Raw genomic sequence first — 109,714 nt, 5'->3', positions numbered from 1 at the left:
GGTTCGTTCAGCGACATCGCGGCGGGCGTCCAGTGGGTCGCGGATCAGGGCTACGACGTCGCGTCGATGAGCCTCGGTGGGTCCTCTAGCTCGTCGGCGCTGCAGGACGCGGTCCAGTACGCTGCGGAAAAGGGCGTGTTCCAGGTCGCGGCGGCGGGGAACTCCGGGCCCTGTAGCGACTGCGTCGGGTACCCGGCGGCGTACTCGGAGGTAATGGCGGTGTCCTCGACGGCCAGTGACGACACGCTCTCGGACTTCTCTTCGACCGGGCCGGAGGTCGAGATCGCGGCGCCGGGGTCGGACATCTACTCGTCGGTCGCGAGCAACGGCGGGTACGACACGTACTCGGGGACGTCGATGGCGTGCCCGCACGTCGCGGGCGCGGCCGGCCAGCTGATGGCCGACGGAGCGACGGCGTCGGATGCGCGCAGCACGCTGACGTCGAGCGCGGAGGACATCGGCCTGGCCAGCAACGAGTCGGGCGCGGGCCTGCTGGACGTCGCGAGCGCGCTCGGCCTGGATTCGAGCGACGACTGAGTCGTCGCGCGCGGCGGGGCGCGTACTGGGGAACGACCCCTTCGCAGGTTCTTTTCAGCGCTACCGATGCTAGATGTATGTGGTTCGCGTGCGGGGTTTTTTATTCTACTTCTCCTGGCCGCGGATATTTTTATATTGGGTGGTTGTTTCCGGGGCTGCTGGGAAAGTTTTAATTACCATCCACTATCACCGTTGGTCGTATGGTAGACAACGACAGGCGAGTGAGTCGACGTCAGGCACTGAAAGTGGCGGGATCCGCGGTCGCCGGGGCGAGCGCAGCGGGGCTCGCGAGCGGGGAGCCGACGGAGAAGGTAGAGGTGAACATCGGGTTCGCGGGGACGCGAGGGCGAGCGGCCGCGGAGAAGGCCGCCGATTCGGTGAGTCGACGGTTCGGGTTCGACGCCATCACAGCCGAACTTCCGCGGAAGGCCGCCAAGGCCCTCCGCAAGAACCCGAACATCCGGTACGTCGAGAAGAACGGCCTGATGCACGCCATCGATCCGGTGGAGTCCAGTGGCGGCCCACCGGGGTCCTGTGACCCGTGGCCGGGCTGTCGTGGGAGCGACGGCGGCGACGGTGGTGACACGAGCCAGACGCTCGAGTGGGGCGTCGACCGCGTGGACGCGGAGGTCGCGCACGCGAACGGCGACACGGGCTCGGGTGCGGACGTCGCCATCCTCGACACGGGCATCGACTCGGACCATCCGGACCTCCAGGCGAACCTGGGTTCGGGGAAGGCGTACGCGACCTGTAGCGGCTGTAATAAGTCCTGGGACGACGACAACGACCACGGGACGCACTGCGCGGGCATCGCCGGCGCGGACGACAACACCGAGGGCGTCGTCGGCGTCTCCACGGAGGCGACGCTGCACGCGGTGAAGGTCCTCGACAGTCAGGGGTCGGGGTCGTTCAGTGACATCGCGGCGGGTGTGGAGTACGTCGCGGACCAGGGCTGGGACGTCGCGTCGATGAGTCTCGGCGCGTCCTCCGGGTCGTCCACGCTGCAGGACGCGGTCCAGTACGCGGCCGACAAGGGCGTGTTCCTGGTTGCGGCGGCGGGGAACTCCGGCCCGTGTTCGGACTGCGTCGGGTATCCGGCGGCGTACTCGGAGGTCGTCGCGGTGTCCTCGACGGCGAGCGACGATTCGCTGTCGTCGTTCTCGTCGACGGGCTCGCAGGTGGAGATCGCGGCGCCGGGGTCGGACATCCGGTCGACGGTCCCGGGTGGCTACGATACGTTCTCTGGCACGTCGATGGCGTGTCCGCACGTCGCGGGTGCAGCCGGCCAGTTGATGGCCGGTGGCATGTCCGCGTCGAACGTCCGGAGTACGCTGAAGTCGAGCGCGGAGGACATCGGCCTCGGCAGTAACGAGTCCGGGTCCGGCCTGCTGGACGTCGCGAGCGCGCTCGGCTACGACTCCAGCGACAACTGAGCCCCTACCGACGGACGCTCGGTTTCGGGTGACGCTCGGTCTCGGCGAGGGGTACGACTGATGAGCTCTCGCGTGCGCTCGCGTGCGCACGGAATAGATGTACTTCTTCGAAGGTCGTTATTGCTTCGAGAGGCGTGGCCGGTTCGCGCGAGCGACCGATACCCGGTGGCGCGAAGTCGCTGCGGGGAAAGGGTTACGTCGCGTGCGCGGGTACGGCTGGGCATGACGCTTTCCGGGTCGTTGTCTGCGACGGTGGCCGATGGGACGGTCGAGTTCAGGTACGAGGTGACGAACGACGGCGACGAGCCGGTCGAACTCCAGTTCTCGAACGCTCAGACCCACGACGTGGTCGTGTTCGAGGACGGGGAGGAGGTGTGGTCGTTCGCGGCGGGCCGGATGTTCGCGCAGATGCTGCAGTCGGAGGCGTGGGCGCCCGGCGAGTCGTCGTCGTACGGCGCGACGTGGGCGGATGCGCCGTCGGGCGAGTACGAGGCGCGGGCGTGGCTCGCGGCGAACGACGCGGACGCGGAGGCGGCGACGTCGTTCTCGGTGTAGTCGACGCGTCTCTCGGAGCGAACCGTTCCACCGTCGAAACGGCGCGCTAACGCGCGCCGGACGCTCGAAGGGTCAGTATCCGTCGCGGAGTTCGGCGGCGAGCTGGCGCGTGGCTTTCTCGACGGATTCGTCGCTGGAGCGCGGTGGTTCCCAGCCGAGCGCTGCGAGTTTCTCGATGGAGAGACGCATCTTCGGGACGTCCCCGGTCCAGCCGCGGTCGCCGCCGGTGTACTCGTAGTCGGGGTCGCAGTCGAGTTCGTCCGCGACGATGTCGGCGATGCGGTTGACGCTCGTGGTCGTCCTGGTGCCGAGGTTGTACGTGTTCAGGTCGCGGTCGGCGTGCTCGACGACGTGGAGCATGGCGTCGATGCAGTCCTCGACGTGGAGGTAGGACTTCTCCTGACGGCCGTTCCCGAGTATCTCGAGGGTCTCGGGGTCGGCGAGCAGTTTCTCGATGAAGTCGGGGATGACGTTCCCGCGCTGGTTCGGGCCGACGATGTTCGCGAACCGGTACACCCACGCTTGGATGCCGTAGGAATGGGCGTACGTGGAGATGATGGCTTCGTCGGCGAGCTTCGAGGAGCCGTAGATGCTGATCGGTTCGAGGGGCGCGTAGTCCTCGGGCGTGGGCATGGGGGCTTCACCGTAGACCGTGGACGAGGAAGTGAACGCGAGCTTGTCGACGCCGACGTCGTGCATGCGTTCGAGGACGTTGTACGTCATCCCGCCGTTCTCCTCGAAGAGCTTCCGGTCGTCGTCGTAGTTCGTGTCGGTGTACGCCGCGAAGTGGAAGACGACGTCGACGTCGTCGGTGATGGTGTCGGCGACGTCGTCTTCGTCGGTCATGTCTCGCTGTCGGAACTCGACGTCGTCGGGTACCTGGTCGCGTGTCCCCTTCGAGAGGTCGTCGACGGCGAGGACGTCGTTGTCGGCGGCGAGTTCGGCGGCGAGGTGCGAGCCGACGAGACCGGCAGCGCCGGTCACGACGACGCGCTTGTCGGTGAGGTCCATGCCTGGGACGTCGCCGGAGTCGCCTAAGAGATTTCTGATGTTACGGTACGCTCGGGGCCGGGGTTCGATGGTCGCCTGACGTTCGGTGCTCGCCTGGTCGTTGACGTGTCGCAGTCAGTCGTCGCTCGCGGGCGTGGGTGGGTTGGCGATGAGGGATTCGGTGCGGTCCCAGAGTTCGCGAGCGAGGTCGTCGTCGCGCGCGGTCGCGGACGGCGTCTTCGGGCTGGCGTTCGAGAAGTACTCTCCGGTGACGTCGTAGTCGTCGGCGGCGGCGAGGTAGACGCTGGTCGCGGCGGCTGTCTCGACGGTGTCGGCGATCCGTTCGAGGACGAACGCGGGGAGGACGCCGAGGGCGGGCATGAGGACCGAGACGGGGAACGAGGCGTCCCGCCAGAGCTCGCTCCCGGGGACGAACCCGGGGTGGAGCGAGTTCACGAGCTTGTCGGGGTTGCGGGCGGCGAGTTCGCGCGAGAAGAGGACGTTCGCGAGCTTCGAGCGGGCGTACGCCTGGAAGCCGTCGTACTCGTCGACGGTGGTGACGGCCTCGGTCGTGAGGTCGCTTGCGGTGGCGCGTTCGTGGACGGCGCTGGCGACGGTGACGACGCGTCCCTTGGGGGCGAGGTCGTCGAGGAGTTCCTGCGTCAGTTCGAACGGCGACAGGTGGTTCACTCTGAAGGTCCGTTCGACGCCGGCGGCGAGGCTCGGGCCGTCGAAGTGCGCGCCGGCGTTGTTCACGAGGACGTCGAGTTCGTCGACGCGGTCGGCGACGGCGGCGGCGAGTTCGCTCGGCGCGTCGGGGTCGGCGAAGTCGGCGCGGACGAAGACGGGGTTGGCGTCGAGCTCGCGGAGTTCGTTCGCGAGGGCGCGGCCGGCGGTCCGGTCGCGGCCGTGGACGAGGACGCGCGCACCGAGTCGGCCGAGCGCGAGCGCGGTCTCCCGGCCGACGCCGTGCGTGGCGCCCGTCACGAAGACGGTTCGCCCGTCGAGGTCGGCGTCGGCGACGCCGGCGACGACTTCGGGTCGTGTCATACCGGGAGATTCAGACGCTCGCGGAATAAGTCTGCGGTCGTGCGTCGACGACGCCAGGCCGGCGTTCGTGCACGCGCGCCATCGGTATTTTGCTGGTGGGCGTCGAGCGGTGAGTCGTGTCGCTTTCGACGTCGACGGTTCTGTTGGTGCTCGCCGTGGTCGGCCTCGGCGGGGTCGTGAAGGGACTGGTCGGGTTCGGGTACGCTATCGCGGGAACGGCGGTGCTCGCGTCGGTGCTGTCGCCGACGACTGCGGTGGCGTTGATGATCGTACCGATGCTCGCGGCGAACCTCCGGTTGCTCGGCGAGCTCACGAGGTCGGGGTTGCGGTCGTGCGTGCGTCGGTTCTGGCCGTTCGTCGCCGCGGCCGTCGTCGGGACTGTCGCCGGGATGGCCGTCCTGTCGGTCGTTCCGGGGCGCCTGGTCGCGACCGGCCTCGGGGCGTTCACGCTCGCGTACGTCCTCCTCCAGCAGGACCGCGTCCGCGTGCCGGGCGTCGCAGCGTTCGAGCGGGCGTGCTTCGTGGAGACGACGACGATGAAGGTGTTCCTCGGGTTCGCGTCCGGCGTCGTGTTCGGCGTCTCGAACGCCGCGGTCCAGGTGGTCGCGTACCTCGACAGTCTCGACCTCGACCGGGAGACGTTCGCGGGCGTGCTCGCGATGATCCTCGTCGGCGTCTCCACCGTCCGCCTGGGCGTCGCCTGGCAGTTCGGGTTGTTCGAGGCGGGGAGCACGCTCTGGGTGTCCGCTGGTGCGGCCGTCCCCGGCGTCGTGGGGGTCGCGCTCGGCGAGCGCTTCCGCGACCGCGTCGACGACGCCGTCCTCGCGAGGGTCGCGCTCGCGCTGTTCGCGGTCATCGCCGTCCGCTTGCTCTCGAAGGGCATCCTCGGCGTGTGACGGCGAGGGTGCTCCGGTCGGTTCGAGCGAAGCGTAACCCGCTTACGCGCGCCTGCCGAATCCCGCGCCATGCAGGGTGAACACGAGGTCGTCGTCTGCCGGCTCGAGCACCGCCCGGGGCGCGACGACCGGATGACGACGCACGTCGGCCTCACGGCGCGGGCGCTCGGCGCGGACCGACTCGTCCTCCCGGACAACGCCGCGCAGGCCGAGGAGACGGTCGCCGACATCACCGCGCGCTTCGGCGGGCCGTTCGACGTGGAACGCACCGACTCCACGCAGGCGTTCGTCCGGAACTTCGACGGCACCGTCGTCCACCTCACGATGTACGGCGAGCGCGTCCAGGACGTCGAGGCCGACGTTCGCGACGCGCACGCCGACGGGCCGGTTCTCGTCGTCGTCGGGAGCGAGAAGGTCCCGTTCGACGTCTACGAGCACGCGGACTACAACGTCGGCGTCACGAACCAACCCCACAGCGAGGTCGCCGGCCTCGCAGTCTTCCTCGACCGCCTCTTCGACGGGCGCGAACTCGACCGCGAGTGGGCGGACCCCGAGGCCGTCGTCCTCCCCCAGGACACCGGGAAGCGCGTCGTCGACCCCGAGGACGCACCCGACGACCGCGTCGACACCACCGACGACCGCGTCCACGACGACGGCGACTAACGGCGACACGAGAAACGCCGTCCTGGCGGACGCCGTATGCTCGTGCGGGCGGGGCGTCCCCTCCACTTCCGAAACTCCGCGGGAAACGCCGTCCTGGCGGACGCCGTATGCTCGTGCGGGCGGGGCGTCCCCTCCACTTCCGAAACTCCGCGGGAAACGCCGTCCTGGCGGACGCCGTATGCTCGTGCGGGCGGGGCGTTCGGTAGTTTTAAACTCACGAAAGCCCCGGTTTCGTACAAGATGGCTTTTGAGGACCTCCTCGAAGACCCCGTGATACAGAAGTACCTCCACGAGTTGGTCGGCCCGAAGGGGATGCCGGTTGCGGCGGCACCCCCGGACGGCGAAGTGACCGACGAGGAGCTCGCCGAGGAGCTGGACCTCGAACTGAACGACGTGCGGCGCGCGCTGTTCATCCTCTACGAGAACGACCTCGCGGAGTACCGGCGGCTGCGCGACGAGGACTCCGGGTGGCTCACGTACCTGTGGACGTTCCACTACGAGAACATCCCGGAGAACCTCGAAGAGGAGATGCACCGGTTGCTCGCGGCGCTCGAGGACCGCGAGGAGTACGAGCGCAACCACGAGTTCTACCTCTGCGAGGTGTGCTCCATCCGCTTCGAGTTCGGTGAGGCGATGGACTTCGGGTTCGAGTGCCCCGAGTGCGGGTCGCCCCTGGAGTCGATGGACAACGACCGGCTGGTCACGGCGATGGACGACCGGCTCGCGGCGCTGCGCGAGGAACTGAACGTGGAGTCGGGCGCATAATGGTCGTTCTCGCGACGAAAGTCTACGTGTCCGGTGACGCTCGCGACCGCGTCGTCGACAGCCTCACGAGCCTCGTGGGGAACGAGCTCGCCGAGTTGGACGTCGACTTCGAGGTCGGCGTCCGCCAGGACGGCTTCCCGTCCGTGACCGTCACGGGCGAGGACGAGGTGGTTGCGCGGAACGTGCTCGCCGAGGAGTTCGGCGAGATAGACGCGCACATGCAGGAAGGCGAGACGTACGTCGGGACGTTCGACTCCTGGAGCGAGGAGGGGTTCGTGCTCGACGCCGGCGAGGACGTGTACGTGCCCGCGGAGGACATCGGGCTCGGGCAGGGGACGCCGAGTCAGGTCCGCGAGCGGTTCGGGCTCGTCCAGCACATGCCCCTGGAGTTCGTGTACGGTGGCGACGGCGAACCCAGTCGGTTGAGTGACGCGCAACGCGACGAACTCTACGAGTGGACGCGTGGCGACGGGCGCGTGAACGTGAACTCGGCGACGCGTGCGGAGGTCCGGGCGACCGTGAACCGCGCCGGGCACGCGCGCGACATCGTGACCGTGGAGCGCATCGGGCTCCTCGAGCAGAGCATCGTCTGTAAGGAGGGCACGGACCCGCCAGGGTTGCTCGCGGCGATCGGCGAGTACCTGCCGGCGGAGATCCGCTGCGTGATTCCCTGAGGGATGGCTCGGAAACGACTCGTCCTCGCGGTCCTGTCGCTCGCAGCGCTCGCCGCTCTCGCGGGCTGTACGTCGCCGTTCGGTGGGGGCGTCAACGAGGAGCGGTTGAACGAGAACGCGACGTACGAGTGGAACGACTCCGCGGACGTCTACGTGAACGTCACGGGCGGCCAGTACAAGGCGGTGTACGACGTGTCCGGGTTCGAGGGAACGGAGTTCGAGCTGTGGCGGCCGGGTATCGAATCCCGGAATCCGCTCCCGATAGCGGCGCTGAAGTACCGGTATCCGAACGGGACGACGGTGACGGCGGCGAATCTCACGGTCGAACGCCGCGGCGGGGCGACGGTGGTGAACCTCCCGCAGTCGTCGGGGAAGGTCGCGTTCACGACGCGGACCGACCAGAAGTCGCTGCTGCTCCCGTCGTACCTGGAGGGCTCGTATCACGTGGTGCTCCCGGAGAACATGCGCGTCGGGTTCCCGCTGTTCGGACAGGTGTCACCGGGCGCTGACGAGCGCTCGCTCGACGAGGCGACGGGTCGCGTGCACCTCCGGTGGGACGAACTCTCGCGGAACCTCTCCATCCAGTGGTACCTGGCGCGGGACATCTGGCTGTTCGCGGGGCTCGTGCTCGTCCTCGGCGGTATCGGCGCGGTCGGCGTGTCGTACTACGTCTACCAGATCCGCCAGCTCGAGCAGAAGCGCGAGGACCTGGGGCTCGACGTGAGCGACCAGGACGACGGCCGGGACCCGCCACCGGGCATGGGCTGACCGGTCGGCCGTTCGAGTGGGCGTCGGTTGCGGTCGGACGTCGGTCTCGTTTTCAACGCGACGCTCGTAGGGTGGGTATGGACGTAGCTGTGGTCACCGTCGGGGACGAGTTGCTCTCGGGGGAGACCGAGAACACGAACGCGACGTGGTTGTGTCGTCGACTCACCGAGCGGGGGGCGCGCGTCCGACGGGTGACGACGGTCCCGGACGACGAGGCCGACATCGCGCGGGTCGTGAACGAGTTCCACGCGGAGTACGACGCGACGGTAGTCACTGGTGGATTGGGGCCGACGCACGACGACCGGACGATGGCGGGGGTTGCGGCGGCGTTCGGGCGGGAGGTCGGGCACAGTCAGGAGGTGGAGGACTGGCTCGTCGAGCACGGCGGGTACGCCGCTGGCGACCTCGCTGCTGGTACGACCGCGATCCCGGCTGACGCGCGCGTCCTCCACAACGTCGAGGGCGTCGCGCCGGGGGCGGTCGTGGAGTCGACGTACGTCCTCCCGGGGGTTCCCGGTGAGATGAGGCCGATGTTCGAGGCGGTCGCCGACGAGTTCGAGGGTGACGTCGTGCACGTCGAGACGGTGTTCGCGGCGGAGCCGGAGTCGGCGCTCGTCGACCGCTTCGAGCGCGCACAGGAGGAGTTCGACGTCACTATCGGTAGTTATCCCGGCGATGGCGTCCGCATCCGCGTCTCGGCCACGGACGCCGACGAGGTCGCTGCGGCGGCCGCGTGGCTCCGCGAGCGCGTCGACGGCGGGGAGGAGTAGCGAGACCGCTGCCAGGCCGTTACTGGTAGATCTTGTACAGCCATCCGGCGGTGATGGCGAGGCTGAGGACGAGGACGGCGAGCCCGATCGGCGTGTTCCCGACGAGTTCTGCGGTGAGTGGAATCGATGTCATGGACGGCCGTTGTGACCGCGGTGGCTTAAGCGTTGACAGAGGAACCGACTGCTTTTCCCGACGACGGTCGTACGAGTGGGTATGCGAGTGGGCGTGGTCGTGAACCCCATCGCGGGGATGGGTGGACGCGTCGGGTTGAAGGGGACCGACGGGCTGGTCGAGGAGGCCCGTGAGCGTGGTGCCCAGCCGCGCGCACCGGAGCGCGCGAAGACGGCGTTGTCGGCGCTCCGGGCGCGCCGCGACGACGTGACGGTCGTGACGGCGAGCGGCGCCCTTGGCGCGGACGCCGCGGTCGACGCTGGCTTCGACCCGGAGGTGGTCTACGAGTACGAGCCCGACGAGGTGGGTGCGTCGGCGACGTCGGCTTCGGACACGCGTGCAGCGGTGCGAGCGTTCGTCGACGCGGGCGTCGACCTCGTGCTGTTCGTCGGCGGGGACGGGACGGCGGTGGACGTGGCGCGGGCGCTCGAGGAGGCCGGCGGCGGGTCGGCGCCGGTGCCGATGCTTGGTGTGCCTGCGGGCGTGAAGATCTACTCGTCGGTGTTCGGGGTGACGCCGAGCGACGCCGGTCGCGTCGTCGCGTCGTTCGACACGGTCGAGGAACGCGAGGTGAACGACATCGACGAGGCGGCGTACCGCGAGGGCGAGGTGCGGACGACGCTTCGAGCCGTGGTGCCGGTTCCGGTGGCGGAGGCGGTGCAGTCCTCGAAGCAGGTGGCGGGCGGGAGCGTGGAGGGCGTCGCCGCGGGATTCGCGGGCGATGTCCGCGAGGGCGTGACGTACGTGCTCGGGCCGGGGAGTACGGTCGGCGCGATCAAGCGCGAGCTCGGGTTCGAGCCGTCGCCCCTCGGCGTGGACGTCTACCGCGACGGCGAGGTGATCGTGCGGGATGGCACCGAGGACGAGATACTCGCGGCGCTCGGCGAGGAGAACGTCGTCGTCGTCTCTCCCATCGGCGGCCAGGGGTTCGTGTTCGGGCGCGGGAACCACCAGATCTCGCCGCCGGTCATCGAGCAGTCGACCGTCGAGGTGGTGGCGTCGCCGAGCAAGCTCGACGACGTCGGCGTGCTCCGCGTCGACACCGACGACGAGGCGGTCAACGAATCGCTTCGTGGCTGGCAGAAGGTCCGCGTCGGCCGGTACGAGCATCGGCTCCTGAAGGTCGTCTGAGTCCCGGTCGTCGACGTCCGTTTCTCCACGTTTGGTGACACTAACGGACGGAACCACCAGCGGAAAGGGCCTAGAAGACAGGTGAGGGTATATTATGAAACGAGGGGCAAATATAAGGTATACCGTTGCCTAGGCGGGGACATGGAAACGCGTAAAGTGCAGCGGCTCGGGCCGTCGACGCTGGCGATGACGCTCCCGGCCGAGTGGGCGAAGGAACACGACGTGGAGAAGGGCGACGAGGTGTCCCTGCGGATGGGCGGGAAGGGCACGTTGACGGTGATGCCGGAGTCGGCGAACAGCGAGGAGACGGAGGCGGTCATCCACGCGGACGACCTGGACGCCGACGCCGTCGAGCGCGCGATCGTCGCGCAGTACGTGCTCGGACGCAGGGTCATCCGCATCGAGAACGAGTCCGGCGCGCTCGACAGCGAACAGATCAACGCCGTCTATCGCGCGGAGACCCAGCTCATGGGCCTGGGCGTCATCGAGGAGACCCCCGAGAGCATCGCGATCCGGTGCTCGGTCGACCCGGAGGACTTCACGCTCGACAACCTCCTCGAGCGCCTGGAGTCGACGGGGTCGACGATGCGTGGCGAGGCGGTGAAGGCCCTGGCGCACGGGAACCCGGACCTCGCGCAGCGCGCACTCAACCGCGAGCGGCAGGCGAACAAGATATTCGTGCTCCTGCTGCGCCTCATCTTCACGGCGTACCAGAACCCGAACCTCGCTCGCGCGGTCGGGCTCGCGGACGGCTTCCCGCTCATCGGGTATCGCTCCATCGCGAAGAACCTCGAGTTGACCGCGGACAACGCCGAGGACATCGCGGAGATCGTGCTCGAGGCCGAAGGGCACACGTTGAACGTCGACCAGTCGACGATGCGGCGCATCCGGGAGTTCACCGAGCAGGTCGACGAGCTGACGGCGCTGGCGGTGGAGTCCGCGGTGACGCGGGACTACGACAAGACCATCCAGGCCCGCGAGCTGTTCCACGAGATCAGTGACCGCGAACGCGAGATACTCAACGACCTCCCGGAGATGGACAACCAGGACCTCCTGCAGGTCCGCGAGGTCCTCGTGAGCCTCCAGCAGACCGCGCAGTACGCGATGCGGAACGCCGAGATCGCGGTGAACCTCGCGCTGAACGAGGAGTCCGACCACACCACGATCAACTGACCGCGTGCGTCGGCCGCGAGCTAGTCGCTCGCGACCACCTCTTCTCGCTGGGCGTCGTCCGCGTTGCGAGCGTCCTGCTCGGTTTTCTTCGCACACAGCGGGCTCCGAGTGGTTATCTCGCAGTCGAACGCGGGGTGTTCGGCGAAGTGCCGGACGAGCATGTGGCGTCGCGACCCCGTGATGCCGGTCCGGGAGACGTCGTCGGCGTCGAACTCGGTCGGGAGGCGCTCGTAGAGGCGTTCGACGGCGTCGAAGTCGCGGAACACCTTCGCGTTCCCGGTGGAATCGGCGCCGCGGCGTCGGACCTCGTACGAGCCGTCCTCGCGGTGGCGGCCGGCGGTCCGGAAGAACTCGCGGTCGGCGACGACGGCGTCACCCAGTTGCTCTTTGAGCGCGACGGCGTCGGCTCTGGACAGTTCCACGCACGCGTCGTCGAAAGTGACCTGGATGCGTTCGCTCGATGCGTCGGTCGTTACCTCGGGCTCACCCGAGAAGAACTCGATCCGGAGAGTGAGTACTCCGTTCCATACGCCACGTGAACGCCGCCATCGACAAAACACTTCCGCCGCAAGGTCGCCGGTTCCGGTGCGTCGACCGCGACCCGCGCCGACCGCAACCGCGCGCTCGGGCCGGCGAGCGTCGGCCGCGACCTAGCCGAGGCGAGCGTGGTGCGAATCGAGCACGGGCAGGATGCCGCCGTCGTCGGTGGTCGTACCGTCGTCGTCGCTCGTCGTCGACCCATCGTCGTCGCCGGTGGTCGTGTCGTCCGCAGTCGTCGTATCGTCGCCGGTGGCGGTGGTATCGTCGCCGTCGTCGGCGCCGGTCGTCCCGTCACCGCTCTCGTCGTCGGTGCCGGTGGTATCGTCACCGCTCTCGTCGTCGGTGCCGGCGTCGTCGTCGGTCTCGTTCCCCGGCGCAGTGTCGTCCTTCGTGCCGAAGACGTCCGTCTCGATGGTCTCGCGGTGCGTCGCACCCTCGAGCGGGATGTCGAGTTCGGTGCCGGCGACCTCGACGCTCGCCGCGAAGTCGATGACGACCTCGGTCCGCTGGTTGCGCTCGACGTGGGTCACCCACCAGTCGTCGAGGTTCTCGTTCTGGATGTACGTCACCGTCCGCACCTGCGTGAGCGAGTTCGGTTCGAGCACCTTCTCATCGGTGTTCTCGCCCGCACCGACGCGCACGTCGTTCATGTCGATGGTGTAGTTCAGCTTCGAGACGGGAATCGCGTAGTCCTTCGGGTTGTAGACGTAGAAGTCCACGGCGATGCCCGTGCGCTCGGCCGTGACCTCGCCCCACTGCGCGCGCGTCTCGTTCACGTACAGGACCGGGTCGCTGACGAGCGGGCTACTCGAGTTCACCGGCCGCGTCTCCGTGGAGTTGAACGACGAGAGCATGTCCGTCTCGATCGAGCGCGTCTGCGTGACCGGGACCGACCGACCGAGGAAGTCGGATTCGACGGTGGCGTTCACGTTCACGGTCGTCTGCTCGTCGTTCCGGACGTGACTCACCCACCAGTCGGGGATGCGGTCGTTGTCGAGGGACGTCTCCAGGTCGATCGTCGAGTTCCCGGGTGGCATCGCTATCGGGCCCGTCGACCCGTTCGCCATGTGGACGTCGTTCATCGCTATCGCGTACTCGCCGGAGACACCGAGGAAGCCCGCGCCGATCGGGTTCGGGTTCGTCACCTCGATCTTCGACCCGATGGTCGTCGTCGAGTCGCTCACGCCAGTGAACTCGTTCTGGAACTCGTTCACCGTTGGGACGCCCAGGAACCCGGCGGCGAACGCGACGCCGACCGCGAGGACGAGCGCGAGGACGCCCGTTCCGGCGATCCGGACGCCACTCCCGAGGAAGAGCGACCTGAGCGTCGCGACGACCGACGAACCTGTACCATCGGCACCTGCGGAGTCGGCACCCATCTCGTTCCCGGTTCAATCGCCGACGGCTAAAGGTCTTGTCGCAAGAAGATTTGGCGGCTACTGGCCGACGACGCCGACGAAGCCCGCTCGGCGGTCGGTTGACTCGCGGCCGCTGACCGGAGACGGTGGTACTAAGTCAGCCGCGTGGATACGGGCGAGTATGACTGCAACGGACACCGGTGGGTCGGACAAGGGCGTGGGGTTCACGATGCTGTTCGGCGCTGGCGCGGTCCTCGGCGCCATCGTCATGGCGGCGGGTGGGTTCGTCGCGACGGGGTCGCTACGCGGCGGTATCGACGTTCCGGAGGCGACGACGGCCGCGATGGAGGTCAACGCCGCGGTCGGGTTCGCGCTCGCGATGGCGTTCGCGGTCCTGGCGGTCGTCGCGGTCCAGGTGTACGACGGCTGACGACCGGGAAACCGTTAATACGCTAAGTCCCGTACCCCCGGCATATCGATGAGTGAGTATTCCGAAGAGGAACAGCGCATTCTCGCGTACCTCCGCGATAGCGTCTCGCGCGGACAGCAGTACTTCCGCTCGAAGAACATCGGGGACGCGCTGGGGCTCTCTTCGAAACAGGTGGGCGTTCGACTCCCGAACCTGGACGAGAAGTCCGAGGAGGTCGATATCGAGAAGTGGGGGCGTGCTCGCTCGACGACTTGGAAGGTCACGGTGAGTTAATTCTCGATGACTGTGACCGTCGAGCGGACGTTCGCGTTCGAAGCGCCCGCGGCGGACGTCTGGGCGTTCATCTCTGACCCGGCGAAGCGAGCGGGAGCTATCAGTGTCGTCGAGTCCTACGACGTCGACCCTGATTCGAACGGGACTCGTGGGACGTGGCACGTGAGCCTCCCGATTCCGGTCATCTCGCGGACGGCGGCGGTGGAGACGCGGGACGTGGAGCGACGCGACGGCGAGTACGTGAAGTTCGTCGGGCGGTCGAAGGTGATGCGCGTGGTCGGCGAGCACGAGGTGGTGCCGACCGAGGACGGCTGCGAGCTCGTGAACCGGTTCCGCGTGGAGGGGAAGCTCCCGGGCGTGGAGCGGTACTTCAAGAAGAACCTGGACGGCGAGCTGGACAACCTCGAAGCTGCGTTGCGCGCGGACCTCGGGCTGCCAGCATGACGCCGGCCGGTGATGGCGACGGCGCTGGCACGGGCGTCGGCAGGGACGGGTTTCGCGTCGCGCTCGTGCAGTTCGCTCCTGCCGCGGGGAAGGTGGATGCGAACGTCGAGCGCGCGCTCTCAGAGCTGGCGGCTGCGGCGGACGCGGGCGCGGACCTCGTGGCGTTCCCGGAGCTGTTCGACGTCGGGTACTTCGCGTTCGATTCGTACGCGCGGCACGCGGTCGGTCTCGACGACGACCGATTCAAGCGGTTCGCGGCGGCGGCGCGCGAGCACGACGTCTGGGTGCTCGCGGGGACGATGATGGAGGACCTCGCGGCGACGGCGGCGAGCGACGTGGACGTGCCGGTCCCCGATGTCGATGGCCTGGCGAACACGGCGGTCGTGTTCTCGCCCGACGGCGAGCGCGAGCTCGTGTACCGCAAGCACCACCTGTTCGGGTACGATTCCGCGGAGGCGGAGTTGCTCGTTCCGGGTGAGCGTCGGCCGACCGTCGACGTCGCGGGGTTCACGCTCGCGGTGTCGACGTGCTACGACCTGCGGTTCCCGGAGCTGTACCGCGAGTACCTGGACGCGGGCGCGGACCTGGTGCTGGTGCCGTCGGCGTGGCCGTATCCGCGCGTCGAGCACTGGAAGACGCTCCCGTCGACGCGCGCGGTGGAGAACCTCTCGTACGTCGCGACGGTCAACGGCGCGGGGACCGTCGGCGGCACCGACCTCGTCGGTCGGTCGACGGTGTACGACCCGTGGGGGACGCCCGTGGCGACGACCGACGACCGCGAGACGACCGTCTACGCGGACCTCGACCCCGGGCGCGTCGCCGACGTTCGCGACGACTTCCCCGCGCTCGACGACCGCCGGCTCTGACGCGAGCGGCCGACCGCCGCGACCGTCTCTGCGAGGCCCCGTAATCCCGTCATACTGTCGCATGGGATGGCGTCGCGAACCTTGTCGTGGAACCAACCATTTATAAGGTATGCGGCAGTAGGTGCTGCTGCCGGACGCAGACGCTTTTCACGTCTATTCCGGCACTAACGCCCGTCGCACCTACGCCCGCGCCCAACTGCGGCACCTCGGGGCTACCCGGGAGCCTATTCGAGGTGTCGCATCTCTCGTCCTCACACGACATAGCACCGCCGCCATCACTCCTCCCGGTCGATACTCGAAGGACGAAGCAATTGCTTGGCGCGGCGAGAACAGGAAAGAAGAGCAGAGATCGCTACGGAACGCCGGTTAGTCGTCTTCGGTCTTGATGTCCGCGGAGAGACCCTGCGCCATCTCGATGTCCTTCGAGTTGTTGAGCGTCCACGCGGTGCGCTCGGTGACGGCCTCGATGGCTTCGCGCGCGCTCGGCGCGCCCTTCCCGGACTTCTTCATGCCGCCGAACGGCAGCTGGACTTCCGCGCCGATACAGGGGAGGTTGCCGTACGCGAGGCCGACCTCGGCCTTGTCGCGGTAGTAGTTGATCTGGCGGTAGTCCTCGCTGATGATGGCACCTGCGAGCCCGTAGGGGACGTCGTTGTGGATGTCGACGGCGTCCTCGATGTCACCGCTGTACTTGACGAGCGCGACGTGCGGCCCGAAGCACTCCTCCTTGAGGCAGCGGAGGTCGGTGTCGTACTCGATCTCGTAGACGAACGGTCCGACCCAGCTGCCGTCCTCGTGGCCGTCGGGGATCTCGTCGTCGTCGAGGTCGAAGCGGTCGACGAGGACGTTCGCGCCCTCCTTGCGCGCCATCTCGTTGTGGCGCGCTATCTTCTCGACGTGCTCTTCCTCGATGGCGGGCCCCATGAACGTGTTCTCGTCGAGCGGGTCGCCGACGGCGACGTCCTCCGCGATGTCGACGTAGCGCTCCTTGAACTCGTCGTAGACGTCCTCGTGGACGATGAGGCGCTCGGAGGAGACACAGCGCTGGCCGGTCGTCTTGAAGCTCGACATCACCGCGGAGTGCACGGCCGTGTCGAGGTCCGCCTTCTCCGTGACGACGATGGCGTTCTTCCCACCCATCTCGCAGGCGCGGTTCTTCCCGGGCATCCCGCCGACCTTCGAGGAGATCTCGTGGCCGACCTCGGCACTGCCCGTGAAGAGGACGGTGTCGGTGATGTCGTTCTCGACGATCTCGTTCCCGGCGTCACCGAAGCCCTGCACCATGTTGAAGACGCCTTCGGGGACGCCCGCGTCCTCGAGCATCTCCGCGATGATCTGTCCGCACCACGGCGTCTGTTCGGCGGGCTTCCAGACGACGGTGTTCCCTTCGACGAGCGCGATCGCCATGTGCCAGAACGGGATGGCGACCGGGAAGTTCCACGGCGTGATGCAGCCGACGACGCCGTTGGGCTTGCGTCGCATGTACGCGTCCTTGCTCGCGATCTCGCTCGGGATGATGTCCCCGTGGGGGTGGCGGGCGTTCCCGGCAGCCCACTCGACCATGTGCCACGCCTCGGTGACGTCGGCTTTCCCTTCGCTGATCTCCTTCCCGCACTCCTTGGTGACTACTCGTCCGAGCTCCTCGTGTCGGTCCTTGAGCTCGTGGTAGACGTCCCAGAGGTACTCGGCGCGGTCGATGTGCGAGAGGTCGCGCCACTCCTCGAAGGCGTCCTCGGCGGCGTCGAGCGCTCGCTGTACGTCCTCGGGTGTGCCGCGGTGGAACTCGCCGAGGGTCTCCCCTGTCGCGGGGTTCTCGCTCGTGAACGTCTCGTCGCCCGAGCCGCTCGTCCACTCGCCGTCGATGTAGTGCTGGAAGGTGTCAGTCATCGTGTTCGGCAAAAATTTCGCGGGACGTATTCAAAAAGCCACCCCTTCCATCGACGGGTCGGCGCGAATGCTGCCGCCTATGGTCGGGTGTGGACTGGGGGCGAGACCGGGGGTATCGGGGCGGGACGCGCAGATATGTGAGGGGCTAGCGTGTGCCGTGTCGTCGGTGGCTGCTCGGGGTTCGGGTCACTGCTGGCGCACGCTCGGGGGTACGTTTATATACGGCGTCCCCCGTCAGGTCGCCGCCTTCTCTATCTCGCCCTTGAGGGCGTTCGCGTCGAAGTCGTGGTCGGGGCGGAGGGCGACGAAGTCGAGGAACTCGCGGGCGGCGAGGACGTCGGTGACGCTGTACGCGCTGGTCGCTGCGGCGACGGCGTCCCGTGCACCGATCCGTGGGGCGAGTTCGGCGAGTGCGCACGCGAGGTCGTACGAGCGTGCCCCGACGAACCCCTCGTCGCGGACGGTCGTCGCGTCGATGACGTACAGCTCGTCGTCCTGGAGGAGGACGTTCTCGCCGCGGACGTCGCCGTGCGCGATGCGCTGGTCGTGCATCCGCGCGAGGAGCGCGAACAGGTCCGTGGCGTGCGAGCGCGCCTCGGCGTCGGTGAGGTCGTCGAACGTCCGGAAGTCCGGGAGGTACTCGAGGACGAGGACGCCGAGGCCGTCGACCTCGAACGCGTCCATGGGCCGCGGGACGTTCAGGCCGACGGCGTGCATCCGACTGACGGCTTCGAGTTCGCGTTCGGCGAGCGCGAGCGGCGTGCCGACGTGATCGAAGAACCCCTCGGTGCCGGCGCTGAACGCCCCGAGGTTCCGGCCGGCGGTGAACAGCGCGTGCACGATGGAGTTCTGCGGGGTGACGACCTTCACGAACCACTCGTCGTCGACGACCATCGGCGTCGACAGCCAGTTGTCAGCGTCGAGGAACGCGACGTGGACGCGCTCGCGGTCGTTCCGTTCGGCGACTGCTCGCGCGACCGATTCGAGTCGCGTCCAGTCGACGGTCCCCCTGAGGAACTCGCGGATGGCCACGGTCGAACGTCGTCCCCGGGAGTGAAAACTCTCCCGGGGGTGCATCCCGAGACTGCGGTTCCGTCGACGGACTGACCCGGGTCGACGCCTCCCTCAGCCGTCGACCCGGCGAGAGGTCCGAGTGGATGCCCGCGTCAGGCGCCGGTCTCGGTGACGGTGAGCGTGTACTCGCCGCTGCCGCTGTAGGCGTCGACGAGGATGCCGAGTTCGTCGTCGGGCGTGACGGCGTCGACGACGACGGTCTCGGTGCTGGAGTCGCTGGTGCCCGCTGCGTCGTAACTCGCGGTCGTGGGTCGGTGCCCGGTGCGCGTGACGTAGAGGTCGAAGTCGGCGTCGCTCGGGCCGTCGAGCGCGATCTCGACCTGGCAAGGGTCGCTCAGGTCGGTCGTGTACGTGAACGAGTCGTCGTCGTACCAGCCGGCGAGTTCGCCGCTCACGCTGTCGGTGGTGGTGACGCGCCCGCAGCCCATGTCGCCGTTCGCGTGGAACGGCTCGCGGAGCCCCCACGGGTCGGGGCCGAAGTTCGTCGTCGTCGGGAGCGTCTCGTCGCCGGCGAGGTTGTTCGCGGCGTCGGTGACGGCGGTATCCGAGAGTCGGAGCGGGCTCCCGAACGCGTTCGCGACCGCGTTCAGGCGGTCGCGGGCCTCGGCCGACGCGTTCGAGCCGGACGCGAGGACGACGGCGCCGCCGTCGGCCGCGAACGCGTACAGCGCTTCGAGTTCCGCGTCCGTGAAGTCCGCCAGCGGCGTGGAGACGAGGATGGCGCGTGCGTCGTCGAGCGCGTCGCTCGTGACGTCGTTGACGCCCGCGAGGTCGACGTCGAACCCTTCGAGGTACCGCTGGAAGTACGCGACGTCCTCCGCGGACAGGCCCGCGCTCGCGTTGAACTGGCCGTGGCCGCCCTCGACGAGGACGCGGCCCTCGAGCCGGTCGCTGAGGCCGTCAACGAGGTTCGCGACGAACGCGAAGTTGTCGTACGCGCTCGTGTCCTCGTCGAACCCTTCGGCTTGCTCGTAGCCCTCGTCGAGCACGAGTCCGCCCAGCACTGCGAGGTTGTGGTTCGGGTCGATGCCCGCGAGCGGCGCGCGCGGCGCCGAGGCGTCGCGGCTCGCGCGGATGGGCGCGAACGGACCGTTCAGGCGACCGCGGGTCGTCTCGACCTTCGTCGCCTTCGGCACGTACACCTCGTCGACGCCGTCGTTCCGGACCGTCGGCGTCAGGTTCGGGTTGCTGTTCGTCCAGATGCCCTTCGCGGCGTCGCGCGCCGCGTCCTCGGCGGCCTGGAACGCGTCGAGCTTCGAGAGGCTGGACGCGTACGAGCGCGCGTACCCCTCCTCGACGAGTTGCTGGTTGTAGAGCGTGTCGCGGCTCCCGGAGCCGTCGTCGTACTCGATGTACGCGAGCACGCGACCGAACGGGTCCTTGACGCCGCCGTTGAACTCGCTGCCGACGGGGTCGAAGGAGATGTCGACGGTCTCGCCGGCGAGCGCGTCCCGCGCGAACTGCGTCGCGAGTTCGGCGTGGTACGCGAGGTAGGGGTAGTCGGCGTCCCAGAACTCCTCGACGTCGTCGACGCCCTGGCGCTTCGCGAACCACGCGCCGAACCCGCTCGCGTTCAGGTTCGTGGTCGCGGGCGCGAACGGCGCGCCGGCGTTGTTCTCCTCGTCGACGACCTGCGCGTCACCGAACCGGAAGTCGAGGTCGAGCGCGTCCGCGATGGCGTTGAGGTTCCCGGTCTGGTCGTAGTCGTTGTAGTCGTCCTGGTCGTGGAGGAAGACGGCACCACCGGCGTCGACGAAGTCCGAGAGCGCGGACAGCTCGCTCTCGCTGAACGCACCGGGCGAGGTGACGACGAGCGCGTCCGCGTCGCCCGTGTCGCTCGGAATCGCGGAGCCGGCTTCGACCTCGAACCCGTTGTCCTCGGCGTACGCGGCGAATCCACTGAACTTGTCGAGCGAGTAGAACTGGCCGTGGCTCTCGTCCCAGCGGACGGTGCCGGAGCCGACGACGTCGCTCCAGACGTTCAGGACGAACTCCTCGTTGTCCGCGGCGACGTCGTAGCCGTCCGCCACGATGGGTGCGGGGAACCCGACGACGTTCCCGTCGCGCGCGACGAGCGGGACGTCCTCGCCGTCGGGGTACGTGACGGCGTCGCCGTTCCCGTCGCCGTCCTGGACGACCGCGGGCGACTCCGCCCAGACGGCGACCGAGGACGCGTCGGTGATCGGTTCGCCGTTCGCGTCGAGCAGCGGCGCGGCGCCCTCGCCGAACACGAGCCGGGAGACGGGTTCGCCCTCGCCGCCGACGACGAGGTCCGCGCCGACGCCCTCGCGCGGCGCGAACACGTCGAACGCCGGGTTGAACCGTCGCGTGACCGGACGGAACGGTGCGCCCGTGTTCGAGGACTCGTCGACGACCTGGTCGTCGTTGAACCGGAACGGCGCGTCGAGCGCGCTCGCGACCGCGTTCAGGTCGTCGGTGGCGTCGTAGTCCTCGTAGTCCGCCACGTCGTGGAGGAACACCGAGCCGCCGTTCGCGGCGAAGTCCGCGAGCGCCGACAGCTCGCCGTCGGTGTAGGACTCGCTCGTCGACGGGATGACGACCGCGTCCGCGCCCGACAGGTCGTTCGCGACGTCGCTGGTGGACTCGACCGTGTAGCCGTTCGAGCCCGCGTAGTCGGCGAACGTCGAGAACCCGCCGAGGTCGTTGTACTGGTTGTGGGTCTCGTCCCAGAGGACGGTCCCGGACCCGCCGAGTTGCTGGTCCCAGACGTTCAGGAGCAGTTCCTCGTTGTGGAGGTCCGAGTTGTACTGGAGCGTGTCGTCGTCGACGAGCGTCGACCCGACGGCGACGACGTTCCCGTCGATCGCGAGCAACGGGATGTCGCCGTGCTCGCCGTAGTCGACCGCGTCGCCGTTCCCGTCCGCGTCCTTGTTCGTCGCGGACTCCTCCGCCCAGACGGCGACGACCGAGTCGTCCAGCAGGCGACCGCCGTCGGCGTTCAGGAGGCTGCACGTCGTCCCGAACTGGACGTCGGTGAGGCCGACGCGGTCGGCGAGGCCCTCCCACTCCTCGGGGCGCTCGTACTGGCCGTTCCCCTTCTTCTCGGCGGTGTCGACGCCGAGCACGCGGATGGACTCCACGCGGCCGTCGTCGAACTGGACGTCGACGGTGTCCCCGTCGGAGACGCCGACGACGTCGACCGTGTACGTCTTCTCCGGGTCGAGCGCGTTCGCCTCGTCGATACCCGGCCGGTTCTCGAAGTACCCCGCGAAGTCCGCGGTGTTGAAGTTCGCCGTGAGCGGGACGAACTCCGCGCCGTTGTTGTTCGAACCGTCGACGACCTGGTCGTCGTTGAAGCGGAACCCGGCGTCGACGGCCGCGGCGAGCGCGTTCGAGTTCGCGGTCTGGTCGAAGTCGCGGAAGTCCGACTGCGAGACGAGCACGAGCGTCCCGCCGTTCGCGACGAAGTCCACGAGCGCCGTCTTCTCGGCGTCGGTGAACGCCTCGCTTGGTGGCGTGACGACGAGCGCGTCCGCGCCCGAGAGGTCGGCGGCGACGTCCGTCGTCGACTCCAGGCTGTACCCGTTCCGTTCCGCGTACGTCTCGAACTGCTTGAACCCGGGGCCGTTCCCGCCGTTCCCGCTGGAGTCGAGCTGGTAGAACTGGCCGTGGCCGTCGTCCCAGAGGATGGTCCCCGAGCCGACGGTCTCGTCGAGCGCGTTCAGGAGGAACTCCTCGTTCCCGGCCTTGAAGTCCGAGTCGTTCGGGACGAGCGGACACCCGATACCGACGACCGTACCCGCGCTCGATTCGTCGACGGCGACGAGCGGGATGTCGGTTCCCTCGGGATACGTGGTCGCGTCACCGTTCCCGTCCGAGTCCGTGTTCGACGCGGTCGATTCCGCCCAGACGGGCACGAGCGAGGCGTCGGTGAGCGGTTCGCCGTTCACGTCGAGGAGGCTCGCCGTGGAGTCGAACGCGAGCGGGTCGACCGTCGCGGCGGCCGCGCGCACCTGTTCTGTGCCCAGTACTCCGAGCCCGCTGGCGACCCCTGTGCCAGCGACCCCCGAGAGGAAGTTTCGTCGTTGCACACGGTGTAACCCCACACACATTCTAATAAAACAAGCGAAATCGGGAAGTAAATTTACTCTAGTTGTACCGAGATATACTGTGACATCAGTTCGCATCGACTGGCGTCCAGAGGAACCACGCTCGCGCCGACGGAAACGGTATCATGGCCGGCGCGGCGCGAACCGGGACCGAGTGTAGAAGGCTTTATTTTCGGTCTGTGCAAGGTTTGCGTATGGACTTCGACCTGCCGACCGAGCACCAGATGATCCAGGAGGAGGTACGGCGGTTCTGCGACGAGGAGATCGAACCGATCGCGCAGGATATCGAGGACGAGCACCGGTTCCCCCAGGAGATCTTCGACCAGCTCGCCGACCTCGACGTCATGGGCGTCCCCATCGACGAGGAGTACGGCGGCCTCGGTGGTGACACGCTCATGTACGCGGTCGTCGCGGAGGAACTCGGTCGCGTCTCGGGGTCGGTCGCACTCTCGTACGTCGCGCACACCTCGCTGGGGACGAAGCCCCTGGACCTGTTCGGCACCCCCAAGCAGAAGGAGGAGTGGCTCGAGCCGCTCGCGTCCGGCGAGGGCATGGGCGCGTGGGCGCTCACCGAGCCCGGTAGCGGGAGCGACGCGAGCGACATGGACACGATGGCGGTCAAGGACGGCGACGAGTACGTCCTGAACGGCACGAAGCAGTTCATCACGAACGCGAACGTCGCGAACAGCGTGCTCGTGAAGGCCGTCACCGACCCGGGTGCGGGCTACGACGGCATCTCGACGTTCATCGTCGACCCGGAGAACGACGACGGGTTCGAGGTGTCGACGGTCTGGGACAAGATGGGGTTGAACGCGAGCCCGACCTGCGAGATCCAGCTCGACGACGTCCGCGTCCCCGAGGACCGCCTGCTCGGCGAGGAGGGCGAGGGCTGGAAGCAGACGATGAAGACCCTCGACGGCGGCCGCATCAGTATCGCCGCCATCTCAACGGGGCTCGCGCAGGGCGCGTACGAGGCCGCGAAGACCTACAGCAAGGAACGCGAGCAGTTCGGGAAGCCCATCAGCAAGTTCGACGCCATCCGCGACAAGATCGTGCACATGGAGCGTCAGGTCGAGCGCGCGCGCCTGCTCACGCACAAGTCCGCGTGGCAGTACGACCAGGGCGAGTCCGTGACGAAGTCCAGTTCGCTCGCGAAGCTCGACGCGAGCGAGGCCGCGCGCAAGGTCGCCGAAGAGGCCGTGCAGGTCCTGGGCGGGTACGGCTACACCGAGGACTTCTCGCCCCAGCGGTTCATGCGCGACGCGAAGCTCATGGAGATCGGCGAGGGCACCAGCGAGATACAGCACCTCGTCATCGGCCGCGAACTCGGCCTCTAAGAGCGCGACCCTCCACAGAATCCCCGCCGTTCGTCGCTACCGACTGTTCTCAGAATCCGCGGCGTTCGTCGTCGCGGACGTTCTCGCGGGCGGCCTGAGCGTTCGCGACGGTGACGAGGATGACGCCGCCGAGCATCGCGACGCCACCTGCGAGTCCGAGCCCCTCGTAGCCGTTACTGTACAGCCAGGGCATCACGAGGAAGCCGTAGAGGAGGACGGCGCCCGTGAACGCGGTCTTGTGTTCGACGAGGACCGCGGTGAGCTTGTCGACGAGCGGCGGGTCGTCTTCGGGGTCCGGCGCGTTCGCGCGAGCGTCGGCGGCTGCCTCGTCCGCTCGCGGCGGTGGGCCCCCATCACCGCTCCCGCTGCCACCCCACGCGGCGTTCAGTCCGTCGCCGGCGTCGGTGTCGTCGTCGCGGTCCGCTGGCATACTCCACGGTCACGGCCGAATCCTGATAAATCCACGCAGATGCACCGCTCGCCGCGCGAGCCACGGCAACCGCTGGTGGACGTGTAACCTGGAAAGCGAGAACCGTCGAGCCTCCGCGAAGTCCCCAGTCAGGGCCAGTTGCCGGCGTCCTCGTACGCGTTGAGGACGCGCTGGATGGCGTTGACGTAACACGCCGTGCGGAGGTTCGGCGTGTCGAAGGACTCGTAGGCCTCGGTCATGCGCTCGAACGCGTTGACGATGATGGTCTCGAGTTCGTCGTTCACGCGGTCCTCGTCCCAGTAGAAGCGCTGGCGGTTCTGGACCCACTCGAAGTAACTGACGGTGACGCCGCCGGCGTTCGCGAGGATGTCCGGGACGACGTGGACGTCGCGCTCGGTGAGGACGTCGTCGGCGTCGGGCGTGAGCGGGCCGTTCGCGGCCTCGACGATGACGTCCGCGGAGACCTCGCGGGCGAGTTCCTCGTCGATGGCGTTCTCGAGCGCTGCGGGAACGAGGAGGTCGACGTCCATCGTGAGGAGGTCCTCGTTCGTGAACTCCTCGTCGGAATCCTCGTAGCCCGCGACAGAGCCGGTCTCGCGCTTGAAGTCCTTGACGGCGACCGGGTCGAAGCCATCTGCCTTGTGGATGGCGCCCGAGGAGTCGCTGACGGCGACGACGTCCGCGCCGAGGTCGTCGATGAGTTTCGCCGCGATCCAGCCGGCGTTCCCGTAGCCCTGCACGGCGACCGTCGCGTCGCTGATGTCGCGGCCGAGGTAGTCGAAGACCTCGCGCGCGGCGAGCATCGTCGAGCGACCCGTCGCCTCGACGCGCCCCTCGCTCCCGCCGGACTCGATGGCCTTCCCGGTGACGACGCCCGGCTCGGTCTTCCCTTCGAGCGTCTCGTACGTGTCCTTGATCCAGTTCATCTCGCGCTGGCCCGTGTTCACGTCGGGCGCGGGGATGTCCTCGTCCTCGCCGACGAACGGACGGAGTTCCTTCGCGAACGCTCGCGTGACGCGCTCGACCTCGCCCGCGGAGTGCTCGCTCGGGTCGATGACGATGCCGCCCTTCCCGCCGCCGTAGGGGATGCCGACGGTCGCGCACTTGTAGACCATCCAGCCCGAGAGCGCCTTGACCTCGTCGCGGTTGACGCCCGGGTGGTAGCGGATACCGCCCTTGTAGGGGCCGCGGTCGCCGTTGAACTGCGATCGGAACGCCTTGAAGCGACCCGTGGTCCCGTCGTCCATGTCGACGGTGAGGTTCGTCTCGAGGACGCGCTCGGGGTGCTTCAGGCGGTCGATGACGTCGTCGCCGGCGTCGATGTACGCCGCCGCGTCGTCGATCTGCTCCTGGAGGCTCTCGAAGGGGTTCGCTTCTTGGGTCATCGAGTGAAGAAACTCGAAGCCCCGGGTTAAGCGTGGCGGAATTATAGGACTGAATACGACTTATAGCCAATGAAGGCTCCTTATATGAGTCGTGCTAGCACGATTGGGTCGTGGATTGCCGGGTTCACCGGATGGTCCGCCGGCGAGTCCGCGTTCGGGCGTCTTCGGCGGCGCGGGCGCCCGTGCTTAGTCGTCGTCGGCGGCGCGAGCGCGGTCGACGATGCGTTGGGCCTGTGCGACGAGCGGCGCGTCGATCATCTCGCCGTCAACCTGGAAGACGCCGCGGCCCTCGGCGTCCGCGTCGGCTTTCGCGTCCAGGACGCGCTCGGCCCAGTCGACGTCCTCGGCGTCGGGCGTGAACGCGTCGTTGATGGGGTCGACCTGCGAGGGATGGATGGCCATCTTCCCGTCGTATCCCAGCTGGATGGCGAACGCGGTCTCCTCGCGGAGGCCTTCGGTGTCCGAGAAGTCCGTGTAGACGGTGTCGATGGCGTCCACGTCGGCGCTCGCGGCGGCGAGCACGACGTGCTCGCGGGCGTACAGCACCTCGGTCCCGTCGCTCGTTCGGGTGGCGCCGACGTCCGCGGAGAGGTCCTCGGCGCCGAAGACGAGCGCGTCGGTGCCGTCCGCGTTCCCGATGGATTCGGCGTGCAGCACGCCGCTCGCACTCTCGACGAGCGCGAGCACGGGCGGGGTCTCGCGCGGGAAGAGGTAGTCGAAGCTCCGGACGTCGTCGCCGCTCGCGCACTTCGGGAGCATGAACGCGTCCAGTCGCGCGTCCTCGAGGTGCGGTTCGAGCGCGTCCACGTCGGCTTCGGCGGTCGCAACGTCCGCGTCCGTCCCGCTCGCAGCGTCGTCGTCAGCGACGGGGTTGACGCGCACGCACACCTCGCAGTCCGGGTCGAACGCCTCGTCCGTGAGGACGGCCGCGACCGCCTCGCGCGCCTCGTGCTTCCGGGCGGGCGCGACGGCGTCCTCGAGGTCGAACACGACGACGTCCGCGCCCGTCGCGGGCGCCTTCCGCATCAGTTCCGGTCGGTCCCCCGGCGAGAACAGCACGCTACGTCGAGTCATACGACCCCGTGCGTCGCGGACCGCCGTAAGTGTCCGCGGTTCGACGCGCCCCCGAGTCGACTCGACTTCGTCGGGAGCGACGCTCGGGTGTCGTTCGAGCAAGCAGATATATCCGTCCGCTGCCGGTACGATACGACGTGCTCGACAGTTCTCGCCGCGAGGTCATGACCAACATGCTCCTCAGTCGGCCGCGGGACGTCATCGTCAGCGGCGTCAGCTCGCTCGTCGTGCGACTCACCGGTATCGAAGCGCTCGAGGACGACGGCGACGACGGCGACGAATCGGACGAGGAGTGAGCGTCGCCCCGGCGAGGAGACGGTCGACGCGTACCCGCGGTCAGGGCCAGAGACCGCGCGCCTCGTGCGCGTCGGCGACCCGTGAGAGGGCGACGACGTACGCGGCGTCGCGCCACGTGCAGTCCCGGGCCTCGACCTCCTCGCGCACCGCGTCCCACGCCTTCAGCATCTCAGTCTCCAGTTCCTCGTTGACGCGTTCGAGGCTCCACTTCCGGCGGTTGATGTCCTGCAGCCACTCGAAGTAGCTCACGGTGACGCCGCCCGCGTTCGCGAGGATGTCCGGGATGACCTCGACGCCGCGTTCTTCGAGGACGCGGTCGGCGGCGCTGGTCGTCGGGCCGTTCGCGCCCTCGACGACGATGTCCGCTCGGACGTCGTTGACGTTGTCGGCGGTGATGACGTTCCCGACGGCGGCCGGGATGAGGACGTCGACGTCGAGTTCGAGCAGTTCGGCGTTCTCGAGCGACTCGGCGTTCCCGTAGCCGGAGACCATCCCGGGGCGTTCGTCGTGGTCCTGGACGTCGCGCGTGTCGAGCCCGTCGGGGTCGTAGATGGCACCGTCGACGTCGCTGACGGCGACGACGTCCGCGCCGCGGTCGTCGAGGTACCGCGCGGCGTTCGCGCCGACGCTCCCGAAGCCCTGGACGGCGACGGTGACGTCGTCGAGGTCGTAGTCGTAGTACTCGATCGCTTCCTTCGCGACGATGCCGACGGAGCGACCGGGCGCCTTCTCGCGGCCGTAGCTCCCGCCGACGACGGGGGGTTTCCCGGTGACGACGCCGGGCGTCGTCTCGCCTTCCTGCATCGAGTACGCGTCCATGAACCACGCCATCTCCTGGGGGCCGGTGCCCATGTCGGGCGCGGGGATGTCGTGGTTCGGGCCGATGGAGTCCCGGAGTTCCTCCGCGAACCGGCGCGTGAGGCGTTCGACCTCGTCCTCGCTGAGGTCCTTCGGGTCGACGACGATGCCGCCCTTCCCGCCGCCGAAGGGCAGGTCCATGACGGCGCACTTCCAGGTCATCCACATCGAGAGGCCGATGCACTCGTCCTCGCTGACATCGGGGTGGAAGCGCAGGCCGCCCTTGAACGGGCCGCGGACGCTGTCGTGCTGTGCGCGGTAGCCCGTGTACACCTCCCAGGAGCCGTCGTCGCGTTCGAGCGGGACGCTCACGCGCTGGACGCGGTCGGGGTGTTCGAGGCGTTCGATGACGCCGTCGTCCACGTCGAGGTGCGCGGCGGCGCGTGCGAGCTGGCGGCGCGCTGTTTCGAGGGCGGTCTCTTCGTCGGTGTCGTCGGGTTTGGTATCGGTGGCTGTGGCCATGTGGTCACCTCTGGCGCGGCGTGCGTGCTCCGGAACGGTAACCGACCGACCTGCCATGCGAAGGGTTCGCACACGCCGCGCCGAGAACTGCCGGCGTCGGATACGCGTCTGGTGCGACGCCGGGCATCGCATCGGGCTACCCCGCTCTCCGAGTTAACCCTTGTGATAAGGATTCGGGTCGTGCCAGTATCTGCCATCGTGGACTGGTACCACGCCACCTCCGGCCTCCGTCCCTGGTTGAGAAGGCCACGCATGGCTAAGTCGGTCGGGAGCGTATAGATAGTATGCGAGATAGCGTCAAACTCAGCGAACTGGATGCGGCCATCGACGACATCGACTATCCGACCGACCGGGACGACGTCCTCGACAGCTACGGCGAGCTACGGCTCCAGCTCGCCGACGGCGAGGTAACGGTCGAGGAGGTCCTCAGCGATTCGAGCGTCACGCACTTCGAGAGCGCCAGCGAGCTCGCGAGCGAGGTCTTCGCGTTCCTCCCCCGGGAAGCCGTCGGCGAACCCTACCAGTCGGAAGGCGACGGCTAGCCAAGCACGCGTTCTCCGAGTAGGGGCGCACGCGTGGAGCCGTCGGCGACGAGAAGCGTGCGGCGACGCGAGCGCTCAGGTGCGCGCGTCAGTTCCGCGTGCGTGCGACGAGCGCGAGACCGGCGACGGCTGCCGCGACAGCGGCGACGCCGAACCCGGGCGACCCGCCGGAGGCGTCCGTCGTCGACTCGCCGTCCTCGGCGTCACCGTCGTCCATCTCCGTGGAGTCGTCCATCTCGGTCGTGCTCGCGTCGTCGTCCGTCGAGCCGACCGGAAGCGTCGTCGCCGCTTCGCCACCGCTGGACTGGTAGTTCACGTCCATCCCGACGTCGAACTCCCCGCTCTCCGCGGGGTTGACCGCGTCCTCGTAGACGACGACGACCTCGTCGCCCTCGTTCAGTTCGTAGCTACCGCCGAGGCCGACGCGGAGCGTCTCCCCGTTGTTCGCCGCCGAGACCGACGAGAGGTCGTCCGAGACGTTCACGTCGACGGTCGTGCCGGTGGCGTCGTCGCCGCGGTCGATACCGATCTTCGCGACGTCGCCCTGCCCGACGTTCCCGAGGTCGGCGCCGGTGCCGGAGTAGTTCACCGCGAGGCTGTTCCACGAGCCGGCGGAGTCAGCACCGACCGTGACCGTCACGGCGTGCGTCGTGGTGACGCCGGGCTCGGCGCTACCGGCGTCGATGGATGCGTCGCTCGCGGCGGCGGCCGTCCCGGCGACGACCGACAGCGCGAGGACCAATGCGAGCGCAGTCTTCGAGAGCGTTCCTGTGGCGACGTTCATGCGTTCTACGTCCCGACCGAATCGCCTGGCCACGGTAAGCAACCGACCTACGTCAATGGGTCTCCGCCCGGATCGTCGATCCCGCCGGTGCTCGCCGACGGGGTGGGTCGTTCGAGAAACCGAATCGTACTTGGCTGCGGTGGTCGCTCGTCCTCGTATGCCGGGACTGTACTACGAGGAGTTCGAGGAGGGCCAGACCATCGAGCATCGACGCCGCCGTACGGTCTCCGAGAGCGACAACCAGCGGTTCTGCGACATGACCATGAACCAGCAGCCGCTGCACCTCGACGAGGACTTCACCGCCGACACCCAGTTCGGGCAGCGCCTCGTGAACGGCCTCTACACGATGTCGCTCGCGGTCGGCATCACCATCCCCGAGACCACCGACGGCACGATCGTCGCGAACCTCAGTTACGACGACGTCGAGCACCCGAACCCGGTGTTCCACGGCGACACCATCCGCGTGCAGTCGACGGTCACTGACAAACGCGAGACGAGCTCGGGCGAGCGCGGGCTCGTGACGATGCGCGTCGAAGCGTTCGTCGTCGACGCCGACGAGGACCGCCTCGTGGACGCGACCGACGACGAGCACGCGGGGAGTGCCGAGGAACTGCTCGCGTGCGAGTTCGAGCGCACGGTCCTGTCGCTGAAGCGCGAGCACGCCGAGTGATGACGCGCTCGGACCGACTGGACGCGGTCCGCGCGCTGGCGCGGAAGGCCGTGGCACCTGCTCCGTCGTCCCCGACGCTCGCGCGCTGGGGGCTGGGCGCGATGCTCGTCGCTGCGGGTGCGCACAAGCTCGTCGACCCCGCGGGCTGGACGGTGTACGTCACGGACTGGCTCGCGCCGTGGCTCGTCGTCTCGCCGACGCTGTTCATGCTCGCGAACGGCTACCTCGAACTCGCGTTCGGCGGGGCACTGCTCGCGGACCGCGCCGTCGCGTTCGCGGCGTTCGTCGCCACCGTCTCGCTCGCCGCGACGACGTGCTACCTCGCGGTCGTGTGGCTGACGACTGGCGCGTTCGGGGACGTGCTCGCGCGCGACGTCGGCCTCATCGCGCTCGCACTCGTCGTCCTCGTCGACGAACTCGCCGAGTGAGAACGAGACCTCGCACCGCAAGTCGTCGATTAGACGACGCGACGCAGTCGCCAGACCGCACCGTCCGTCCGACGGCGACGGATACGGCTCCGCCGTCAGGCCGACGTCGTCTCGCTGCTGTTCGTGGACGAGCCAGTGCTGTTCGTCGTCGACTCGGTGCTCGACGCCTCGTCCTCGTAGGTGACCGTGACCTCCTGCGTGACCGGCTGGATGTTGTAGGAGGCGGCCTGCCCTCGCTTCACCGGCGTGAAGTCCGCGGTGAACGACGTCGTCTCGCCTTCTCGAATCTCGAAGGCCTTGTTCAGCTTCAGGCCGTCGCTCGGCACCTTCACCTCGGCGTCGCCGCCGCCGTCGGCGAGCGTCGCGTCGACGGCACCGTCGATGGTCACGCGCAGCCAGTCGTAGTCGCCCGTGTCGAGGTCGGCCTCGTTCACGAGCTGGGACCTGTCGCCCTTGACCTCGGTCAGGTCGACGTCGCCGTCCGCGACGTCGATGGTCTCCAGTTCCGCGTCGTCGCCAGCGGGCATCACGTCGAGTTCGACGACGGTGACGACGCAGGACTCGAAGTCCTCGATGTCGCCGGGTCGGTCGCTGACGCGCGTCGCGAGCGTGCCAGTGCTGGCGCCGGCGATACTGCTGAGGCAGCCACCGAAGGCCGCGAGTGTCGACGCACCAACCGCTCCGAGCATCGTTCTGCGTTCCATACCCGGACCTACGGGTTGCCCGTGGTGAACCCACGGCCTAGTTGTTCTGGTAGTAACTGGAAACCACGCGACAGCCGAAGTTGGTCGTGGTGCGGACGGGTCAGATGACGGTGCCGTGTTTCTTGTCCGGGAGGTCCTTCTCGACGGTCTCGTAGAACGCGAACCGGTTCTCGAGCTCCTCCCGGAGCGTGCTCGGCGGCACGATCTCGTCGATGACGACCTCGCTCGCCATCCGATGCACGTCGATGTCCTCGCGGTACTCCTCGCGGAGCTCCGCCTCGCGCTCGGCGCGCTCCTCGGGGTCGTCGATGTCGTTCAGCTTGTTCGCGTACACCGCGTTGATCGCGGCCTCCGGCCCCATGATCGCGATCTCGCCGCTCGGCAGCGCGATCGTGGACTCGGGGTCGTACGCCGGTCCGCTCATCGCGTAGATGCCCGCGCCGTACGCCTTCCGGACGACCACGCACTGCTTCGGGACGGTCGCCGACGACGTCGCGTAGATCATCTTCTTGCCCTTCTCGAGGATGGCGTCCTTCTCGACGCCCGACCCCGCCATGAACCCGGGCGTGTCGGCGAGGTACAGCAGCGGGACGTTGAACGCGTCTGACTTCCAGATGAACTCCGCGGCCTTCTCCGCCGCGTCCGGGAAGATAGCGCCGGCGCGCTGGGCGGGATTGTTCGCGACGATACCGACCGTGCGGCCGTCGATTCTGGCGTAGCCCGTGACGATCTCCGCGCCGTAGTCAGGCTGGAGTTCGAAGAACGAGTCCGCGTCGACGACGCGGTCGATGAGGTCGCGGATGTCGTACCCGCGATTCGGCTCCTGCGGGATCACTTCGTCGATACCCTTGGGGGACTTCTTCGGGGGCGTGCCCTCGGTCTTCGGGGGCTTCTCGTCGCTGTTGTTCGGGAGGTAGCTCACGAGGTCGGCGACGAGTTCGCGCGCGTGCTCCTCGTCCTCGGCGACGAGGTCCGCGCTCCCGGACTCCTCGGCGTGCACGTGCGCGCCACCGAGGTCCTGCATCGAGATATCCTCGCCGGTCACCATCTTCACCATCCGCGGGCTCGCGATCGCCATCGCGCTCATCCCCTCGACCATCACGGTGAAGTCAGCGAACACCGGCGTGTACGCTGCGCCGGCGATACACGGCCCGTAGAGCACGCAGACCTGCGGGACGCGCCCGGAGAGCATCGAGTGATTGTAGTAGTACTTCCCGATGCCCTCGCGGTTCGCGAAGAACCCCGTCTGCTGGTCGATGCGACCCCCCGAGGAGTCCATCAGGTACAGCACGGGCTTGGCGGTCTTGAGCGCGCGCTGTTGCATGCGGAGGAACTTCTCGACGCCCTTCCCCGCCATCGACCCCGCCTTCACGGTGAAGTCGTTCGCCATGAAGTGAACGTCGCGGCCCTCGAAGTCCGCGGCCCCCGTGATGAGGCCGTCCGCGGGGATCTGGTCCTCGTTGTCGAACTCCGCGAACTTCCCGTCCTCGAACAGCATCCCGTCGTCGCCGAACCAGAGGTCGATGCGGTCGCGGACGAACAGCTTCCCCTGCTCGGAGAGGCGGTCCTTGTACTTCTCCGGGCCGCCCTCGAGGATCTCCTCGATCTCCGTCCAGAGGGCGTCCTCGCGGTCGGTCGGGCCGAGTTCGTCCTCGACGGCGGCGGCGACCTCGCCGGCGTCCGCGGGCGTCTCCGCGGTCGCGTCCTCGGGTGCCTCCTCGACTGCCGCGGGCTCGTCTGCGTCGCCGACGAACACCTCGACGTCGTCGCCGAAGCGTTCGGCGAGCGCGCCGGCGATGGCCGAGGCTTCCTCCTCGGTCGCCCCGTCGCTGATTCGGACCTTCATGCCCGGGATTGCTCGCGGCGGTGAGAGAAAGGTTTCCCTTTCGGTCGCGGCGACTCTCGCCGCCCGACCACGTTCGCTCAGACGGTCCGATACCGGAGAGCACGTCGCGCGCGCTTGATGGCCTCCCCGAGCGCGAGGACGGCGGCGACGAGGGCGGCGAGCACTGCGAGCGACACCAACATCCCGAACGCGACGTAGTACATGGGGGACGCGCCGACGAACGGGATGACGCCGGCGAGCGAGAGCAGGGCGGTCTCGAGGACGAGGAAGCGGACGGCCCACGGGTGTCTGACGAGCAGCGCGCCGAGCGTCTCACGGTCGAGCGAGCGGTCGATGGACTCGGTCGAGTCCTGGTGTTCGTGCACTTGCGCCATCGTGTGCCTCGTGCTCGTGGCGCCAGCCCGGTATGAGTCCGGGCAGGACTGTGTTCCGTGAAGTTCCGTCCCCGGGCCTCTCGGGCCGTCTCGCAGTGGTTCGTCGACGTCGACACGACGAGCGCGTCGATTCGCTGCTGGCGCGCGTTCTCGTTCCGTGAATCCGCGGCCGCGAGCCCGAGGCCGTCGACGCCGCTTGGCTGAGCCTTTTTCAGTGTCGGGTCGCTGTGGCCCGGACGTGACCGGTGAGTGGGACGCCGAGACCCTGTTCGACGTGTTCGAGCGCGAGACCGCGCGCAAGATACTGGCGTTGACGTCCGTCGAGCCGATGGCGGCCCAGGAGCTCGCCGAACGCACCGACGAGTCCGAACCGACGATCTACCGCCGGCTCGACGCGCTCGAGGAGTACGACCTCATCGAGGAACGCACGCACATCGACGCCGACGGCAACCACTACAGCGAGTACGAGACGAACCTCGAGGAGGTGTGCTTCCAGCTCGAGGACGGCGGGTTCACCATCGACGTCACGTACCGGAAGGAACTCGTCGAGTGACGCCGGGTCAGGCGAGCGCCGCTTCGAGCCGTTCGACGAGTGCGTCGTTCCCCACGTGCAGTGGGACGCGCTGGTGGACGCCGCCGTCCGGCTCGACGTCGAGGAGCGACTGCGTGCCGTCGCTCGACGCACCGCCCGCGGTCTCGACGATGTGCCCGATCGGGTTCCCCTCGAACTGGAGGCGGAGCTTCCCGTCGGGCGCCGACTCCAGCGAGGGGTACGCGAAGACGCCGCCGTACTCGATGACCTGGTTCACGTCCGCGATCATCGCGCCGCCGTACCGGAGCTTCAGCTCCTGCTCTACCTCGCGAACGTACGCGTCGAAGTCGTCGTGCCAGTCGGGGACGCGGCCGCCGAACCCGTAGACGACGGGGTCGTCCGGGATGGTGACGTCGGCGTTCCTGACGCGGCGGTCGCCGTCGACGACCTCGTACTCGGTGACCTCGTCGTCTCGCGCGACCGTCATCGTCGTGATGGGGCCGTAGAGGACGAACGCGCTCGCGACGAGCTCGCGGCCCGACGCCGGGATCGAGTCGTCGTACACCGCGAGGATGGTCCCCATCGCGTTGTTCGACTTGAGGTTCGACGAGCCGTCGAGCGGGTCGACTGCTACCGCGAGCGCGCCCTCGGCGGCGGCGTCCACGCCCGCGGAGTCGCCAGAGTCGGTACCGCCGACGTCGACCACGCTCGTGCGTTCCTCGCTCGCGTACTCGACGACGCCGTCGATGGCGCCGAGGCGTTCCTCGAGGAGCTGGTCGGCGTACACGTCCGCGGCGAGCTGGCGTTCACCGCTCTCGTTCTCCGTGTCCTGATAGCTGCGTCGACCGACGAGGCCCGCGCGGATGTCGGGCGTGGCGCTGGCGACGGCGTCGAGGATCGCGTCGACCGTGGTCTCCATCGTCGCGTGCATCTACTGGACGGCGTCGAGCGCTTGCTCCGCGGACTGTTCCTCGAAGATGACCTTCTCGAGCGCGTCGAGGATCTGGACGGGGTTGTCGCGCTGGAAGACGTTCCGCCCGACGGCGAGGCCCTTCCCGCCCGCGGCGATGCACTCCTCGACCTGCTTGAGGAACGCGTGGTCGTCGCTCTTGGACCCACCGCTCATGACGACCTTCGTCTTCCCGGCGGCGTCGACCGCCCACTCCATCGCTTCGGGCGTCCCGGGGTACTTGACCTTCGCGACGTCCGCGCCGAGTTCGAGCGCGAGGCGCGCGGCGTACGCGATGGTCTCGGGGTCGCGGTCGCTCCGGAGGCCCTGCCCGCGCGGGTACGACCACATCACCATCGGGAGGTCGTGCTCGCGCGCGGCCTCCTGGGCGTCCCGGAACTCCTCGGCCATCTCTATCTCGTGGTTCGAGCCGCCGTAGAGCGTGAAGCCGACGGCGTCGGCGCCGAGTTCGTTCGCGGCGTAGTCCATCGAGCAGTTCACGGCGCTGTCGGGTTCGCCGCGCCAGAGGTTCGACGTGCCGTTGAGCTTCGCGAGGAGGTTCACGTCGTCCGCGTAGCTCGGGTAGTACGCCTCGGCGACGCCCTTCTGGACGGCCATCGCGGTGACGGCGGGGTGGGTGCCGACCTCGAAGACGCGCTCGGGGTCGATGGTCTCCGGGACGGGCTCGAAGTCGACGGGGCCGTGTTCGAGGCCGTGGTCCATCGCGAGGATGAGTATCTTGCCGTCGCGCACGAGCGGGGTGTCGTCGATGGGTCGCATTCTATGCGGGAATCCGCAAACTGACTACTAAGGTTTGACGGTCGTTCCGGACCGCGGCGATAGTTGCCAGACCGGTAGGAGCCGGCTTCTTGCGGCAGGAATCACTGGAACCGAGAATAGAGAAACTGAGTACTGCTGTAGTTAATAGTATTTAAACAGGGGTCTTGGGGTCAGTCCGCGAGTTCGCGCGCCTGGAACCGCCACGTCCGGACCGCCAGCACGTTCACGTCGAGCAGGTCGGCGACGGTGTTCGCGGACGCGAACGAGAGCTGGCGGACGGAGGTGACGCCGACGTCGGCGAGTCGATCGGCGTCGTCGGGCCCGACGCCGGGGACGGCGGTGACGGGCGTCGGTCGGTCGCGGTCCGCCCAGATGTCCGCGGGCTCGCGCTCGACGGGGTCGTACTCGGGAACGCCCATCTCCTCCCAGTCGCTCGCGCTCGCCGCCACCCACTCGCGCTCGCCGTCCTGGAGCCCCGAGACGTCCGCGGAACGGTCCTCGATGCCCTCGCCGAACCGCGTCGAGTACGGGAGGCTGAACTCGCGGCGGAGCGCCGTCGCCGTGTCGGCGTCGACGCCCGCCGCGAGCAGGTCCCTGTAGCTCACTGCGCGTTCGCGGACGTCGACGGCGGCGATGTCCGCCTCGGTCATCGCGCTCGCGTCCGACTCGTCCACCCCTGGGAGCGCGGTCCGGTCCACCACTGCCTCGCCCACCCCGCGCTCGGACTCCTCGCTGGCCACGTTGTCCAACCCAAGACCGCACGTGGCTTCAATCTTGTTCAGCACAACCAACTGGTTCGAACGTGCGAGGAATCGACGACCACCGCCAGGGACTCGGTCGAGAACCTCACGCGTGGCGTCGCCGTCTGGTGGTCAGTCGGCCGGGAAGCGGCGGGGACCGGCAGGCTTAGGGCGAATCCGCGAGACGCCCCGGACATGGTACGTACACTCGACGAAGTGGAGCGCGTCGGCGTCGTCGGTGCCGGCACGATGGGGAGCGGCATCGCGCAGGTCGCGGCCCAGGCGGGCTACGACGTGACGATGCGCGACATCGAGCAGGAGTTCGTCGACGCCGGGTTCGAGACCATCGAGGACAGCCTCGACCGGTTCGTCGCCCGGGACAGCATCGACGCCGACGAGAAGGCGGCCGTCCTCGACCGGGTCTCGGGGACGACCGCTCTCGACGACCTCGCGGACTGCGACGTCGTCGTCGAGGCCGCCCTGGAGGACATGGACGTGAAGCAGGACATCTTCACGGACCTCGAAGCGGTCGTCGACGACGAGTGCCTGCTCGCGACGAACACGAGCACGCTCTCCATCACGACCATCGCGAGCGCCATCGACAGCGAGGACCGCGTCGTCGGTCTCCACTTCATGAACCCCGTCCCCGTCATGGAGGGCGTCGAGATCGTCGAGGGCGAGAAGTCCAGCAGCGAGGCCCTGGCGCTCTCGCACGCGTTCGCGGCGGACCTCGGGAAGACGACGTGGGAGTCGGACGACAAGCCGGGGTTCGTCGCGAACCGCATCCTGATGCCGTGGATCAACGAGGGCATCCGCGCGTTCGACGAGGGCGTCGCGACGAAGGAGGACATCGACACCGGGATGGAACTCGGGACGAACGTCCCGATGGGCCCGCTCACGCTCGCGGACCACATCGGCCTCGACATCTGCCTGCACGCGAGCGAGACGCTGCACGAGGAACTCGGCGACCGCTACAAGCCCGCGTACCTCCTGAAGCGGAAGGTCGACGCCGGCGACCTCGGGAAGAAGACCGGGACGGGCTTCTACGAGTACGAGTAGGTCGACGCCGGGAACGACCGAGCTGCGGTCGCTACAGTCGGCGTTTCACCCTGGGGTAGTTTCTTGTCCGAGTGCAGAGAGGTTAGGGTCGTGACTCACAGGTTGGTCCCCGTGATGGCCGCGGTCGCGGTCCTCGCGCTCGTCGTCGTCGGCCCCGCGCCGGCCACCGGCGCACATCCCCCGGTCCCGCTCTGCGGTGGCTGCACCGGCGGGTTCGAGGACGCGGCCGCGGACCACGGCGCGAACGCGACGGTAGAGCGGAGCGAACTCGCCCTCCACTTCCACGCGAACGGGACGGCGACCGGCGTCGCTCGCCTTCGCGTCGACGAACGCGCGGCCGACCGCTTCCGCGAGAACGCGACGCTCCTCGACGCGGTCGCACGGGACGCGTTCGTGACGCCCGAGCGCAGCGAGCGCTCGCTCTGGGCCGGGAGTGCGGTGATACGGGACGTCGAGCGCGTTCGCGCGGGCATCGACGCGCGCACGGTGACGGTCCGGTTCGCGCTCGACGACGCGACCCGCGACGGCTACGGGGGCGTCGTCTACACGGACCTGTTCCGCCGGAACGGCACGGTCGGCGGCATCGACCTCCAGGTCGACCAGGCGACGGTACTCGGGCCCGACGACCACGTGATCGTTCGCGCGCCGGACGGCTGGGGCGGGGACGCGATACGGTTCGAGCCGATGGACGACTCGCTGTTCGTCGGATACGGCGGGTACGTCGCGTGGGCGCCCGACGCCGGCGCGGCGAGCGACGTGAGCGCGGCGGCGAGCATCTGGACCGCCGAGGCGAGCACGGAGGTGCCGCGGGTGCTGTCGACGTCCTGGCTCGCCAGCGTACTGGCCGCTGCCCTCGCGGGGCTGTTCGCACTGGTCGCACACCGGTTCGAAGACGGCGACTGGTCGTCGCCGGCATGGCTCGCGGTCGGGTACGTCGCCACCGCTGTCGCGTCGCTCGCGGCGACGTACATGGCGCTCGCGTGGTTCAGCTTCGGCGGCCTCGGGGTGACGTTGCTCGCGGTGGTTCCAGGGGTCGTCGTCGCCGCGCTCGTCACCGCTGCGCTCGCGCTCGCTAGTCGGCGCGGACGGCGACCGCTCGCGCGGGTCCCGACCGTCTTCCTGTACCTCCTGCCGGTGCTCGCGGTCGGGGTCTTCGCTGTCGGGATCGCCGCGGCCGGGACGGCAGCGCTCTGGGCAGCGTCGACGACCGTCCTCCTCGTCGGCGCACTCGGTGTGGCGACGACGCGCGGGGCGGGCCCGACGGTCGCCGTTGCCGTCGCGTTCGCGCTCGCTCCGGTCTGCCTGGCGTTCCCGACGCTCTCGCCGTCGAACTTCGCGCCGCCGTTCGGCCTCGCGTGGGTGCTCGCCGTCGCCCTCGTCGGCGTCCCGCTGTTCGCGCTCGGCCGCCGTCGCGGTGGCACAGCGCAGAACGGGGAAGCGGAGCGCTCGGCGTCGACGGCCGACTGACCTACAGGTAGCCGGCGCGGTCGGCGAGCAAGAGCGGCGTGAGCGTCCACCCGGTCGCGTCCGCCGCGGTCGCGACCGCCATCGCTTCCTCGGGGGCGACGACGTGGACGTCGAGGAACTCGTCGGCGTCCGGGTCCGCGCCCGCAGCGGTCGGTTCGACGTCGGTCGCGACCGCTATCGCGCGCCGCACCCGGGCGACGCCCATCGGCCGGTACGTCCCGAGGACGTCGATGCCGTCCGCGGACGCATCATAGCCGGTCTCCTCGCGGAGTTCCCGTCTCGCGGCCGCCGCGAACGACTCGTCCTCGCGGACGCCGCCGGCGGGGCACTCGACGCACGATTCGCCGAACGTCGGCCGGTACTGCTCGACGAGCACCACCTCGCGGGCGGGCGTCACCGCGACGACCGCGACCGCCTCCGGGGTGTCCTCGTCGCCAGCGTCGACGTACGCGTGCTCGTCGCGGACGCCGTCCGGCCGCCGGACGCCCTCGCGGACGAGCGCCAGCGACCCGGCCGTCGCGACGCGCTCGCGGTCGCCCTCGTGCTCCCAGTCCTCGACCATGGGTGAGCGCTGGCGTCGCCCGGACAAGACACTTACCGTCGCCGGACGAGCGCGGAGGTATGAGCGCCCTCCATCGCGCTGTCGCGGTCGCGCTCGCGGTCCTCGCGGTCGTCGCGGTGCTCGCGCCGCTCGCGGTCGTGCCAGCGACGGCGAGCACGCCGCCCGAGCCGGTGTGTCCGGTGTGTGCGCGCCACGTCGAGTACGCGAGCGACGACGCGGGCGTCGAGCTCGACGTCGTCCGGAGCGAGGTCGTGATGCGAGTACAGGACGACGACAGCGCGCGGTTCCGCGCTCGCGTCACCGTCTCGAACGACACCGCGAGCGCGCTCCGCGGGAACGAGAGCGCGGTGGACGCGGTCGTCGCCGACGCGTTCGAGTACGGGTACGTCGGCGACGACCGCGGTGCGCGCGACGTCACGGCGTCGTTCGCCGACGACGAGCTCGTCGTCGCGTGGACCATCCCGGACGCGGCCCGCGAGGGCCCGGGCGAGACGACCGTCGTCACCCTGTTCGGCGAGTCCTCCATCGGCATCCACCTGCGCGCGGACCGCCTCGTCCTCTACGGCGACGACGACCCGCGTGTCGTGAACCGTCCGCGGTCCGGCCGCGTCGAGGACCTCGCCGCCACCGGGAACGGCTCGCTCGACGGCGAACGCGTCGTCTGGGAGGGCGACGCCGACTACGACGCCCGCTCGCACCTCCAGGAGGGGACGTACGTCGCGTTCGGACCCAGCGAGGGCGTGCTCGCGAGCGCGGCAGGCGAGCTCGGGGTCGCGCTCGCCGTCGGCCCGCAGATGCTCGCCGACGCGCTCGCCGCCGGCGGTCCGAGCGCCATCCTCCTCGCCGCGACGCTCGCCGCGTGCCTGTTCGTCCTCGACGGCAGTTCGAACCCGGCGCGAGACGGCCGCTGGCTGGCGGTCACCGGGACGGTCGTCGTCGTCGTCGGCGTCGTCTACACGCTCCTGGACGGCTACGGGCCGCTCACCGACCGGAACCTCGAACTGTTAGCACTCCCCGCCGGTATCGCCGCGTTCGGCGCGCTCACGGCGCGCGCTCCCGCGGTCGCGAACCTCCGCGAGGCCGCGCTCCGGGTCGCCGGGACCGTGGGCGTCGGCGGCGTCGTCGCCACCGCCCTCTCCGGGTCGTTCCTCACGCAACTCGCCGCGACGTTCACCGTCACCGTCGGCGGGTTCTACCTCGTCGGCGTCTACGACGGGCGGGTCGGCTGGCCCGTCGCCGCCGTCACCGCGCTCGTCCTCGTCACGCCCGTCCTCGCCGTCCTCCCGGCGACGCCGATCGGTGGGTTCGGACCAGGGTTCGTCGCGTTCCTCCTCACGCCCATCGCGCTCGTCGCCGCACTCGTCGGCGTCGCCGCGTACCGCATCGGCGCCGGCAAGCAAGTGACTGGCGAGCGCGTCGTCGAACGAACGCAGACGGTCTGAATCGAGGGGTTCGCCGGACTCCTTGGCGGCCCGGTCTCGCGAGGATCAGTACTTCCGTGCGAACGTCAGGTAGCCGGTGTGGCCGACGCCGCCGGTCGCGGGTCGACTGCCGCGGTCGTCGAAGTCCATCGGTCGCTGGATGGTCTCCTGCGTGCGGACGTCCTGCAGGCCCGCCTCCCGAGCAGCTTCGACGGCCTCGCGGGTCTGCTCGACGAACGGCGAGTACACCGCGACGAACCCGCCATAGCGGAGTAGCTCGGGTGCGCGTGCGACGACCTCGGCGGCGTCGCCGGTATCGAGCGTGAGGACGTCGTAGGACTCGTCGGCGTGCTCGTCCAGTTCCTCGGTGAGGTCGCCGGTGCGGACGTCGACGACGTCGTCGACGCCAGCGAGCCGCATGTTCTCGCGGGCGACGTCGGCGAACTCCGGGTCGCGCTCGTACGTCGTCACGTTCGCGTCCATCCGACCGAGGTACGCCGACAGGACGCCCGTCCCGGTGCCGGCGTCGAGCACGCGGTCGCCCGCCGCGACCCCGGTGTTCCCGACGACGAGGCCGACGTCGCGCGGCATCATCGGCGCACCCGTCCGCTCGAAGTGCTCGAAGAGGTCCGGGCCGCGGAGCGGACGCACCGTGAACGTCTCGCCGAGATGCGTCTCCAGGACGTCGCCGTGTTCGACGTCCTCGGGGACGTCGAGCACGCCGAGGTCCGTGTGGAGTTCGTCCCCGGGAGCGCGGAGGTACTCGCGGTCCTCGTGGACGAGGAGGACGCTCACTCTTCGAGCTCGGAGACGGCCGCGGCGAGGTCGCCGTCGTTCGCCTCCAGGGCCTCGCGGGCCTGGTCCTCGGGGACGCCGGCACGCATCGCGACGAGCTCCACGTCGTCGTCCGGGATGCCCGCATCGCCGGCGTCGTCGTCCGCGTCGCCGGACTCGATGGCGCCGGCGTCACCGCTGCCCTTCTCGCGAGAGTCGGGCGACCCGACGACCTGGTAGGTCTCCTGGCCGCGAGCGTCCATCTTCGTCACCTGCGCGTCCGAGAAGTACAGCTCCTCGTCCGCGGTCCGGATGATGACCTCCTCGACGTCGAGCTCGTCGACGTCGATACCCATCTGCTTCATCATCTGCTGCATCTTGCGCGGGTTCATGCCGCCGCCGCCTCCTCCAAACATACCCGTGAATCCAGCGCCGACCAGCAAAAGGGTGACGAACGGTCGCGTGACGCACGCGACCCGCAGGGGTGCACGTCGAGTTCGCTACTCGTCGGCGCCTTCCCGGACCTGGACGGCCATGCCGGCGTCGAAGTCGAGCATGGCGTCGGCGGGGAGTTCGGCGCGGCCGACGGCGAGGACGTCACCGGACTCGGCGTGGACGACCGCGACCTCGTCGTAGGGCCGTATCTGTGGGTCGGCGTCGGCGACGAACTTCGCGAAGACGTTCTTGCCGTCGCGGACGAACGGCTCGCTCTCGTCGCCGACGACGACCTGGTACGCGTCGTCGTCGAGGCCGGCGACGAGGCGGCGGCCGGCTTCGATGCCGAGCGTGTACCGGCCGTCGGTGCCGAGCGTGACGAGGCGGTCGTCGTCGACGGCGACCTGCTCGATGCGGCCGCTCGACGTTCGTTTCACGTCGTACTCGTCGTCGGCGGGGAACAGTGCGTCGCCGGCGCCGGCGCCGAACTGGTAGTCGGCGACGATGCGGGCGCGGGCGGCGTCCGCAAAGGCGTCCGTGGTCATGCTGGGTCGTTCGCGAGTGCGGACCGAAAGGGTGTCGAAGCGCCTCGGTGGTCCCTGAGCTCACCGACGACCGATGGACTCGCATGGACCGAGAGAATATCACGTTCGTTCACGGACCATCCCGGTCTTGCATGACACGCGGTAGCATATTTCCCAGGTTTTTCGAGAGAGAAAGATATAACCTTGGAGAACGGAATTGGGCGTGTACGCATGGATACAACGAAAGTCGCACTCGGTGCGCTCCTGCTCGTCGCGAGCACGGCTGCGCTCTTCGCACTCAGCCCGACGGACAGCATCCTCCCGATGCTCGTCGGTGGCGTCGCCTCCCTGACCATGGCAGCGGGCGCACTCCTCGTCGGCACGTCCGGCGAAGGCCGCCCGGTCTGACTCTTCTCCATTCTCGCCGCACGCAACACGCCCGATAGCCGTAGCATCGGTCGTCGGTGCGATGGCTCTCGCTTCCGTCGGTGCGATGGCTCTCGATGCGGTCGGCGTGATGCGACCGCGTCACGACGTCGATGCGTTCAGAGCAGGAACGTCTCGTGGCGCTCCTCGAGGTCGATGAACTCGTCGACCGCTTCGACGAGGTCCTCGCTCGTCGACGTCTGGAACCCCATCGCTTCCACGCGCACGCCCTCGTGTCGGAGGTGGCTGCAGAGCCGCGAGAAGTCGCCGTCGCCCGTGCAGAGCACGACCGTGTCGACGTGGTCCGCGAGCGTGACGGCGTCGAGACTCATGCCGACGTCCCAGTCGGCCTTCTTCGACCCGTCCGCGAACGTCTTGATGTCCTTGATCTTCGTCTCGAACCCGATGTCGACGAGCGCGTCGAAGAACGACTCCTCCTCCTCGTGGTCCGCGCGGATGACGTACGCGATGGCGCGCGTCAACGTCCGGCCCTGCACCGCCTTCTCGAGGAGCGACGAGTAGTCGATGTTCCGCGTGTACTTCGATTGAGCGGTATGGTAGAGGTTCTGGGAGTCAGCGAGCACCGCGACGCGCTGGCCCGGATGGATGTCGGTCATGCCTCGAACTGCGGCCGTCTCCCTGAAGGGTCTTGCTACCGACCCGGCTTTCGCCGACAGCCCGCACCCTCGACCACGACCGACGACCGCCCGTGACGACCCCGGCCGACAACGACCCGTGCGAACGCGAACCACGGCACCGGTGGGCGACACGGGCACTTTCTGCGGTCGGCACAAACATTATACTACTCGGTCCCCCTCGAACCTCATAATGCGGCGTGACACCTCGCGACCGGTTCGCTCCCGGCCCGAGAGTGCCACAGCTGGTTTTACATTCCGCAAACGGACGCGATAGCCGCTCGCAGCGGGCGTAGCACCCCCGTTCCGGGCGACACCGACGACTCGAATCGCGTCCGACTCTGACAGCCGAACTCCACGACCCGACAGCCGAAACCCACGTAATGACAGACCACATCGACCTGCGCGGCGTCTATCCCGCGCTCACCACGCCGTTCGCGAGCGACGGCAGTATCGACTTCGAGACACTCCGCGAGAACGCCCACCGCGTCGAGGCCGCTGGCGTCGACGGCGTCGTCCCCGTCGGTTCGACGGGGGAGTCCGCGACCCTGAGCCACGACGAGCACGTCGAGGTCGTCGAGGCGGTCGCCGACGCCGTCGACGACGTCCCCGTCATCGCTGGCGCTGGCTCGAACAACACCGCCGAGGCGCTCGACCTCGGCGAGCGCTCCATCGAGGCTGGCGCCGACGCGCTCCTGCTCATCTCGCCGTACTATAACAAGCCCGAGCAACGCGGCCTCCGCTCGCACTACGAGACGCTCGCCGACGAGATCGACGCGCCCCAGATAGTCTACAACGTGCCGTCGCGGACGGGCCGGAACATCGAACCGGACACCGCGGTCGCGCTCGCCGCACACGAGAACATTGTGGGATTCAAGGCCGCGTCCGGTGACCTCGGGCAGATAACGGAGATCGTCGAGCGGACGCGCGACGCCGAGTTCGCGGTGCTCTCGGGCGACGACGCGCTCACGCTCCCCATCTGCTCGATGGGCGGGCAGGGCACCATCTCGGTGGTCGCGAACGTCGAACCGGAGCGGACGACCGCGATGGTCGGCGCGGCGCTCGCCGGCGACTACGCGACGGCCCGACGGATCCATCACGAGCTCGGGCCCCTGAACCGGGCGTTGTTCTGGGAGACGAACCCGATCCCGGTCAAGGAAGCAATGCACGTCCGCGGGCACCACAGTCCCGAGTTGCGGTCGCCGCTGTCGCGGCTCGCGCCCGAGTACCGCGACGACCTCGCGGCGGTCCTCGACGACCTCGACGACTTCGAGCGCGAGCAGTACGACGGCGGTGACGGCTCCGCGGACGACCGACTCGCGGAGGTGGACTCCTGATGCGCGTCGCGGTCACGGGCGCGACCGGCCGCACCGGCGGCGAGGTGCTCGCGGCGGCGGTCGACCGCGGCTACGACGTCGTGTTCGGGACCGCACGGGATCCGCCGGCGTCGCCCGTCCACGGCGTCGACGTCGCGGCGAGCGAGGACTTCGAGGCGCTCGTCGCCGAGCACGAGCCGAACGTCATCGTCGACTTCACGGGCCCCGAGTCCTGCGTCGAGTACGCCGAGGCGTGCGCCGACGCTGGCGTGGCGTTCGTCACGGGGACCACTGGATTGAGCGACGACCAGCAGGCGGCGCTCGAGGCTGCGAGCGGCGAGGTGCCGGTGCTGCAGGCGGCGAACTTCGCGCGTGGCGTCCAGGCGTTGCTCGCGCTCGTCGGCGACGCGGTCGCGGCGCTCCCGGGGTACGACGTCGAACTCGTCGAGGCACATCACAACGGGAAGCGCGACGCCCCAAGTGGGACCGCAGAGGCGATGCTCGACGCGGTCGACGAAGCGCGCGAGCGCCACGGGGTCGAGGCGGGCGACGCCGCCGGGGAGCGCGTCCACGGTCGCGAGGGCGAATCGCGCCGCGAGGCGGGCGAGGTCGGCGTGCACTCGCTGCGCGCGGGCGACGTCCCCGGCGAGCACGAGCTCGTCGTCGCCGGGAATCACGAGGAGCTCCGCCTCCAGCATCGTGCGACCGACCGCGGCGTGTTCGCCGCCGGCGCGCTCGACGCCGCCGACTGGCTCTCGGGCCGCGACCCAGGCTTCTACGCGTTCGCGGACGTCGTCGGAGCCGACGAGGCGAGTGCGGCAGGATTGGACGGTACCGACGACGGTCAAGTACCCGGGGACGCTGGAGGCGAGCAATGAGTCTGGAAGCCGACGTCGCCGACCTCTGGGCGCGACACGAGGCCGGCGACCTGGACGCGGACGCGCATCACGTCCACGACGTCCTCCACGCGTTCCTCGACGCGCTCGAGGCCGGCGAGGTGCGGGCCGCGGAACCGACCGGGGACGGCTCGGGTGCGAGCGCGTGGGAGGCGAACGCGTGGGTGAAGCAGGGCATCCTCCTCACGTTCGCGACGCACGGCATCGACCAGTACGAGTACGGCGGCGTGACGTACAACGACGTCCTCCCCCTGCAGGACACGAGCGACTACGGCCAGCGTGGCTCGCGGAACACCCCGAACGGGACGGTCGTCCGCACGGGCGCGCACGTCGGCGACGACTGCATCCTCATGAGCCCGAGCTTCGTCAACATCGGCGCGTACGTCGACGACGGCACGCTCGTCGACTCCTGCGACACCGTCGGCTCGTGCGCACAGATCGGGTCGGACGTGAAGCTCGGCGCGAACACCCTCATCGGTGGCGTCCTCGAACCCGTCGAGGGCACGCCCGTGGTCGTCGAGGACGGCGTCTCGCTCGGCGCGGGCTGCCGGGTCACCTCGGGGTTCGTCGTCGGCGAGAACTCGGTCGTCGGCGAGAACACCCTGTTGACGCCGCGCATCCCCGTGTACGACCTCGTGGACGACGAGGTGTACTACGGCGAACTGCCCGCGGAGCGCCGGGCGTTCCAGCGGTACGTCGAGTCGAGCGTGAGCGACGAGGCCCTCATCCCGGGGGCGGCGTACAAGCCCGCGGTCGTCGCCACCGACCTCGGCGAGGAGACCCTGGAGGCGACCGAGCGCGAGGAGGTGCTCCGGGAATGAGCGAGGAGTCCGCGAGCCGGCACGCCGGCGACGACGGGACCGGGGCCGCCGGCACGGGTGCCGCCGCGGGCGGCGGCCCCGGAGTCCGTCGGCTCGCGGACTGGGACGCCGACGACCTCCTCGACCTGCGCCGCCAGTACGGCAGTCCGGTGTACGCCCTCGACCTGGACCGCGTGCGCGAGAACTACCGGCGGCTCGACGCGGCGTTCCCGGACGCGGCCGTCCACTACGCCGCGAAGGCGAACGCGCTCGGGCACGTCTTCGAGGTGCTCGACGACGAGGGCGCTGGCGTGGAGTGTGCGAGCGCCGGCGAGGTCGTGCGCGCACTCGACGCCGGCGTCCCGAGCGACCGCGTGCACTACACCGCCGTCAATCCGCCCGCGGTCGACCTCGACACGGTCGTCGAGCTCTGGACCGACGGCGTCGCCGCCGACGTCACCGTCACCGTCGGCGCCGAGGACACCGTCGCGCGACTCGCGACCCGCGGGTTCGACGGCCGTCTGTGCGTGCGCGTCAACCCCGGCGTCGGCGCCGGGCACCACGAGAAGGTCCGGACGGGCGCGAACGCGAAGTTCGGCGTCCCGCGCGACCGCGCACTCGACGTCGCGGAGACCGCGACCCAGGCGGGGATGGACGTCGTCGGCGTGCACGCCCACGCCGGCTCCGGCATCCACGACGCCGACGACCTGGACGCCCACCGCGAGATGGTGGCGCGCGTCGGCGACGTCGCCCGCGAGTTCGACGCCGTGCACGACCTCGAGTTCGTCGACGTCGGCGGCGGCCTCGGCGTCCCCTACCGCGAGGACGAACCAGCGCTCGACCTCGACGCGGTCGCGGACGCCACCCGCGACGCGCTCGGCGACGTCGACGCCCACCTTGTCGTCGAACCCGGGCGGTACCTCGTCGCCGACGCCGGCGTCCTCCTCACCGACGTCAACACCGTCAAGGAGACGCCCGACACCACCGTCGTCGGCGTCGACGCAGGCATGACGACGCTCGCCCGCCCCGCCATCTACGGCTCCTACCACGCCCTCCGCAACGTCAGCGCGGACGCAGTCGGCGACGGGCACCGCGAGGACGGCGCGTCCGCAGGGGGTGACGGTCGCGGCGTGGTGCGTGCGACCGTCACCGGCCCCATCTGCGAATCGAGCGACGTGTTCGCCGAGGACCGGCCGCTCGCCCGACCCGTCCGCGGCGACGTCCTCGCGGTCGGGAACGCCGGCGCGTACGGCTACGAGATGGCGAGCACGTACAACTCCCGACCACGACCAGCGACCGTCGTCCTCGCGGACGGCGCCGCGTCGCTCGCGCGACGCCGCGAGACGCTCAGCGACATCACGACTCTGGAACTATGAACGTACAGCGACACACCCACGATCGACGCAGTCACGACCGACTTCGAAGCGAACAGCCAGCAGCCGACCACCACGCGACCGGCCCGGGAACCAGCGGTCGCGGAGGTGGCCGATGAGCGTCCACGACGAGGTCGCGTTCGAGAAGTACCACGGCACGGGGAACGACTTCCTCGTCGTGGACGCGAACGAGTACGTCCCGGACCGGGCCGCGTTCGCGACCCGGCACTGCGACCGGACCGACGGCGTCGGTGCGGACGGCGTGCTCTTCCTCGCGCTCGAGGATCGCTTCGACCCGCCGCGGGTCGTGATGACGCTCGTTCAGCCCGACGGGTCGACCGCGGCGATGTGCGGGAACGGCGCGCGCGTCGCCGCCGAGTGGGCGATGGAGCGCACGGGCGCGTCCGAGGTCATGATCGACACGCAGGCCGGGACGCGGTACGCGCGTCGCGAGGGCGACGAGGTCGCCATCGAGATGGGCGAACCGCGCTTCGAACCCGAGGTCGTTCCGCTCGCGGACGAGTACGACGAGCCGATGCTCGGCGAGGCCCTCGAGGGGTACGCCGTGACCGCGCTGAACACGGGCGTCCCGCACGCGGTCGTGTTCGTCGACGACGTCGACGCGGTGGACGTCGACGCGGCCGCACCGCCGATCCGGAGTCACGACGCGTTTCCAGAGGGCGCGAACGTGACGTTCGCCTCGCGGCGCGAGGACGGCGGGTTCGACCAGCGGACGTACGAGCGCGGCGTCGAGGGCGAGACCGCGTCGTGTGGTACGGGTGCGGTCGCGATCGCGGCGGCGGCGCGCGTCCGTGACCGCACCACCGCGGACGTCGTGCACGTCTCGCCGCCGGGCGGCGACCTCCTCGTGTCGTTCCCCGAGGACGGGGCGGCGACGCTGACGGGGCCGGTCGCGCACGAGTTCGACGGTGAGGCCGCGGCGACCGTCGACCGCGTCGAACCGCAGCCGTGACCGCGCCCGACTTCGACCCGGTCTCCTTCCTGGCGTCGCTCGCGGCGTTCGAGACCCACGAGCGCGTCGACCGTGCCCGCGAGTTCCTCGTCGACACCATCGACGAGCACGCGGCGTCGGGCGTCGTTGCGACCGTGGACGACGCGGGGAACGTGCTCGCGACCACCGGGGATCCGGACGCTGGACCGCACGTCGTCCTGAACACCCACGTCGACACGGTCCCGCCGGACGTGCCGTTCGAGCGCGACGGCGACGTGCTCCGCGGTCGCGGGACGTGCGACGCCGGCGGGCCGCTCGCAGCGTTGCTCGCGGGCTTCCTCGCGGTCGACCGCGCGATTGCAGCAGGCGACGACCGCGGCGGCCACGACGACCGAGACGCGTCCGTCGCAGGTGCGGTGACGCTGGCGGTGACGTCCGACGAGGAGACGCTGAGCGAGGGCGCGCACCACCTCGTCACCGCAGGCGGGACCGCGGACGCACCGGCACCGGTCGCAGCCATCCGGGACGCGGACGCGTTCGTCGTCGGCGAACCCACCGACCTCGCCGCGTGCACGGCCGCGAAGGGCCGTTTCCAGGGGACGCTGACGCTCGCCGGCGAGAACGCGCACGCGGCCGAACCCGACTCCGGGACGAACGCGGTCGCCGCCCTCGAGGACGCATTGAGGGCAATCGGGGCGTTCGACGACCGCGCGGACGCGCCGCCGGTCCACGACCAGCTCGGGGCGGCGACGCTCACGCCGACGGTCGTCGACGGCGGCACGGCGACGAACCAGGTGCCCGCGAGCGCGAGCGTCGTGCTCGACCGCCGGTCGGTACCGCCGGAGACCGCCGACGGGTTCCGGGACGCGCTCCTCGCGCACGTCCGCGAGGCCGTTCCGGGCGACGTCGGCGTCGCGTTCGCGTTCACGGAGCGCGAGACGCCGTTCCTCGAGGCGTGGGCGACCGACGAGGGGGCGAGGGTCGTTGACGCGCTCGTCGACGCCGGCGCTGGCTCACCGCGTCCGTTCGGCGCGGCGACCGAGGCGTCGTACTTCGCCGCGCTCGCCCCGACCGTCGTCTTCGGCCCGGGCGTGCTCGCGGACGACGACGGCGCCGTCGCGCACTCCCCGCGGGAGTACGTCCACGCCGCCGACGTCGAGCGCGCCGCCACCGTCGTCACCGACGCGCTCCACGCACTCATCGATTGAGCTGATTCCCGGACGAGAGCACCGAAACCCCCGAAGACGGCCGTCTCTACCGCTCAAAAATATCTGAACGGTAGATTCATACGTTCATTCTCCGTAGTTCCTGTCATGAGCGCGATATCGATAGCGGGGTTGACGAAGGACTACGGGGACGTCCGCGCGAACGACGACGTCACCCTCGACGTCGAACCCGGCGAGGTCTTCGGGTATCTCGGTCCGAACGGCGCCGGGAAGACCACGACCATCCGGACCATCATGGGCTTCCAGTCCCCGACCAGCGGGACCGCGACCGTCCTCGGCGCGCCCGTCACCGACGAGCGAGCGCTCGTCGACGCCCGCGAACGCATCGGGTACCTGCCCGCGAACCCCGCGTTCGACGAGGAGGCGACCGGCCGCGAGGTCCTCGACCTCCACGCGAGCCTCAAGGGCGACGCGCGACGCGCGGAACTCCTCGAACTGTTCGACGTCCCCGTCGACCGCGAGATACGCGGGTACTCGACCGGCCAGAAGCAGAAGCTCGGGCTCGTGCAGGCGTTCATGCACGACCCCGACCTCCTCGTGATGGACGAACCGACCGCCGGCCTGGACCCGCTCGTCCAGCGGACGTTCAACGAGTTCGTCCGTCAGGAGAAGGCCGCCGGGAAGACGTTCTTCCTGTCCTCGCACGTCCTGAGCGAGGTCCGCCGGGTCTGCGACCGCATCGGTATCATCCGCGACGGCCGCATCGTCGAGGTGGCGTCCGTCGCGGACGTCCTCCAGCGCGCCGGGAAGTACGTTCGCGTTCGCGTCGCCGCCGACGTCGACCGCGAGGACGTGTCGCTCGACGGCGTCCACGAACTCACGGTCGAATCGGTCGACGGTGGGTACGCGGACCTCCCGATGGCGACCGCCGGCGGGGACGCAAGCGACGAGCGCAACGCGGACGCGACCGGGACCGCGCTCGCCGAGTTGACGTTCACGTACACGGGGTCGTTCGACGCGCTCGTCGATTACCTCGACGGCTTCCACGTCCTCGAGCTCGACGTCGAGGAAGCACCCCTGGAGCGCGTCTTCATGCGGTTCTACGACGACGACGAGACCCTCGATGTCGACGCCGAGACCGACGCGACCGCCGGTACCGAACCCACCCGCGACGAGTCGACCGAGCGCGGCGACGACCCGATGCCAGCGGGGACCGACGCCGGCCACGGCGGTGATGCCTGATGTTCGAGTTCGCGCGGTACTACGGCAGCCGACGCCTGAAGGGAACGGCCGTGATGACCGCCGGCTTCGCGGTGCTCGTCGCGCTCTACGTCTGGATGTTCCCGTCGATCAGCGACGGCATCGACCTGGACGCGTACGTCGCGTCGCTCCCGCCCGCACTCCAGCAGGCGTTCGGCCTACAGGCTCTGAACACCATCGAGGGGTTCCTCGCCGCGGAACTGTACGCGTTCGGGTGGGTGCTCCTGCTCGGCATCTACTTCGCGTACGCCGCCGCGGGCCTCATCGCGGACGACGTCGACCGCGGCCGCATGGACATGCTCCTGTCGCTCCCCGTGAGCCGGTCGAAGGTCCTCCTCGAGAAGTTCGCGAGCATCCTCGTCCCGCTCGTCGTCCTGAACGTCGTCACGCCGGTCGTCGTCTACCTCGCGCTCCTCGGCATCGACGAGTCCATCTCGGTCACCGACCTCGCGATGGTGCACGCGCTCGCCGTGCCCTACCTGCTGGTCGCGGCCGGCGTGGGTGTGCTCGCCTCGGTCGTCTTCGACCGTGCGAGCGTCGCTCAGCGCGTCGCCGCCGGCGGCTTCTTCGGGTTCTTCCTCCTGGACTCCGTCACCGCCGGCACGGACGTCGCGTGGCTCGGCGCGCTCTCGCCGTCCCGGTACTACGACCCGACCGCGGTGCTCGTCGCGAGCGAGTACGACCTCCAGGGCGCCGGCCTCCTGCTCGCCGCCGCCGTCGTCCTCGTGCTCGCGAGCCGCGCTTACTTCGAGCGGAAGGACGTCGCATGACGCCCCGGGTGCCACGCGCGGCCGTCCCGTCGACGCCGTCGCGTCACGTCGCGAACCGGAAGCGTCGAGTCCGTCCGGTCGAACGTCGAGGTGACAGATGAGTAGCGGCTTCACTGACGCGGACCGGGAACGCATCCGCGAGGAGCTCGTCGCGGCGGGCCGCGAACTCTTCGAGCGTTACGGGCTCTCGAAGACGACCATCGCGGACCTCACCGACCCCGTCGGCATCGCGAACGGGACGTTCTACCAGTTCTTCGACTCGAAGGAGGCGCTGTTCCTCGAGGTCCTCGACCGCGAGGGCGAACGGCTCCTCCCCGAGCTCGTCGCGCCCTTCGAGCGCGAGGACGACGACCCGGAGGCGGTCATCGTCGCGTTCCTCACGCGCCTCATGGACGAGATCGAGACGAACCCGCTCATCCGCCAGTTGCTCGTCGACGACGACGACCTCCAGCGGCTCCGGAACGCCCACACGGACGCGGAACTGGAGGCCGAACGCCAGCAGAGCCTCGCGTACTTCCTGCCCTACGTCGAGGCGTGGTACGAGGCCGGCGCGGTCGACGGCCCGGACCCGGAGACGGTCGCGAACGCCATCCGCGCCGTCTCGCTGCTGACGCTGCACACCGACGACCTCGGCGGCGACGACACGTACCGCGAGACCCGCGACCTCGTCATCGAAGCGGTCGCGCGCGGATTGACCGCGGACTGACCGACACCCGTCGGCGTATGCGTCCGGTCAGGTGTCGGCGTATGCGTCAGGTCAGGCGTCGACGCGTGCGTCCGGTCAGGTATCGACGTCGTCGACGAGGTCGCTCGCGACGCCGACGTACCCCGACGGCGTGAGTGCCTTCAGTTCCTCGCGGACGCTCTCGCTCACGTCGAGGTCGTCGAAGAGCGCGTGGAAGTCGTCCATCGTCACGCGCTTGCCCCGAGTGAGGTCCTTCACGCGCTCGTAGGCGTCGGTGTCGCCCTCGCGCCGGAGGATGGTCTGGATGGCTTCGCCGAGTATCTCGGGCGTCGATTCGAGGTCCTCGCGCATCACGTGCTCGTTCGGGACGACCTTCGCGAGCCCGTTCTGGGTCTTCGAGTACGCGATGAGGCAGTGCGCGAACGCCGCGCCGACGTTCCGTTTGACGGTCGAATCGGAGAGGTCGCGCTGGAGGCGGCTCGTGGTGACGTACTCGCCGAGGAAGTGCAGGTCCGAGTTCGCCTTCGAGAGGTTGCCCTCCGAGTTCTCGAAGTCGATGGGGTTGACCTTGTGGGGCATCGTCGAACTCCCGGTCTCGCCCTCGGTCGCCTCCTGGCCGAGGTAGCGCTGGCTGACGTACAGCCAGACGTCGCGGTCGAGGTCGAGCAGGACCTGGTTCGCCCCGCGGAGCGCGTCGAAGCACTCGGCGAGGTCGTCGCAGGGATTCACCTGCGTCGCGAGCGACGTGAACTCGAGGCCGAGGTCGGTGACGAACTCGCGAGCGAACGCGCGCCAGTCGACGTCGGGGTACGCGGCGTGATGCGCGGCGTACGTCCCGGATGCGCCGGCGAGCTTCCCGCTGAGAGCGTCCGCGGCCCCGGCGACCCGCGCGGTCGTCCGGCCGAGTCGTGCGGCGTACACCGCCATCTCCTTCCCGAACGTGGTCGGGGTCGCGGGCTGGCCGTGCGTGCGAGCGAGCATCGGGACGGCGCGGTGCTCTCGGGCCATGGCCGCGAGCGTGTCCCGTATCTCGCGGAGCTCGGGGAGGAGGACGTCCTCGACGGCGCCCTTCGCGAGGAGGCGATGCGCGAGGTTGTTCACGTCCTCGCTCGTGAGGCCGAAGTGGATCCAGTTCGCCGCGTCGAGGCCGTCGGGGAGGTGGAGGCGAACGTAGTACTCGACTGCTTTGACGTCGTGGTTCGTCGCCGAGTACTCGCCGTAGCCGTCGACCTCGATCTGCTTGACGACCTGGGCGTCTTCGGTGGTCCAGTCCTCGTAGCACGACCGCAACTCGGCGGCCTGGGCGTCCGATACCTCGAGGGGCGTCGCGTCGAGGTCGCTCAGCGCGAGGAGGTACTCGACCTCGACTTCGACGCGAGCGCGCATCAGCGCGGACTCGCTCGCGTACGGCGCGAGCGGACTGGTCCGCGAGGCGTACCGGCCGTCGAGCGGCGACACGGCCAGCAGGGGGTCTGTCATGGCCGGAACTGCCACCGGTGTCGGCAAAAGCGTGTCGGAACGTAACCACACGGGCGTGCATACTCGTGGCGCTACTTACACCGCTCGCGCCGTAGTTATGCTCGTTCGTGCATACTCTCGCGGTCTGGACCGAAACCACTAACCCGCCAGCGCGACCGGTTTCGACCATGACACGCATCGCGGGCCTCGCCTCGAACCGCGGCCGGAACCTCGTGCACGTCCAGGACCTCCAGCCAGGCGGCGCGGAACTCGCCGTCGTCGCGAGCAACCACGCCGACGCGCCAATCCTCGAGAAGGCCGAGGAACGCGGCATCCCGACGGTCGCCGTCGAACAGGGCGACGACGAATCCCGACGCGAGCACGAGCAGCGACTCGTCGACGAACTCGCCGCGTACGACGTCGACCTCGTCTGTCTCGACGGCTACATGCGCGTGCTCTCGGATACCTTCCTCGACACCATGCCGACGACAGTCAACGTCCACCCGAGCCTCCTCCCGTCGTTCCCAGGCATGGACGCCTGGGGTGATGCGCTCGACGCTGGCGCGAAGACCACGGGCTGTACCGTGCACGTCGTCACGGACGCCACGGACGACGACGGGACCGTCGTCGCCGACGAGGTCGACGGCGGCCCCATCGTCACGCAGGAACCCGTCCCCGTCTACGAGGGCGACGACACCGAGTCGCTCAAAGAGCGCGTGCTCTACGAGGGCGAGTTCAAGGCGTACCCGCGCGCCGTGAAGTGGTTCGCCGAGGACCGCGTCGAGGTCGACCTCGACGCGAACGCCGTTCACGTCGCGGGCGACGGCGCGGACGACGACGGCGGGCTCCCGGAGCGTCGCGTCGTCACCGAGGACCGCCACGCGGACCTCCGGTACGGCGAGAACCCCCATCAGGACGCCGCGCTCTACGCGGACAACACGAGCGAGGAAGCGAGCGTCGTCCACGCCGACCAGCTGAACGAGGGCGCGAAGGCCCTGAGCTACAACAACTACAACGACGCCGACGGTGCCCTCTATCTCATCAAGGAGTTCGACGAGCCCGCCGCCGCCGTCATCAAGCACACGAACCCCGCGGGCTGTGCGACGGCCGACACGCTCGCTGACGCCTACGCGGACGCCCTGGCGACGGACGCGAAGTCCGCGTTCGGCGGCATCGTCGCGCTGAACCGCGAGTGCGACGCCGACACCGCCGAACTCGTCGCCGACTCGTTCAAGGAGGTCGTCGTCGCGCCCGGGTACACCGACGACGCGCTCGACGTCCTCACCGCGAAGAAGAACCTGCGCGTGCTCGACGTCGGCGACCTCACCTCGTACACCGACGACGGCGACCTCGACGCGACCCGCGAGCGCTTCACGAGCAAGGAACTCGTCGGCGGCCGCCTCGTCCAGGAACGCGACCTCGAACCGGTGTCGCGCGAGGACCTGGAGGTCGTCACCGAGCGCGAACCCACCGAGGAAGAGCTGGAGTCGATGCTGTTCGCGTGGAAGGTCCAGAAGCACGTGAAGTCGAACGGGATCGTGTTCGCGAAGGGCACCGAGACGGTCGGCCTCGGCGTCGGTCAGGTGTCGCGCGTGGACGCGGTCGAGATCGCGGCGATGAAGGCCGAGCGCGACGCCGAAGGCAAGACCGCTGAGGGCGCGGTGATGGGGTCGGACGCGTTCTTCCCGTTCCCGGACGCCGTCGAGGAAGCCGCCGAAGCGGGTATCGAGGCGGTCATCCAGCCCGGCGGGTCGAAGAACGACGACAAGGTCATCGAAGCGGCGAACGAGCTCGGGATGACGATGGTCATGACCGGGCAGCGGTGTTTCCGTCACGATTAGCGACGGAGATCGGCAGGTCGCAGCGCGCGACCGAACGCAGTGAGCGAGCGCGACCGTCTCGCACGACTTCAGACACGATCGAGCGCCAGCGACCTGTGTCGAAAGTCAGCGAGCAGGCCCAAAGGTCTCGTCTCGATACAGTTGCGGCCTCTTCTCCTCGTCGAGTCGATCAGGGTTCGACCGAGACGACGCCGGTCCACTCGTCTACGCCCCAGTCGAGGGTGATCGTGAGTTCCTCGGCGTCGCCGCAGAGGCAGTGGAGGCGGTAGCCGTAGGTCTCGTCGCCGGTGCCTGGTGCGTCGTACGTGTGCGTCCAGTAGAGGTCGTCGGCGGCGTCGTGCGTGAGGACGGCGGCGAGTCGGCCGGCGGTGTCGCCGGTGTTGGTTGCGGTCGTCCAGGCGCGCGCCGAACCGGGTGCGGCGATGGTGTCGGGGGCGTCGACGTCGACGCGCCACGAGGCGGGGGTCGCGAGTGGTTCGCGGACGCGTTCGGGGAAGGGGTAGCGTCGTTCGCGTCCCTCGGCGTCCTCGAGGACGACGGCGCCCGATTCGAGCGGCTCGCCGGTCGGGACCCGGAACCCGAGTCGCGGCCGGTCGTCGCCGAGCCCGGAGATTCGCGGGTCGCTCACGCGTCGGACGCCTCCCCGGTCGAGTTCGACCGCGATGGGGAGGTCGTCGACGGGGGCGTCGTACGCGCGGAGGTCGCAGTCGAGGACGACGAACGCCGCGTCAGCTGCGCCGTACGCCGTGGCGGGCGCGCTGGTGTCGTCGACGAACGACGACTGGACGCCGAGCCAGCCGAGCGTCACGTCGCCGGCGTCGAGCGCGACGGTGTCGCCGTCGTCGACCTCGCGGTCGGGGTCGAGGAGCGTGCAGCCAGCGAGCCCGACAGCAGCGGTCGAGCCGACGGTGGCGAGAAGCGAGCGGCGTCGCACGCTCGTTGCTGTCGCGGGCGGACGTAAGTGTCTTCGGTCAGCCAGTGCGTCGACGAGCGTGGATCGCCCGTGGGTTTTTCTACCGCGTCGCGCCTACTCCGCGACGATGAGCGTACTCTCGGACCGGCGACTGCGGTGGCTGTCGGTCGCGCTGGTGCTGGTCGGGCTCGCGGCCGTCGGCACCCTCGGGTTCGGGACGCTCGCGGTCGTGTCGGCGGTTGCGACGGCAGCGGCTGGCGAGTCCATCCTGCTGGTCCTGTTGCGCGCGGCGCTCCCCGTCCTGCTCGCGCTGGCGACGCTGACGGTCGTGGGTGCGGCACTGCTCGCGTGGCTGCTCGTTCGCGCGCTCCGGCTCGCGGAGCTCCCGCGGAGCGACCGCCTGGAGCGCGTCGCTCGCGGCGTGGAAGGGCACGTGCCGTGGCTCGCGGACGTGAACGTGTCGGGCCGCGTCGCGCCGACGGTCGAGGACCGCCGCGAGGCGCTGAAGGAGCGGTACGCCGCCGGCGAACTCACCGAGCGCGAGTTCGAGCGCGAACTGGAGCGACTCCTCGCGGACGAGGACGCGGCGACGGACTGGTCGGCGACGGACTTCGACGACGAGTTCGACCGCGGGTTCGAGGCGGAGCTCCGACGCGACGACGTCGACGGTGAGCGCGCACGCGAGGACGCGACCGACGACGGCGACGCCGCGGAGAGCGAACCCGCGGATGCGGACGTCGAGCGCGACCATCGATAGCGGCCGGGGTTTCGTCGCCGGGTCGCCCGCTCCCTCGCAGGTTTCTTCTCTCGGCAGCTCGTCGGCGGTCGCATGGGGTTGTTCGACGCGATGCGTCGCGCGCTCGGCCGGGGCGGCGACGCGGACGCGACCGGCGACGACGCGAGCGACGCAGGAGGTAGCGACGGCGGCGTCGGCGGTGACGGGGCGTGGGGGTTGGACGCGGACGCGGCCGCGCTCGACCCGCAGCCGGGGCCGCGGCGTCGTGGCGGCGGGCACGGCCGCCACTGGGATACCGCGGTGGATTCCGACGAGGCGCTCCAGCGCGTCGTCGCGACGACGCTCGACGACGGGCGCGTCCGGGAGAGCCGCGTCGAGGGCGTCGACGCGGTCGAGTACGGCGCCGGGAACCTCCGGTGTCGCGTCGTCCGGGAGCACGGCGACGTCCTGACGGCGTACCCGATCGGCGACGGCGTCGTTCACGAGACGACCGTGACGGACGTGACGCCGTGGGAGACCGACCTGGAGGCGGACGCGACCGTCGTCCTCGGCCCGGAGGAGTTCGCGACGTACGGCGCGAGCGCGTGGGGCGTCGGCGGCGTCCCCCTCGGCGACGCCGACGTCGAACTCGCGGCGCTCGCGTACGCCGTCGAGCTCGCGGACGAGGAGACCTACGAGACCGACGACGGCGGCGAGTTCTCCACCGCCGGGATGGCGGGATTCGCGCCAGTGGAGGGCGGCGGCGTCGCGGACTTCGCGTTCCAGACGACCGTGCGGGAGGTCCAGCGCGTCCCGTTCTTCGACGCGAACGGCTACCGGTTCCGCGTGCCACTCACCAGGGACGGCGACGGCACCGACTACGAGACGTGGCTCTACGCCGGCGCGCACGCCATCAGCGGTCGCGTCCCCGAGCGCGGCGAGGACGTCTCCGGCGTCTTCTGGGTGCAGTCGCACGTTCGGTAACGTGGGGCCGCGGTCGTCGAGGGTTCCAGCGCAATCGCGGGTCAGTACTGGAGAACCTGGTCGTAGACGACGAGCCGGTTGACGCGATGGTGTTTCCCGTTCGTCTGGACGTACAACCACTCCGGAGCGTACCCGTTCGCTTCGCGGTACGGGTCGGTTCCGTGGTCGGTGAGGTCGCCGAGGAGTATCGAGAAGCGCTTCGGTTCGGTACACGTCACGGCGCTGCCGCGGGCGCGATAGAACCGGAAGACGAGCTTCGCGGGTTCTCGCAGGTCCTCGTACGGGACGACCGCGGCCTCGCTCCGAGGGGAGTCGACGGGGTCGCCGAGCGAGAGCGAGGCCTCGACGTCGTCGCTCGGGCACTCGCCTGCCTCGCGGAGCGACGGCGGCGGGTCGGAGACGGTGAACTCGGTCCCGCCGGCGCCAGCGAGACAGCCGGCGGTTGCGGTCGCGGACGTCGTCGCGGCCGCGAGCAGGCGTCGTCGTCGCACGCAACCGGGTTCGACCGCGACGGTCAAGAAGCCCCGCGTTGGGTGAAACGCCGGCTTCGGTGACCCGCCTTCGACACCACTAAGCGCTGGGACCGGGTGGCTACAGGCATGCAGTATCACGAGGCGGCGAACTTCCTGTTCGACCTGCGGCGGTACCGTCCGAGTCCGGGGACGGCGTCGACCGCGCGCCTCCTCGAACACCTCGGGAACCCACACGAGGGCGTCGAGTTCGTGCAGGTCGCTGGGTCGAACGGGAAGGGGAGTACGGCGCGGATGGTGGAGTCCGTGCTGCGGGAGACGGACCTGACGGTCGGGTTGTTCACGAGCCCGCACCTGGAGGACGTCCGCGAGCGCGTTCGGGTGGACGGACGGAAGGTCACGCGCGAGGCGCTCGGCGAGTTCGTCGAGCAGGCCAGGCCTCACATCACGGCGCGTGCGGCCGACGGCGAGTCGCCGACGTTCTTCGAGACGATGACGGCGCTCGCGCTCTGGTACTTCGGGGAGCGCGACGTGGACGTGGCGGTGCTCGAGGTCGGTATCGGCGGGAAGTTCGACGCGACGAGCGTCGTCGACCCGGCAGCGAGTGCGGTGACGAGCGTCACGCTCGAACACACGGGCGTGCTCGGGGACACCATCGCGGAGATCGCGACCGACAAGGCCCACGTCGCGCCGGCGGCTGCACCGCTCGTCACGGGTGCGTCGGGCGAGGCGCTCGCGGCGGTCCGCGAGCAGGCGGGCGACGTCGTCACCGTGGGGGTCGGCGACGATGCGGACGTTCGCGTCGCGTACGACGGCCGGACGAATCACGCGGAGGCGGCGGTCGGTATCGAGACCGACGATGACGGCGCGCTCGACGTCCGCATCCCGCTCCTCGGCGAGTACCAGGCGGTGAACGCCGGTATCGCGGCGACGCTCGCGCGCCAGGTCGCTGGCGTCGACGACGACACGCTCGCGAGAGGGCTGCGGTCCGCGCACTGGCCGGGCCGGTTCGAGGTCGTCTCGCAGGAGCCGTTGACGGTGCTCGACGGCGCGCACAACCCGGGAGCGTTCGAGGGGCTCGCGGAGACGCTATCGACGTTCGAGTACGACGACCTCCACCTCGTCGTCGGTGCGATGCACGACAAGGACCACCGCGGGATGGCCGCGGCGATCCCGACGCCCGTGCACTGTTATCCGTGCGAGCCGGACCTGTCTCGGAGCGAGGACGCCGACGTCCTCGGGAGCGTCTTCGGTGCGAACGCCGAGACGGTGACGCCGCGGGAATCAGTCGCGAGCGCGCTCGGCGCCGCGCTCGACGCGGCCGACCCCGCGGATTGCGTGCTCGTCACGGGGTCGCTGTTCGCGGTCGCGGAGGCGCGCGAACGCTGGACGCGCATCGAGGTCCCGAAGACGATACGCGACCTGAGCGACGCACAGCGCGCGCTCGCGGACGCGAACGTCCCCGACGCTGGCGTCGCGGAACTCCGCTCGGATGGCGTCCATCGCGTCCTCCGGACGCGCCTCCAGGAGCGCCAGGCGTACGCGGTCAAGGAGGCGTTGCTGCGCGTCGGCGGCGAGTGCACCGTCTCGGGGCTCGACGGGAACGACGAACGCCTGGACGTCGTCCTCATGGGGACGCTCGCACAGTTCGAGGGACTCGCGTCCGCGCTCGACGACGGCCCGTACGGCCTCGACCGGTTCGCCACCGAACTCCGGACCGCGCTCGCGCTCGACGCGACCGACGACGCCGTCGGCGGGGGCGGTTCGGACGCCGACGCGCGGTGGCCGTGGACCGACGGCACGGCGGTGATGGGTATCCTGAACGTGACGCCGGACTCGTTCTTCGACGGCGGCGAGTACGACCGCCTCGAGGACGCCGTCGCGCGCGCCGAGGAGATGGTCGCCAACGGCGTGGACGTCATCGACGTCGGCGGGGAGTCGACGCGTCCGGGCGCGGACCCCGTCACGGTCGCGGACGAGATCGCGCGCGTCGTCCCGGTCGTCGAGGCGATCCGTGATGCTGGCATCGACGTCACGATCAGCGTCGACACGCGGAAGGCGGCGGTCGCGGACGCGGCGCTCGACGCGGGCGCGGACGTCGTGAACGACGTCTCCGGGCTGGACGACCCCGAGATGCGGTTCGTCGCCGCCGAGCACGACGCCGGCCTCTGCGTGATGCACTCCATCGACACGCCCGTCGACCCCGAGAACGACGTCGCGTACGACGACGTCGTCGAGGACGTCCTCGACCAGCTCAGAGAGCAGGTGCTGCTCGCGGAGAAGGCCGGGGTCGCGCGCGAGGACGTCGTCGTCGACCCGGGGCTCGGGTTCGGGAAGACCGCCGCGGAGTCGTTCGAACTCCTCGGGCGCGTCGACGAGTTCGCCGCGCTCGACTGCGCGGTGCTCGTCGGGCACTCCCACAAGTCGATGTTCGGCGCGATCGGTCGCGACGACGACGACCGGCTGTCGGCGACGGTCGCCGCGACCGCCATCGCTGCCGACCGCGGCGCGGACGTCGTTCGCGTCCACGACGTCGACGAGAACGTCGCCGCGGTCGACGCCGCACGCGCCGCTCGCCGTCCTGACGAACTCGAAGAGGACTGACCGCCGGGTCTCGACCTCGTTCGGACCGACCCGCCGCGTGGCGGTGGTGGCTCAGTTCGCGTCTGCGGCGACAATCGCCGCGGAGACGCCGGCGTCGAAGCCGGTGGATGCGACGCGTTCGCTCGCGTTCTCGTCGGTCTCATGCTGGATGCCCTCGATCATCGCGAGGATCTCCTGTTCGCCCGCCGGGAGCTTCGTCGGGTGCCCGCCGATGGCGAGCACTATGTCGTCGCCGTGACGCACTCGCGTGACGTACAGTTTCACCTCGACCTCCTCGCCGCCGAACGTGGTGGTCGTCGCGAACACGCCGACGCGCGCCTCCTTGCCGAGGACGGTCGCGGTCTTGTTCTCGACGAACCGCGCGTTCTCGAGGTTCCCGAACGCGGTGTCGTAGTCCGCGGTGAGGTTCGCGAGGAGACCGCCGTAACTCATGTTCGCGTACGGGTTCGTCGTGTGCCCGAACACGTCGACGCGGTGCGTCGAGACGACCGCGAGCACGCCCGTGGTCTCCTCGGCGATGTCGTCGTACTTCTCGTAGCGCAGGTACCAGTTGTTCACCTCGATCCGTCGGTCGGAGACGGTCTGGTTCACGGTGAGTTCCTCGCGCAGTTGCCGTTCGTACCCGGTCGCCGTCTTCGCGTCCGCGTCGACGCTCACCTCGTTAGCCTGGTAGACGAGCGCCTCCTCGCCCGTGACGAACCCGATGCAGCCGCTCGTCACCACCACGAGGACGAGCGCGACGACACCCACGCTCCGCGTCGATTCCATGCACCAGTGGTGTCGGCAAGCGCCAATCAACCTTCCGGCTGTTCCCGTCTGGGTATCGACCCGTCGGCTGGTCGGTTCGCGTGGTCTCGCGGGTGGTGTCGCCTCCCCGAAACGAGCGCATTGGTGTGCTAAGACGTACCACAACGCGTGCTGAGTCGTCCAAAAGACCCTTAACCCAGGCTCTAATTACATCTCATTACAGATGGCCGACTTCCCCGACTACCTCGACGTCGACTACACGGACGGCGAAGGCGAGACCCCCGAGGACTACCCCTCGGTCGAACACAAGATCGAGAAAGCCATCGAGGTCACGAAGAAGGGCCTCGAGGAGTACGAGAACCCCGTCGTCATGTGGACCGGCGGGAAGGACTCGACGCTCACCCTGTACTTCGTCAAGGAGGTCGCCGACCGCTTCGACCTGGAAGTCCCGCCGGTCGTCTTCATCGACCACTTCCAGCACTTCGAGGAGCTCATCGACTTCGCGAAGCACTGGGCCGACGAGTGGGACCTCGACGTCATCTGGGCGCGCAACGAGGACATCGGCTCCATCGTCGAGGAGCGCGACCTCGAACCCGGCGACGACATCGAGATCGACGAACTCAGCGAGCACAACCAGCACCACGTCCGCAACATCCTCGAGTACGAGGAGGACTCGTTCCCGTTCCTGCTCGACACGTACGTCGGCAACCACCTCCTGAAGACGGTGGCGCTCAACGACGCCATCGAGGAGTACGACGTCGATGGCATCCTCTCGGGCGTCCGCTGGGACGAACAGGAAGCTCGCGCGGACGAGACGTTCTTCAGTCCGCGCCACGACCCCGACATCTACCCGCCCCACGACCGCATCCAGCCCATCCTGCACTTCGACGAGCGCGCGGTCTGGGACACGTTCTGGCACTTCACCATCCCGGACGTCGTCGAAGGCTACCCCGAGGAAGGCTACGTGCCCCAGAGCGACACCGACCTGCCCGAGGGCATCGAGCAGGAGGACATCCCCGTGAGCCCGAAGTACTTCGCTGGCTTCCGCTCGCTGGGGAGCGAGGTGTCGACGGACAAGTCCGCGGAGGAGCCGGCGTGGCTCCAGGACCTCGACAACACGACCGAGCGCGCGGGCCGCGCCCAGGACAAGGAGGACCTGATGGAGCGCCTGCGCGACCTCGGTTACATGTGACGACCGGCGACTGACGAGCGACCGGCGACTGACGAGCGACCGGCGACTCGCGGGTCGTACCCGAACGCCGTTTTTCGTTCGACGCTTCGACGCCCACCCGCGTAGCAGGCGGCTACTCGCAGCGAGCGCTGGTAGTCGATTCCTGTGCTACTGGATGTCAGCATACAACCAAGACCTCCGGGCGCGTCTCGAGCGGTATGAGTACGTTCCCCGAGTACGTCACGGTCGACTACGAGAGCGGTGCGAGCGAGACGGCAGCGGACTACCCGTCGCTCGAATCGAAGTTCGGTGTCGCCGCCGAGACCGTCCGCACGGCACTCGACCAGTACCGGAATCCGGCCGTGATGTTCACGGGCGGGAAGGACTCGACGGTCGTCGCGTACGTCGTCCGCGAGGTCGCGCTCGAAGGCGGGTTCGACCTGCCGCCGCTCGTGTTCCTCGACCACTACCGTCACTTCGAGGAGACCATCGCGTTCGCGGAACGCTGGGCTGACGAGTGGGGATTCGAGCTCGTCGTCGCGCGCAACGAGACGTTCGCCGGCTTCGAGCCGGGGAGCGAGATCGCGGTCGCGGACCTCCCCGAGCACACGCAGCGCGAACTTCGCGACGTCCTCGAGTACGACGCCGACACGTTCGTGTTCTCGCCGGACACGCTCGCCGGGAATCACCTCCTGAAGACCGTCGCGCTCAACGAGACCATCACCGACCGCGGGTTCGACGGCGTCTTCTCCGGCATCCGGTGGGACGAGCAGGACGCGCGGGCGACGGAGACGTTCTTCAGTCCGCGCCACGACGCCGAGAAGTACCCGCCTCACGACCGCGTGCACCCCATCCTCGCGTTCGACGAACGAGCGGTCTGGGACGCCATCTGGAGGTACGTCGTTCCCGACAGCGCCCCCGATTACCCCGAGGGGCACGTCCCCGTCGACGCCGAAGACCTCCCCGAGGACGTCGCGGTCGAGGACCTCCCCGTGCACCCGCTGTACTTCGACGGCTACCGGAGCCTCGGCACGAAGGAGGGTTCGGCCGCGAGCGACGACCGCGCCGCGTGGACCCAGGACGTCGAAGGGACGACCGAGCGCGAAGGTCGCGCCCAGGACAAGGAGGACATCATGGCGCGCCTCCGAGACCTCGGTTACATGTAATCAGGCTCCCGGTTCCTCGTTCAGTGACCCCGTCGACGACCGGGGACGGTGAAGCGTCCACGCAGTCCGTCAGGCACCGCGAGCGCGGTGCTCGCCGTGCTTGACGCCGAGGAACAGACAGAGACCGCCGAAGACGAGCACGGACGGTGCGACCATCATCAGGACCGTCGACGCCGCCATCACGCCCGACGCGAGCAAGCCGCCGACGCCGACGACGACGACGAGCAGGAAGATACCGATCGTTGTAGCTTGATTGAACTCCATACCGGACGATACGAGTGCGACGACGAGAAGATGACGGTCGCGGAACCCCCGACAGGCCCGCCGCGAAAGTCCCGGCGTCCTACGCGGTCGGCCGTGCCGCGTTCGCGAGCGACACCAGAATGCCGACGATCCACCCGAGCGGGACGGACACCGCGAGCCACATCGCGACGTACGCGACTCCGGTGAGGTCGTACTCGGTCCGCAGGTACTCGTTGATGCCACCGAGCGCGAGGACGTTGTCGAGGAACCACGCCGCGACGCTCTCGCTCCCACCGAACACGACGTCGCCGAGCGCCGGCGAGTAGAACGCCGCGACGACCGGCGGCAGGAACAACGCGGTCACCGCCGCGGGATACGCCGCGAACACGGTCGTGCCGCGCCCACCGACCTGCGAGAACAGGAACGCCAGCCCCGCACACGCCGTCGCGACGACCGCCGCCACCACCATCGCGAGGAACCCACCGAACGTGAACCGGAAGTACGACGCGGCCGCGAGCACGCCCCACGCCAGGAGCGCGAGGAACACCGTCCCGAGCAACCCCAGGCGCGTACTCGTCGAGTCGGCGCTCCACGCGAGATACCGGAGGACGACGCCCGCGAGCGCGAGCGGATACCCCACCAGCACGAAGAGCGCACCGAGCGCGCCCCACGCGCGGTACGCGACCATCCCGCTCGTCGTCTCCGGCGTCCACTTCCCGAGCACGCGGGACTCCTCGGTCCGCTGGCGCGGGAAGAACAACGCCATCCACGACTCGTGGAGTCGCCGCACGTCGACCGCGACCCCTTCGACCAGGCCACTCATACGCTACCGCACGACCCCCATCGTTTGAACGTTTGTGGCTCCAGCCGCCACGAGACCGCGCGCCAGCACCGGCACGCTACCAGGGCGCGAACCCGGGGTCGACCTCGCGGTCGGAACGGTCGAGCCGCGCGATGCGCTCCAGGTCGCCGTCGTCCAGGTCGACGCCGAGGCTCAGCCAGTTGTCCTCGATGTGCGCGTGCCCCGTCGCCTTCGGTATCGCCGTGATGCCCTGTTCGCGGAGCCACGCGAGACTCACCTGCGCCTCGCTCACGTCGTGCTTCTGGGCGATCTCCGAGATGACGGGTTCGTCGAACACGCTGCCGCGCGCGAGCGGCGAGTACGCGACGAGCTCGACGTCGTGCTCGTCGCAGGCCGCGCGGAGTTCCGCCTGCTGGAGGAACGGATGGCACTCAACCTGGTTCGCGAACACGTCCGCTGCGAGTATCTCCTCCGCTTCCTCGACGTGCTCGGGCTCGAAGTTCGACACGCCGACGTGCTCGATGGTGCCGTCCTCGGCGAGCGCGTCGAACGCCGCGAGCGTGTCCGCCGGGTCGTACGTTCGCGACGGCCAGTGCACGTAGAGGAGGTCGACGTAGTCCACCCCGAGCTTCTCGAGGCTCTCCTCGGTCGTCGCGAGCACGTCGTCGTGACTGAGGTTGTCGATCCAGACCTTCGTCGCGAGGAAGACGTCCTCGCGGTCGACGTCGGCCGCCTCGATCCCGTCCCCGACGCCAGCCTCGTTCCCGTACACCTGCGCGGTGTCGATGTGCCGGTACCCCATGTCGAGCGCGGTCTGCACGGACGCCGCGCACTGCTCTCGCTCGTCGTTCTGCCACGTCCCCAGGCCGAGCATCGGCATGTCCTTCGCGTGAGGCACGTCGCTCGCCGTTCGCGGTGGTGTCGTCATGGTGAGTGCGAGAACCTATGCCCTCAAAGCGATTGGGGTGGCGGCCAAGAGACGTTGGCGACCGCCGCACCACGACCGAATCTGTCGCGTCGACGCGGCCGCTGCCGGCGAGTCACCGGCGTTTAACTCGGTCGCGGTCCACCGACTTCGCATGGAGTACGTCTACGTCGTCGCCGCCGCCGCAATCGCCGTCGTCGGGTCGGGGTTCGCGCTGCTCGTCCTCCGGAAGGGGAAGAACGCGGAGGCCAGGAAGTCACAGCGAGCGCACGCCGACGCGCAAGAACGCGACCCGCCCGTCGACCTCGGCGAGACCTACGAGTTCGGCGTCCACGAGTTCACCACGCACCACTCCGGCGAGTCCATCGCCGTCGGGAAGGTCGAAGGGTTCGTGCTGTTCGTCGAGGACGTCCCCGCGAGCGTCCAGGTCGGGGACGTCATCGAAGCGACCGTGCTCTCCTGGAACGACGGCCGGACGTCCGCCGACGCGACGTTCGAGCGCGAACGCTGACCACGCCCACGGCGGCGTGACGCGACGCCAGTCGAATCATCGCGGCCATCGTTTTATCCCGCCCCCCGGCGTCGACCGTACTATGGCAACGACGGTCTCCAGCGTCATCGTGTTCGTCGTATCGCTCCTCGTCGGTGGCGCGGCAATCCACCTCGGCGCGACGTTCGCACTCAAAGGCAAGGACTACACGTACGCCATCGTCACGGCGCTCCTCGGGTCGCTCGCGTGGACCGGCGTCGAGGTCGCGTTCTCGCTCGCCGACGTCTCCCTCGGGTCGCTCGCGAGCGTCCTCGCCCTCGTCGTCTGGGTGGGCGTCGTCAAGTGGCGGTACCGCGCGGGCTGGCTGCGCGCCGGCCTCATCGGCGTCTTCGCGTGGATAGCGGCGCTCGTCGTGCTCTCGCTCCTCTCGATACTCGGCGTTACCGCCGTCGACGCCTACGGCGTCCCCGGCGTCTGACCCCGACGGGCCCGTTCGGTCGCCGCGTGGTCACGTGGTCGCCGAGTGGTAACCAACTGCTCGCCAACGGGGCAGTAAGCATGTCGTCCCGGAAGACAAGACGACGGCAATGGACCGTCGTCGGTTCCTGACTGCAGGTACGGTGCTTGGAAGTGGTCTCCTCGGCGACGTCACGCTGCGTGCAGCTCGCCGACACCTCGGGCTGTGGAGCGCCCCTCCGGAGCCACGCGCGACGCCCGCCGTCCGCGACCGCGCGCTGTCCGCTCGCGTCGACGCCGTCGACGACGACACCGTGACCGTCTCGCTGACCGCGACCGAGTCGCGTGAGCCGATCCGAGTCGTCGTCTACCGGCGCACGTACCCGGACGGTCGCGTGCGATCGCGAGCGGCGAGCGACCGCGTGCGCGTCGACGCGGACGCGACCGGGACGACGGTCACCGTCGACGTCGCCCAGGACGCGCTCGAACCCGACCACGACCCATGGTTCTACGAGGTGTACGCACGTCCCGGCCCGGACGCCGAACCCCGCGCGTACCTCTGCGAGTCCGCGCCGTACGCGTGGACCTCTCCGGGCAGTGCCGTCCGCGCACCGCGCGTCGCCGACGCCGCGTCCACGGTCGACGGCGGCGCGTTCGAGCGACGACACGACGGGAACGACTACGTGCTGACGTACCGCTGGCGCGACGTCGACGACGCGACCTGGACCGTCGACTACCGGGTACGCCGGTCGACGCACGAAGCCGCCGTCGCCGCCGACCGCGGGTACGTCCGGACGTACGAGGCGTCCCGCGAGAACCCCATCGCCGCGCACCTGCTCGCGCGCCTCGACCATTCCGCTCGCCGGAGCGACACCCCGACAGGGAGCGACACCGCGACCCGGACCACGGACGGCGGAGGCGTCGAGCGACCGGGCACCGACGGCGGCCTCGCGTCGCTCGACCCCGGCCAGCGGTTCGACGCACTCGTCAGGTTCGTCCAGGCCATCGAGTACGGGTACGACGCCGACACCGTCGGCGCGTACGACTACCACCGGACCGTCGAGGAGACCCTCGTCGCCGGCGTCGGCGACTGCAAGGACCGCACGTACCTGCTCGCCGGCCTCCTCCACCACGCGTTCGACTGCCGGACCGCGCTCCTCTTCCAGTCCGGGCACGTCCTCCTCGGCGTCCACCCCGACGACGTCCCCGCACTCCCCTACGACCACGACGCCGTGACCATCGGCGACGACGACTGGGTGGCCGTCGAACCGTCGCTCCACGTCCCCGTCGGCTACCACACGTCAGCCCCGTTCCTCGCCGTCTACGCCGACCGCGAGTGGCGGTACCACGACGCGGGCGCCATCGTCCGCGGCGCCGACCGCGTCCTCGGCACGCTCACCGACTACGTCGTCTGACCGACGCCGTCGCTCCTCGCCGCGGACGACCTCGAAGAATGTCGACCTATCGCCTGCCGCCTATCGCGTATCGCCTGCCGCCTATGCCCCCATCGGCTCGTCTCGTAACCGCTACGTTAGCTGATGAACTTGTTGTCGCGCCAGTTCACACCGCTCTTCCCGTCCTCCTTCTCGCCGGGGCCTTCGACGACCTCTATCTTCGCCGGGCGTTCCTCGCCGTCGACGATGCGGTGCGCGGTCAGCTCGCCGTCCTGGCTCGTGATGGCGGTGAGCGTCCCCTTGTCCGCGAGCTTCGCGATCTCGCGGAGCACCTGGAACATCTCGTACTGGAGCAGGGAGTTCTGGAGGACGGTCTCGCGGTCCCCCTTGAACGCCGCGAACTCCACGAGCTCGCTCTCTATCTCCTCTTCCTCCTCGTCGCCCCACGTCGGCCCGTTGTTCACCTCGTCGGGGTCCTCCTCGTACACGCGGACCTCGGTGACGCTGGCCTTCAACTGGGCGGTTGGCGTGTACTTCGAGACCTTGTCCTCGGCGATGGCCTTGAGGATGAGGGTGTTGTTGCGACGTGTGATGTCCACGTCGTCGACGTTCACGGGGAGGTCCGGGTCGTTGTCGAAGTACTCTCGGACGTCTTCGAGAGGCAGTTCGAGTGTCGAATGCAATCGGTAGACGTGACCTGTTTCGTCTGATGACATGGGAATAGTTTACGGCGCCGCCTGGTGGCCCTGCCGCTTGCTCCCTAGTAGGGCTGGCGAGTTTATATGACCTGCTGTTTGTTCCGGGGTTTCGGGCGTGGAATCTCGCCTCTCAGCCCGCGAACCGGACGAACGTGTGCGAACAGGTACCACGACCTGCGGCCGTGGTGCGTGAGCGGTCACTGGAGGAGGAGAGAGACCACGGGCGCCAGCACGAGGAAGACGGGAGCGAGCACCGCGATAGCTCGCTGGATGCGCGCGTCGTACTCGTCCTCGGCGACGTGCCCGAGCACGAGTCCCACGAGGGACGGGAGCTGACCGAGCGGGTTCAGGGGCCGCAGCGTCCAGCTACGCGCCGGCCGTCACTCGTCGTTCCCGACGCGCAGCACCTGGAGGAGCGAGTAGACGGGGACGCCGTCGATCTCGTCGTGTCCCTGCTTGTCGACGAGGACGCACGCGGCGACGGGCTTCCCGCCCTGCTTCTTGACGGCCTCGATGGTCTCCGTGAGCGTCGTCCCGCTCGTGATGATGTCGTCCACGACGTAGCACTCGCGGCCCCGTATCTGCGCGAAGTTCCGCGAGAACGACCCGCCGAGGTCGTCGAGGTCGCCCTCGTCCCACTGGTGCTTGCGGGGCGCGTACGTCGCCAGGTCCGTGTCGAGTTCGCGCGCGATGCTCGTCGCGATGGGCGCACCCGCCTTCTCGATGCCGATGGTGAGGTCCACGGAATCGCCCTCCTTCTCGAGGAGGTCCGCCATGGCGGCGGACATCGTCGACAGCCGCCAGGAGTCCCGGCCGATGGCGGACCAGTCGACGTGGATGTCGTGCGGGCCGTTCGGGCCGTCCGAGGGACTGCTGTCGGCGGCGGGGGACGCCCCCGAGCGTTCCACGAGCCAGCTCGCGGTCTCGCGGGACACGTTCAGTTCGTCTGCGATCTCGCCCTTGCTCAGGCCGCGGTCGGCGAGTTCGGCTGCACTCTCGATGAGGTCGTCGACGTTCTTCATCTACGCCCGAATTCGACGGCCGTTTTTATAGTGCTGTCGTCGGTGGCGAACGCCGCGTCGAGGTCGTCGATGCCGTACACGCCGGTGACGAGGTCGTCGAGGAACGCGTCGTCGAGCCCCAGGAGGGTGTCGACGCCGGATTCGAAGTCGCTGACGCCGGAGTTGACGCTCCCGACGAGCGCCTTGTTGTGGAGGACGAGCTCGCGGTGAATGGCGCCGCCGTCGACCTCGAACTCCCAGTCGCCGGGGACGCCAAGCAGTGCGCCGACGCCGTTGGGGGCGAGCGCGTCGACGGTCTGGAACGCGTGGGGCGCGTAGCCGGTGGCTTCGTACACGAAGTCGATGGGCTCGTGGGCGTCGGGTATCTCGTCGACGGGCGTCTCGCGGGAGTCGACGTACGTCCCGCCGAGGTCGTCGATGATGTCGATGGTGGGGTCGGGGCGGTCTCGACGCCCGAGACAGTACAGGCGCTCGAAGCGGTCGCTCGCGTCGAGCATCGCGAGCGTGAGGAGTCCGAGGCTGCCGTTGCCGAGCACGGCGGCGGTCTCGGGCTGCCAGTCGAACGCGGACCGGGCGGCGAACGCGAGGGTGAACGCCTTCTCGCTGATGCTCGCGGGTTCGACGAGGAAGCCGAGGTCGGCGAGTTCGTCCGGTATCTCGACGAGGTACTCGGCGGGACTCGTGAAGTACTCGCTCATGAACCCGTGTGCGCCGACGATGCCGCGTTCGACGTACTGGCCGTCGGGGGCGTAGTCGGGTTCGCCGCGAGCGAAGTACTCGTTCTCGCCGTTCGGGCGTCGGCGAACGGTCGGGACGACGACGTCGCCGACCTCGAGGTCGGTGCCGTTCGCGTCCTCGACGACGCCGACCGCTTCGTGGCCGAGGACGAGGTGGTCCTCGCCCGCCGGGAACCCGCCGTGACTCCCGTCGATGACCTCGTGGTCGGTGCCGTCGATGCCGACGCGGAGCGTGCGCACGAGTGCCTCTCCCGACCCTGGTTCGGGTCGTGGTTTCTCGATGCGGACGGGGCGGTCCCCGCCGCGACGGACTGCGATAGCTTGCATGGCGTTGCCAAGGCACCCCATCGTCAAAAGATTTATTCTCTACCGAGTAAAGTATGATATGCCGGTGGGTGTCAGCCTGTCGACGCCGAGAGACCCGTGCCACAGTACTCTCGGCAGGCCCAGCAAGTTTCCGTGCCAGCCACCACCCACCGCAACTCTCTCCCCTCTCTGCCGACCCACGAGCGACCGCCACGCCGCACTCGGCTCGACCACCGAGCCACGCGACACTCGACCACCAAACCACGCGACACTCGACCACGGGCACTCAGTTGCTTCGACCAGGGGGCCACGTTTAACCCGACGGCTCTCGCGTACCCGGTATGGAACTGTACGACGAACTGTACGCGCTCTACGAGGAGTTCGAGACCGGGACGCTCCGGGACTACCAGGAGTTCGTCGACGTCTTCCCCGCCGTCGACTCCCGCGTCGCACTCGACCACTGGCAGACCGCGAACGACGAACTCGACCGCCGGAAGGCGGAGGTCCGCGAGCGCTTCAGTGCCGGGGAGACGTTCGCCGAGGTGGCCTCGGTCGCCAGTCGCGACCAGGCGTTCACCGCGCTCGACCTCCTCGCGAAGTACGACCGCGCGCCGAACGTCCTCGTCCTCGACGTCGACGAGACGCTGCGCTCCGCGGGGAACACCGACAACGAGATCCCCCGCGACACCCTGCACGTCCTCACCGAGTTCCACGAGGCCGGCATCCCCATCGTCATCTGCACCGGCCAGACCCTCGAGAACGTCAAGGGCTTCATCACCCAGGGTTTGGGGAGCGAACTCGTCCACTCGGGCGACCTCTCCGTCGTCTACGAGGCCGGAACGGGCGTGTTCACGCCCGGGCACGGCGCCGACACCAAGCAGTTGCTCTACGAGGAACTCGACGCCGACATCCGGAGCGTGTTCGACGACGTGCGCTCGCGCATCCTCTCCGAGGCTCCCGAGCACCTGCGGACGGGGACGCACCTCCAGGGGAACGAGTTCAACGTCACGATGAAACCGAACTTCGAGACCGGGAGCAAGCGCGCTCGCGAGGTCATCGACGACGCGCTCGTGTACGAGCTCGACCTCCTCGGTGACGTCGTCGCCGACGTCGTCGACGGCCACCCGAGTCCCGAGGCCGACGTCGAATCGTTCGACGCGTGGACCGCAGACGCGGACGACCTCGCGCCCGCCGCGGCGTGGGCGCGCCGGTTCTACGCCGCCGCGGACCCCGAGATACGGAGTGTCCTCGAAGGCGTCGGCGGGTTCCCCGACGTCGACGTCGAGGACGTCCCGGCGGACGTCGCGGCGGTGTTCGAACGCATCGACGTGGCGTACTACGAGGCGGACGCGGCCGAGATCGGGAGCCTCGAACTGAACAAGGTCGTCGGCGTCGAGGCCGCGCTCGACGTCCTCGACGTCTCGGACCCGTTCTCGCTCGTCATGGGAGATTCGAAGAGCGACCTCCGCGTGATGGAGTGGATCGCCGACGAGGACGCCGGCATCGCCGCCGCGCCCGAGCACGCCTCCAGCGACGTCCTCGAGCACGTCCTCGAGACCGACGAGCTCGTGTTCGACCGCGGAGCGAGCGCGACGATGCTCCGCACCGTGTACGTGATGGCGTTGCTCGCACGACTCGACGACTGACCGCCAGCGCGCACCGTCGAGTCACTGGTTGATTGGAACGCACTCCTTTTCCGTGAGAGCGACCAAACCGAGCGTATGCGATGTTCGCGGTGCGGAATGGAGCTCGAGAAGCCCGGAGACTTCTGTCTCGAGTGCCGCACGGCGAACGCGGACGGCGTCGTCCTGGACGCGGCGCGGGACCGCGCGGAGATCGTGGTGCTCGACGAGGACGCGGTCGTCGGGCGGACGACGGTGACGACGACGCCCGAGGACGGCGCGGAGACGGGCGTCGTCGAACTACGGAACTTCGCCGGCCGGGTGGCCGACGAGATCCAGCGCAAGCGCCCGGAGGCGGTGTACGCGACGGGCGACCGCGACGTCATCCAGTCGGTGCGCGCGCAGTCGCACTTCGAGTTCTTCCGCGTCGACGGCGACGACCCCGTCGAGGCCGCCATCGGGAGCCGCGGCGAGGAGGCCCTGGAGACGGTGGACGCGGCGCCACTGGAGAAGATAGGGGGGTCGCACTCGACGCTCGTCGGCGGCCGTACCGGGATGCGCGCCATCCAGACCGTCGCCGCGTACCCGCACGTGAAGAAGGTGATTCCCGGCCCCATCGACGCCAGCGGGCGCGGGTCGCAGGCGAGCATCACGGCGAAGGTGACGCGCGCGGACGGGAACGGGAACGTCCGCCTCCTCGTCCGGGACGGCTCCAGCGTCCAGGAGAACCGCATCGTCACGACAGCGGGCGACCGCGACACCGGCGAGCGCGTGCGCGACGACCTGAACGCCGCGCTCGACGACGAGGACCTGCGGTAACGCCCCCGGTGACTGGGCGGTGACGGCGCACGCTTCGTGTCGTCCACAAGACCTTTCCGTGGTAATTACATCTCATTAGACGAGATGCGTCGAGCCGACTTCGTGCTCGCGGCCATCCCCGGCATCGTCGTCACGGGCCTGTTCGCGGAGCGCGCCACCGCCGCCGTCGCCGATTCTGGCAGTCAGACTGCCGACGCCCTCGCGACCCTCCCGCTGTTCTCGGTCGCGCTCGTCGGCGCCCTCGCGCTCATCTGCTACGAGGTCACCACCGCGAACGCCGTCGACGCCTGACCCGGCCCACGCGAGCACACCACGGGACGATCGACCCAGCAACGAACCGCCCAACGGCCTTCTCGCCGCCAGCAGCGGACCCGCTCCAGCATCGCTTGCGGGCGATACCCACGCGGTCGGTACGGCCTCGACTCAACAGGTTTAACTGTGCCGTAGCGGTATCAGCGAGTATCATGGCCAAGAAGCAGGGACGCACCGGTAGTGCGGGCCGATTCGGCGCCCGGTACGGGCGCGTGGCCCGCCGCCGCGTCATGGAGATCGAAGCGGACATGAACGACGACCACGCCTGCCCGGACTGCGGCACGAAAGCCGTCGACCGGCAGGGCACCGGCATCTGGCAGTGCCAGCGCTGCGACCACAAGTTCGCCGGTGGGACGTACAGCCCCGAGACGCCCGGCGGCAAGAGCGTCCGTCGCTCCATCCGCGCCGCACTCGAGGAGCAGGGCGAATGAGCTACAAGTGCTCGCGGTGCAAGCGCGACGTGTCGCTCGACGGCTACGGTGGCGTGCGCTGTCCGTACTGCGGGCACCGCGTGCTGCTGAAGGAACGCAGTCAGGACGTCAAGACCGTCCCCGTCCAGTAACGCGGATGGTCGCGGCGGCCAGCGACGGGCGATGACCGCGTTCGCTCACGAGACCGTTCTCGAACTCTCCTACGACGACGAGTCGCTGGCTCGCATCGTCGAACGCAGCGTCGGCCGCGAGGTCGGTGAGATAGACGACGAGCGCTCCGAGACGACGGTGTCCCGCGACGGCGCGACGGTCGCGTTCACGGTCGGCGCGCGCGACCTGACGGCGCTCCGCGCGGCGACGAACACGTGGCTTCGGCTCGCGATGGTCGCCGAGCAATCGGCTGCGCTCGCCTGAGTGATCCCCGGCACTCGTCTGAACGCTCGCTCGGCGGGTGCTGTACGGAAAGCGACGGGTTTTCGGTGGCGGGTCGTGCTGGTCGAGGTATGTCGATCGAGCCGCGGGTGGTGTTCCAGGACGGTATCGACGCGTTCCTCTCGCGGAATGCGGTCGTTCTCGGCGTGCTGTTCGTCGCGGTCGGGGCGCTCGCGTCCGTCGCCGTGGATTCGCTCGGGCTGGCGCTCTCCGAAGCGTTGCTCGCGGCGGCGCGCGAGCAGGGGCCGGTGCCGGCGGACGTCCAGGCGGAGTACGCGCGGTTACGCGAGCAGCTGGCGTGGGCGGCGGACGTGTCGGTCGCGGACGCGTTCTGGCTGTTCGTCGCGTCCGTCGCGACGGGCGAGGTCGCTCGCATCGGCGCGATCCGCGCGCTCGCCGACGAGGGGAGCGACGACCTCACCGTCGAGCACTTCTCCCAGCGGTTCTTTCCCGTGTTCGCGAACCGCGTCGCGGTCGCGATACTGACCGCGCTCGTCCTCGCGGTCACTGCGATACCGACGCTCCTGCTGCCCTCGGTCGTCTCCGGGTGGCTCGCGCTCCTCGGTCTCGTGCCATTCGCGTACGTGCTCGTCGGCGTCTACTTCGCGTCGTTCGCGGTGACGCTCGACGACGACGGCCCGCTGGAGGCGTTCGCGCGCTCGTGGTCGCTCGCGTCCGGGAACCGCGTCCCGCTCGTCCTCGTCGCTCTCGGCGTGCTCGCCGTCACGCTCGCGTTCTCCCTCCCCACGGTCGTCGCGGTCCCACTCCCCACCGGTACCGGGTCGCTCGCCGCGGCCGTCGCCGCGAGCCCCGCCGGGTTCGCCGTCGCCGCGATCACGGGCGCCATCGCCGCCGTCTTCCGCGTCGCCATCGCCACGCACGCCTACCGCCAACTCGTCGACCGAGCACGACCGACGGTCGACGACCGCACGGACCCCACGGCGACGACGGACGACACCTTCTGACCGAGTCCCGCGGTAACGCCGAAGCACTCTCGCTCGCCGCGAACCACCCTGTGTCGGCGTCTGTCACCCTGAACCGGCGGATTCCCCGCTGTCAACCGCCGAGGTCCGAAAGCGGGGGTTTTTCAATCCGGACGTACTGCCTCTGGGTATGCAAGGCAATCTGCCGCCCGAGGCACAAGAGAAGATCGAGGAACTGCAGGACCTTCAGGAGACAGCCGAGCAGGTCGCCCGCCAGAAGCAGCAGGCGGAGTCCTCGCTCACCGAAGCGCAGACGGCGCTCGACGAGCTCGACGACATCGACGAGGACACGACGATGTACCGCGAGGTCGGCGAGCTCCTCGTCCAGACCGACTACGACGACGCCGCTGACTCCCTCGACGAGAAGGTCTCGAGCCTCGAGATCCGCGTCGAGACCCTCGAGAAGCAGGAGGAGCGCGTGCAGACGCAGTTCGAGGAACTCCAGGGCGAGCTCCAGGAGATGCTCGGTGGCGCCGGCGGCGGCGGCCCGATGGGCGGCGCTGGCGGCGCGTAAGCGCATGCCCAGCGACGAAGCAGTCGTGCAGGCGGCCGCGGAAGCGGCGGAGGGACTGGTTTTCTCCCGGTTCAAGCGCTCGGCAGTCGACGACTTCGACGTCCAGGTGACGTTCGAGGACGGCGTGCTCGAGGTCGACGTGTGGATTCACGCCCCCGAGAGCGACGTGGACGAGGAGACCGTCGCCGAGGACGCGACGCTCGCCGCACGCAGCGCCGTCGACGAGCTGTTCGAGGACGCCGACGACGAGTAGTCACGAGGGCGCTGCCCTCTATTTCTTCGCGGACGTCGAGCGGGACAGGTCCGACTCCCGGCAGCGACGCGTGTGACTGCGAGCGACTGCTGGCGTGACCCGGGCGTCGACCGTCTCGTGGACGGGTCGACGCCGACGCGTTTCGAGGGTCAGAGGAACGCGCCGAGCGTCCCGCTCGTGAGGAGGACGACGAGGAGGCTGAGGGCGACGGTGCCGGCGGTGACGAGGAGGGCGAGTGCGCCGCCGAGGCTCACCATGACGTTGGCGTGACTGGCGAGGGTCTCGGTGCGGTCGTTCCCGAAGACGGTGACGGTCGCGCGCTCGGTCGCCATCCCGGCCTCGACCGGTTCCAGGTCGTCGATGGCGTCGTCGACGAGGCCCTGGACGACCGCGATGAGGTCGTCCTCGTCGATTGATTCGCCGACCTGGTTCGACGCCTCGACCTGGTTCACGATGTGGGTGTCGGTCGTCATCACCTCGGCGTCCTCGACGCGGTCACCGAGTGCCTTGAGGATGCGTTCACGGAGCCCGGGCTCCATGTTGTTCCCGTCGACGAGGACGTACGCCGTCAGTTGGTCGTCGACCTCCGTGACGGCGATGCGGACGCCGAGCGGGCCGATACCGTCGAGGGGCCCCCACTCGGTCTCGTCCCACGCGGTCCCGAGCCGGAGCGGGTGTTGGTCGGCGCCCGCGAGTGCCTCGGCGGTCCCCTTCGACGCCTGCATCATGTCGAACGAGCGCTCGCTCCCGGGCGTGACGTGCCCGAGGTCCTCGCCCTGGAGGCCGTTGTTGCAGTTGTGGGCGTCGACGAGCAGGACGTTCTCGAACCCGCCGGCGCGCGCCTCGGAGGCACAGGACAGGCCGACGGCGTAGTCGACGTCGTCCGCGAACTCGGGGCTGTGCGTGGAGACGAGGAGGACGCCGTCGTCGAACGCCTGCCCGATGACCTTCGCGTTCCCCTCGACGGTGCGGACGCTCCTGGTCGCGTCGCGCCCGTACTCGATGGATTCGTACGCCGCCTCGGCGCGGTCGATGATGGTGTCGACCTCGCGGCTCGTCACGAGGTTGAAGTCGTGGCCGGCGGTCGCGTGCGGCGGGAACGCGAGCCCGTCGGACTCGCGCGCGACGCGCTCGGGGAGGTTCCCGCCGCCGATCTCGCCCATCGGCCCGGGGTGGATCATCGGGAGCACCCAGCGCGCCTTCTCCGTGCCGTCCATGCGGCGGAACGAGGTGACGGTGACGGGAACGACCGCTTCCTCGCCGACCTCCTCGAAGAAGTCCTCGAGTTCCGTCGACCCCTCCGCGATGTGGCCGATGAACCCGGCGACGAAGTCGAGGACGGAGACGCCCATGTTCGCGCGCCACGGCCGGTCGATAGCGTAGAGGAAGCCGACGACGGCGAGCCCGTGGAGGAGGCAGACGGCGGCGAGGAGGACGAAGTCCGCGGGGACGACCGCGTACGATATCTCGACGGGTGCGTGCTCGGGTCGGAAGAGGAACGACTGCGCGAGCGTGCGCTCGGGGAACCCGTCCGAGGGCGTGCTGAGGTAGTAGAGCGTGCCGGAGTACACGAACAGGAGGCCGGCGGCGGCGACCGTCTGGATGCTCGCGGGGACGGCGGCGACGAGCGGTCGATGCCGCGAGATGGCGGTGATGACGAACAGACGGAGCGCGAAGATGCTCGCCAGGCCGAGGAAGAGGACGTCGAAGACGAAGCCGGCGCCGAGGGTCTCGGAGGCGAGCGCGATGGCGCCGCCGACGACGAGGAACGCGACGACGATGACCTCGCACAGCAGCGCGAGCAGCGCGGCGCGGTTGTGACTGATTTGGCCGCCCAGACGCTGGTCGACCCACGCGGTCCCGGCGCTCGCGAGGATGGTCGGGATGCCGATGAAGAACACGCCCTCGAACGCGTCGTTGAGCGCGACGAGGAGACCGGCGTCCGTGACGAAGTTCGAGCCCGTCGGGTCGATACCGAACGCGCCGAAGCCGATGAGTGCGCCGAAGACGATGGCGAACGTCCAGCTGGTGTACCAGCGTGGTGCCCGGAAGATGAACCGGGACATGCCCGCGAGGTCGCCCTGCGACGCCGTCATGTGTTCCCTTCGAAACGTCAGAACGGGATAAGCCTAACTAACCACCGGCGAACGCCCGCAAACTGTGTTTTCGAGACGCTCGGGGGCGTTCGCGCCGGTATCGTTCGGAACGGAATCGGTGGTGAGCGTCGACTGTCGTTACCGGTCCTCGCAGATGGCGACGAAGTTCTCGAACACTTCCTCGCCCTCCTCGGTGTGTGCGACCTCGGGATGCCACTGGACGCCGTAGAGGTCGCGGTCGGGGTCGCTCATCGCTTCGACGCCGCAGACGTCGGATTCGGCGGTGCGCGTGAACCCGTCGGGGACCTCCTTCACCTCGTCGGCGTGACTCGCCCACGTTCGCGTCTCGGGGTGGAGGCTGCCGACGAGCGGGTCGTCGGCGTCGAGGATGTCGACGGTGACGTCGGCGTAGCCGCCGTACTCGCCGCTCCCGACGCGCCCGCCGTCGAGTGCGTGCGCCATCACCTGCATCCCGAGGCAGATGCCGAGGACGGGCCGGTCGTCGTCGAGGTAGTCGTCGCTGCGACCGCGGCGGTCCATGTCGGGGCCGCCCGAGAGGACGATGCCGTCCGCGTCGACCTCCGCCGGCGGGGTCTCGTTGTCGACGATCTCGGTGTCGACGCCCATGTCGCGGAGGGCGCGGTGCTCGAGGTGCGTGAACTGTCCGTGGTTGTCGACCACGACGATCCGAGTCATTATCGGCCAAAGGTGGGCCCCGGTCAAAAGCCGTCCGGAACGCGCCAGCGACCACGTGACGTCCCCGGAATACGTCCCCAGCCTTTCGGCGGGAAACGGTTTGGAACGCGTGCGCCGGCCGTAACGACAACCGCTAAGTCGCGCGCGCCACACCGATGGCGTATGAACGTCGACCTCTCGGAGTTCGACCACCCGACGTGGTTCACCGCGGGCGCAACCGCTGCGGGCTACCTCGTCCTGCTCGCCGTCATGACCGTGCTCCTGTTCGGGATTCCGTTCGGGCTCTTCTACTTCCTCGGCCTCGGGTGAAGCCGTCGAGGGTGCTTCCGTCGGACACCTTCTCGCTGGTTCGTTCCGCTTTCACCGCCCAGCGGCGGCGTCGAGCGCGTCGCCGGCGTGGTCGAGGACGAGTTCGAGGTGGTCGGCTGGCTCGCGCTGCAGGCGGGCGTCCGGGAGGACGCGGTCGAGGTACGCGGCGGCGTCGGGATGGACGTTCTCGTCGTCGGCGCCGTGGAAGACGTGGACGGTCGGGCCGACGGTGTACTCGTCGAACCCCCAGTCGGTCGCGAGCGCCCGGTAGTCGTCGACGAGCCCGCGGTAGCCGCGTTCGAGCGCCAGGTCGCGCTCGGTCGCGAGGACGTCGGGGACCGTTGCGCCGTCGACGACGGCGTCGTGCGCGACCGACGCGGTCGTGAAGAGGTCAAGCAGACCGTCGCCGTCCTGGCGCCGCAGCGCCGCGGCCTGGATGCGGCACGCGAGCGAGAGCCCGAGGGTCGTATGGCGAGCGAGGGCGTGCGTCGCGCGGATCATCGGCTCCTGTGGCACGTCCGCGCTCGGTGGCGCGGGGCTCGCGAGCAGTGCCGTCCCGTGGACGCGCTCCGGGACGACCGCCGGACAGGCGAGTGCGTGCGGGCCACCGCCGGAGAACCCGAGGACGCCCGCCGCCGCCAGGTCGAACGCGTCGAGAACGCCCGCGAACAACGACGCACCGTCCGCGACCGACCGCTCCGACCACGGCTCGGACCCGCCGAACCCGGGGCGGTCCGGGGCGAGCACGCGAACGCCGCGGTCACGAGCCGGGGCGTCGAGGAACGCACCGAACGCACGCGACCCGGGCGTCCCGTGCAGGGCAACGACCGGCACACCCTCGGGGTCGCCGAACGACGCGACCGTCACCGTTCGTCCGTCGACGTGGACTCGCTCTGTCGGACAGCCAAACGAGCCGGTGGTCGGCGCGTGCGTCGAGTCAGCAGCGGTCGAAGGCGGAGACATACCGGAGTCTGTCCGGGCAACGGGCAAATAAGTAGCTGGAGTGTCCCACCGACTGCCACACGCCGAACGCGAACGCCGTCGCGAGAAAGGAACCGGTGCGTCAGGCGAACGTCTTCGAGACCTCGTCGTCCTCTTCTTCGGCCTGGATCTTCTCCCAGGCCTCCTCGAAGTCGCTCCGCTGGACCGTCGTCCGGTCGTCGCGGATCGCGAACATCCCGGCCTCCGTACAGATCGCCTTGATGTCCGCACCCGACGCGTTCTCGGTGTCCTCCGCGAGCGCCGCGAAGTCGAGGTCGTCCGCGACGTTCATGTTCCGCGTGTGGATCTGGAAGATGAGCTCGCGACCCTCGGCGTCCGGTTTCGGGACCTCGATGAGGCGGTCGAACCGGCCCGGGCGGAGGATGGCGCGGTCGAGCATGTCGAAGCGGTTCGTGGCGGCGATGATGCGGATCTCGCCGCGGTCCTCGAACCCGTCCATCTCGCTCAACAGCTGCATCATCGTCCGCTGGACCTCCGCGTCACCGCTGGTCTTGGACTCCGTGCGCTTCGCGGCGATGGCGTCGATCTCGTCGATGAAGATGACGGCGGGCTCGTGCTCGCGAGCGACCTCGAAGAGGTCGCGGACGAGCTTCGCGCCCTCGCCGATGAACTTGTGGACGAGCTCGCTGCCGGCCATCTTGATGAACGTCGCGTCCGTCTCGTTCGCGACGGCCTTCGCGAGCATCGTCTTCCCGGTGCCCGGCGGTCCGTACAGGAGGACGCCGCTCGGCGGTTCGATGCCGACGTCGACGAACATGTCGGGGTGCTCGAGGGGCATCTCGACGGTCTCGCGGACCTCCTGCATCTGCTCTTCGAGCCCACCGATGTCCTCGTAGGCGACCTCGGGGCTCTTCGTGACCTCCATGACGCGCGCCCGGACGTCCGTCTCGCTGGAGAGTTCCTTGACGATGGAGAGAGAGTTGTTGACGGCGACGCGGTCGTCCGGTTCGAGGTCGGCCTTCATCTCGTCGGTGACCTCGGTGAGGGCTTCCTGGTTGTTGCCGTGTTGCTTGATGATGACGCCGTCGTCGGTCACCTCCTGGATGGTGGCGACGAACAGCGGGGACTGCTTGAGTTTCTTGTTCTCGTGCGTGAGACGCTCGAGTTTCTGTTGGTACTTGTTGTTCTCGGCGTTGGCGTCGAGGAGCTTGTCGCGCATCTCCTCGTTCTGCGCCTCCAGGACTTCGAGGCGCTCCTGCAGGGCGCTGATCTTCTCCTGCTTGGACGCGTCTTCCGCGTACGGGAAGTCCACGTCGTCCACGGTATCGGTCATCACCCACTCGTAAGGCACTGATTCTTAAGAGGCTTCGGGTGCGCTGAGAAAGGCGATTCGCGACGGTGCTATGGGCAGGTCGCCGGCGCGAAAGCGTGGCAGACGGTGGACGACAGGCAATGCCACCGCGGTCGATTCTGTGACTGACTGTGTCATAAAGCGCCCACCGACCATACGCCATATTACTAACGAGCATATTTCTACATGGTTAGTATTATTAGGGAGTATGGGCTAGGATGTGCTACGATGAGCACGAACGTCTACGACCGCCGCGACGAGGAAGCCGACGAAGAACCAACGGGCACGTGGGACGACGTGACCGACCTGCCGCCGAGCGCGAAGCTCGTCGCCAAGGTCCTCGAGTACGAGGACTCGCTGACCCAGAGCCAGCTCGCCGAGGAGACCCTGCTACCCGCGCGCACCGTCCGGTACGCGCTCAACCGCCTCGAGGACGAGCACGTCGTCGACTCCCGGTTCTCCTTTTCCGACGCCCGCAAGCGCATCTACACGCTGAAGCTCGACTGACCGCACCGAGTACGCCGCGTCTTTCCGCCGCCCCTCGTTCACTTCCGCCGCGCTCTGCAAACCCCTTTAGGCGATGCCGGCCAAGGCCGGAGTATGACACGGGTGATTCACACGGGCGACACCCACGTCGGCTACCGCCAGTACCACTCGCCCGAGCGCCAGCGGGACTTCCTCGCGGCGTTCGAGGCGGTGGTGGCCGACGCCGTCGACGACGACGTCGACGCGGTCGTCCACGCCGGAGACCTCTTCCACGACAGACGACCCGGCCTCAGGGACCTGCAGGGAACCGTCGCCGCGTTGCGGGACCTCCGCGACGCCGACATCCCGTTCCTCGCGGTCGTCGGGAACCACGAGGGGAAGCGCGACGGACAGTGGCTCGACCTCTTCGAGGACCTCGGGCTCGCCGAACGCCTCGGCGCCGAACCGCGAGTCGTCGGCGACACCGCGTTCTACGGGCTGGACTTCGTCCCACGGTCCCGACGGGAGGACCTCGACTACGAGTTCGACGGGCACGACGCGACGCACGCGGCACTCGTCTCCCACGGGCTCTTCGAGCCGTTCGCGCACGCCGACTGGGACACCGACCGCCTCCTCGACGAAGCGACGGTCACCTTCGACGCCGTCCTCCTCGGCGACAACCACGCGCCGGACACCGAGCGCGTCCAGGACGCCTGGGTGACGTACTGTGGGTCGACCGAGCGTGCGAGCGCGAGCGAGCGCGACGACCGCGGCTACAACATCGTCTCCTTCGACGCGGACGAGAAGGCGGACGCAGGAGGGAGCGACGCCGACGCGAACGACGGCGTCGCGAGTGCGGCGACCGGCGAAGGCGTCGCCATCTCGCGACGTGGCCTGGATACGCGCGAGTTCGTGTTCGTGGACGTCGACCTCGAACTCGGTGAGGGCGCGGACCGCGTCCGCGAGGCCGTCCGCCAGTACGACGCGACCGACGCCGTGGTCGTCGTCACTGTCCGCGGGGACGGCGAGCCCGTGACGCCCGCCCCCATCGAGGAACTGGCGCTCGACGACGGCGCGCTCGTCGTTCGAGTGAACGACCGCCGGGACGTCACCGTCGACACGGAGACGAACGTCTCGTTCGCGGACCCCGACGAAGCGGTTCGCGAACGCGTCCGCGACCTCGGGCTGAGCGAGGCCGCTCGCGGCATCGACGAGACCGTCCGCGAGAGCGCGGTCGCGGACTCGAACGTCCGCGACACCGTCGAAGCTCGCGTCCGAGACGTCGTCGACGAGGACGCCCTCGACGCGTTCGCCACCGCGGACGACGACACCGACACCACCGAAGCAGACGACGGCGACGACGCCACCGACGACGAGCCCGCCGCCGAGACGGACGACGCCGCGGCGACTGTCGACGCGGCGGCGGACGGCGGCGACGGCGAGGACCAGTCCTCGATGGGTGAGTTCCTGTGAGGTTCCAGCGCGTCGCCCTCGAGAACTTCAAGTGCTACGCGGACGCCGACCTCTCGCTCGAACCCGGCGTCACCGTCGTCCACGGCGTGAACGGGAGCGGGAAGTCCTCGCTCCTGGAAGCGTGCTTCTTCGCGCTCTACGGGAGCGCCGCCATCGACGGGACGCGCGAAAGCGTCATCCGGACCGGCGAGGACGAGACCGTCGTCGAGCTCTGGTTCCGGCACGCCGGCGGCGAGTACCACCTCGAGCGGTCGCTGAAGGACTACGGGGACCGCGTCAGTCACGACTGCGTGCTCGAAGGCCCCGACGACGAGAGCTGGGAGGGCGCGACCGCGGTCGACGGCGCCATCGCGGACCTCCTGCGGATGGACGCGGACGCGTTCGTGAACTGCGCGTACGTCCAGCAGGGCGAGGTGAACAAGCTCATCCACGCCACGCCCAGCGAACGCCAGGACATGCTCGACGACCTCCTCCAGCTCGGGAAGCTCGAGGCGTACCGGGAACGCGCGAGCGACGCGCGCCTCGGCGTGAACGACGTCCTGACGGAGGTCCGTGGGACGCTCACGAACTACGAGGAGCAGGTCGAAGCGAAGGAGGACAAGGACCTCCACGAGCGGTTGAACGCGCTCGAGTCCGAGCGCAACGAGACGACCGCGGAGATAGAGCGCCTCGAGGAGCAGGTCGAGACCGCGAAGGGGACGCGCGACGACGCACAGGCGGTGCTGGACGAGCACGAGGAGAAGCGCGAGGAGCTCGAGGCTATCGAGGACGACGTCGAGGAGCTCCAGGCGAAGATCAGCGAGACCGAACGCGAGCGCGACGAGCTCAAGGAGCGCATCGCGCATAGCCGAGCGGCCGCCGACGACCACGAGGCCGCGGTGTCGGAGCACCTGACGGAATCGTCGCTGGACACGGACGCGGTGCGAGCCGACGACGGGACGGTTGACGTGGACGCGGTCCACGCCGAGGTCGCGGACCTCGAAGGGCGCGTCGAGGACCTCCAGGAGCGCATCAACGAGCTGTCGGTCGAGATCGGGTCGAAGACGGACGAGGCCGAGCGCCTCGAGGAGCGCGCCGAGGAGCTGGCGGCGGAGGCGGCCGAGAAGCGCGCGGAGGCGGAGTCGCTCGCCGAGGACGTCGAGGCCGCCGAGACCGAGCTCGCGGACCGCGAGTCGAAGGTGGACGCACTCGAGGACGACGTCGCGGACGAGATGGCAGCGTTCGAGGACGCACCCGTCGAGTTCGGTGACGCCGCGGACCTGCTCGAGGAACGGACCGCGGAGCGCGACGTCCTGCGCGAGGAGCGCGACGAGTTACGCGCCGAGGTGGAGTCGCTCCGGGACCGCATCGAGGAGGGCGAGCGCCTGCTCGAGGAGGGGAAGTGTCCGGAGTGCGGGCAGTCCGTGGCGGGGTCGCCGCACGTTGACTCGCTCGACGAGGACCGCGAGCAGTTCGCGGAGAAGGAGGCGGCGCTCGAGGACCGCCGCGACGACGTCCGCGCGGCCCAGGAACGCATCGAGGCGGCGGAGGCGCTCCGGGACGTCGAGCGCGAGGTGAAGAGCCTCCGGGAGCGCCGCGAGAACGTCGAACAGTTGCTCGCCGAGAAGGAGTCGACGGTCGCGGAGAAGCGCGAGCGCCGCGAGTCGCTGCTCGACGAGGCAACGGAGCGCGAGGCCGCGGCCGAGGAGAAGCGGGCGGGCGCCGACGCGGCGCGCGACGCCGCGGACGACCTCCGTAGCGACCTCGGCGAGGCCAACGGCGAGAAGACGGCGGCGAAGGCCCGCATCGAGATCCTGGAGGCGCTCGTGGAGGCGAGCGAGGCGCTCGCGGACGCCCGCGAGGACGTCGAGCGGCTCCGGGAGGAGCGCGCGAACCTCGCGGCGTCGAACGAGGAACGCCGCGAGTGGCTCGCGGAGAAGCGCGAGCGCAAGACGGAACTCGAGGCGGCGGTTGACGAGTCCGTCGTCGAGGAGGCACGCGGCGAGAAGGAGCGCGCGGAGACGTACATCGAGAAGGCCGAGGCCGAGCTGGCGTCGCTCCGCGAGGAACGCGACCGCCTCCAGAACGACATCGGGGGCGTTCGCGGCGAGATCGAGGAACTGGAGGGACTCCGCGAGAAGCGCGACGCCGCTCGCGAGCGCGTCGACGCCCTGGAGTCGCTGTACGACGAGACCCAGGACCTCCAGGAGATGTACGGCGAGTTGCGCGCGGAGCTCCGTCGGCAGAACGTCGAGACCTTAGAGCGCATGCTGAACGAGACGTTCGACCTCGTGTACCAGAACGACTCGTACAGCCACATCGAGCTCTCCGGTGACTACGAGCTGACGGTGTACCAGAAGGACGGCGAGACCCTGGACCCAGACCAGTTGTCCGGCGGGGAGCGCGCGCTGTTCAACCTGAGTCTGCGCTGTGCGATCTACCGGCTGCTCGCGGAGGGCGTCGAGGGCGCGGCACCGATGCCGCCGCTCATCCTCGACGAGCCGACGGTCTTCCTCGACTCCGGGCACGTCACGCAGCTGTTGACGCTCGTGGAGACGATGCGCGTGGACTACGGCGTCGAGCAGATACTCGTCGTGAGTCACGACGAGGAGCTCGTCGGTGCGGCCGACGAGCTCGTGCACGTCCGGAAGGACTCGACGACGAACCGCTCGACGGTCGAGGTCGGGGAGACGCCGACCGCGGACCTGCTCGCGGACGACTGAGCGCTTACTCGCTGGGGCGGAGCGCGGCGACGCCGTCGCGGGCGAGCGCCGTGGCGTCGTACCCGCGTTCCCCGTGGACGCGGGTCTCTTCGACGAGGCCGGCGGCGCGGAACTCGGTGAGGAGGCCGTGTAGGTCGCTCTCGCAGCGGTCGTAGTCCGAGAGGAGCGTCACCGCCGGGAGCGGGCCGCGGTCGGCGAGTTCGAGGAGGAGGCCGAGCGACTCGTCGTCGTGGACGGCGCTGAGGACGCGACGCGTCGCGAGCGGAACGCCGGTCGCTGCCGTCTCGAGCGCGGATTCCCCGTCGAGTTCGGTGACGTCGGCGCGCGCGACGTAGCGCTCTTCGCCGGTCTCCGGGTCCGTGACCAGCAGCGAGTCGCCCGACGCTTTCCGAACGAGTAAGCGGGCGCCGTCCGGGCCTTCGACGGTACGCATGTGCTCGGTCGTTGGCCGTCGGTGCGGTTAGGCGTCACGGTCCCTGCGAGCGCCGGCGTATCGGTCCCGGAAAGGGGCGAGCGTCGCGCCGACGCCGCGTCAGGGCGTGTGCTGGCGGTGCCGGTAGCGGTGGACGAGGAAGAGGCCGGCGAGCCCGCCCACGAGGAGCGAGAGCATTCCGAGGGGGACGTTCTCCTGGAAGCCGACGAGCATCGCGCCCAGCGAGAGCCCGAAGAGCGCGACGTTCGCGGCGAACACGAGCTCCCAGAACTCCGCGCGCAGGCCTTCCGGGACGTCGTCGGTCGACGGTGCCTCGGGCGCGTCCGGCGTGGCGTCCGGGACCTCGGGTCGTGGGACGTTGTCCGCGGGGTCCTGGAGGCCGTCGCGCGGGTCGGCGAGGCCGTCCGGGCCGCCGGCGAGCCGCGACTCGATGCCGTCGGCATCCGCGTCCGCGCGCGCCGCCGACGCCGCATCGCTTCCGCCCGTTGCGTCCGAGTCGGTATCGCCCGCGGACGCGTCGCTCTCCGTCGCGGGTGCGTCGGCGTCGGCGGGCGAATCCTCCTCGGTCGTCACTGTCGAGGATTCGGCGCTGAACAGGAAAAGCGTGTTCGTTGGCGGTCGCGCGCTGTCAGGCTCGCTCTCGGAGCGAGCACGTCTCGTTGGCTTCCAGCCACGCGAGCGGGTTCTCCGCGTCGTAGAATACGACGCCGTCGTTCGTCTCGTATGTCTCGATCGACCCCATCTCGTCTGCCTCGGGCTCACGGTCGTCGGCCTGCTGTTCGTCACCGTCTGGTGCGTGGTTGGTCAAGCCCGTTTCACCTCTGCCTGTGCCAAGAACTCACATACATAAAGGTCTTGTTGCCCCGTCAATCGCGGGACCCGCAAGACGGCGGCGGGATTAATCGGCGGCTACCGGACCCGAGACGGCCGGTCGGAACGCACCTAATCAGGGTTCTTTTTACTGGGGGACCCCGAGGGTGTGGACATGACAGATTCGGACGCCGGACAGATGTCGCTGACCGACGCGTTCTCCGGCGGCGACGACGGCGACCGGCCCGACGAGGAAGCACGGGCGGTCGCCGACGACGTCTCCTCGGAGGCGTCCGTCGTCGACACCGACCGAGAGGGCCTCCCGGACGCCGACGGCTACCTCGACGTCGCGGTCACGCAGGTCGACTACACCATCGAAGGCCGGGGCGCCGACGAGGAACCCATCATCCACGTCTTCGGCCGCCGACCCGACGACCAGACCGCCGTCCACGTGAAGGTGTACGGGTTCCAGCCGTACTTCTACGCGCCCGTCGAGAACGTGAGCGACGAACGCATCGCGGACTTCGACGGCCTCACCGGGTACGAGCTCGAGGACGAGGACGGCGAGCCCTTCGAGAGCATCCGCGGCGACGAACTCGCGAGGATATTCGGGCGGACGCCGCGGGACGTCGGGAACGTCCGCGACCACTTCGAGCACTACGAGGCGGACATCCTCTTCCCGAACCGCTTCCTCATCGACAAGGACGTCAAGAGCGGGCTGCGCGTCCCGAACGCGTGGAGCGACGACGGCTCCACCATCCGCGTCCACCACGAGGACGTCGCGGCGACCGAGGCGACTGTGACCCCGCGCGTGAACACGTTCGACATCGAGGTCGACGACCGGAACGGGTTCCCCGAGGACGGCGAAGAGGAGATCGTCTGCCTGACGAGCCACGACTCGTACCGCGACGAGTACGTCTGCTGGCTCCAGGTCGCCGACGAGACGGGGGCGACCGCGACCACCGAGGACCTCGACTACGACCCGATCCCCGACGAGATGGACTACCGCGTCGAGGTGTTCGAGGCGGAGGAAGCGATGCTCGCCGCGTTCCTCGACTACGTCACCGAGACCGACCCGGACGTCATGACGGGCTGGAACTTCGAGGACTTCGACGCGCCGTACTTCCTCGACCGGCTCGACGTCCTCCAGTCGCCGGCGCACGACCACGACCTGGACGCGAACCGGCTATCCAGAGTGAACGAGGTCTGGCGCTCCGGCTGGGGCGGCCCGGACGTCAAGGGCCGCGTCGTCTTCGACCTCCTCTACGCGTACAAGAGCCGGCAGTTCACCGAACTCGACTCCTACCGGCTGGACGCCGTCGGTGAGACCGAACTCGACGTCGGGAAGGAACGGTATTCGGGAGACATCGGCGACCTCTGGGAGCAGGAACCGAAGCGCTTGCTCGAGTACAACCTCCGGGACGTCGAGCTCTGCGTGGAACTCGACCGCAAGCAGGACATCGTCGCGTTCTACGACGAGGTCCGGACGTTCGTCGGCTGCAAGCTCGAGGACGCCCCGACCGCGGGCGACACCGTCGACATGTACGTCCTCCACAAGGTCCACGGCGAGTTCGCACTCCCCTCGAAGGGCCAGCAGGAAAGCGAGGACTACGAGGGTGGCGCCGTCTTCGACCCCATCACGGGCGTCAAGGAGAACGTCACCGTCCTCGACCTGAAGTCGCTGTACCCGATGTGCATGGTGACCGTGAACGCGAGCCCGGAGACGAAGGTCGACCCCGACGCGTACGACGGCGACACGTACGTCGCACCGAACGGGACGCACTTCCGGAAGGAACCGGACGGCATGATCCGCGAGATGGTCGACGAACTGCTGGGCGAACGCGAGAACAAGAAGGCGCTCCGGAACGAGCACGAACCCGGGACCGTCGAGTACGAGACCTACGACCAGCAACAGGCTGCCGTCAAGGTCATCATGAACTGCTTCTCGTCGGATACCGACGTCCTGACGCCCGACGGCGTCCGGAACATCCGCGACCTGGAAGTGGGCGACGAGGTGTACTCGCTCGACCCGGACTCGATGGAGATGGAGGTGAAGCCGGTCACGGAGACCCACGAGTACCCGGACTATCGCGACGAGATGGTGGACATCGAGACGAGCAAGGTCGACTTCAGCGTCACGCCGAACCACCGGATGCTCGTCCGGAAGGACGACACGAACGGGGCGTCGTGGGACGACTTCCAGTTCGTGGAAGCCGGCGACCTCAACGACTCGTCGCACTACGAACTCCCGCACGACTGGGACGGCCCAGACGGCGACCCGCTCGAAACCGTCGACCTCACCGAACTACTGGACGGCGACTATGAAGTCTGGTGCGACAACGACGTCCACGGGCACACGCTCAAAGCCGAGGTCGGGTACTATCCCGACAAGATGCAGAAGCAAGGCGAGCAGGGGACGGGGTACGTCTTCGACGCGGACGAGTTCGAAGAGCACCGCGAGTATCTCGACGAGCACTGTTCGAACTTCTACGTGCACGCGGAGCGCGGGCGGAAGTGGATTCCACGCTTCTACGGCGGCGACGACTTCCTCGAACTGCTCGCCTGGTACGTCACCGAGGGGAACGTCTACACGTCCGATGACGAGCAGTTCGGCGAGAACTTCAGGGGGAGCGCGACCACCGTCAAGATCGCTCAGGACGCGGTCGAGACCGAGGCGGTCGCCGACGGCGGCGAACTCGACGACCACTCGGCCATCGGCGACTTGCTCGACCGGATGGGGTTCGACGCGTACGTCGACGACCGCGGGTACCAGTTCACGTCGAAGCTACTCGGCGACTGGCTCACGACGGCGTGCGGTGGCGATAGCTTCGAGAAGCGGATTCCCGAGTTCGTGTTCGAACTGAGCCAGGAACAGAAGCAGCTGTTCCTCGACACCCTAATCGCGGGCGACGGCGACCGCCAGACCAACAGCTGGCGGTACACCACCTCCAGCGAACGCCTCCGCGACGACGTCCTGCGGCTCTGCACGCACCTCGGTCTGACCGCGAACGTCAACCGGGACAGCGGGTCGTGGCGGATCTACTGCACCGGAGGCGCGAAGAACAGCTTCCGGATGCACCGTTCCGGGGGCACCAGCACGGCCGAGGACGGCGCGTACTGCGTCACCGTCGAAGACAACCACACTTTGCTCGCCGGCCGGAACGGGAAGTTCCAGTTCGTTGGCCAGTCTCTGTACGGCGTTCTCGGCTGGGACCGGTTCCGCCTGTACGACAAGGAGATGGGCGCTGCAGTGACGGCGACTGGGCGCGACGTCATCGAGTTCACCGAGGAGTCCGCGAACGAACTCGGTCACGAGGTCGCGTACGGGGATACCGACAGCGTGATGATAGAACTCGGCCCTGACGTTTCGACCGAGGAGGCCATCGAGACGTCGTTCGAGATAGAGGAGCACATCAACGAGTCGTACGACGACTTCGCGCGCGAGAAGCTGAACGCGGAGTTCCACCGCTTCCAGATCGAGTTCGAGAAGCTGTATCGGCGGTTCTTCCAGGCGGGGAAGAAGAAGCGGTACGCGGGCCACATCGTCTGGAAGGAGGGGAAGGACGTGGACGACGTGGACATCACTGGTTTCGAGTACAAGCGCAGTGACATCGCGGCGGTGACGAAGGAGGTCCAGAAGGACGTCATCGAGCGCATCGTGTACGGCGAGGACCTGGAGAACATCCGGTCGTACGTGAGTGGCGTGATAGACGAGTTCCTGGCGGGCGAGTACAGCTACGACGAGATCGCGATTCCGGGCGGTATCGGGAAGAAGCTCGACAACTACGATACGGATACGGCCCAGGTTCGTGGGGCGAAGTACGCGAACCTCCTGTTCGGGACGAACTTCTCCAGTGGCTCGAAGCCAAAGCGCCTGTACCTGGAGAGCGTGCACCCGTCGTACTTCGAGCGCGTCGAGGAGGAGCTCGGGCTGGACCCGCGTGAGAATCCGCTCTACGGGGAGTTCAAGCGCGACCCGGACGTGATATGTTTCGAGTACGACGACCAGATTCCCGAGGAGTTCAGCGTGGACTACGAGAAGATGCTGGACAAGACCCTGAAGGGCCCGATTGCGCGCGTCATCGAGGCGTTGGACATGTCGTGGGACGAGGTGAAGACGGGCCAGGAGCAGACGGGACTCGGTTCGTTCATGTAGTGCCGTCGGGAGTCGGTGGTGGTGCGTTCGGGGCGGCCGTCGACGCCGTGCGCACTCACGGGATGAAACAGTAATACGCAGATAGTTTGCTTTTCGGGAAAGATTATTTCATGCAGTGCAAGCAGAACTGGTGGCGTTACGAAAGCTTGATGGGGCGGACACCCTAGGGTACACGTGATAAGAGGTTTCACAAATGGCACGACTCGAACTCAGCAACCTCCACGCGAAAGTGGCGGAGGACGACGGCGAGAAGATTCTCGACGGTGTCGACCTGGAAGTATTCTCCGGCGAGATTCACGCGCTCATGGGACCGAACGGCTCCGGGAAGTCCACGACAGCGAAGGTCATCGCGGGCCATCCGGCCTACGAGGTGACAGACGGCGAAGTGCTCCTGCACCTCGAAGAGGGTGACTTCGGCGAGGACTTCGAGATCGCCGAGGACAAGCGTACGTGGAACCTCCTCGAGCTCGAACCGAACGAGCGCGCGGCGCTCGGTATCTTCCTCGGGTTCCAGTACCCCGCGGAGATCGAGGGCGTCACGATGACGAACTTCCTTCGCACGGCACTCAACGCGAAGCTCGAGGAGCGCGAGGAGCTCTTCGAGGACGACGACGCCGAGGACGAAGCCGAAGAGGAGGACGTCGGCTACGAGACGTCCCCGATGGAGGGGAACGTCGACGAGGGCGAGGTCGGCGTCGCGGAGTTCCAGCAGCTCCTCCAGGAGAAGATGGAGCAGCTCGACATGGACTCGAAGTTCGCGCAGCGGTACCTCAACGCCGGGTTCTCCGGCGGTGAGAAGAAGCAGAACGAGGTCCTGCAGGCGGCCATCCTCGAACCGTCGATCGCGGTGCTCGACGAGATCGACTCCGGGCTCGACATCGACCGCCTCCAGGACGTGTCGAAGGGCATCAACGCGCTCCGCGACGAGCAGGGCACGGGCGTCCTCCAGATCACGCACTACCAGCGCATCCTCGACTACGTCGAACCCGATCACGTGCACGTGATGCTCGACGGGAAGATCGCGGAGTCCGGCGGTCCGGAGCTGGCGGAGAAACTCGAGGACGAGGGCTACGACTGGGTTCGCGAGCAGGTCTACGAGACTGCTTAACCGTCTGGCCAACCAAACAAGGATACATCAATCATGAGTTCAGATCAAGACCACCTCAAGCAGACCGACACCGAGAAGCGCTTCGAGTTCAAGAAGGAGGAGAGCTCGGCGTTCAAGGCGGAGAAGGGCCTCACGGAGGAGACCATCCGCGTCATTTCCGAGGACAAGGACGAGCCGCAGTGGATGCTCGACCGGCGTCTTCGCGCACTGAAGCAGTTCCACGAGATGCCGATGCCCGACGACTGGCCGGGCGCACCCGACCTGTCCGAGGTCGACGTGGACGAGATCGTTCCGTACATCCGCCCGGACGTGGAGACGCGCGGCGGCGTCGACGACTGGAACGACCTGCCGGACGAGATCAAGGACACGTTCGACAAGCTCGGCATCCCGGAGGCGGAGAAGAACGCGCTCTCGGGCGTCGGCGCGCAGTACGAGTCCGAGGTCGTGTACCAGAACATGCAGGAGCGCTGGGAGGAGAAGGGCGTCATCTTCTGCGACATGGACAAGGCCGTCCGCGAGCACCCCGAGATCCTCAAGGAGTACTTCATGACCAAGGCCGTGCCGCCGAGCGACAACAAGTTCGCGGCGCTGCACGGCGCCATCTGGTCGGGCGGGTCGTTCGTCTACGTCCCCGAGGACACGACGGTCGACATGCCGGTCCAGGCGTACTTCCGGATGAACTCCGACGGGATGGGGCAGTTCGAGCACACGCTCATCATCGCCGAGGAGAACTCCGAGGTGCACTACATCGAGGGCTGTTCCGCACCGAAGTACTCCGAGTTCAACCTGCACTCGGGTGGCGTCGAGGTGTTCGTGAAGGAGAACGCGCACGTCCAGTACTCGACGGTCCAGAACTGGTCGAAGAACACGTACAACCTGAACACGAAGCGCGCCATCGCGGAGGAGAACGCGACGATGGAGTGGGTGTCCGGGTCCATGGGGTCGAAGGCGACGATGCTGTACCCGTCGACCATCCTGAAGGGTCGCGGCGCCACCGACAACCACATCACGATCGCGTTCGCCGGCGAAGGCCAGAACATCGACACGGGCGCGAAGGTCTACCACAACGCGCCGGACACGAAGTCGACGATCGAGTCGAAGTCCATCAGTAAGGACGGCGGCCGCACGAACTACCGTGGCCTCGTCCACATCAGCGACGGCGCGGAGAACTCCTCGACGTCGGTCGAGTGTGACGCGCTGATGTTCGACAACGAGTCGACGTCGGACACGATGCCGTACATGGAGATCCAGGAGTCGAAGGTCGACGTCGCGCACGAGGCGACCGTTGGAAAAATTGGCGACGAGGACGTCTTCTACCTCCAGTCGCGTGGACTGGACGACGACGACGCCAAGCAGATGATCGTCGCCGGCTTCATCGAACCGATCACGGAGGAACTGCCGATCGAGTACGCGGTCGAACTGAACCGCCTCATCGAACTCGAGATGGAGGGTAGCCTCGGGTAACTCCCGGGAGGAGACAATGAGTACGCAGGTACACGCGAACCTCACACGAGAGCAGGTGGAACAGATCTCCGCGGACCTCGACGAGCCGGAGTGGCTCACCGAGACCCGCGTCGAAGCGCTCGAGGCGCTCGACGACCTCGACATGCCGGACGTCATCCGGACGCCGGGTCGCGACTGGACGAACCTTCACGCGCTCGACTTCGAGACGCTGGTCGACCCGCTGAACGCGGCCGAGGACAAGGACCGCGTGAGCGACGAGGGTATCGAGGTGCTGGAGTGGTCGGAGGCGCTCGCCGAGCACGGCGACCTCGTCGAGGAGCACTTCGCGAGCGTCGTCGACCCCGAGGAGAACTACCTCACGGCGCTGTCGACGGCGCTTTTCTCCGCGGGCACCGTCATCTACGTCCCGGAGGGCGTGGACGCGGAGGACGTGAAGATCCGGACGCAGATGAACAGTCGGTCGCTGTTCAACTACACGCTCGTCGTCACCGAGGAGTCCTCGTCGGTGACGATCCTCGAACGGCAGTCCACCGGCGACGACGTCGAGGGCGAGCGCTACTACAGCGGCATCGTCGAGGTCGTCGCGGGCGAGAACTCTCGCGTGCAGTACGGCGCGCTCCAGAACCTCGACGAGGAGACGTACAACTACACGCTGAAGCGCGGGCACGCCGACACGTACGCGACGGTCGACTGGATCGAGGGGAACATCGGCTCTCGGTTGACGAAGTCGAGCGTCGAGACGTACCTCAAAGGTGACTCGTCGGAGACGAAGACCGTCGGTGCGTTCTTCGGGCACGACGACCAGCACATCGACATCGCGGCGCGCGTCTGGCATCAGGGCGAGCACACGACCGCGGACCTCGTGACGCGGGGCGTCCTCGACGACCAGGCGCGCTCGGTGTACGAGGGCGTGCAGGACGTCGGGACGGACGCGTGGGACACGAGCTCGTACCAGCGCGAGAACACGCTCATGCTCTCGGACGAGAGCGAGGCGGACGCGTCCCCGAAGCTCATCATCAACAACCACGACACCGAGGCGTCGCACTCGGCGACGGTCGGACAGGTCGACGCGCAGGACCTGTTCTACATGACCTCGCGTGGCGTGCACCCGCAGGTCGCGAAGAACATGCTCGTCGAGGGCTTCTTCGTGCCGGTGCTCGACGAGGTCGACGTGGACGAGCTCCGCGACGACCTCGAGGAACTCGTCGCGGAGCGCCTTCGCGAGTAAGGACCCACACCTCTTCCTTGCGGTTCTCTCTCTTACGTCCGTCAGCTTGACGTGGGGCTTTCGCGTCCGTTCGTTCATGACCGACGCCGACTGCGTCTTCTGCGACATCGTCGCAGGCGAGGCGGACGCGCTCGTCGTGGACGAGACCGCTGAGACGCTCGCATTCTCCCCCCTGGACCCGTTTGCACCCGGGCACGTCCTCGTGATTCCGAAAGCCCACCACGAGTCGCTGTTCGACGTCCCCGCTGACGCACTCGCGACCGTGACCGAGCACGCGCGAACGCTCGCTCGGCGCTTGCGCGGCGGCGAACGCGGGTTCGACGGCGCGAACCTCTTCAACGACAGCACGTCCTACCAGTCCGTCCCGCACCTCCACCTGCACGTCGTCGGGCGACGCGCCGACGATCCCGACCTCTTCCCCGAGACGGGCTACGACGGCGACCGCGAGGACGCGCACGACGCAGTCACCGCAGCACTCGAAGCCGACGGAGACCGCGACGCGTCGGCGAACGAGAGGGAGAGCGTTAAGTGACCGGCTCCCGGACGTGCGTGTATGAGTTTGGGACAGCGCATCACCGACGACCACCAGCTCGCGCGCCTCCTCCAGATCGGCGTCGTGCTGGAGGAGGTCGTCGAATCCCGCGCACACCACCACCTCGACTCCTTCGACGCCGGCGACCGGGACCCAGCGGTCGAGGCGTTACTGGAGGACGCCGCCGACGAATCCGCGGCTCACCGCGACCGACTGGAGGCGCTCGTCGCCGACCTGAACGCGGAGACCGTGCCCTACGAGGAGATCAACGCACTCGTCGAAGCGCAGTACGCCCAGACCGCGCCGGAGGACTTCGACGACCTGCTGTACGACCAGTTGTGTAACGAGGAGACCGCGTACAAGTTCTACGACGACCTCATCGAGGCGATCGAGGCGAGCGACACCGAGTTCAGTATCGACCGCGAGCGCGTCATTGGCGTGCTCGTGGAGATCCGCGAGGAGGAAGCCGAGGGCGTCGAGGAGGTCACGGACCTGATGGAGGCCAACCGATGAACACCGCAGAACAGTACCTGAAAGCGATATATCTGGCGCAACGCATCGAGAATGGTCCGGCGGCGACGGGGATGCTCGCGGACATGCTGGAGGTGTCGCCCGCGAGCGTCAACGAGATGATTGGGAAGCTCGAGGACCGCGGGCTCGTCGACCACGAGAAGTACAAGGGGGCGACGCTCACCGACGAGGGCATCCGGCGGGCCGAGGACGCCCTCCAGACGTACTGCATCATCGAGCGGTTCCTCGCGAACGTCCTCGAGGTCGAGGACTTCCGCGGGGAGGCGACGGCGCTCGAAGCGGTCATCGACGACACGGTCGCCGAACGGCTGGATACGATCATCGACCGGCGCAGCGAGTGCCCGGACTGTTTCGACGCGGACGCGGACAAGTGCGAGTACCTCACGGTGCCCGCGGACCCCGCGGACTGAGCGGGGTGGACGCCTCGGGGCGTTCTACTGGACCTGTTCGACGAGCCAGTCGACGTGCGTTTCGAGCATGCTTCGACCACCGGGTGTGAGGTCGTAGACGTCGTGGACGCCCTCGGTCTCCACCTGGACGTGACCGGCGTCGACGAGCGCGTCGAGCGCGCCGTAGAACGTCTTCGGTTCGATGTGCTCGTCGTAGTGCGTTTCGAGCGACGTCTTGAGTTGCTGGCCGCGGCGCGGTTCGGCGGCCAGGAGTGCGAGGACGTCGCGACGCATCCCGCTCTGGACGTACTTCGTCATGGCACCCGATACGCGAGCGTCGCCCGTGGGCGTTGCGGTCCGCGCTCGCTCGACGCCGCCGACGCGTCGCCTTCCTGCTGGCTCTGGAACCGCTGGAGTCGACTCCGGGACCGCTGGGGTTTCGTACCCGTGGACCGAACGCTCTCGCATGACCGACGACGCTGCTGTCGACGGGGAGACCGAAGCGAGCGCGAACGGGATCACGGCGCGGTACTCGCTGACCGAGGGCGAGCGCGTGCTCGTGTTCGAGCGCGACGGCCGGACCGCGGTCGTCGCGCAGAATCGCGACGGGTACGCGATGCTGAAGGTTCGAACGGGCGTCGACGGCGACGAACTGGAGCGCTACTACGGGTTCGACATGGCGCTCGACCACGTCGCCGAACGCCTCGGCGTGCGCGAGCACGACCTCCCGATCCCGGACGCGAGCGCCGACATGGGGATGTAGTGAGAGCGAACTCGCGGACCGGGACCGAGTGCCGACGTCAGGCGGCGACGGCGTACACCATCAGGAGTCCGAAGTAGAGCACGATGAGCGCGACGGCGGCCTTCAAGCGATACCGGCGTATCTCCGCGTTCTCCGCGAGGTACGCGGTCTCGAACGCCTCCTCCTCTTCGGACGTGCAGACGTCGTAGTGCTGGAGGCCGACGTGGAGCGCGACGCGGTCCTCGCGGGTGAACGGCCGGTCGCAGTACGGGCACTCGTGGACGGTCGCGTCCGCCGGGACGCTCGTCGGCACGGCCGTCGCGGTGTCGCTTGCTGGCGCATCGGTCGCGTCGACGTCCGTCTGTGGTGTCGTCATTGGTCTAGAGGAACGGTGGCGTGACGGTCGGTTGGGAGACGATCCAGAGGCTGAGCGTGGTGTACGCGATCATGACGGCGACGAACGCGTACTGTGCGCGCACCGCCTGGAGGCGTTCGGGGAACACCTCGAAGCCGATAGCGTGTGCGACCCAGACCGCGAGCAGGTGCCCGACGAGGATGGCGGTGATTGCGACCCCACCGAAGAACGTCGGGAGGACGAACAGCTCCGGGGCCGGTGGTGCGGTCGGGGCGGCGAGCGCGGTCGCGAGCGGGAGCGACAGCGACACGAAGAAGCCGAGGTAGTGCGCGAGGTGGTAGCCGGCGGCGATGGCGAGCAGGGGTGGTGCGAACCGGCGCGCGAGTTCGTCGACCGCGACGAACGTGTCACCGGTCCGGCGGGCGCTCCGGGCCGCCCACCGGTAGACGCCGACGAACGCGAGGAACCCGAGCGCGTACGCGACGGCGTATATGAGGACGCCTGGAACACCCGGGGCGTGAACGGCCTCTGCGATGGTCCGCCAGGCTGGCGTGGCGACGAACCCGTCGTACGTCGTCGCGAACACGAGCGCCACCACGAACGCGACACCGCCCGCGTCGGCGAGCGGCGCCCGGTCGGTCGCACCGTCGTCGCCGCCAGCGCGCGCCGTCCCGGCGGCGGTCTCGACGAGGCCGGCGCCCGGAACCCGGAGGACGACGCCGTCGTCGGTCCGAGCGAACGGCGCGACGCGACCGTAGTGGTCGAACGCTCGCGCGACCGGGTCGGCGTTCGCGAACCAGTCGTCGACGCCGAAGACGACCGCACCGGCGACCGTCACGACGCCGTACGCGGTGATCGCGCCGGCGAGCATCGCGGCGTCCTCGGCGAGCGGGAGCGCCACCTCCGCGAACACTAGCGCGAGCAACCCGACGACCGCAGGCCACGCTCCCCAGGCCGCGGGGTACCCGCGGTCGAGGGACGGGAGCGTTCGCGCGACCGTCCGGAACGGGTTCAGTGCCGGCCACGTGTTCCCGACGAGGTACAGCGTCATCACGTACCCCGCCCACCAGCCGACCCAGACGACGAGGATCGCGAGGTTCTGCTGTGGGTCCGCGGGCGCGACGTCGAACGCAGCGCCGAAGCCGAACGCGAGCACGGCGAGCAACCCGAGGAGGCCTACGAGCGGCGCGACGACCGTCCGGAGCACGCGCGGGACCGCGGCGAGCACTCGTGCGTGGTCGTGACTCCGACGGACGAACGTCCGGTCGGTCGCGAACGTCGCCAGGAGGAACGACGCGCCGACGACGCCGCCGCCGGTCGCGAGGAACAACCACGTCGGTATCGACAGCGAACCCGAGGACCCGCGGAGCGCGGCGCCGTGCGCGCTGACCGTGCCGGCTGCGAGAACGAGGGCGACGACTATCGAGACGGAACGACGAACGCGAGTCATGGCGGACCGACTCAGAGCGCGGTCGCGCCGATGTAGATCGCGGCGACGAGGAAGATCCAGACGACGTCCACGAAGTGCCAGTAGAGCGCCGCCGTCTTCACGGAGACGTGCCGTTCAGCGGAATACTGGCCGCGGAGGCCACGCACGAACACGATACCGAGGAGGACCGCGCCGAGCGTGACGTGCAGGCCGTGCAGCCCCGTGAGCGCGTAGAACGCGCTCGCGAACGGGTTCGAGTAGATGACCTCACCGCCGGCGATAGCGGCCGGGGTGAAGTTCTTCACGGCGAGGAACTCGTAGTACTCGTACACCTGCCCGCCGATGAAGATGATGCCCATGAGCAGCGTGGCGCCAAGCAGCGTGACGAAGCGCTTCCGGTTCCCGTTCCGGAGCGCCACCTCGCTGAAGTGCAGGACGAAACTGCTCGCGATCAGGAGGAGCGTGTTGAAGATGACGAGGCTCCCGAAGACGTCCGGGATCTCCCCGAGGCCGCCAGCCTGGATGAAGAAGAAGTAGATGAACCCGGCGCTGAACGTCGCGATCTCGCTCCCGAGGAACGCGTACATCCCCCAGACGAGCTTGGATTCGCTCTGCTCGGACTTGTGGCGCTGCCAGAAGCTCGCGACGAACCCGTGGTAGAGCCAGCCGAGGATACCGAACACGAACAGCCCGATGCTTCCGATGCTGACCGCGGCCGCGGTCCCCATGCCGATCCCGAAGCCGCCGCGGGCGGCGAGGAGGAACAGTGCTGCCCCGACGTAGATACCGGAGCCGCCGATGGCGGTGACGAACGGCCACCAGGAGGCCTCCCCGAACCCGCGCGGGAAGTCCTCCACGGCCGGCAGGTGGCCGCCGTGTCCGTGGTCGCCTGCGTCTTCCGTTGCTGACATAGACGACGCTTGCAAGTCCACTACTAAAAATCCATCCAAGCGCCCGCGCCGGAGCCGACCGGGTCCACGCCACCCCGGTCGGCCCGGGGGGAACCGCTGTGCGTGCCGGCCGGAGCACTGATTGGGGCCCGGACGGAACGCGACGGTCGTGCGAGAGGAACGCGACACCGCCTCCGGAGACGGCTCGTTGCGGCCGCGACCGTGGACGACCGCGGGCGACGACGTCGTGGTCCGCCCGTTCGGGTACGTCCACGACGACCCCGTGCTCGTCCAGCTCCCCGACCGCGACGTCTGGCTCGGGAACGTCCACGCGGCCGACGCGACGCGACACGACCGGTCGTTCGACCACGTGCTCTCGCTCACGCGCGAGCGACAGCCGGCGACCACCCACCATCATCCGTTCGCGGACGACCGCGGCCACGACGCCGCCGCGTTCCGCGCGGCCGTCGACACCGCCAGAACCCTCCTCGACACCGACGACGCCGTCCTCGTGCACTGCAAGGCAGGAATCTCGCGTAGCGCCGCGGTGCTCGCCACCGCGCTCGCCGCCAGCGACGACCAGTCCTTCGGGGACGCACTCGAGTTCGTCCAGCGCGCACGCCCGGTCGCCACCCCGCATCCAGCGCTCGTGCTGACCGCCGTCACCTACCTCGCAGCGACCCACGACGACCAGTGAAGACCCCAGGCGTCACGGCTCGCGGAGCGCAGCCGACACTACGGAGAGGCGCGGAGAGAAGCGAACCGAAGAGAAGCGAACCGGAGCGGAGAGCAGCGAGAACGGCGACGTGATTCGGGTCCGTCAGGCCGCGCGCGCGGCGAGCGAGCCAGCCGACGCGTCGACGCTCGACGCCACGACCGAAGCGGTGTCGTCGCCCGCGTCAGTCCCCGACATCGACGAACTCGAGTTCCCGTCCGGGTTCCACTCGCAGGTCTCCTCCTGCGCGTTCCAGGACTTGTTCGTCGTCTCCTCGCAGATGGCGGAGATCTCGTCCAGCATCGCCTGCCGGTCCTCCACGACCTGCACCTCGAACATCATCCCGGAGTGCCCGGTCCCGCAGTACTCCGCGCAGTACCCCTGGTAGGTCCCCGTCTGCGTCGCGGTCGTCTTCATCCACGCGACCTTCCCGGGGACGGCGTCGTGCTTCAGGCCGAGCGACGGTGCGTGGAACGCGTGCAGCCAGTCCTCGGTTGTGAGACTGAAGTACGTCGGCTGGCCCTTCGCGAGGTAGAGGGGCTGCTGGGTGGCGTCCGTCGTCACGTTGTACTCGGGGTAACTGAACGTCCACCCGTACCGGTACGCGGTGACGTTCACCTGCTCCTCGGTGTCCGCCGATATCTCGGGGTCGTCGGGCGTGATGACGGAGTCGTCCGCCATCGTGATGCTCGCGGAGATACCGACGAACAGGAGGACTGCGGCGGTCGCGATGGTCCACGTGATCTCCAGACGGCGGTTCTCTCGCGTCGGCTTCGCCTCGTCTTGGTCCTTGTACTTGAACACCGTGTAGATGAGGACCGCTTCGACGAGGACGGTGATGGGGATGGCGACGACGAGGAGTTTCTCGTTGAGGCTCGTGATAGCCGCGTCCGAACTCGACGCCTGCGCCGCGACGGGCTGTGCGGCGAGCGCGAGGCCGGCGAGTGCGGCCAGCAGCCTCGATGTGATCCGCTCTCTATCCATGTATACCGGTGCTTTGGATTTCGGGGTTAAATATGTGGCTAATGCCCATCGAGGGGGCGAAAGCGGCGGGTTGAAATACGCGGAGTCCGACTGTTCGGCTAGTGACTCGACGGTACCCGACACCGGTCGGTTCGCACGGCCGATTCAGTGGGTTGCTCGCCGCGACCGCGATCGGCGTGTATCTGCTGGTGGTCGTGGGGGCGACGACGACGCTCACGGATGCGGCGGCGTCGTGCCCGACGTGGCCGGCGTGTAACGGGCAGTTCCTGCCGTCGTTCTCGGAGCCGCTGCTGGTGGTGGCGTGGGCGCATCGCGTCGTCGCGCTCGCCGTCGCGGCGCTCGTCGTCGCGTCGGCCGCGGTGGCGTGGCTCGGCGATGCGACGGTTCGCGTTCGCGCGCTGCTGGCGGTCGCGGCGGTGACGTACATCGTGCAGGTCGGGGTGGGTGCGGTGGCGGCGACGTCGGGGACGCCGACGACGCTGTCCGCTATCCACCTCGTCCTGGGCGTGTTCATCTTCGGGCTCGTCATGCTCGCGCTCTCGTGGACGCTGGAGACGGAGACGGCGACGGACGAGGACTGGGAGGCGATGGACGAGCCCGAGCCAGTCGAGGTCGACGAGGGTGACCGGCCGCCGGTGCCGTCGGCGTTCGTGCCGCGCGCGAAGGCGACGGTACTCGCGTACGCTCGGATGACGAAACCGCGCCTGATGTGGTTGCTGTGTCTGGTCGCGGCCGCGGGGATGGCGCTCGGGTCGACGGTCGGCGAGGCGCTGACCGTGGAGACGGTGCTGTTGACGCTCGGCGGTGGCGTGCTCTCCATCGGGTCGTCGGGGACGTTCAATCACGTCCTGGAGCGGGACGTCGACGAGAAGATGGAGCGGACCGCGGACCGGCCGCTCGCGTCCGACCTCGTCCCGGTGTCGCACGCGCTCGCGTTCGGCGTCGTGCTGGGTCTGGCGTCGCTCGCGTTGTTCGCCAGCGTCAACCTCCTCGTCGCCGTCCTCGGGTTGACCGCGATCGTGTTCTACAGTATCGTGTACACGCTCGTCCTGAAACCGAACTTCGTGTCGAACACGGTCATCGGTGGGGCCGCGGGCGCGCTCCCGGCGCTCATCGGGTGGGCGGCGGTGACGGGCGGCCTCGGGATTCCGGGCGTGATGCTCGCGGTCGTCATCTTCCTGTGGACGCCCGCGCACTTCTACAACCTCGCGCTGGCGTACAAGGAGGACTACGCACGCGGCGGGTTCCCGATGATGCCCGTCGTGGAGGGTGAAGCGCCGACGCGGAAGCACATCCTCTGGTACATCGCGGCGACGCTCGTGAGCGCGGGCGTGCTCGCGGTCGTCGCGGACCTCGGGCTCCTGTACGCGCTGACGAGTGCGACGCTCGGGGGCGTGTTCGTGTACTTCGCGGTCCAACTGCATTACGAGCAGACGGAGGCGGCCGCGTTCCGGGCGTTCCACGCGTCGAACGCGTACCTCGGCGCGCTCCTGCTCGCCGTGGTCGTGGACGCGCTGGTCCTGTAGGATGACGTCGCGTCGCGCGGGACTCGACGGTTGCCGGGGGTGTTTCGAGCGATGAGCGCGGAGCGCGTCGCTCGGCACCTGCCGGGTATCCGAGGGTTCTCGCTCGGGCTGGCGGTCCTCACCGCGGAGGTGCTCGTCCTCGGCCTGCATCTCGCGTCGTCGTCCGCGTCGTACACGGACCCGTTCGCGCTCGCGTATCCGTTCGTGTGGGTGAACGCGGCACTGCTCGGGGTCTGGTTCGCGGACGTGCCCGATGCGGACGGGCGTCGACGGCTCGCTGCGGGTGCGGTCGCGGGCGGCTATCTCCTGGTGCTCGCGTACTTCGGTGGCGTGCTCTCGCCGGGGTACGGGCTCGTCGGTGGCGCGGACACGGCGTCGCCGGGCTGGTACGTCTCCTCGGGGCTGCCGCCGGGGTACGGGCCGGCGGCGGTGTACGAGTCAGCGCTCGCGACGGTCGTCCTGGTCCCGTACAAGCTCGTGGGGTACGCGACGCTCGCGTACCTCGTGTACGGGACGGTCGTCGACGCCGCCCGGACCGGCGTCGCGGGCGTCCTCGGGCTCCTGTCGTGCGTGTCGTGCTCGTGGCCGGTGCTCGCGGCGCTCGTCTCCGGGGTCGCGGGCAGTGGGTCTGCGGTGGCCGCGGCGACGATGGACCAGTCGCTGGGGTTGTCGACGGTCGTGTTCGTCGTCACGGTCGCGCTGCTGGCGTGGCGACCGACGTTCGGGTGACCGAGCGAGCGCCGAGGTCGGGCGTCCGCGAGCGCTCGCAGCGGGTGGCGAATGTTGACACCGTCCGTCATGCTTAGGTGGCGTGGTCGCTTTCGCCGCAGTACATGGTCGCACAGACGATGGATCGAGTTCCACACGAGCAGTTCTAGAACGATTCTCCTGACTGGAGGTGAGCGGACGTGTCGGTGACTGAGACCACTGAGCGACGGCTGGCTCGAACCGGCGTGGACGCGCTGGCGGTGAAGCCCGCGGAGTGCGACGTCTCGCGTGCACTCGACGTGGACGTCGACGCGGTGACGATCGACTACGAGGGCCGCGAGCACGTACCCGATGCGAGCGTGCTCCGCGAGCTCGCGGACGCGAGGACGCTTCGGGTGACGACGCCGGTCCGCGCGACCGGGTTCGACCCGACGGGGGACGACTCGCTCGACGACTCGCTCCCGGCTGGGGCGGGGCGCGTGCTCGTCGCGGGCCACGGCGCGTACCTCGACGAGGACGAGCAATCCCGGAGCGTCGCCGACCGGCTCGGGGCGGCGGTCGCGAAGCACCCCGACGCGTGGGTGGGGACGGAGTCCGTCGAGCGCGTCGCGCTCGCGACGGGCGCGACGCAGTTCGAGCTCCTCTCGCGGTCGACGCTCCGGGAGGTCCGTGCGCTCCGCTCGGCCGGGTTCGACGGCGAGGTCGCGGTGTACGCGCCGACGGTCCTGACCGACGACGAGGACGCGGTGCTGGACGCGGTCGGCGCGTACGCGGCGCGCCGCGGCCCCGTCCGACGCGCGCTCCCCGAGCCCGAGGACGGGCGCGAGTCGGTCGCGACTGACGCGTCGGCGACGGGACGCGCTCGCGACGTGCTCTCGAAGGCGGTGCGCGATTACGCGCTCGTCGGCGACGTCGCGACGGTCCGTGAACGCGTCGCCGACCTGCACGACGTCGGCGTCGACCACGTCGTCGCCTATCCCGCTCGCGGCCTCGAGCACGTCAGCTGACGGTCGTCGACGGCGACCGCGATTCGATTCGGTCGCGTCGACACCGAGCGTTTTTCGGCACCACCGCTCCCAGCCCTGGGTATGGAACTCGCGACGCACACGACGACGACGGCCGCCGACGCGTTCGACGACGTGGAGGTGGCGGTGGTGCCGACGGGGAGCGTCGAACAGCACGGCCCGGCGCTCCCGCTCGGCACCGACCTCTACGCCGCGACCCACGTCGCCGACGCGGTGAGCGAGCGCGACGACGTCGCGCTCGCCCCGCCGATTCCGGTGGGCGTGAGCGCGCATCATCGACAGTTCCACGGGACGCTGTCGGTGACCCCGGAGACGTTCGAGGACTACGCGTACGACGTGGTGGCGAGTCTCGCCGAGCACGGCGTCCGGAAGGCCGTGTTCGCGAACGGCCACGGCGGGAACACCGACGCGTTGACCGGGGCGGCGCGGCGGCTCCGCGAGCGCGACGTGGCGTTCGCGACGCCGTGGAACTGGTGGTCGAACCTCGACGGCCTCGAAGCCGAGTTGTTCGACGTCGACGGCATCACGCACGCCGACGCGATGGAGACGAGCATGATGCTGTATCTGACCGAGCACGTCCGCGAGGAGAACCTGGAGGCGGCGGAGGCGGGCGCGGCCGACGGCTGGGGCGAGACCGTCCACGGTGCGCCGGTCGGGTTCGACACGGTGGACTTCTCCGAGTCGGGAGCGGTCGGCGAGCCGACGCGGGGGAGCGTCGAGGCGGGCGAGGCGCTGTTCGAGAAGGCCACGGCGGAACTGGGCGCGCTCTGCGACTGGCTCGCGGCGCAGGACTTCGCGGACCTCCGGCCGGAGGCGCACCGATGACGCGCTCGGTCGCGGTCCTCGGCGCGGGCGCGCTCGGCGCGACGGTCGCGTTCGACCTCGCGTTCGCCGACGAGGACGCCGACGGCGAGGCCGTGGACGTGACCCTGTTCGAGGCCGGGTCGGTCGCGGACGGCTCCACGGGACGTGCTGCGGGCGTGTGCTACAACGCGTTCGCGGAGGACGTGGACGCCGAGATCGGAGCGCGCGCCATCGAGCGCTTCCGGACGTTCGACGAGGTCGGCGAGTTCGAGTTCCACGAGTCGCCGTACGTCTGGCTCGCCAGGGAGGGCGACGACGACCGCGAGCACGCCATCCGCGAGCAGCTCCCGCGCATGCAACAGCACGGCGTGACGGCGGTGCGGATGGAGACGGAGGAGTTCGCCGAACGGTTCCCGAGCGTTCGGAGCGACGACGTCGCAGTGGCGGCGGTCGCGGGCGCGGCGGGCTACACCACGCCGGCGTCGTACGCGCGGACGCTCGCAGTGCTCGCGAAGCGCCAGGGCGCGGACCTGCACCAGCAGACGCCCGCGAGCGTCGAGACCGACCCCTTGAGGGTGAACGACGAGGCGTTCGACGACGTCGTCGTCGCGACGGGTGCACACACGAAGCGGGTCCTTGCAGACGCCGGGTACAGCATCGCGATGAAGCCGTATCGCGTGCAGGCGGCGACGTACGCGACGGAGTACGACGGCCCGATGGTGTACGACGCCACCGACGGGTTCTACCTCCGGCCGCACGTCGACGGCCTGCTCGTCGGGAACGGCACGGAGGAGCGCGAGGCCGACCCCGACGGGTACGACCGGGACGCGAACGACGGGTTCGCGGAGTCGCTGCAGTCGCGCGCCAGCGAGCGAACGAGCGCCATCGAGGACGCCCGCATCACGGACGCCTGGGCGGGCCTGTGTACGGCGACGCCGGACCGCGACCCGCTCGTCGGCGCGCTCGACGACGGCCTCTACGTCGGCACCGGCTTCCAGGGCCACGGCTTCATGCGCGCACCAGCGATCGGCGAATCGCTCGCAGAACAGGTCCTCGGCGAGGACGACGGCATCGACCCCTTCGACCCCACGCGCTTCACGGGCGACGAGGAATTCGACGTCGTCGAAGGAATGCTCGTCGACGACCGCTGAGAGAACCGCAGGTAGGAGAACCCGAGGGTGTCATAGCGCTCTTCTCACAGCCACAGTGAGCGACAGCGCAATTCGTTATGTACAGAGTGTGTACAGAGTGCCCGTGTATTGGGTGCTGCATTTGCTTGCGGCGGCCGTGGTGACGATGGCGCTCGTGCCGACTGCGGTGGTGAGTCCGTGGAGAACTGTGCGACGGTCCATGGGAGCATTATCCTCCATGGAAATCACGAATAGCAACTACGGATTTGACATCCTCCCCGCCCTGAAGGGCGAGGATTCCCGAGCGTTGGGATATTAAGGTTCGCAACCCGCCTGTTCGCTCGGTGCGAAACGCCCCGAGGTTTGGTTGAACAGGTAGGCTACTGGCCGTGCCAAACCACCGTTACTCATATCCCCCGTAGGAGGATTCTGAGTTATCTTTCTGCGGATGTTTACTGCACCATTCACGTCTGCGTTCATCGTCGCTCCGCACGATTCACAGACGTACAATCCACGCTCCACACGGCTCGCGTCACGCCTCCGACCGCAACACGAACACGTCTTGCTCGTATCTCGCTCTGAAACGCGGTCAACGAGGATGCCGTGTTCCTCAGCCTTGTATTCCAGCAGGTTCGTGAAGCGGTCGAACTCCCACCCATGGAGTTTCTTATTCCCGCGCTTCCCCCAGTTACGAGACTCGCCGTTCTCATCCTCTCGAATCTTCCCTAAGTCACCGATAGCGATGCGACCGACTGCGTGGTCGATGCACTGCTCAACGACATGCTTGGCGAGCGCGTGCAGGAAATGGTCTTTCCGACGCGAGAGTTTCTGACGGGCACGAAGCGCACGACGTGACGGGCCCTTTTTGCCTTCCGTATCGTACTCGTCACGGGTGAAGTAGTGTTTGTCCTGCTTCAGCACGTTCCCCGGATACAACTCCGAATCACCATCATCGTAGGCGATGGTGAGGTAGTTGCTGAT

General features: G+C 68.8%; 117 protein-coding genes (1 of these 117 cut by a window edge). 70 read left to right on the top strand and 47 right to left on the bottom strand.

Annotated features, from left to right (window positions below; genetic code table 11):
* The 3 genes from LI336_RS19790 to LI336_RS19780 all read left to right on the top strand — a co-directional run.
* Positions 1-537, top strand: partial view of a S8 family peptidase gene (locus LI336_RS19790; protein WP_227134903.1) — the final stretch only. Its footprint begins 654 nt before the window's first position; the window shows 537 of its 1,191 coding nt (coding positions 655-1,191); its start codon lies beyond the left edge, outside the window; the stop codon is at positions 535-537.
* A gap of 200 nt (positions 538-737) precedes the next feature.
* On the top strand, positions 738-1,970 hold the full coding sequence (locus tag LI336_RS19785) for a S8 family peptidase (protein ID WP_227134902.1): 1,233 nt from the start codon (positions 738-740) through the stop codon (positions 1,968-1,970).
* Between the two features lie 222 nt (positions 1,971-2,192).
* The gene (locus LI336_RS19780) at positions 2,193-2,525 is read left to right on the top strand and encodes a BsuPI-related putative proteinase inhibitor (RefSeq protein WP_227134901.1); all 333 of its coding nucleotides are present in this window, start codon (positions 2,193-2,195) and stop codon (positions 2,523-2,525) included.
* A 72-nt stretch (positions 2,526-2,597) separates the two neighbouring features.
* Here LI336_RS19780 and LI336_RS19775 read toward each other — a convergent pair whose 3' ends face one another.
* Both LI336_RS19775 and LI336_RS19770 read right to left on the bottom strand, forming a co-directional pair.
* On the bottom strand, positions 2,598-3,536 hold the full coding sequence (locus tag LI336_RS19775) for an NAD-dependent epimerase/dehydratase family protein (RefSeq protein WP_227134900.1): 939 nt from the start codon (positions 3,534-3,536) through the stop codon (positions 2,598-2,600).
* Between the two features lie 114 nt (positions 3,537-3,650).
* Positions 3,651-4,565, bottom strand: coding sequence for an SDR family NAD(P)-dependent oxidoreductase (locus LI336_RS19770; RefSeq protein ID WP_227134899.1), 915 nt, complete (start codon positions 4,563-4,565; stop codon positions 3,651-3,653).
* Between the two features lie 146 nt (positions 4,566-4,711).
* On the opposite strand from LI336_RS19770, the gene LI336_RS19765 reads away from it, so the two are divergent.
* From LI336_RS19765 to LI336_RS19730, 8 genes are all read left to right on the top strand, one after another.
* Positions 4,712-5,461, top strand: coding sequence for a TSUP family transporter (locus LI336_RS19765; protein ID WP_227134898.1), 750 nt, complete (start codon positions 4,712-4,714; stop codon positions 5,459-5,461).
* A 69-nt stretch (positions 5,462-5,530) separates the two neighbouring features.
* Positions 5,531-6,124, top strand: coding sequence for a tRNA (cytidine(56)-2'-O)-methyltransferase (locus tag LI336_RS19760; RefSeq protein WP_227134897.1), 594 nt, complete (start codon positions 5,531-5,533; stop codon positions 6,122-6,124).
* Between the two features lie 240 nt (positions 6,125-6,364).
* Positions 6,365-6,889, top strand: a complete 525-nt coding sequence (locus LI336_RS19755) for a transcription factor (RefSeq protein ID WP_227134896.1) — start codon at positions 6,365-6,367, stop codon at positions 6,887-6,889.
* Positions 6,889-7,563, top strand: a complete 675-nt coding sequence (locus LI336_RS19750; RefSeq protein ID WP_227134895.1) for a DUF2110 family protein — start codon at positions 6,889-6,891, stop codon at positions 7,561-7,563. The genes LI336_RS19755 and LI336_RS19750 overlap by 1 nt, the downstream gene beginning before the upstream one ends.
* A gap of 3 nt (positions 7,564-7,566) precedes the next feature.
* Positions 7,567-8,331, top strand: a complete 765-nt coding sequence (locus LI336_RS19745; protein WP_227134894.1) for a DUF5803 family protein — start codon at positions 7,567-7,569, stop codon at positions 8,329-8,331.
* Between the two features lie 77 nt (positions 8,332-8,408).
* Positions 8,409-9,101 carry a competence/damage-inducible protein A gene (locus LI336_RS19740; protein WP_227134893.1) on the top strand — a complete coding sequence of 231 codons (693 nt, stop codon included), beginning with the start codon at positions 8,409-8,411 and terminating at the stop codon, positions 9,099-9,101.
* A 214-nt stretch (positions 9,102-9,315) separates the two neighbouring features.
* Positions 9,316-10,404: an ATP-NAD kinase family protein gene (locus tag LI336_RS19735; protein WP_227134892.1), complete on the top strand. Its 1,089-nt coding sequence runs from the start codon at positions 9,316-9,318 to the stop codon at positions 10,402-10,404.
* A gap of 141 nt (positions 10,405-10,545) precedes the next feature.
* Positions 10,546-11,577: a phosphate signaling complex PhoU family protein gene (locus tag LI336_RS19730; RefSeq protein ID WP_227134891.1), complete on the top strand. Its 1,032-nt coding sequence runs from the start codon at positions 10,546-10,548 to the stop codon at positions 11,575-11,577.
* 20 nt (positions 11,578-11,597) lie between these two features.
* Here the strand turns inward: LI336_RS19730 and LI336_RS19725 are convergent, their stop codons facing one another.
* Together LI336_RS19725 and LI336_RS19720 are read right to left on the bottom strand one after the other, a co-directional pair.
* The gene (locus tag LI336_RS19725; protein WP_264475584.1) at positions 11,598-11,993 is read right to left on the bottom strand and encodes a DUF7528 family protein; all 396 of its coding nucleotides are present in this window, start codon (positions 11,991-11,993) and stop codon (positions 11,598-11,600) included.
* Positions 11,994-12,227: 234 nt separating this feature from the next.
* The gene (locus tag LI336_RS19720; RefSeq protein WP_227134889.1) at positions 12,228-13,496 is read right to left on the bottom strand and encodes an LEA/WHy family protein; all 1,269 of its coding nucleotides are present in this window, start codon (positions 13,494-13,496) and stop codon (positions 12,228-12,230) included.
* Positions 13,497-13,656: 160 nt separating this feature from the next.
* On the opposite strand from LI336_RS19720, the gene LI336_RS19715 reads away from it, so the two are divergent.
* The 4 genes from LI336_RS19715 to LI336_RS19700 are packed head-to-tail and all read left to right on the top strand — an operon-like array spanning position 13,657 to position 15,488.
* Entirely contained in the window at positions 13,657-13,905 is a 249-nt protein-coding gene (locus LI336_RS19715) for a DUF7525 family protein (RefSeq protein WP_227134888.1), read from the top strand.
* Positions 13,906-13,953: 48 nt separating this feature from the next.
* Positions 13,954-14,178: a DUF7123 family protein gene (locus LI336_RS19710; RefSeq protein ID WP_227134887.1), complete on the top strand. Its 225-nt coding sequence runs from the start codon at positions 13,954-13,956 to the stop codon at positions 14,176-14,178.
* A gap of 6 nt (positions 14,179-14,184) precedes the next feature.
* Positions 14,185-14,622 (top strand): SRPBCC family protein, encoded by a 438-nt coding sequence (locus tag LI336_RS19705; RefSeq protein WP_227134886.1) that lies wholly within the window; start codon positions 14,185-14,187, stop codon positions 14,620-14,622.
* Positions 14,619-15,488, top strand: coding sequence for a nitrilase-related carbon-nitrogen hydrolase (locus LI336_RS19700; protein ID WP_227134885.1), 870 nt, complete (start codon positions 14,619-14,621; stop codon positions 15,486-15,488). The genes LI336_RS19705 and LI336_RS19700 overlap by 4 nt, the downstream gene beginning before the upstream one ends.
* A 366-nt stretch (positions 15,489-15,854) precedes the next feature.
* On the opposite strand, the gene LI336_RS19695 is transcribed toward LI336_RS19700, so the two are convergent.
* The 3 genes from LI336_RS19695 to LI336_RS19685 form a co-directional block, all read right to left on the bottom strand.
* Positions 15,855-17,375: an aldehyde dehydrogenase family protein gene (locus tag LI336_RS19695; RefSeq protein WP_227134884.1), complete on the bottom strand. Its 1,521-nt coding sequence runs from the start codon at positions 17,373-17,375 to the stop codon at positions 15,855-15,857.
* 234 nt (positions 17,376-17,609) lie between these two features.
* On the bottom strand, positions 17,610-18,407 hold the full coding sequence (locus LI336_RS19690) for an RIO1 family regulatory kinase/ATPase domain-containing protein (protein WP_227134883.1): 798 nt from the start codon (positions 18,405-18,407) through the stop codon (positions 17,610-17,612).
* A 134-nt stretch (positions 18,408-18,541) separates the two neighbouring features.
* Positions 18,542-22,501, bottom strand: a complete 3,960-nt coding sequence (locus LI336_RS19685; RefSeq protein WP_227134882.1) for a DUF4350 domain-containing protein — start codon at positions 22,499-22,501, stop codon at positions 18,542-18,544.
* Between the two features lie 212 nt (positions 22,502-22,713).
* Between LI336_RS19685 and LI336_RS19680 the strand changes: the two genes are divergently transcribed.
* Positions 22,714-23,856 carry an acyl-CoA dehydrogenase family protein gene (locus tag LI336_RS19680; RefSeq protein ID WP_227134881.1) on the top strand — a complete coding sequence of 381 codons (1,143 nt, stop codon included), beginning with the start codon at positions 22,714-22,716 and terminating at the stop codon, positions 23,854-23,856.
* Between the two features lie 49 nt (positions 23,857-23,905).
* Here LI336_RS19680 and LI336_RS19675 read toward each other — a convergent pair whose 3' ends face one another.
* The 3 genes from LI336_RS19675 to LI336_RS19665 all read right to left on the bottom strand — a co-directional run bounded on the left by LI336_RS19675 (position 23,906) and on the right by LI336_RS19665 (position 26,745).
* Positions 23,906-24,286, bottom strand: a complete 381-nt coding sequence (locus tag LI336_RS19675; RefSeq protein WP_227134880.1) for a hypothetical protein — start codon at positions 24,284-24,286, stop codon at positions 23,906-23,908.
* A gap of 128 nt (positions 24,287-24,414) precedes the next feature.
* The gene (locus LI336_RS19670; protein ID WP_227134879.1) at positions 24,415-25,671 is read right to left on the bottom strand and encodes a Glu/Leu/Phe/Val family dehydrogenase; all 1,257 of its coding nucleotides are present in this window, start codon (positions 25,669-25,671) and stop codon (positions 24,415-24,417) included.
* A 186-nt stretch (positions 25,672-25,857) separates the two neighbouring features.
* Positions 25,858-26,745, bottom strand: a complete 888-nt coding sequence (locus tag LI336_RS19665) for an HpcH/HpaI aldolase/citrate lyase family protein (protein ID WP_227134878.1) — start codon at positions 26,743-26,745, stop codon at positions 25,858-25,860.
* A 137-nt stretch (positions 26,746-26,882) separates the two neighbouring features.
* Between LI336_RS19665 and LI336_RS19660 the strand changes: the two genes are divergently transcribed.
* Positions 26,883-27,041, top strand: coding sequence for a hypothetical protein (locus LI336_RS19660; RefSeq protein WP_227134877.1), 159 nt, complete (start codon positions 26,883-26,885; stop codon positions 27,039-27,041).
* A 40-nt stretch (positions 27,042-27,081) separates the two neighbouring features.
* Here the strand turns inward: LI336_RS19660 and gdhB are convergent, their stop codons facing one another.
* A complete protein-coding gene (gene gdhB, locus LI336_RS19655) occupies positions 27,082-28,362 on the bottom strand; it encodes a glutamate dehydrogenase GdhB (protein WP_227134876.1) in 1,281 nt (426 codons plus the stop codon).
* A gap of 284 nt (positions 28,363-28,646) precedes the next feature.
* Between gdhB and LI336_RS19650 the strand changes: the two genes are divergently transcribed.
* Positions 28,647-28,904 (top strand): DUF5789 family protein, encoded by a 258-nt coding sequence (locus LI336_RS19650; protein WP_227134875.1) that lies wholly within the window; start codon positions 28,647-28,649, stop codon positions 28,902-28,904.
* A gap of 88 nt (positions 28,905-28,992) precedes the next feature.
* On the opposite strand, the gene LI336_RS19645 is transcribed toward LI336_RS19650, so the two are convergent.
* On the bottom strand, positions 28,993-29,688 hold the full coding sequence (locus LI336_RS19645) for a hypothetical protein (protein WP_227134874.1): 696 nt from the start codon (positions 29,686-29,688) through the stop codon (positions 28,993-28,995).
* A gap of 157 nt (positions 29,689-29,845) precedes the next feature.
* Between LI336_RS19645 and LI336_RS19640 the strand changes: the two genes are divergently transcribed.
* Both LI336_RS19640 and LI336_RS19635 read left to right on the top strand, forming a co-directional pair.
* On the top strand, positions 29,846-30,358 hold the full coding sequence (locus LI336_RS19640; RefSeq protein WP_227134873.1) for a MaoC family dehydratase: 513 nt from the start codon (positions 29,846-29,848) through the stop codon (positions 30,356-30,358).
* Entirely contained in the window at positions 30,358-30,786 is a 429-nt protein-coding gene (locus LI336_RS19635) for a DoxX family membrane protein (RefSeq protein WP_227134872.1), read from the top strand. The genes LI336_RS19640 and LI336_RS19635 overlap by 1 nt, the downstream gene beginning before the upstream one ends.
* A 95-nt stretch (positions 30,787-30,881) precedes the next feature.
* Here LI336_RS19635 and LI336_RS19630 read toward each other — a convergent pair whose 3' ends face one another.
* The 3 genes from LI336_RS19630 to LI336_RS19620 all read right to left on the bottom strand — a co-directional run bounded on the left by LI336_RS19630 (position 30,882) and on the right by LI336_RS19620 (position 33,710).
* Positions 30,882-31,490, bottom strand: coding sequence for a DUF4382 domain-containing protein (locus LI336_RS19630; RefSeq protein WP_227134871.1), 609 nt, complete (start codon positions 31,488-31,490; stop codon positions 30,882-30,884).
* Between the two features lie 100 nt (positions 31,491-31,590).
* Positions 31,591-33,336, bottom strand: a complete 1,746-nt coding sequence (locus tag LI336_RS19625) for an acyl-CoA carboxylase subunit beta (protein WP_227134870.1) — start codon at positions 33,334-33,336, stop codon at positions 31,591-31,593.
* 77 nt (positions 33,337-33,413) lie between these two features.
* Entirely contained in the window at positions 33,414-33,710 is a 297-nt protein-coding gene (locus LI336_RS19620) for a hypothetical protein (RefSeq protein ID WP_227134869.1), read from the bottom strand.
* Between the two features lie 238 nt (positions 33,711-33,948).
* On the opposite strand from LI336_RS19620, the gene LI336_RS19615 reads away from it, so the two are divergent.
* On the top strand, positions 33,949-34,263 hold the full coding sequence (locus tag LI336_RS19615; protein ID WP_227134868.1) for an ArsR/SmtB family transcription factor: 315 nt from the start codon (positions 33,949-33,951) through the stop codon (positions 34,261-34,263).
* A gap of 7 nt (positions 34,264-34,270) precedes the next feature.
* On the opposite strand, the gene LI336_RS19610 is transcribed toward LI336_RS19615, so the two are convergent.
* The 3 genes from LI336_RS19610 to LI336_RS19600 all read right to left on the bottom strand — a co-directional run bounded on the left by LI336_RS19610 (position 34,271) and on the right by LI336_RS19600 (position 36,711).
* Positions 34,271-35,161 carry a class 1 fructose-bisphosphatase gene (locus LI336_RS19610; protein ID WP_227134867.1) on the bottom strand — a complete coding sequence of 297 codons (891 nt, stop codon included), beginning with the start codon at positions 35,159-35,161 and terminating at the stop codon, positions 34,271-34,273.
* A 12-nt stretch (positions 35,162-35,173) separates the two neighbouring features.
* Positions 35,174-35,971 (bottom strand): class I fructose-bisphosphate aldolase, encoded by a 798-nt coding sequence (locus LI336_RS19605; RefSeq protein ID WP_227134866.1) that lies wholly within the window; start codon positions 35,969-35,971, stop codon positions 35,174-35,176.
* Positions 35,972-36,141: 170 nt separating this feature from the next.
* Entirely contained in the window at positions 36,142-36,711 is a 570-nt protein-coding gene (locus LI336_RS19600) for a DUF7409 domain-containing protein (RefSeq protein ID WP_227134865.1), read from the bottom strand.
* Positions 36,712-36,906: 195 nt separating this feature from the next.
* Between LI336_RS19600 and LI336_RS19595 the strand changes: the two genes are divergently transcribed.
* Together LI336_RS19595 and LI336_RS19590 are read left to right on the top strand one after the other, a co-directional pair.
* Entirely contained in the window at positions 36,907-37,770 is an 864-nt protein-coding gene (locus LI336_RS19595) for a 3-hydroxyacyl-CoA dehydrogenase family protein (protein WP_227134864.1), read from the top strand.
* Positions 37,771-37,860: 90 nt separating this feature from the next.
* On the top strand, positions 37,861-39,237 hold the full coding sequence (locus LI336_RS19590) for a hypothetical protein (RefSeq protein WP_227134863.1): 1,377 nt from the start codon (positions 37,861-37,863) through the stop codon (positions 39,235-39,237).
* Position 39,238: 1 nt separating this feature from the next.
* Here the strand turns inward: LI336_RS19590 and LI336_RS19585 are convergent, their stop codons facing one another.
* Positions 39,239-39,799, bottom strand: a complete 561-nt coding sequence (locus LI336_RS19585) for an NUDIX hydrolase (RefSeq protein ID WP_227134862.1) — start codon at positions 39,797-39,799, stop codon at positions 39,239-39,241.
* A 59-nt stretch (positions 39,800-39,858) separates the two neighbouring features.
* Here LI336_RS19585 and LI336_RS19580 point away from each other — a divergent pair, with 59 nt between their 5' ends.
* A complete protein-coding gene (locus LI336_RS19580; protein WP_227134861.1) occupies positions 39,859-41,241 on the top strand; it encodes a hypothetical protein in 1,383 nt (460 codons plus the stop codon).
* 45 nt (positions 41,242-41,286) lie between these two features.
* Here LI336_RS19580 and LI336_RS19575 read toward each other — a convergent pair whose 3' ends face one another.
* The 3 genes from LI336_RS19575 to LI336_RS19565 form a co-directional block, all read right to left on the bottom strand.
* Positions 41,287-42,015 carry a tRNA (adenine-N1)-methyltransferase gene (locus LI336_RS19575; RefSeq protein WP_227134860.1) on the bottom strand — a complete coding sequence of 243 codons (729 nt, stop codon included), beginning with the start codon at positions 42,013-42,015 and terminating at the stop codon, positions 41,287-41,289.
* On the bottom strand, positions 42,012-42,410 hold the full coding sequence (locus tag LI336_RS19570) for a nascent polypeptide-associated complex protein (RefSeq protein ID WP_227134859.1): 399 nt from the start codon (positions 42,408-42,410) through the stop codon (positions 42,012-42,014). The genes LI336_RS19575 and LI336_RS19570 overlap by 4 nt, the downstream gene beginning before the upstream one ends.
* An 84-nt stretch (positions 42,411-42,494) precedes the next feature.
* Complete coding sequence (locus LI336_RS19565; RefSeq protein WP_227134858.1) at positions 42,495-42,974, bottom strand: PUA domain-containing protein; 480 nt, start codon at positions 42,972-42,974, stop codon at positions 42,495-42,497.
* A 210-nt stretch (positions 42,975-43,184) separates the two neighbouring features.
* On the opposite strand from LI336_RS19565, the gene LI336_RS19560 reads away from it, so the two are divergent.
* A complete protein-coding gene (locus LI336_RS19560) occupies positions 43,185-43,361 on the top strand; it encodes a hypothetical protein (protein WP_227134857.1) in 177 nt (58 codons plus the stop codon).
* Positions 43,362-43,498: 137 nt separating this feature from the next.
* On the opposite strand, the gene LI336_RS19555 is transcribed toward LI336_RS19560, so the two are convergent.
* Positions 43,499-43,996: a LabA-like NYN domain-containing protein gene (locus tag LI336_RS19555; protein WP_227134856.1), complete on the bottom strand. Its 498-nt coding sequence runs from the start codon at positions 43,994-43,996 to the stop codon at positions 43,499-43,501.
* A gap of 401 nt (positions 43,997-44,397) precedes the next feature.
* On the opposite strand from LI336_RS19555, the gene dapA reads away from it, so the two are divergent.
* From dapA to LI336_RS19510, 9 genes are all read left to right on the top strand, one after another.
* On the top strand, positions 44,398-45,351 hold the full coding sequence (dapA, locus tag LI336_RS19550) for a 4-hydroxy-tetrahydrodipicolinate synthase (RefSeq protein WP_227134855.1): 954 nt from the start codon (positions 44,398-44,400) through the stop codon (positions 45,349-45,351).
* On the top strand, positions 45,351-46,208 hold the full coding sequence (dapB, locus tag LI336_RS19545) for a 4-hydroxy-tetrahydrodipicolinate reductase (protein ID WP_227134854.1): 858 nt from the start codon (positions 45,351-45,353) through the stop codon (positions 46,206-46,208). Before dapA ends, dapB begins: the two co-directional genes overlap by 1 nt.
* The gene (locus LI336_RS19540; protein ID WP_227134853.1) at positions 46,205-47,047 is read left to right on the top strand and encodes a 2,3,4,5-tetrahydropyridine-2,6-dicarboxylate N-succinyltransferase; all 843 of its coding nucleotides are present in this window, start codon (positions 46,205-46,207) and stop codon (positions 47,045-47,047) included. The genes dapB and LI336_RS19540 overlap by 4 nt, the downstream gene beginning before the upstream one ends.
* Positions 47,044-48,402, top strand: a complete 1,359-nt coding sequence (gene lysA / locus LI336_RS19535) for a diaminopimelate decarboxylase (protein ID WP_227134852.1) — start codon at positions 47,044-47,046, stop codon at positions 48,400-48,402. Before LI336_RS19540 ends, lysA begins: the two co-directional genes overlap by 4 nt.
* A 112-nt stretch (positions 48,403-48,514) precedes the next feature.
* Complete coding sequence (gene dapF / locus LI336_RS19530) at positions 48,515-49,372, top strand: diaminopimelate epimerase (protein ID WP_227134851.1); 858 nt, start codon at positions 48,515-48,517, stop codon at positions 49,370-49,372.
* Positions 49,369-50,559, top strand: a complete 1,191-nt coding sequence (locus LI336_RS19525; protein ID WP_227134850.1) for a M20/M25/M40 family metallo-hydrolase — start codon at positions 49,369-49,371, stop codon at positions 50,557-50,559. The genes dapF and LI336_RS19525 overlap by 4 nt, the downstream gene beginning before the upstream one ends.
* Before the next feature lie 105 nt (positions 50,560-50,664).
* Complete coding sequence (locus LI336_RS19520) at positions 50,665-51,759, top strand: ABC transporter ATP-binding protein (protein ID WP_227134849.1); 1,095 nt, start codon at positions 50,665-50,667, stop codon at positions 51,757-51,759.
* On the top strand, positions 51,759-52,547 hold the full coding sequence (locus tag LI336_RS19515) for an ABC transporter permease subunit (protein ID WP_227134848.1): 789 nt from the start codon (positions 51,759-51,761) through the stop codon (positions 52,545-52,547). The genes LI336_RS19520 and LI336_RS19515 overlap by 1 nt, the downstream gene beginning before the upstream one ends.
* Before the next feature lie 97 nt (positions 52,548-52,644).
* On the top strand, positions 52,645-53,253 hold the full coding sequence (locus LI336_RS19510) for a TetR/AcrR family transcriptional regulator (RefSeq protein ID WP_227134847.1): 609 nt from the start codon (positions 52,645-52,647) through the stop codon (positions 53,251-53,253).
* A 75-nt stretch (positions 53,254-53,328) separates the two neighbouring features.
* Here LI336_RS19510 and purB read toward each other — a convergent pair whose 3' ends face one another.
* Positions 53,329-54,711 carry an adenylosuccinate lyase gene (gene purB, locus LI336_RS19505; protein WP_227134846.1) on the bottom strand — a complete coding sequence of 461 codons (1,383 nt, stop codon included), beginning with the start codon at positions 54,709-54,711 and terminating at the stop codon, positions 53,329-53,331.
* A gap of 167 nt (positions 54,712-54,878) precedes the next feature.
* On the opposite strand from purB, the gene purH reads away from it, so the two are divergent.
* Complete coding sequence (gene purH, locus LI336_RS19500) at positions 54,879-56,531, top strand: bifunctional phosphoribosylaminoimidazolecarboxamide formyltransferase/IMP cyclohydrolase (RefSeq protein WP_227134845.1); 1,653 nt, start codon at positions 54,879-54,881, stop codon at positions 56,529-56,531.
* Positions 56,532-56,700: 169 nt separating this feature from the next.
* Here the strand turns inward: purH and LI336_RS19495 are convergent, their stop codons facing one another.
* Entirely contained in the window at positions 56,701-57,465 is a 765-nt protein-coding gene (locus LI336_RS19495) for a hypothetical protein (RefSeq protein ID WP_227134844.1), read from the bottom strand.
* A gap of 106 nt (positions 57,466-57,571) precedes the next feature.
* On the opposite strand from LI336_RS19495, the gene LI336_RS19490 reads away from it, so the two are divergent.
* The gene (locus LI336_RS19490; protein WP_227134843.1) at positions 57,572-58,201 is read left to right on the top strand and encodes a hypothetical protein; all 630 of its coding nucleotides are present in this window, start codon (positions 57,572-57,574) and stop codon (positions 58,199-58,201) included.
* A 72-nt stretch (positions 58,202-58,273) separates the two neighbouring features.
* On the top strand, positions 58,274-59,143 hold the full coding sequence (locus LI336_RS19485; RefSeq protein ID WP_227134842.1) for a hypothetical protein: 870 nt from the start codon (positions 58,274-58,276) through the stop codon (positions 59,141-59,143).
* Positions 59,144-59,184: 41 nt separating this feature from the next.
* Here the strand turns inward: LI336_RS19485 and LI336_RS19480 are convergent, their stop codons facing one another.
* Entirely contained in the window at positions 59,185-59,634 is a 450-nt protein-coding gene (locus tag LI336_RS19480; protein ID WP_227134841.1) for a hypothetical protein, read from the bottom strand.
* A gap of 108 nt (positions 59,635-59,742) precedes the next feature.
* Between LI336_RS19480 and folP the strand changes: the two genes are divergently transcribed.
* On the top strand, positions 59,743-62,217 hold the full coding sequence (gene folP, locus LI336_RS19475; protein ID WP_227134840.1) for a dihydropteroate synthase: 2,475 nt from the start codon (positions 59,743-59,745) through the stop codon (positions 62,215-62,217).
* Between the two features lie 51 nt (positions 62,218-62,268).
* Here folP and LI336_RS19470 read toward each other — a convergent pair whose 3' ends face one another.
* Entirely contained in the window at positions 62,269-62,985 is a 717-nt protein-coding gene (locus LI336_RS19470; protein WP_227134839.1) for a DUF6517 family protein, read from the bottom strand.
* A gap of 202 nt (positions 62,986-63,187) precedes the next feature.
* On the opposite strand from LI336_RS19470, the gene LI336_RS19465 reads away from it, so the two are divergent.
* Both LI336_RS19465 and LI336_RS19460 read left to right on the top strand, forming a co-directional pair.
* Positions 63,188-64,156 carry a phosphoadenosine phosphosulfate reductase family protein gene (locus LI336_RS19465; protein ID WP_227134838.1) on the top strand — a complete coding sequence of 323 codons (969 nt, stop codon included), beginning with the start codon at positions 63,188-63,190 and terminating at the stop codon, positions 64,154-64,156.
* A 197-nt stretch (positions 64,157-64,353) separates the two neighbouring features.
* Positions 64,354-65,301, top strand: coding sequence for a phosphoadenosine phosphosulfate reductase family protein (locus LI336_RS19460; protein ID WP_227134837.1), 948 nt, complete (start codon positions 64,354-64,356; stop codon positions 65,299-65,301).
* A 69-nt stretch (positions 65,302-65,370) separates the two neighbouring features.
* On the opposite strand, the gene LI336_RS19455 is transcribed toward LI336_RS19460, so the two are convergent.
* The 3 genes from LI336_RS19455 to LI336_RS19445 form a co-directional block, all read right to left on the bottom strand.
* Positions 65,371-65,565, bottom strand: coding sequence for a DUF7333 family protein (locus tag LI336_RS19455; RefSeq protein ID WP_227134836.1), 195 nt, complete (start codon positions 65,563-65,565; stop codon positions 65,371-65,373).
* A gap of 79 nt (positions 65,566-65,644) precedes the next feature.
* A complete protein-coding gene (locus LI336_RS19450; RefSeq protein WP_227134835.1) occupies positions 65,645-66,367 on the bottom strand; it encodes a hypothetical protein in 723 nt (240 codons plus the stop codon).
* A 76-nt stretch (positions 66,368-66,443) separates the two neighbouring features.
* On the bottom strand, positions 66,444-67,226 hold the full coding sequence (locus LI336_RS19445; RefSeq protein ID WP_227134907.1) for an aldo/keto reductase: 783 nt from the start codon (positions 67,224-67,226) through the stop codon (positions 66,444-66,446).
* Between the two features lie 199 nt (positions 67,227-67,425).
* Between LI336_RS19445 and LI336_RS19440 the strand changes: the two genes are divergently transcribed.
* From LI336_RS19440 to LI336_RS19430, 3 genes are all read left to right on the top strand, one after another.
* Positions 67,426-67,782, top strand: coding sequence for a hypothetical protein (locus tag LI336_RS19440; protein WP_227134834.1), 357 nt, complete (start codon positions 67,426-67,428; stop codon positions 67,780-67,782).
* 82 nt (positions 67,783-67,864) lie between these two features.
* Positions 67,865-68,239 carry a hypothetical protein gene (locus LI336_RS19435; protein WP_227134833.1) on the top strand — a complete coding sequence of 125 codons (375 nt, stop codon included), beginning with the start codon at positions 67,865-67,867 and terminating at the stop codon, positions 68,237-68,239.
* A gap of 109 nt (positions 68,240-68,348) precedes the next feature.
* On the top strand, positions 68,349-69,632 hold the full coding sequence (locus LI336_RS19430) for a hypothetical protein (protein WP_227134832.1): 1,284 nt from the start codon (positions 68,349-68,351) through the stop codon (positions 69,630-69,632).
* Between the two features lie 116 nt (positions 69,633-69,748).
* Here LI336_RS19430 and LI336_RS19425 read toward each other — a convergent pair whose 3' ends face one another.
* From LI336_RS19425 to LI336_RS19415, 4 genes are all read right to left on the bottom strand, one after another.
* Entirely contained in the window at positions 69,749-70,327 is a 579-nt protein-coding gene (locus tag LI336_RS19425; protein WP_227134831.1) for a DUF7110 family protein, read from the bottom strand.
* A gap of 179 nt (positions 70,328-70,506) precedes the next feature.
* Entirely contained in the window at positions 70,507-70,629 is a 123-nt protein-coding gene (locus tag LI336_RS20285) for a hypothetical protein (protein WP_264475576.1), read from the bottom strand.
* Between the two features lie 60 nt (positions 70,630-70,689).
* The gene (gene gfcR / locus LI336_RS19420) at positions 70,690-71,331 is read right to left on the bottom strand and encodes a transcriptional regulator GfcR (protein ID WP_227134830.1); all 642 of its coding nucleotides are present in this window, start codon (positions 71,329-71,331) and stop codon (positions 70,690-70,692) included.
* A complete protein-coding gene (locus LI336_RS19415) occupies positions 71,328-72,395 on the bottom strand; it encodes a glucose 1-dehydrogenase (protein WP_227134829.1) in 1,068 nt (355 codons plus the stop codon). The genes gfcR and LI336_RS19415 overlap by 4 nt, the downstream gene beginning before the upstream one ends.
* Positions 72,396-72,715: 320 nt before the next feature.
* Here LI336_RS19415 and LI336_RS19410 point away from each other — a divergent pair, with 320 nt between their 5' ends.
* The 9 genes from LI336_RS19410 (at position 72,716) to LI336_RS19370 (ending at position 77,740) form a co-directional block, all read left to right on the top strand.
* Positions 72,716-74,020, top strand: coding sequence for an HAD family hydrolase (locus LI336_RS19410; protein WP_227134828.1), 1,305 nt, complete (start codon positions 72,716-72,718; stop codon positions 74,018-74,020).
* Positions 74,021-74,095: 75 nt separating this feature from the next.
* Positions 74,096-74,815, top strand: coding sequence for a DUF2103 domain-containing protein (locus LI336_RS19405; RefSeq protein ID WP_227134827.1), 720 nt, complete (start codon positions 74,096-74,098; stop codon positions 74,813-74,815).
* 84 nt (positions 74,816-74,899) lie between these two features.
* Positions 74,900-75,106 (top strand): hypothetical protein, encoded by a 207-nt coding sequence (locus LI336_RS19400; RefSeq protein WP_227134826.1) that lies wholly within the window; start codon positions 74,900-74,902, stop codon positions 75,104-75,106.
* 173 nt (positions 75,107-75,279) lie between these two features.
* Positions 75,280-75,558, top strand: coding sequence for a 50S ribosomal protein L37ae (locus tag LI336_RS19395; protein WP_227134825.1), 279 nt, complete (start codon positions 75,280-75,282; stop codon positions 75,556-75,558).
* Positions 75,555-75,689, top strand: a complete 135-nt coding sequence (locus LI336_RS19390) for a DNA-directed RNA polymerase subunit P (RefSeq protein WP_227134824.1) — start codon at positions 75,555-75,557, stop codon at positions 75,687-75,689. Before LI336_RS19395 ends, LI336_RS19390 begins: the two co-directional genes overlap by 4 nt.
* Before the next feature lie 31 nt (positions 75,690-75,720).
* Positions 75,721-75,972, top strand: a complete 252-nt coding sequence (locus LI336_RS19385) for a KEOPS complex subunit Pcc1 (protein WP_227134823.1) — start codon at positions 75,721-75,723, stop codon at positions 75,970-75,972.
* 89 nt (positions 75,973-76,061) lie between these two features.
* The gene (locus LI336_RS19380) at positions 76,062-76,955 is read left to right on the top strand and encodes a DUF7847 domain-containing protein (RefSeq protein ID WP_227134822.1); all 894 of its coding nucleotides are present in this window, start codon (positions 76,062-76,064) and stop codon (positions 76,953-76,955) included.
* Between the two features lie 148 nt (positions 76,956-77,103).
* The gene (locus tag LI336_RS19375; RefSeq protein WP_227134821.1) at positions 77,104-77,487 is read left to right on the top strand and encodes a prefoldin subunit beta; all 384 of its coding nucleotides are present in this window, start codon (positions 77,104-77,106) and stop codon (positions 77,485-77,487) included.
* A 4-nt stretch (positions 77,488-77,491) separates the two neighbouring features.
* Positions 77,492-77,740 (top strand): DUF3194 domain-containing protein, encoded by a 249-nt coding sequence (locus LI336_RS19370; protein ID WP_227134820.1) that lies wholly within the window; start codon positions 77,492-77,494, stop codon positions 77,738-77,740.
* Positions 77,741-77,889: 149 nt separating this feature from the next.
* Here LI336_RS19370 and LI336_RS19365 read toward each other — a convergent pair whose 3' ends face one another.
* Both LI336_RS19365 and LI336_RS19360 read right to left on the bottom strand, forming a co-directional pair.
* Entirely contained in the window at positions 77,890-79,836 is a 1,947-nt protein-coding gene (locus LI336_RS19365) for a DUF2070 family protein (protein WP_227134819.1), read from the bottom strand.
* 138 nt (positions 79,837-79,974) lie between these two features.
* Positions 79,975-80,532 carry a GMP synthase subunit A gene (locus LI336_RS19360; RefSeq protein WP_227134818.1) on the bottom strand — a complete coding sequence of 186 codons (558 nt, stop codon included), beginning with the start codon at positions 80,530-80,532 and terminating at the stop codon, positions 79,975-79,977.
* A 162-nt stretch (positions 80,533-80,694) separates the two neighbouring features.
* Here LI336_RS19360 and LI336_RS19355 point away from each other — a divergent pair, with 162 nt between their 5' ends.
* Positions 80,695-80,841, top strand: a complete 147-nt coding sequence (locus tag LI336_RS19355; RefSeq protein WP_227134817.1) for a hypothetical protein — start codon at positions 80,695-80,697, stop codon at positions 80,839-80,841.
* 51 nt (positions 80,842-80,892) lie between these two features.
* Here the strand turns inward: LI336_RS19355 and LI336_RS19350 are convergent, their stop codons facing one another.
* Together LI336_RS19350 and pan1 are read right to left on the bottom strand one after the other, a co-directional pair.
* Complete coding sequence (locus LI336_RS19350; protein WP_227134816.1) at positions 80,893-81,804, bottom strand: alpha/beta hydrolase; 912 nt, start codon at positions 81,802-81,804, stop codon at positions 80,893-80,895.
* Positions 81,805-81,904: 100 nt separating this feature from the next.
* Positions 81,905-83,116, bottom strand: a complete 1,212-nt coding sequence (gene pan1 / locus LI336_RS19345) for a proteasome-activating nucleotidase Pan1 (RefSeq protein WP_227134815.1) — start codon at positions 83,114-83,116, stop codon at positions 81,905-81,907.
* 246 nt (positions 83,117-83,362) lie between these two features.
* On the opposite strand from pan1, the gene LI336_RS19340 reads away from it, so the two are divergent.
* From LI336_RS19340 to rad50, 3 genes are all read left to right on the top strand, one after another.
* A complete protein-coding gene (locus tag LI336_RS19340; RefSeq protein WP_227134814.1) occupies positions 83,363-83,641 on the top strand; it encodes a MarR family transcriptional regulator in 279 nt (92 codons plus the stop codon).
* A gap of 93 nt (positions 83,642-83,734) precedes the next feature.
* Positions 83,735-85,072: a DNA double-strand break repair protein Mre11 gene (gene mre11, locus LI336_RS19335; RefSeq protein WP_227134813.1), complete on the top strand. Its 1,338-nt coding sequence runs from the start codon at positions 83,735-83,737 to the stop codon at positions 85,070-85,072.
* A complete protein-coding gene (gene rad50, locus LI336_RS19330) occupies positions 85,069-87,774 on the top strand; it encodes a DNA double-strand break repair ATPase Rad50 (RefSeq protein WP_227134812.1) in 2,706 nt (901 codons plus the stop codon). Before mre11 ends, rad50 begins: the two co-directional genes overlap by 4 nt.
* Positions 87,775-87,778: 4 nt before the next feature.
* On the opposite strand, the gene LI336_RS19325 is transcribed toward rad50, so the two are convergent.
* From LI336_RS19325 to LI336_RS19315, 3 genes are all read right to left on the bottom strand, one after another.
* On the bottom strand, positions 87,779-88,207 hold the full coding sequence (locus LI336_RS19325) for a DUF7346 family protein (protein WP_227134811.1): 429 nt from the start codon (positions 88,205-88,207) through the stop codon (positions 87,779-87,781).
* Between the two features lie 99 nt (positions 88,208-88,306).
* Complete coding sequence (locus LI336_RS19320; RefSeq protein ID WP_227134810.1) at positions 88,307-88,780, bottom strand: DUF7322 domain-containing protein; 474 nt, start codon at positions 88,778-88,780, stop codon at positions 88,307-88,309.
* Positions 88,781-88,835: 55 nt separating this feature from the next.
* Positions 88,836-89,015 (bottom strand): DUF7331 family protein, encoded by a 180-nt coding sequence (locus LI336_RS19315; protein ID WP_227134809.1) that lies wholly within the window; start codon positions 89,013-89,015, stop codon positions 88,836-88,838.
* Positions 89,016-89,192: 177 nt separating this feature from the next.
* On the opposite strand from LI336_RS19315, the gene LI336_RS19310 reads away from it, so the two are divergent.
* From LI336_RS19310 to LI336_RS19280, 7 genes are all read left to right on the top strand, one after another.
* Complete coding sequence (locus tag LI336_RS19310; RefSeq protein WP_438267303.1) at positions 89,193-93,173, top strand: DNA polymerase domain-containing protein; 3,981 nt, start codon at positions 89,193-89,195, stop codon at positions 93,171-93,173.
* Between the two features lie 193 nt (positions 93,174-93,366).
* Positions 93,367-94,281: an ABC transporter ATP-binding protein gene (locus LI336_RS19305; protein WP_227134808.1), complete on the top strand. Its 915-nt coding sequence runs from the start codon at positions 93,367-93,369 to the stop codon at positions 94,279-94,281.
* Between the two features lie 33 nt (positions 94,282-94,314).
* Positions 94,315-95,745 carry a Fe-S cluster assembly protein SufB gene (gene sufB, locus LI336_RS19300; protein WP_227134807.1) on the top strand — a complete coding sequence of 477 codons (1,431 nt, stop codon included), beginning with the start codon at positions 94,315-94,317 and terminating at the stop codon, positions 95,743-95,745.
* A 16-nt stretch (positions 95,746-95,761) separates the two neighbouring features.
* Entirely contained in the window at positions 95,762-96,973 is a 1,212-nt protein-coding gene (gene sufD, locus LI336_RS19295) for a Fe-S cluster assembly protein SufD (protein WP_227134806.1), read from the top strand.
* Between the two features lie 76 nt (positions 96,974-97,049).
* Positions 97,050-97,505 (top strand): HIT family protein, encoded by a 456-nt coding sequence (locus LI336_RS19290; RefSeq protein ID WP_227134805.1) that lies wholly within the window; start codon positions 97,050-97,052, stop codon positions 97,503-97,505.
* Between the two features lie 21 nt (positions 97,506-97,526).
* Positions 97,527-98,018: a ferritin-like domain-containing protein gene (locus tag LI336_RS19285; RefSeq protein WP_227134804.1), complete on the top strand. Its 492-nt coding sequence runs from the start codon at positions 97,527-97,529 to the stop codon at positions 98,016-98,018.
* Positions 98,015-98,446: a metal-dependent transcriptional regulator gene (locus LI336_RS19280; RefSeq protein WP_227134803.1), complete on the top strand. Its 432-nt coding sequence runs from the start codon at positions 98,015-98,017 to the stop codon at positions 98,444-98,446. The genes LI336_RS19285 and LI336_RS19280 overlap by 4 nt, the downstream gene beginning before the upstream one ends.
* Before the next feature lie 24 nt (positions 98,447-98,470).
* On the opposite strand, the gene LI336_RS19275 is transcribed toward LI336_RS19280, so the two are convergent.
* Complete coding sequence (locus LI336_RS19275; protein ID WP_227134802.1) at positions 98,471-98,743, bottom strand: PadR family transcriptional regulator; 273 nt, start codon at positions 98,741-98,743, stop codon at positions 98,471-98,473.
* Positions 98,744-98,891: 148 nt separating this feature from the next.
* Here LI336_RS19275 and LI336_RS19270 point away from each other — a divergent pair, with 148 nt between their 5' ends.
* The gene (locus tag LI336_RS19270) at positions 98,892-99,188 is read left to right on the top strand and encodes a DUF7111 family protein (RefSeq protein WP_227134801.1); all 297 of its coding nucleotides are present in this window, start codon (positions 98,892-98,894) and stop codon (positions 99,186-99,188) included.
* Between the two features lie 37 nt (positions 99,189-99,225).
* Here LI336_RS19270 and LI336_RS19265 read toward each other — a convergent pair whose 3' ends face one another.
* Genes LI336_RS19265 through LI336_RS19255 form a run of 3 tightly spaced genes read right to left on the bottom strand, consistent with a single transcriptional unit; the run spans position 99,226 to position 101,862 of the window.
* The gene (locus tag LI336_RS19265; protein ID WP_227134800.1) at positions 99,226-99,543 is read right to left on the bottom strand and encodes a DUF7410 domain-containing protein; all 318 of its coding nucleotides are present in this window, start codon (positions 99,541-99,543) and stop codon (positions 99,226-99,228) included.
* 4 nt (positions 99,544-99,547) lie between these two features.
* Complete coding sequence (locus LI336_RS19260; protein WP_227134799.1) at positions 99,548-100,972, bottom strand: hypothetical protein; 1,425 nt, start codon at positions 100,970-100,972, stop codon at positions 99,548-99,550.
* A gap of 11 nt (positions 100,973-100,983) precedes the next feature.
* Positions 100,984-101,862 carry a cytochrome c oxidase subunit 3 gene (locus tag LI336_RS19255; protein ID WP_227134798.1) on the bottom strand — a complete coding sequence of 293 codons (879 nt, stop codon included), beginning with the start codon at positions 101,860-101,862 and terminating at the stop codon, positions 100,984-100,986.
* A 148-nt stretch (positions 101,863-102,010) separates the two neighbouring features.
* On the opposite strand from LI336_RS19255, the gene LI336_RS19250 reads away from it, so the two are divergent.
* Positions 102,011-102,538, top strand: coding sequence for a protein-tyrosine phosphatase family protein (locus LI336_RS19250; RefSeq protein ID WP_368408404.1), 528 nt, complete (start codon positions 102,011-102,013; stop codon positions 102,536-102,538).
* Positions 102,539-102,661: 123 nt separating this feature from the next.
* Here LI336_RS19250 and coxB read toward each other — a convergent pair whose 3' ends face one another.
* Positions 102,662-103,540: a cytochrome c oxidase subunit II gene (gene coxB / locus LI336_RS19245; protein ID WP_227134797.1), complete on the bottom strand. Its 879-nt coding sequence runs from the start codon at positions 103,538-103,540 to the stop codon at positions 102,662-102,664.
* Positions 103,541-103,641: 101 nt separating this feature from the next.
* On the opposite strand from coxB, the gene cyoE reads away from it, so the two are divergent.
* The 5 genes from cyoE to LI336_RS19220 all read left to right on the top strand — a co-directional run bounded on the left by cyoE (position 103,642) and on the right by LI336_RS19220 (position 108,754).
* Positions 103,642-105,066 (top strand): heme o synthase, encoded by a 1,425-nt coding sequence (cyoE, locus tag LI336_RS19240; RefSeq protein WP_227134796.1) that lies wholly within the window; start codon positions 103,642-103,644, stop codon positions 105,064-105,066.
* Positions 105,067-105,117: 51 nt separating this feature from the next.
* Positions 105,118-105,795 carry a DUF7546 family protein gene (locus tag LI336_RS19235; RefSeq protein WP_227134795.1) on the top strand — a complete coding sequence of 226 codons (678 nt, stop codon included), beginning with the start codon at positions 105,118-105,120 and terminating at the stop codon, positions 105,793-105,795.
* Between the two features lie 185 nt (positions 105,796-105,980).
* Positions 105,981-106,781 carry a DUF7388 family protein gene (locus LI336_RS19230; RefSeq protein ID WP_227134794.1) on the top strand — a complete coding sequence of 267 codons (801 nt, stop codon included), beginning with the start codon at positions 105,981-105,983 and terminating at the stop codon, positions 106,779-106,781.
* Between the two features lie 81 nt (positions 106,782-106,862).
* The gene (locus tag LI336_RS19225; RefSeq protein ID WP_227134793.1) at positions 106,863-107,624 is read left to right on the top strand and encodes a creatininase family protein; all 762 of its coding nucleotides are present in this window, start codon (positions 106,863-106,865) and stop codon (positions 107,622-107,624) included.
* Positions 107,621-108,754 carry an NAD(P)/FAD-dependent oxidoreductase gene (locus LI336_RS19220; protein ID WP_227134792.1) on the top strand — a complete coding sequence of 378 codons (1,134 nt, stop codon included), beginning with the start codon at positions 107,621-107,623 and terminating at the stop codon, positions 108,752-108,754. Before LI336_RS19225 ends, LI336_RS19220 begins: the two co-directional genes overlap by 4 nt.
* 294 nt (positions 108,755-109,048) lie before the next feature.
* Here LI336_RS19220 and LI336_RS19215 read toward each other — a convergent pair.
* Positions 109,049-109,714 (bottom strand): RNA-guided endonuclease InsQ/TnpB family protein (locus LI336_RS19215; RefSeq protein ID WP_227134791.1); only part of this gene is annotated, 666 nt, incomplete at its 5' end.

It is taken from the genome of Halorubellus salinus, from assembly GCF_020567525.1.
GTDB lineage: Archaea > Halobacteriota > Halobacteria > Halobacteriales > Natrialbaceae > Halorubellus > Halorubellus salinus.
This window is presented reverse-complemented; position numbering and strand designations above follow the sequence as displayed.

Excerpts from the sequence above, each read along its gene's own strand:
- LI336_RS19350 (WP_227134816.1), bottom strand. The coding sequence starts at position 81,804 with ATGTCTCCGCCTTCGACCGCTGCTGACTCGACGCACGCGCCGACCACC.
- folP (WP_227134840.1), top strand. The coding sequence starts at position 59,743 with ATGCAGTATCACGAGGCGGCGAACTTCCTGTTCGACCTGCGGCGGTAC.
- LI336_RS19645 (WP_227134874.1), bottom strand. The coding sequence starts at position 29,688 with ATGAACGTCGCCACAGGAACGCTCTCGAAGACTGCGCTCGCATTGGTC.
- LI336_RS19380 (WP_227134822.1), top strand. The coding sequence starts at position 76,062 with ATGTCGATCGAGCCGCGGGTGGTGTTCCAGGACGGTATCGACGCGTTC.
- LI336_RS19305 (WP_227134808.1), top strand. The coding sequence starts at position 93,367 with ATGGCACGACTCGAACTCAGCAACCTCCACGCGAAAGTGGCGGAGGAC.
- LI336_RS19625 (WP_227134870.1), bottom strand. The coding sequence starts at position 33,336 with ATGAAGGTCCGAATCAGCGACGGGGCGACCGAGGAGGAAGCCTCGGCC.
- LI336_RS19695 (WP_227134884.1), bottom strand. The coding sequence starts at position 17,375 with ATGACTGACACCTTCCAGCACTACATCGACGGCGAGTGGACGAGCGGC.
- LI336_RS19275 (WP_227134802.1), bottom strand. The coding sequence starts at position 98,743 with ATGACGAAGTACGTCCAGAGCGGGATGCGTCGCGACGTCCTCGCACTC.
- lysA (WP_227134852.1), top strand. The coding sequence starts at position 47,044 with ATGAGCGAGGAGTCCGCGAGCCGGCACGCCGGCGACGACGGGACCGGG.
- LI336_RS19225 (WP_227134793.1), top strand. The coding sequence starts at position 106,863 with ATGGAACTCGCGACGCACACGACGACGACGGCCGCCGACGCGTTCGAC.
- LI336_RS19580 (WP_227134861.1), top strand. The coding sequence starts at position 39,859 with ATGAGCGCCCTCCATCGCGCTGTCGCGGTCGCGCTCGCGGTCCTCGCG.
- LI336_RS19785 (WP_227134902.1), top strand. The coding sequence starts at position 738 with ATGGTAGACAACGACAGGCGAGTGAGTCGACGTCAGGCACTGAAAGTG.
- LI336_RS19280 (WP_227134803.1), top strand. The coding sequence starts at position 98,015 with ATGAACACCGCAGAACAGTACCTGAAAGCGATATATCTGGCGCAACGC.
- LI336_RS19410 (WP_227134828.1), top strand. The coding sequence starts at position 72,716 with ATGGAACTGTACGACGAACTGTACGCGCTCTACGAGGAGTTCGAGACC.
- LI336_RS19595 (WP_227134864.1), top strand. The coding sequence starts at position 36,907 with ATGGTACGTACACTCGACGAAGTGGAGCGCGTCGGCGTCGTCGGTGCC.
- LI336_RS19770 (WP_227134899.1), bottom strand. The coding sequence starts at position 4,565 with ATGACACGACCCGAAGTCGTCGCCGGCGTCGCCGACGCCGACCTCGAC.
- LI336_RS19705 (WP_227134886.1), top strand. The coding sequence starts at position 14,185 with ATGACTGTGACCGTCGAGCGGACGTTCGCGTTCGAAGCGCCCGCGGCG.
- LI336_RS19395 (WP_227134825.1), top strand. The coding sequence starts at position 75,280 with ATGGCCAAGAAGCAGGGACGCACCGGTAGTGCGGGCCGATTCGGCGCC.
- LI336_RS19620 (WP_227134869.1), bottom strand. The coding sequence starts at position 33,710 with ATGGCGCAAGTGCACGAACACCAGGACTCGACCGAGTCCATCGACCGC.
- LI336_RS19510 (WP_227134847.1), top strand. The coding sequence starts at position 52,645 with ATGAGTAGCGGCTTCACTGACGCGGACCGGGAACGCATCCGCGAGGAG.
- LI336_RS19700 (WP_227134885.1), top strand. The coding sequence starts at position 14,619 with ATGACGCCGGCCGGTGATGGCGACGGCGCTGGCACGGGCGTCGGCAGG.
- LI336_RS19740 (WP_227134893.1), top strand. The coding sequence starts at position 8,409 with ATGGACGTAGCTGTGGTCACCGTCGGGGACGAGTTGCTCTCGGGGGAG.
- LI336_RS19490 (WP_227134843.1), top strand. The coding sequence starts at position 57,572 with ATGAGCGTACTCTCGGACCGGCGACTGCGGTGGCTGTCGGTCGCGCTG.
- LI336_RS19375 (WP_227134821.1), top strand. The coding sequence starts at position 77,104 with ATGCAAGGCAATCTGCCGCCCGAGGCACAAGAGAAGATCGAGGAACTG.
- LI336_RS19630 (WP_227134871.1), bottom strand. The coding sequence starts at position 31,490 with ATGGAACGCAGAACGATGCTCGGAGCGGTTGGTGCGTCGACACTCGCG.
- LI336_RS19715 (WP_227134888.1), top strand. The coding sequence starts at position 13,657 with ATGACTGCAACGGACACCGGTGGGTCGGACAAGGGCGTGGGGTTCACG.
- LI336_RS19270 (WP_227134801.1), top strand. The coding sequence starts at position 98,892 with ATGACCGACGACGCTGCTGTCGACGGGGAGACCGAAGCGAGCGCGAAC.
- LI336_RS19290 (WP_227134805.1), top strand. The coding sequence starts at position 97,050 with ATGACCGACGCCGACTGCGTCTTCTGCGACATCGTCGCAGGCGAGGCG.
- purH (WP_227134845.1), top strand. The coding sequence starts at position 54,879 with ATGACACGCATCGCGGGCCTCGCCTCGAACCGCGGCCGGAACCTCGTG.
- pan1 (WP_227134815.1), bottom strand. The coding sequence starts at position 83,116 with ATGACCGATACCGTGGACGACGTGGACTTCCCGTACGCGGAAGACGCG.
- LI336_RS19605 (WP_227134866.1), bottom strand. The coding sequence starts at position 35,971 with ATGCGACCCATCGACGACACCCCGCTCGTGCGCGACGGCAAGATACTC.
- LI336_RS19760 (WP_227134897.1), top strand. The coding sequence starts at position 5,531 with ATGCAGGGTGAACACGAGGTCGTCGTCTGCCGGCTCGAGCACCGCCCG.
- LI336_RS19585 (WP_227134862.1), bottom strand. The coding sequence starts at position 39,799 with ATGGTCGAGGACTGGGAGCACGAGGGCGACCGCGAGCGCGTCGCGACG.
- LI336_RS19560 (WP_227134857.1), top strand. The coding sequence starts at position 43,185 with ATGGATACAACGAAAGTCGCACTCGGTGCGCTCCTGCTCGTCGCGAGC.
- LI336_RS19750 (WP_227134895.1), top strand. The coding sequence starts at position 6,889 with ATGGTCGTTCTCGCGACGAAAGTCTACGTGTCCGGTGACGCTCGCGAC.
- LI336_RS19710 (WP_227134887.1), top strand. The coding sequence starts at position 13,954 with ATGAGTGAGTATTCCGAAGAGGAACAGCGCATTCTCGCGTACCTCCGC.
- LI336_RS19460 (WP_227134837.1), top strand. The coding sequence starts at position 64,354 with ATGAGTACGTTCCCCGAGTACGTCACGGTCGACTACGAGAGCGGTGCG.
- LI336_RS19670 (WP_227134879.1), bottom strand. The coding sequence starts at position 25,671 with ATGACCCAAGAAGCGAACCCCTTCGAGAGCCTCCAGGAGCAGATCGAC.
- LI336_RS19755 (WP_227134896.1), top strand. The coding sequence starts at position 6,365 with ATGGCTTTTGAGGACCTCCTCGAAGACCCCGTGATACAGAAGTACCTC.
- LI336_RS19355 (WP_227134817.1), top strand. The coding sequence starts at position 80,695 with ATGAACGTCGACCTCTCGGAGTTCGACCACCCGACGTGGTTCACCGCG.
- LI336_RS19665 (WP_227134878.1), bottom strand. The coding sequence starts at position 26,745 with ATGACTCGACGTAGCGTGCTGTTCTCGCCGGGGGACCGACCGGAACTG.
- LI336_RS19415 (WP_227134829.1), bottom strand. The coding sequence starts at position 72,395 with ATGCAAGCTATCGCAGTCCGTCGCGGCGGGGACCGCCCCGTCCGCATC.
- LI336_RS19260 (WP_227134799.1), bottom strand. The coding sequence starts at position 100,972 with ATGACTCGCGTTCGTCGTTCCGTCTCGATAGTCGTCGCCCTCGTTCTC.
- LI336_RS19235 (WP_227134795.1), top strand. The coding sequence starts at position 105,118 with ATGAGCGCGGAGCGCGTCGCTCGGCACCTGCCGGGTATCCGAGGGTTC.
- LI336_RS19425 (WP_227134831.1), bottom strand. The coding sequence starts at position 70,327 with ATGTCATCAGACGAAACAGGTCACGTCTACCGATTGCATTCGACACTC.
- mre11 (WP_227134813.1), top strand. The coding sequence starts at position 83,735 with ATGACACGGGTGATTCACACGGGCGACACCCACGTCGGCTACCGCCAG.
- sufD (WP_227134806.1), top strand. The coding sequence starts at position 95,762 with ATGAGTACGCAGGTACACGCGAACCTCACACGAGAGCAGGTGGAACAG.
- LI336_RS19360 (WP_227134818.1), bottom strand. The coding sequence starts at position 80,532 with ATGACTCGGATCGTCGTGGTCGACAACCACGGACAGTTCACGCACCTC.
- LI336_RS19640 (WP_227134873.1), top strand. The coding sequence starts at position 29,846 with ATGCCGGGACTGTACTACGAGGAGTTCGAGGAGGGCCAGACCATCGAG.
- coxB (WP_227134797.1), bottom strand. The coding sequence starts at position 103,540 with ATGGATAGAGAGCGGATCACATCGAGGCTGCTGGCCGCACTCGCCGGC.
- LI336_RS19470 (WP_227134839.1), bottom strand. The coding sequence starts at position 62,985 with ATGGAATCGACGCGGAGCGTGGGTGTCGTCGCGCTCGTCCTCGTGGTG.
- LI336_RS19775 (WP_227134900.1), bottom strand. The coding sequence starts at position 3,536 with ATGGACCTCACCGACAAGCGCGTCGTCGTGACCGGCGCTGCCGGTCTC.
- LI336_RS19610 (WP_227134867.1), bottom strand. The coding sequence starts at position 35,161 with ATGGAGACCACGGTCGACGCGATCCTCGACGCCGTCGCCAGCGCCACG.
- LI336_RS19255 (WP_227134798.1), bottom strand. The coding sequence starts at position 101,862 with ATGTCAGCAACGGAAGACGCAGGCGACCACGGACACGGCGGCCACCTG.
- LI336_RS19370 (WP_227134820.1), top strand. The coding sequence starts at position 77,492 with ATGCCCAGCGACGAAGCAGTCGTGCAGGCGGCCGCGGAAGCGGCGGAG.
- LI336_RS19365 (WP_227134819.1), bottom strand. The coding sequence starts at position 79,836 with ATGACGGCGTCGCAGGGCGACCTCGCGGGCATGTCCCGGTTCATCTTC.
- LI336_RS19390 (WP_227134824.1), top strand. The coding sequence starts at position 75,555 with ATGAGCTACAAGTGCTCGCGGTGCAAGCGCGACGTGTCGCTCGACGGC.
- LI336_RS19745 (WP_227134894.1), top strand. The coding sequence starts at position 7,567 with ATGGCTCGGAAACGACTCGTCCTCGCGGTCCTGTCGCTCGCAGCGCTC.
- dapF (WP_227134851.1), top strand. The coding sequence starts at position 48,515 with ATGAGCGTCCACGACGAGGTCGCGTTCGAGAAGTACCACGGCACGGGG.
- gfcR (WP_227134830.1), bottom strand. The coding sequence starts at position 71,331 with ATGAAGAACGTCGACGACCTCATCGAGAGTGCAGCCGAACTCGCCGAC.
- sufB (WP_227134807.1), top strand. The coding sequence starts at position 94,315 with ATGAGTTCAGATCAAGACCACCTCAAGCAGACCGACACCGAGAAGCGC.
- LI336_RS19400 (WP_227134826.1), top strand. The coding sequence starts at position 74,900 with ATGCGTCGAGCCGACTTCGTGCTCGCGGCCATCCCCGGCATCGTCGTC.
- LI336_RS19520 (WP_227134849.1), top strand. The coding sequence starts at position 50,665 with ATGAGCGCGATATCGATAGCGGGGTTGACGAAGGACTACGGGGACGTC.
- LI336_RS19385 (WP_227134823.1), top strand. The coding sequence starts at position 75,721 with ATGACCGCGTTCGCTCACGAGACCGTTCTCGAACTCTCCTACGACGAC.
- LI336_RS19445 (WP_227134907.1), bottom strand. The coding sequence starts at position 67,226 with ATGCCGATGCTCGGCCTGGGGACGTGGCAGAACGACGAGCGAGAGCAG.
- LI336_RS19555 (WP_227134856.1), bottom strand. The coding sequence starts at position 43,996 with ATGACCGACATCCATCCGGGCCAGCGCGTCGCGGTGCTCGCTGACTCC.
- LI336_RS19570 (WP_227134859.1), bottom strand. The coding sequence starts at position 42,410 with ATGTTTGGAGGAGGCGGCGGCGGCATGAACCCGCGCAAGATGCAGCAG.
- LI336_RS19310 (WP_438267303.1), top strand. The coding sequence starts at position 89,193 with ATGACAGATTCGGACGCCGGACAGATGTCGCTGACCGACGCGTTCTCC.
- LI336_RS19450 (WP_227134835.1), bottom strand. The coding sequence starts at position 66,367 with ATGAGTGGCCTGGTCGAAGGGGTCGCGGTCGACGTGCGGCGACTCCAC.
- dapB (WP_227134854.1), top strand. The coding sequence starts at position 45,351 with ATGCGCGTCGCGGTCACGGGCGCGACCGGCCGCACCGGCGGCGAGGTG.
- LI336_RS19515 (WP_227134848.1), top strand. The coding sequence starts at position 51,759 with ATGTTCGAGTTCGCGCGGTACTACGGCAGCCGACGCCTGAAGGGAACG.
- LI336_RS19635 (WP_227134872.1), top strand. The coding sequence starts at position 30,358 with ATGACGCGCTCGGACCGACTGGACGCGGTCCGCGCGCTGGCGCGGAAG.
- LI336_RS19405 (WP_227134827.1), top strand. The coding sequence starts at position 74,096 with ATGCGATGTTCGCGGTGCGGAATGGAGCTCGAGAAGCCCGGAGACTTC.
- LI336_RS19455 (WP_227134836.1), bottom strand. The coding sequence starts at position 65,565 with ATGGAGTTCAATCAAGCTACAACGATCGGTATCTTCCTGCTCGTCGTC.
- LI336_RS19720 (WP_227134889.1), bottom strand. The coding sequence starts at position 13,496 with ATGGGTGCCGACTCCGCAGGTGCCGATGGTACAGGTTCGTCGGTCGTC.
- purB (WP_227134846.1), bottom strand. The coding sequence starts at position 54,711 with ATGACAGACCCCCTGCTGGCCGTGTCGCCGCTCGACGGCCGGTACGCC.
- LI336_RS19440 (WP_227134834.1), top strand. The coding sequence starts at position 67,426 with ATGGAGTACGTCTACGTCGTCGCCGCCGCCGCAATCGCCGTCGTCGGG.
- LI336_RS19220 (WP_227134792.1), top strand. The coding sequence starts at position 107,621 with ATGACGCGCTCGGTCGCGGTCCTCGGCGCGGGCGCGCTCGGCGCGACG.
- LI336_RS19735 (WP_227134892.1), top strand. The coding sequence starts at position 9,316 with ATGCGAGTGGGCGTGGTCGTGAACCCCATCGCGGGGATGGGTGGACGC.
- LI336_RS19340 (WP_227134814.1), top strand. The coding sequence starts at position 83,363 with ATGAGCACGAACGTCTACGACCGCCGCGACGAGGAAGCCGACGAAGAA.
- LI336_RS19465 (WP_227134838.1), top strand. The coding sequence starts at position 63,188 with ATGGCCGACTTCCCCGACTACCTCGACGTCGACTACACGGACGGCGAA.
- LI336_RS19565 (WP_227134858.1), bottom strand. The coding sequence starts at position 42,974 with ATGACCACGGACGCCTTTGCGGACGCCGCCCGCGCCCGCATCGTCGCC.
- LI336_RS19650 (WP_227134875.1), top strand. The coding sequence starts at position 28,647 with ATGCGAGATAGCGTCAAACTCAGCGAACTGGATGCGGCCATCGACGAC.
- LI336_RS19435 (WP_227134833.1), top strand. The coding sequence starts at position 67,865 with ATGGCAACGACGGTCTCCAGCGTCATCGTGTTCGTCGTATCGCTCCTC.
- LI336_RS19485 (WP_227134842.1), top strand. The coding sequence starts at position 58,274 with ATGGGGTTGTTCGACGCGATGCGTCGCGCGCTCGGCCGGGGCGGCGAC.
- LI336_RS19675 (WP_227134880.1), bottom strand. The coding sequence starts at position 24,286 with ATGCCAGCGGACCGCGACGACGACACCGACGCCGGCGACGGACTGAAC.
- LI336_RS19730 (WP_227134891.1), top strand. The coding sequence starts at position 10,546 with ATGGAAACGCGTAAAGTGCAGCGGCTCGGGCCGTCGACGCTGGCGATG.
- LI336_RS19325 (WP_227134811.1), bottom strand. The coding sequence starts at position 88,207 with ATGCGTACCGTCGAAGGCCCGGACGGCGCCCGCTTACTCGTTCGGAAA.
- LI336_RS19540 (WP_227134853.1), top strand. The coding sequence starts at position 46,205 with ATGAGTCTGGAAGCCGACGTCGCCGACCTCTGGGCGCGACACGAGGCC.
- LI336_RS19265 (WP_227134800.1), bottom strand. The coding sequence starts at position 99,543 with ATGACGACACCACAGACGGACGTCGACGCGACCGATGCGCCAGCAAGC.
- LI336_RS19430 (WP_227134832.1), top strand. The coding sequence starts at position 68,349 with ATGGACCGTCGTCGGTTCCTGACTGCAGGTACGGTGCTTGGAAGTGGT.
- LI336_RS19285 (WP_227134804.1), top strand. The coding sequence starts at position 97,527 with ATGAGTTTGGGACAGCGCATCACCGACGACCACCAGCTCGCGCGCCTC.
- gdhB (WP_227134876.1), bottom strand. The coding sequence starts at position 28,362 with ATGGCCACAGCCACCGATACCAAACCCGACGACACCGACGAAGAGACC.
- dapA (WP_227134855.1), top strand. The coding sequence starts at position 44,398 with ATGACAGACCACATCGACCTGCGCGGCGTCTATCCCGCGCTCACCACG.
- LI336_RS19680 (WP_227134881.1), top strand. The coding sequence starts at position 22,714 with ATGGACTTCGACCTGCCGACCGAGCACCAGATGATCCAGGAGGAGGTA.
- LI336_RS19780 (WP_227134901.1), top strand. The coding sequence starts at position 2,193 with ATGACGCTTTCCGGGTCGTTGTCTGCGACGGTGGCCGATGGGACGGTC.